At 67.7% G+C, this 110,210-nt stretch carries 111 protein-coding genes, 5 tRNA genes and 1 pseudogene; 61 read left to right on the top strand and 56 right to left on the bottom strand.

Going from position 1 to position 110,210, the window contains the following annotated elements; all coding sequences use genetic code 11:
• The 10 genes from AC3A6G_RS24600 to flgB all read right to left on the bottom strand — a co-directional run.
• Positions 1-153 (bottom strand): chemotaxis protein CheW (locus tag AC3A6G_RS24600; RefSeq protein WP_487865704.1); only part of this gene is annotated, 153 nt, incomplete at its 3' end.
• 13 nt (positions 154-166) lie between these two features.
• Positions 167-1,180, bottom strand: a complete 1,014-nt coding sequence (gene flgJ, locus AC3A6G_RS24595; RefSeq protein WP_487862664.1) for a flagellar assembly peptidoglycan hydrolase FlgJ — start codon at positions 1,178-1,180, stop codon at positions 167-169.
• An 11-nt stretch (positions 1,181-1,191) separates the two neighbouring features.
• Complete coding sequence (locus AC3A6G_RS24590) at positions 1,192-2,307, bottom strand: flagellar basal body P-ring protein FlgI (RefSeq protein ID WP_487862665.1); 1,116 nt, start codon at positions 2,305-2,307, stop codon at positions 1,192-1,194.
• Between the two features lie 35 nt (positions 2,308-2,342).
• Positions 2,343-3,023 (bottom strand): flagellar basal body L-ring protein FlgH, encoded by a 681-nt coding sequence (locus AC3A6G_RS24585; RefSeq protein WP_487862666.1) that lies wholly within the window; start codon positions 3,021-3,023, stop codon positions 2,343-2,345.
• Complete coding sequence (gene flgG, locus AC3A6G_RS24580) at positions 3,020-3,802, bottom strand: flagellar basal-body rod protein FlgG (RefSeq protein WP_487862667.1); 783 nt, start codon at positions 3,800-3,802, stop codon at positions 3,020-3,022. The genes AC3A6G_RS24585 and flgG overlap by 4 nt, the downstream gene beginning before the upstream one ends.
• Before the next feature lie 51 nt (positions 3,803-3,853).
• On the bottom strand, positions 3,854-4,597 hold the full coding sequence (locus AC3A6G_RS24575; protein WP_487862668.1) for a flagellar basal body rod protein FlgF: 744 nt from the start codon (positions 4,595-4,597) through the stop codon (positions 3,854-3,856).
• A 7-nt stretch (positions 4,598-4,604) separates the two neighbouring features.
• Positions 4,605-5,819: a flagellar hook protein FlgE gene (gene flgE, locus AC3A6G_RS24570; protein ID WP_487865696.1), complete on the bottom strand. Its 1,215-nt coding sequence runs from the start codon at positions 5,817-5,819 to the stop codon at positions 4,605-4,607.
• A gap of 73 nt (positions 5,820-5,892) precedes the next feature.
• Positions 5,893-6,579 (bottom strand): flagellar hook assembly protein FlgD, encoded by a 687-nt coding sequence (locus tag AC3A6G_RS24565; protein ID WP_487865695.1) that lies wholly within the window; start codon positions 6,577-6,579, stop codon positions 5,893-5,895.
• 28 nt (positions 6,580-6,607) lie between these two features.
• Positions 6,608-7,024 carry a flagellar basal body rod protein FlgC gene (flgC, locus tag AC3A6G_RS24560; protein WP_487862671.1) on the bottom strand — a complete coding sequence of 139 codons (417 nt, stop codon included), beginning with the start codon at positions 7,022-7,024 and terminating at the stop codon, positions 6,608-6,610.
• Between the two features lie 29 nt (positions 7,025-7,053).
• Positions 7,054-7,461 (bottom strand): flagellar basal body rod protein FlgB, encoded by a 408-nt coding sequence (flgB, locus tag AC3A6G_RS24555; protein ID WP_487862672.1) that lies wholly within the window; start codon positions 7,459-7,461, stop codon positions 7,054-7,056.
• Positions 7,462-7,631: 170 nt separating this feature from the next.
• Here flgB and flgA point away from each other — a divergent pair, with 170 nt between their 5' ends.
• From flgA to AC3A6G_RS24540, 3 genes are all read left to right on the top strand, one after another.
• On the top strand, positions 7,632-8,342 hold the full coding sequence (flgA, locus tag AC3A6G_RS24550; RefSeq protein ID WP_487865694.1) for a flagellar basal body P-ring formation chaperone FlgA: 711 nt from the start codon (positions 7,632-7,634) through the stop codon (positions 8,340-8,342).
• A 74-nt stretch (positions 8,343-8,416) separates the two neighbouring features.
• On the top strand, positions 8,417-8,713 hold the full coding sequence (flgM, locus tag AC3A6G_RS24545; protein ID WP_487865693.1) for a flagellar biosynthesis anti-sigma factor FlgM: 297 nt from the start codon (positions 8,417-8,419) through the stop codon (positions 8,711-8,713).
• Positions 8,714-8,719: 6 nt separating this feature from the next.
• Positions 8,720-9,169 (top strand): flagella synthesis protein FlgN, encoded by a 450-nt coding sequence (locus AC3A6G_RS24540; protein WP_487862675.1) that lies wholly within the window; start codon positions 8,720-8,722, stop codon positions 9,167-9,169.
• 2 nt (positions 9,170-9,171) lie between these two features.
• Here the strand turns inward: AC3A6G_RS24540 and AC3A6G_RS24535 are convergent, their stop codons facing one another.
• The gene (locus AC3A6G_RS24535; RefSeq protein ID WP_487862676.1) at positions 9,172-9,936 is read right to left on the bottom strand and encodes a Crp/Fnr family transcriptional regulator; all 765 of its coding nucleotides are present in this window, start codon (positions 9,934-9,936) and stop codon (positions 9,172-9,174) included.
• Positions 9,937-10,089: 153 nt separating this feature from the next.
• On the bottom strand, positions 10,090-10,368 hold the full coding sequence (locus tag AC3A6G_RS24530; RefSeq protein ID WP_487874822.1) for a hypothetical protein: 279 nt from the start codon (positions 10,366-10,368) through the stop codon (positions 10,090-10,092).
• A gap of 78 nt (positions 10,369-10,446) precedes the next feature.
• Here AC3A6G_RS24530 and hemA point away from each other — a divergent pair, with 78 nt between their 5' ends.
• The 5 genes from hemA to paeA all read left to right on the top strand — a co-directional run bounded on the left by hemA (position 10,447) and on the right by paeA (position 15,481).
• The gene (gene hemA, locus AC3A6G_RS24525) at positions 10,447-11,718 is read left to right on the top strand and encodes a glutamyl-tRNA reductase (RefSeq protein WP_487862678.1); all 1,272 of its coding nucleotides are present in this window, start codon (positions 10,447-10,449) and stop codon (positions 11,716-11,718) included.
• 123 nt (positions 11,719-11,841) lie between these two features.
• Positions 11,842-12,930 carry a peptide chain release factor 1 gene (gene prfA, locus AC3A6G_RS24520; protein WP_487865691.1) on the top strand — a complete coding sequence of 363 codons (1,089 nt, stop codon included), beginning with the start codon at positions 11,842-11,844 and terminating at the stop codon, positions 12,928-12,930.
• Complete coding sequence (gene prmC, locus AC3A6G_RS24515) at positions 12,927-13,781, top strand: peptide chain release factor N(5)-glutamine methyltransferase (protein ID WP_487865690.1); 855 nt, start codon at positions 12,927-12,929, stop codon at positions 13,779-13,781. Before prfA ends, prmC begins: the two co-directional genes overlap by 4 nt.
• Positions 13,782-13,812: 31 nt before the next feature.
• Positions 13,813-14,139 carry a Grx4 family monothiol glutaredoxin gene (gene grxD, locus AC3A6G_RS24510; protein ID WP_487862681.1) on the top strand — a complete coding sequence of 109 codons (327 nt, stop codon included), beginning with the start codon at positions 13,813-13,815 and terminating at the stop codon, positions 14,137-14,139.
• A 55-nt stretch (positions 14,140-14,194) separates the two neighbouring features.
• Complete coding sequence (gene paeA, locus AC3A6G_RS24505) at positions 14,195-15,481, top strand: polyamine export protein PaeA (RefSeq protein WP_487862682.1); 1,287 nt, start codon at positions 14,195-14,197, stop codon at positions 15,479-15,481.
• A gap of 1 nt (position 15,482) precedes the next feature.
• On the opposite strand, the gene AC3A6G_RS24500 is transcribed toward paeA, so the two are convergent.
• Positions 15,483-16,136 (bottom strand): lytic transglycosylase domain-containing protein, encoded by a 654-nt coding sequence (locus AC3A6G_RS24500; protein ID WP_487874821.1) that lies wholly within the window; start codon positions 16,134-16,136, stop codon positions 15,483-15,485.
• A gap of 73 nt (positions 16,137-16,209) precedes the next feature.
• Positions 16,210-17,955, bottom strand: a complete 1,746-nt coding sequence (locus AC3A6G_RS24495; protein ID WP_487862684.1) for a proline--tRNA ligase — start codon at positions 17,953-17,955, stop codon at positions 16,210-16,212.
• Positions 17,956-18,113: 158 nt separating this feature from the next.
• Between AC3A6G_RS24495 and AC3A6G_RS24490 the strand changes: the two genes are divergently transcribed.
• Both AC3A6G_RS24490 and AC3A6G_RS24485 read left to right on the top strand, forming a co-directional pair.
• Complete coding sequence (locus AC3A6G_RS24490; RefSeq protein WP_487862743.1) at positions 18,114-18,788, top strand: RNA pyrophosphohydrolase; 675 nt, start codon at positions 18,114-18,116, stop codon at positions 18,786-18,788.
• The gene (locus AC3A6G_RS24485; RefSeq protein ID WP_487865687.1) at positions 18,730-19,332 is read left to right on the top strand and encodes a CNP1-like family protein; all 603 of its coding nucleotides are present in this window, start codon (positions 18,730-18,732) and stop codon (positions 19,330-19,332) included. The genes AC3A6G_RS24490 and AC3A6G_RS24485 overlap by 59 nt, the downstream gene beginning before the upstream one ends.
• 6 nt (positions 19,333-19,338) lie before the next feature.
• Here the strand turns inward: AC3A6G_RS24485 and proB are convergent, their stop codons facing one another.
• The 4 genes from proB to rplU all read right to left on the bottom strand — a co-directional run bounded on the left by proB (position 19,339) and on the right by rplU (position 22,314).
• Positions 19,339-20,481 carry a glutamate 5-kinase gene (gene proB / locus AC3A6G_RS24480; RefSeq protein ID WP_487862686.1) on the bottom strand — a complete coding sequence of 381 codons (1,143 nt, stop codon included), beginning with the start codon at positions 20,479-20,481 and terminating at the stop codon, positions 19,339-19,341.
• Positions 20,482-20,573: 92 nt separating this feature from the next.
• The gene (gene cgtA / locus AC3A6G_RS24475; protein WP_487862687.1) at positions 20,574-21,659 is read right to left on the bottom strand and encodes an Obg family GTPase CgtA; all 1,086 of its coding nucleotides are present in this window, start codon (positions 21,657-21,659) and stop codon (positions 20,574-20,576) included.
• A 70-nt stretch (positions 21,660-21,729) separates the two neighbouring features.
• Positions 21,730-21,990: a 50S ribosomal protein L27 gene (gene rpmA / locus AC3A6G_RS24470; RefSeq protein WP_487862688.1), complete on the bottom strand. Its 261-nt coding sequence runs from the start codon at positions 21,988-21,990 to the stop codon at positions 21,730-21,732.
• A 12-nt stretch (positions 21,991-22,002) separates the two neighbouring features.
• The gene (gene rplU / locus AC3A6G_RS24465; protein WP_157615540.1) at positions 22,003-22,314 is read right to left on the bottom strand and encodes a 50S ribosomal protein L21; all 312 of its coding nucleotides are present in this window, start codon (positions 22,312-22,314) and stop codon (positions 22,003-22,005) included.
• A 184-nt stretch (positions 22,315-22,498) separates the two neighbouring features.
• Here rplU and AC3A6G_RS24460 point away from each other — a divergent pair, with 184 nt between their 5' ends.
• The 10 genes from AC3A6G_RS24460 (at position 22,499) to AC3A6G_RS24415 (ending at position 31,915) form a co-directional block, all read left to right on the top strand.
• Complete coding sequence (locus AC3A6G_RS24460; RefSeq protein WP_487862689.1) at positions 22,499-23,491, top strand: polyprenyl synthetase family protein; 993 nt, start codon at positions 22,499-22,501, stop codon at positions 23,489-23,491.
• Positions 23,492-23,538: 47 nt separating this feature from the next.
• Positions 23,539-23,615: transfer RNA gene (locus AC3A6G_RS24455), tRNA-Pro, on the top strand.
• Between the two features lie 121 nt (positions 23,616-23,736).
• Entirely contained in the window at positions 23,737-25,470 is a 1,734-nt protein-coding gene (pilB, locus tag AC3A6G_RS24450; RefSeq protein ID WP_487865685.1) for a type IV-A pilus assembly ATPase PilB, read from the top strand.
• Positions 25,471-25,496: 26 nt separating this feature from the next.
• Positions 25,497-26,726: a type II secretion system F family protein gene (locus AC3A6G_RS24445; protein WP_487865684.1), complete on the top strand. Its 1,230-nt coding sequence runs from the start codon at positions 25,497-25,499 to the stop codon at positions 26,724-26,726.
• The gene (locus AC3A6G_RS24440; protein WP_487874820.1) at positions 26,726-27,691 is read left to right on the top strand and encodes a prepilin peptidase; all 966 of its coding nucleotides are present in this window, start codon (positions 26,726-26,728) and stop codon (positions 27,689-27,691) included. The genes AC3A6G_RS24445 and AC3A6G_RS24440 overlap by 1 nt, the downstream gene beginning before the upstream one ends.
• A 28-nt stretch (positions 27,692-27,719) precedes the next feature.
• On the top strand, positions 27,720-28,325 hold the full coding sequence (gene coaE / locus AC3A6G_RS24435) for a dephospho-CoA kinase (protein ID WP_487862693.1): 606 nt from the start codon (positions 27,720-27,722) through the stop codon (positions 28,323-28,325).
• Between the two features lie 72 nt (positions 28,326-28,397).
• Positions 28,398-29,891, top strand: a complete 1,494-nt coding sequence (locus AC3A6G_RS24430; protein WP_487862694.1) for an MBOAT family O-acyltransferase — start codon at positions 28,398-28,400, stop codon at positions 29,889-29,891.
• Positions 29,892-29,897: 6 nt separating this feature from the next.
• Positions 29,898-30,914, top strand: a complete 1,017-nt coding sequence (locus AC3A6G_RS24425) for a hypothetical protein (protein WP_487862695.1) — start codon at positions 29,898-29,900, stop codon at positions 30,912-30,914.
• Between the two features lie 36 nt (positions 30,915-30,950).
• Positions 30,951-31,706 (top strand): cell division protein ZapD, encoded by a 756-nt coding sequence (gene zapD, locus AC3A6G_RS24420; protein ID WP_487862696.1) that lies wholly within the window; start codon positions 30,951-30,953, stop codon positions 31,704-31,706.
• Positions 31,703-31,915 (top strand): DNA gyrase inhibitor YacG, encoded by a 213-nt coding sequence (locus AC3A6G_RS24415; RefSeq protein WP_487862697.1) that lies wholly within the window; start codon positions 31,703-31,705, stop codon positions 31,913-31,915. The genes zapD and AC3A6G_RS24415 overlap by 4 nt, the downstream gene beginning before the upstream one ends.
• A gap of 21 nt (positions 31,916-31,936) precedes the next feature.
• Here AC3A6G_RS24415 and AC3A6G_RS24410 read toward each other — a convergent pair whose 3' ends face one another.
• The 5 genes from AC3A6G_RS24410 to secA form a co-directional block, all read right to left on the bottom strand.
• Positions 31,937-33,895: an acyltransferase family protein gene (locus tag AC3A6G_RS24410; RefSeq protein ID WP_487874819.1), complete on the bottom strand. Its 1,959-nt coding sequence runs from the start codon at positions 33,893-33,895 to the stop codon at positions 31,937-31,939.
• Between the two features lie 64 nt (positions 33,896-33,959).
• Positions 33,960-34,409: a (deoxy)nucleoside triphosphate pyrophosphohydrolase gene (locus AC3A6G_RS24405; protein WP_487865680.1), complete on the bottom strand. Its 450-nt coding sequence runs from the start codon at positions 34,407-34,409 to the stop codon at positions 33,960-33,962.
• Positions 34,410-34,434: 25 nt separating this feature from the next.
• A complete protein-coding gene (locus tag AC3A6G_RS24400; protein WP_487862744.1) occupies positions 34,435-35,310 on the bottom strand; it encodes an ATP-binding protein in 876 nt (291 codons plus the stop codon).
• A gap of 82 nt (positions 35,311-35,392) precedes the next feature.
• A complete protein-coding gene (gene argJ / locus AC3A6G_RS24395) occupies positions 35,393-36,622 on the bottom strand; it encodes a bifunctional glutamate N-acetyltransferase/amino-acid acetyltransferase ArgJ (RefSeq protein WP_487862700.1) in 1,230 nt (409 codons plus the stop codon).
• A gap of 31 nt (positions 36,623-36,653) precedes the next feature.
• Entirely contained in the window at positions 36,654-39,446 is a 2,793-nt protein-coding gene (gene secA / locus AC3A6G_RS24390) for a preprotein translocase subunit SecA (RefSeq protein WP_487874818.1), read from the bottom strand.
• Positions 39,447-39,634: 188 nt separating this feature from the next.
• On the opposite strand from secA, the gene AC3A6G_RS24385 reads away from it, so the two are divergent.
• Positions 39,635-39,943 (top strand): hypothetical protein, encoded by a 309-nt coding sequence (locus tag AC3A6G_RS24385; RefSeq protein ID WP_487862702.1) that lies wholly within the window; start codon positions 39,635-39,637, stop codon positions 39,941-39,943.
• A 33-nt stretch (positions 39,944-39,976) separates the two neighbouring features.
• Here the strand turns inward: AC3A6G_RS24385 and AC3A6G_RS24380 are convergent, their stop codons facing one another.
• Positions 39,977-40,957, bottom strand: coding sequence for a Bug family tripartite tricarboxylate transporter substrate binding protein (locus tag AC3A6G_RS24380; RefSeq protein WP_487874817.1), 981 nt, complete (start codon positions 40,955-40,957; stop codon positions 39,977-39,979).
• Between the two features lie 24 nt (positions 40,958-40,981).
• A complete protein-coding gene (locus AC3A6G_RS24375) occupies positions 40,982-42,178 on the bottom strand; it encodes a pyridoxal-phosphate dependent enzyme (RefSeq protein WP_487874816.1) in 1,197 nt (398 codons plus the stop codon).
• Between the two features lie 93 nt (positions 42,179-42,271).
• Between AC3A6G_RS24375 and AC3A6G_RS24370 the strand changes: the two genes are divergently transcribed.
• Positions 42,272-43,192: a LysR substrate-binding domain-containing protein gene (locus tag AC3A6G_RS24370; RefSeq protein WP_487862705.1), complete on the top strand. Its 921-nt coding sequence runs from the start codon at positions 42,272-42,274 to the stop codon at positions 43,190-43,192.
• A 27-nt stretch (positions 43,193-43,219) separates the two neighbouring features.
• Here the strand turns inward: AC3A6G_RS24370 and AC3A6G_RS24365 are convergent, their stop codons facing one another.
• Entirely contained in the window at positions 43,220-44,209 is a 990-nt protein-coding gene (locus AC3A6G_RS24365) for a response regulator (RefSeq protein WP_487865676.1), read from the bottom strand.
• A complete protein-coding gene (locus AC3A6G_RS24360) occupies positions 44,202-47,783 on the bottom strand; it encodes a hybrid sensor histidine kinase/response regulator (protein WP_487874815.1) in 3,582 nt (1,193 codons plus the stop codon). Before AC3A6G_RS24360 ends, AC3A6G_RS24365 begins: the two co-directional genes overlap by 8 nt.
• A gap of 100 nt (positions 47,784-47,883) precedes the next feature.
• Here AC3A6G_RS24360 and AC3A6G_RS24355 point away from each other — a divergent pair, with 100 nt between their 5' ends.
• The 9 genes from AC3A6G_RS24355 (at position 47,884) to AC3A6G_RS24315 (ending at position 53,950) form a co-directional block, all read left to right on the top strand.
• Complete coding sequence (locus tag AC3A6G_RS24355; RefSeq protein ID WP_487874814.1) at positions 47,884-48,186, top strand: urease subunit gamma; 303 nt, start codon at positions 47,884-47,886, stop codon at positions 48,184-48,186.
• Positions 48,187-48,210: 24 nt separating this feature from the next.
• On the top strand, positions 48,211-48,807 hold the full coding sequence (locus AC3A6G_RS24350; protein ID WP_487862707.1) for a HupE/UreJ family protein: 597 nt from the start codon (positions 48,211-48,213) through the stop codon (positions 48,805-48,807).
• 7 nt (positions 48,808-48,814) lie between these two features.
• On the top strand, positions 48,815-49,120 hold the full coding sequence (locus AC3A6G_RS24345) for an urease subunit beta (protein WP_487862708.1): 306 nt from the start codon (positions 48,815-48,817) through the stop codon (positions 49,118-49,120).
• 3 nt (positions 49,121-49,123) lie between these two features.
• Positions 49,124-50,842: an urease subunit alpha gene (ureC, locus tag AC3A6G_RS24340; RefSeq protein ID WP_487874813.1), complete on the top strand. Its 1,719-nt coding sequence runs from the start codon at positions 49,124-49,126 to the stop codon at positions 50,840-50,842.
• Between the two features lie 8 nt (positions 50,843-50,850).
• The gene (locus tag AC3A6G_RS24335; protein WP_487874812.1) at positions 50,851-51,327 is read left to right on the top strand and encodes a GNAT family N-acetyltransferase; all 477 of its coding nucleotides are present in this window, start codon (positions 50,851-50,853) and stop codon (positions 51,325-51,327) included.
• Positions 51,328-51,530: 203 nt separating this feature from the next.
• Positions 51,531-52,100: an urease accessory protein UreE gene (gene ureE, locus AC3A6G_RS24330; protein ID WP_487874811.1), complete on the top strand. Its 570-nt coding sequence runs from the start codon at positions 51,531-51,533 to the stop codon at positions 52,098-52,100.
• Between the two features lies 1 nt (position 52,101).
• Positions 52,102-52,782 carry an urease accessory protein UreF gene (locus tag AC3A6G_RS24325; RefSeq protein ID WP_487865672.1) on the top strand — a complete coding sequence of 227 codons (681 nt, stop codon included), beginning with the start codon at positions 52,102-52,104 and terminating at the stop codon, positions 52,780-52,782.
• A 17-nt stretch (positions 52,783-52,799) separates the two neighbouring features.
• The gene (gene ureG / locus AC3A6G_RS24320) at positions 52,800-53,450 is read left to right on the top strand and encodes an urease accessory protein UreG (protein ID WP_487862714.1); all 651 of its coding nucleotides are present in this window, start codon (positions 52,800-52,802) and stop codon (positions 53,448-53,450) included.
• A gap of 218 nt (positions 53,451-53,668) precedes the next feature.
• Complete coding sequence (locus AC3A6G_RS24315) at positions 53,669-53,950, top strand: HU family DNA-binding protein (RefSeq protein WP_487874810.1); 282 nt, start codon at positions 53,669-53,671, stop codon at positions 53,948-53,950.
• A gap of 238 nt (positions 53,951-54,188) precedes the next feature.
• On the opposite strand, the gene AC3A6G_RS24310 is transcribed toward AC3A6G_RS24315, so the two are convergent.
• Together AC3A6G_RS24310 and AC3A6G_RS24305 are read right to left on the bottom strand one after the other, a co-directional pair.
• Entirely contained in the window at positions 54,189-56,141 is a 1,953-nt protein-coding gene (locus tag AC3A6G_RS24310; RefSeq protein ID WP_487874809.1) for a hypothetical protein, read from the bottom strand.
• Positions 56,142-56,576: 435 nt separating this feature from the next.
• Complete coding sequence (locus AC3A6G_RS24305; RefSeq protein ID WP_487874808.1) at positions 56,577-59,501, bottom strand: AAA family ATPase; 2,925 nt, start codon at positions 59,499-59,501, stop codon at positions 56,577-56,579.
• A 117-nt stretch (positions 59,502-59,618) separates the two neighbouring features.
• Between AC3A6G_RS24305 and AC3A6G_RS24300 the strand changes: the two are divergent.
• Positions 59,619-59,729, top strand: a pseudogene (locus tag AC3A6G_RS24300) (IS5/IS1182 family transposase); the annotation flags it as partial.
• 48 nt (positions 59,730-59,777) lie between these two features.
• Here AC3A6G_RS24300 and AC3A6G_RS24295 read toward each other — a convergent pair.
• The 6 genes from AC3A6G_RS24295 to AC3A6G_RS24270 form a co-directional block, all read right to left on the bottom strand.
• Positions 59,778-59,865, bottom strand: a tRNA-Ser gene (locus tag AC3A6G_RS24295).
• Positions 59,866-59,898: 33 nt separating this feature from the next.
• On the bottom strand, positions 59,899-61,170 hold the full coding sequence (hemW, locus tag AC3A6G_RS24290) for a radical SAM family heme chaperone HemW (RefSeq protein ID WP_487874807.1): 1,272 nt from the start codon (positions 61,168-61,170) through the stop codon (positions 59,899-59,901).
• Between the two features lie 11 nt (positions 61,171-61,181).
• Complete coding sequence (rdgB, locus tag AC3A6G_RS24285; RefSeq protein WP_487865665.1) at positions 61,182-61,781, bottom strand: RdgB/HAM1 family non-canonical purine NTP pyrophosphatase; 600 nt, start codon at positions 61,779-61,781, stop codon at positions 61,182-61,184.
• A gap of 2 nt (positions 61,782-61,783) precedes the next feature.
• Positions 61,784-62,524, bottom strand: coding sequence for a ribonuclease PH (gene rph, locus AC3A6G_RS24280; protein WP_487862722.1), 741 nt, complete (start codon positions 62,522-62,524; stop codon positions 61,784-61,786).
• 73 nt (positions 62,525-62,597) lie between these two features.
• Entirely contained in the window at positions 62,598-63,509 is a 912-nt protein-coding gene (locus tag AC3A6G_RS24275; protein ID WP_487865664.1) for a PP2C family protein-serine/threonine phosphatase, read from the bottom strand.
• Positions 63,506-64,513 carry a serine/threonine protein kinase gene (locus AC3A6G_RS24270; protein WP_487862724.1) on the bottom strand — a complete coding sequence of 336 codons (1,008 nt, stop codon included), beginning with the start codon at positions 64,511-64,513 and terminating at the stop codon, positions 63,506-63,508. The genes AC3A6G_RS24275 and AC3A6G_RS24270 overlap by 4 nt, the downstream gene beginning before the upstream one ends.
• A gap of 91 nt (positions 64,514-64,604) precedes the next feature.
• Here AC3A6G_RS24270 and AC3A6G_RS24265 point away from each other — a divergent pair, with 91 nt between their 5' ends.
• From AC3A6G_RS24265 to AC3A6G_RS24250, 4 genes are all read left to right on the top strand, one after another.
• The gene (locus AC3A6G_RS24265; RefSeq protein ID WP_487862725.1) at positions 64,605-65,519 is read left to right on the top strand and encodes a YicC/YloC family endoribonuclease; all 915 of its coding nucleotides are present in this window, start codon (positions 64,605-64,607) and stop codon (positions 65,517-65,519) included.
• Positions 65,520-65,527: 8 nt separating this feature from the next.
• Positions 65,528-66,148, top strand: a complete 621-nt coding sequence (gmk, locus tag AC3A6G_RS24260) for a guanylate kinase (RefSeq protein ID WP_487865701.1) — start codon at positions 65,528-65,530, stop codon at positions 66,146-66,148.
• A gap of 30 nt (positions 66,149-66,178) precedes the next feature.
• Positions 66,179-66,382, top strand: a complete 204-nt coding sequence (gene rpoZ, locus AC3A6G_RS24255; protein WP_280813669.1) for a DNA-directed RNA polymerase subunit omega — start codon at positions 66,179-66,181, stop codon at positions 66,380-66,382.
• Between the two features lie 93 nt (positions 66,383-66,475).
• Positions 66,476-68,731 (top strand): RelA/SpoT family protein, encoded by a 2,256-nt coding sequence (locus tag AC3A6G_RS24250; RefSeq protein ID WP_487874806.1) that lies wholly within the window; start codon positions 66,476-66,478, stop codon positions 68,729-68,731.
• Positions 68,732-68,750: 19 nt separating this feature from the next.
• Here AC3A6G_RS24250 and greB read toward each other — a convergent pair whose 3' ends face one another.
• Together greB and AC3A6G_RS24240 are read right to left on the bottom strand one after the other, a co-directional pair.
• A complete protein-coding gene (gene greB / locus AC3A6G_RS24245; RefSeq protein ID WP_487862727.1) occupies positions 68,751-69,332 on the bottom strand; it encodes a transcription elongation factor GreB in 582 nt (193 codons plus the stop codon).
• 66 nt (positions 69,333-69,398) lie between these two features.
• Positions 69,399-69,866, bottom strand: a complete 468-nt coding sequence (locus AC3A6G_RS24240; RefSeq protein ID WP_487874805.1) for a hypothetical protein — start codon at positions 69,864-69,866, stop codon at positions 69,399-69,401.
• Positions 69,867-70,087: 221 nt separating this feature from the next.
• Here AC3A6G_RS24240 and AC3A6G_RS24235 point away from each other — a divergent pair, with 221 nt between their 5' ends.
• A complete protein-coding gene (locus AC3A6G_RS24235; protein ID WP_487874804.1) occupies positions 70,088-70,363 on the top strand; it encodes a hypothetical protein in 276 nt (91 codons plus the stop codon).
• A gap of 63 nt (positions 70,364-70,426) precedes the next feature.
• On the opposite strand, the gene AC3A6G_RS24230 is transcribed toward AC3A6G_RS24235, so the two are convergent.
• The 3 genes from AC3A6G_RS24230 to hrcA all read right to left on the bottom strand — a co-directional run bounded on the left by AC3A6G_RS24230 (position 70,427) and on the right by hrcA (position 71,696).
• Positions 70,427-70,503, bottom strand: a tRNA-Arg gene (locus AC3A6G_RS24230).
• Between the two features lie 62 nt (positions 70,504-70,565).
• Positions 70,566-70,642, bottom strand: a tRNA-Ile gene (locus AC3A6G_RS24225).
• 46 nt (positions 70,643-70,688) lie between these two features.
• Complete coding sequence (gene hrcA / locus AC3A6G_RS24220; RefSeq protein ID WP_487862730.1) at positions 70,689-71,696, bottom strand: heat-inducible transcriptional repressor HrcA; 1,008 nt, start codon at positions 71,694-71,696, stop codon at positions 70,689-70,691.
• A 28-nt stretch (positions 71,697-71,724) separates the two neighbouring features.
• On the opposite strand from hrcA, the gene AC3A6G_RS24215 reads away from it, so the two are divergent.
• The 3 genes from AC3A6G_RS24215 to rapZ are packed head-to-tail and all read left to right on the top strand — an operon-like array spanning position 71,725 to position 75,194.
• A complete protein-coding gene (locus tag AC3A6G_RS24215) occupies positions 71,725-72,636 on the top strand; it encodes an NAD kinase (protein ID WP_487862731.1) in 912 nt (303 codons plus the stop codon).
• On the top strand, positions 72,637-74,322 hold the full coding sequence (recN, locus tag AC3A6G_RS24210) for a DNA repair protein RecN (protein ID WP_487874803.1): 1,686 nt from the start codon (positions 72,637-72,639) through the stop codon (positions 74,320-74,322). It abuts the gene before it with no gap.
• A complete protein-coding gene (gene rapZ, locus AC3A6G_RS24205) occupies positions 74,319-75,194 on the top strand; it encodes an RNase adapter RapZ (RefSeq protein ID WP_487865661.1) in 876 nt (291 codons plus the stop codon). Before recN ends, rapZ begins: the two co-directional genes overlap by 4 nt.
• Here the strand turns inward: rapZ and mutY are convergent.
• The 3 genes from mutY to mutM form a co-directional block, all read right to left on the bottom strand.
• The gene (gene mutY, locus AC3A6G_RS24200) at positions 75,191-76,291 is read right to left on the bottom strand and encodes an A/G-specific adenine glycosylase (RefSeq protein WP_487874802.1); all 1,101 of its coding nucleotides are present in this window, start codon (positions 76,289-76,291) and stop codon (positions 75,191-75,193) included. The two genes, rapZ and mutY, sit on opposite strands and share 4 nt — an antisense overlap.
• Positions 76,281-78,242 (bottom strand): dynamin family protein, encoded by a 1,962-nt coding sequence (locus AC3A6G_RS24195; protein WP_487865659.1) that lies wholly within the window; start codon positions 78,240-78,242, stop codon positions 76,281-76,283. Before AC3A6G_RS24195 ends, mutY begins: the two co-directional genes overlap by 11 nt.
• 87 nt (positions 78,243-78,329) lie before the next feature.
• Positions 78,330-79,142: a bifunctional DNA-formamidopyrimidine glycosylase/DNA-(apurinic or apyrimidinic site) lyase gene (gene mutM / locus AC3A6G_RS24190; protein WP_487874801.1), complete on the bottom strand. Its 813-nt coding sequence runs from the start codon at positions 79,140-79,142 to the stop codon at positions 78,330-78,332.
• 71 nt (positions 79,143-79,213) lie between these two features.
• Between mutM and AC3A6G_RS24185 the strand changes: the two genes are divergently transcribed.
• The 8 genes from AC3A6G_RS24185 (at position 79,214) to AC3A6G_RS24150 (ending at position 85,820) form a co-directional block, all read left to right on the top strand.
• On the top strand, positions 79,214-81,049 hold the full coding sequence (locus AC3A6G_RS24185) for a tetratricopeptide repeat protein (RefSeq protein ID WP_487874800.1): 1,836 nt from the start codon (positions 79,214-79,216) through the stop codon (positions 81,047-81,049).
• Between the two features lie 5 nt (positions 81,050-81,054).
• The gene (locus AC3A6G_RS24180; protein ID WP_487874799.1) at positions 81,055-81,582 is read left to right on the top strand and encodes a lipoprotein insertase outer membrane protein LolB; all 528 of its coding nucleotides are present in this window, start codon (positions 81,055-81,057) and stop codon (positions 81,580-81,582) included.
• Positions 81,579-82,472 (top strand): 4-(cytidine 5'-diphospho)-2-C-methyl-D-erythritol kinase, encoded by an 894-nt coding sequence (gene ispE, locus AC3A6G_RS24175; protein WP_487874798.1) that lies wholly within the window; start codon positions 81,579-81,581, stop codon positions 82,470-82,472. Before AC3A6G_RS24180 ends, ispE begins: the two co-directional genes overlap by 4 nt.
• 69 nt (positions 82,473-82,541) lie before the next feature.
• Positions 82,542-82,618, top strand: a tRNA-Gln gene (locus AC3A6G_RS24170).
• A gap of 170 nt (positions 82,619-82,788) precedes the next feature.
• Positions 82,789-83,760, top strand: coding sequence for a ribose-phosphate pyrophosphokinase (locus AC3A6G_RS24165; protein ID WP_487862739.1), 972 nt, complete (start codon positions 82,789-82,791; stop codon positions 83,758-83,760).
• Between the two features lie 93 nt (positions 83,761-83,853).
• The gene (locus AC3A6G_RS24160) at positions 83,854-84,519 is read left to right on the top strand and encodes a 50S ribosomal protein L25/general stress protein Ctc (protein WP_487874797.1); all 666 of its coding nucleotides are present in this window, start codon (positions 83,854-83,856) and stop codon (positions 84,517-84,519) included.
• Positions 84,520-84,600: 81 nt separating this feature from the next.
• A complete protein-coding gene (gene pth / locus AC3A6G_RS24155; RefSeq protein WP_487865654.1) occupies positions 84,601-85,233 on the top strand; it encodes an aminoacyl-tRNA hydrolase in 633 nt (210 codons plus the stop codon).
• Positions 85,234-85,475: 242 nt separating this feature from the next.
• Complete coding sequence (locus tag AC3A6G_RS24150) at positions 85,476-85,820, top strand: hypothetical protein (RefSeq protein WP_487862904.1); 345 nt, start codon at positions 85,476-85,478, stop codon at positions 85,818-85,820.
• On the opposite strand, the gene AC3A6G_RS24145 is transcribed toward AC3A6G_RS24150, so the two are convergent.
• Complete coding sequence (locus AC3A6G_RS24145; RefSeq protein ID WP_487862903.1) at positions 85,806-86,120, bottom strand: YfhL family 4Fe-4S dicluster ferredoxin; 315 nt, start codon at positions 86,118-86,120, stop codon at positions 85,806-85,808. The two genes, AC3A6G_RS24150 and AC3A6G_RS24145, sit on opposite strands and share 15 nt — an antisense overlap.
• A 62-nt stretch (positions 86,121-86,182) precedes the next feature.
• On the opposite strand from AC3A6G_RS24145, the gene AC3A6G_RS24140 reads away from it, so the two are divergent.
• From AC3A6G_RS24140 to AC3A6G_RS24115, 6 genes are all read left to right on the top strand, one after another.
• A complete protein-coding gene (locus tag AC3A6G_RS24140) occupies positions 86,183-87,133 on the top strand; it encodes an ABC transporter permease (protein WP_487874796.1) in 951 nt (316 codons plus the stop codon).
• On the top strand, positions 87,130-88,005 hold the full coding sequence (locus AC3A6G_RS24135; protein ID WP_487862901.1) for an ABC transporter permease: 876 nt from the start codon (positions 87,130-87,132) through the stop codon (positions 88,003-88,005). The genes AC3A6G_RS24140 and AC3A6G_RS24135 overlap by 4 nt, the downstream gene beginning before the upstream one ends.
• A 5-nt stretch (positions 88,006-88,010) precedes the next feature.
• A complete protein-coding gene (locus AC3A6G_RS24130; protein ID WP_487865651.1) occupies positions 88,011-89,000 on the top strand; it encodes an ABC transporter ATP-binding protein in 990 nt (329 codons plus the stop codon).
• Entirely contained in the window at positions 88,997-89,836 is an 840-nt protein-coding gene (locus tag AC3A6G_RS24125) for an ATP-binding cassette domain-containing protein (RefSeq protein ID WP_487865650.1), read from the top strand. Before AC3A6G_RS24130 ends, AC3A6G_RS24125 begins: the two co-directional genes overlap by 4 nt.
• A gap of 153 nt (positions 89,837-89,989) precedes the next feature.
• Positions 89,990-91,477, top strand: a complete 1,488-nt coding sequence (locus tag AC3A6G_RS24120) for an ABC transporter substrate-binding protein (protein WP_487874795.1) — start codon at positions 89,990-89,992, stop codon at positions 91,475-91,477.
• Entirely contained in the window at positions 91,474-92,901 is a 1,428-nt protein-coding gene (locus AC3A6G_RS24115; RefSeq protein ID WP_487874823.1) for an amidase, read from the top strand. The genes AC3A6G_RS24120 and AC3A6G_RS24115 overlap by 4 nt, the downstream gene beginning before the upstream one ends.
• A 12-nt stretch (positions 92,902-92,913) precedes the next feature.
• Here the strand turns inward: AC3A6G_RS24115 and AC3A6G_RS24110 are convergent, their stop codons facing one another.
• Positions 92,914-93,780: a LysR family transcriptional regulator gene (locus tag AC3A6G_RS24110; RefSeq protein ID WP_487874794.1), complete on the bottom strand. Its 867-nt coding sequence runs from the start codon at positions 93,778-93,780 to the stop codon at positions 92,914-92,916.
• Positions 93,781-93,887: 107 nt separating this feature from the next.
• Here AC3A6G_RS24110 and AC3A6G_RS24105 point away from each other — a divergent pair, with 107 nt between their 5' ends.
• Complete coding sequence (locus tag AC3A6G_RS24105) at positions 93,888-94,286, top strand: tautomerase family protein (RefSeq protein WP_487862896.1); 399 nt, start codon at positions 93,888-93,890, stop codon at positions 94,284-94,286.
• 31 nt (positions 94,287-94,317) lie between these two features.
• Entirely contained in the window at positions 94,318-95,676 is a 1,359-nt protein-coding gene (locus tag AC3A6G_RS24100; protein ID WP_487874793.1) for a tetratricopeptide repeat protein, read from the top strand.
• A 7-nt stretch (positions 95,677-95,683) separates the two neighbouring features.
• Here the strand turns inward: AC3A6G_RS24100 and AC3A6G_RS24095 are convergent, their stop codons facing one another.
• The gene (locus AC3A6G_RS24095; RefSeq protein WP_487862894.1) at positions 95,684-96,382 is read right to left on the bottom strand and encodes a histidine phosphatase family protein; all 699 of its coding nucleotides are present in this window, start codon (positions 96,380-96,382) and stop codon (positions 95,684-95,686) included.
• 119 nt (positions 96,383-96,501) lie between these two features.
• Here AC3A6G_RS24095 and AC3A6G_RS24090 point away from each other — a divergent pair, with 119 nt between their 5' ends.
• Entirely contained in the window at positions 96,502-97,203 is a 702-nt protein-coding gene (locus AC3A6G_RS24090; protein WP_487874792.1) for an alpha/beta fold hydrolase, read from the top strand.
• Here AC3A6G_RS24090 and pcp read toward each other — a convergent pair.
• The 7 genes from pcp to AC3A6G_RS24055 form a co-directional block, all read right to left on the bottom strand.
• Positions 97,191-97,850: a pyroglutamyl-peptidase I gene (pcp, locus tag AC3A6G_RS24085; RefSeq protein ID WP_487874791.1), complete on the bottom strand. Its 660-nt coding sequence runs from the start codon at positions 97,848-97,850 to the stop codon at positions 97,191-97,193. The two genes, AC3A6G_RS24090 and pcp, sit on opposite strands and share 13 nt — an antisense overlap.
• Before the next feature lie 156 nt (positions 97,851-98,006).
• A complete protein-coding gene (pxpA, locus tag AC3A6G_RS24080) occupies positions 98,007-98,744 on the bottom strand; it encodes a 5-oxoprolinase subunit PxpA (RefSeq protein ID WP_487862891.1) in 738 nt (245 codons plus the stop codon).
• A 68-nt stretch (positions 98,745-98,812) separates the two neighbouring features.
• Positions 98,813-99,823, bottom strand: coding sequence for a 5-oxoprolinase subunit C family protein (locus AC3A6G_RS24075; protein WP_487865643.1), 1,011 nt, complete (start codon positions 99,821-99,823; stop codon positions 98,813-98,815).
• A complete protein-coding gene (gene pxpB, locus AC3A6G_RS24070; protein ID WP_487874790.1) occupies positions 99,820-100,488 on the bottom strand; it encodes a 5-oxoprolinase subunit PxpB in 669 nt (222 codons plus the stop codon). Before pxpB ends, AC3A6G_RS24075 begins: the two co-directional genes overlap by 4 nt.
• A gap of 22 nt (positions 100,489-100,510) precedes the next feature.
• Positions 100,511-101,014, bottom strand: coding sequence for a pantetheine-phosphate adenylyltransferase (gene coaD, locus AC3A6G_RS24065; RefSeq protein ID WP_487862889.1), 504 nt, complete (start codon positions 101,012-101,014; stop codon positions 100,511-100,513).
• 43 nt (positions 101,015-101,057) lie between these two features.
• Entirely contained in the window at positions 101,058-101,726 is a 669-nt protein-coding gene (locus tag AC3A6G_RS24060; protein ID WP_487874789.1) for an RsmD family RNA methyltransferase, read from the bottom strand.
• 32 nt (positions 101,727-101,758) lie between these two features.
• Entirely contained in the window at positions 101,759-102,394 is a 636-nt protein-coding gene (locus tag AC3A6G_RS24055; RefSeq protein WP_487874788.1) for a LysE/ArgO family amino acid transporter, read from the bottom strand.
• Positions 102,395-102,478: 84 nt separating this feature from the next.
• Between AC3A6G_RS24055 and AC3A6G_RS24050 the strand changes: the two genes are divergently transcribed.
• Positions 102,479-103,387 (top strand): LysR family transcriptional regulator ArgP, encoded by a 909-nt coding sequence (locus tag AC3A6G_RS24050; protein ID WP_487862886.1) that lies wholly within the window; start codon positions 102,479-102,481, stop codon positions 103,385-103,387.
• Between the two features lie 21 nt (positions 103,388-103,408).
• On the opposite strand, the gene AC3A6G_RS24045 is transcribed toward AC3A6G_RS24050, so the two are convergent.
• Both AC3A6G_RS24045 and AC3A6G_RS24040 read right to left on the bottom strand, forming a co-directional pair.
• Positions 103,409-104,758: a M16 family metallopeptidase gene (locus AC3A6G_RS24045; protein ID WP_487874787.1), complete on the bottom strand. Its 1,350-nt coding sequence runs from the start codon at positions 104,756-104,758 to the stop codon at positions 103,409-103,411.
• Between the two features lie 16 nt (positions 104,759-104,774).
• Positions 104,775-106,229, bottom strand: coding sequence for a M16 family metallopeptidase (locus tag AC3A6G_RS24040; protein ID WP_487874786.1), 1,455 nt, complete (start codon positions 106,227-106,229; stop codon positions 104,775-104,777).
• 29 nt (positions 106,230-106,258) lie between these two features.
• On the opposite strand from AC3A6G_RS24040, the gene ftsY reads away from it, so the two are divergent.
• From ftsY to AC3A6G_RS24025, 3 genes are all read left to right on the top strand, one after another.
• Entirely contained in the window at positions 106,259-107,539 is a 1,281-nt protein-coding gene (ftsY, locus tag AC3A6G_RS24035; protein WP_487874785.1) for a signal recognition particle-docking protein FtsY, read from the top strand.
• A 476-nt stretch (positions 107,540-108,015) separates the two neighbouring features.
• Positions 108,016-108,270 carry a hypothetical protein gene (locus AC3A6G_RS24030; protein WP_487874784.1) on the top strand — a complete coding sequence of 85 codons (255 nt, stop codon included), beginning with the start codon at positions 108,016-108,018 and terminating at the stop codon, positions 108,268-108,270.
• On the top strand, positions 108,267-109,394 hold the full coding sequence (locus AC3A6G_RS24025) for a zeta toxin family protein (RefSeq protein WP_487874783.1): 1,128 nt from the start codon (positions 108,267-108,269) through the stop codon (positions 109,392-109,394). Before AC3A6G_RS24030 ends, AC3A6G_RS24025 begins: the two co-directional genes overlap by 4 nt.
• Before the next feature lie 438 nt (positions 109,395-109,832).
• Here the strand turns inward: AC3A6G_RS24025 and AC3A6G_RS24020 are convergent, their stop codons facing one another.
• Positions 109,833-110,180, bottom strand: a complete 348-nt coding sequence (locus AC3A6G_RS24020; RefSeq protein WP_487874782.1) for a lytic transglycosylase domain-containing protein — start codon at positions 110,178-110,180, stop codon at positions 109,833-109,835.
• Positions 110,181-110,210 lie beyond the last annotated feature (30 nt).

Below are 110,210 nucleotides of genomic sequence, written 5' to 3'. Positions count from 1 at the left end.
CGTCACCGCGTCGTAGCCGCGAAGCTCCTGCACCTTCTGGATGTCGATGCCGTATTCCTCCTGGCCGAGCGTGAAGGTCACGACCTCCAGGCGGCTCGCGGCGGCGGGTGCCGAGGGGCCGCGGTGTTGCAAAGAGGTGGGTGTGTCTGCCATGTCGTTTCTTCCTTCAGCTGAATTTCTGCATGATGCGAACGAGCTTCTGCCCGTAGTGCGGATCGGTGGCGTAGCCGGCCTTCTGCAGGCCGTGCGCCGCTTCGGCCGGCGTCTCCGCGGCGAGCACGCCGGCGTAGCGCGGGTTGCGCGTGATGAAGCGCGCGTAATCGGTGAAGGCCTCGTCGTAGGAGCCGTAGGCCCTGAACTTCGCGCGCACGCGTTGCGGCTCGCCGTCGATGTATTCGGTGGTGGTGGTTTCCACCACCGGGCCCTTCCAGCTGCGGTCGGCCTTGATGCCGAACAGGTTGAAGCTCTGCGTGCCGTCGTCGGCCCGGATCTCGCGCTTGCCCCACCCCGACTCGAGCGCGGCCTGCGCGAGGATGAGCGGCGCAGGCACGCCGCTCGCGGCGCTGGCCACCTGCGCCGACGAACCCATTCGCTGCACGAAGCTGTCGACCTTGCCCTGCAACGATCCCTCGGCGGCGGGCGAGAGCCGCTCGCTGTTGCGCTGGTAGATGCCGAGGTCCGCGACGGGCGCCGCGGTACGTGAGGGCGCGGCCGAAGGCGGCGCCGAGCCGAGCGGAATGCCCGAATGCGCCGCGATGGGCATGTCGGTCCGGCGCGCCACCGCCGGGGCCGCCTGCAAGGAGAACGGCATGCCCTCGACACCGGTGCCGCCGCCGCCGGGATCGGCTTCGGCCGCGCCGCGGCTCAGCTGCGCGAGCATCGCCTCGGCCAGCCCCACGCCGCGCCCCGAGAGGTTCTGCGCCAGCTGCTGGTCGAGCATCGACAGATAGATTTTCTCGTCGCGGCTCTCGAACAGGCCGCTCGAGGGCGTGGCCTCGCGCATGCTCTTGAGCACCATGTTCATGAACAGCGCCTCGAACTGGCGCGAGACCTGCTTCACGCCCTCGTCGGGCGAGTTGCGCACCGTGTTGCGCAGCGCATCGATGCTCTGGACATCGAGCGCGAGACGCTGGTCCAGCAGGCCGCCGCCGCTGGTGCCGCTGCTTTGCGAGATCGCCATGCCGCGTTCCGTCAGATGATCTCGAGTTCCGCGCGCAGTGCGCCCGCGGACTTCATGGCCTGGAGGATCGACACCAGGTCTTGCGGATTGGCGCCCAGGCTGTTCAGGCCCTTGATCACGTCGGCCAGCGAAGCGCCGCCGCGCACCATCTGCAGTGCGCCGCCGCCCTGGTTGATGGAGATCTGCGAGGTCTGCCCGACCACGGTCTGGCCGCCGGCGAATGCATTCGGCTGGCTGACCACCGGCTCGGTGTTGATCACCACCGACAGGTTGCCGTGCGCCACGGCGCAGTCGTTCACCCGCACCGCCTGGTTCATGACCACCGAGCCGGTGCGCGCATTGACCACCACGCGCGCCACGGCCTGCGTGGGCGTGACCTCGAGGCTCTCGAGTCGCGCAAGGAAGCCCACGCGCTCGTTTGCCGCCGGCGCCTGCACCTGGATCACGCGCGCATCGAGCGCCTGCGCGATGCCGGGCCCGAACTGGCGGTTGATCGCGTCGACCGCGCGCTGCGCGGTGCCGAAGTCGGACTGGTTGAGTTCGAGCGTGAAGGTGTTCTCGCCGCCGACCTGCGCCTCGACGCTGCGCTCGACCAGCGCGCCGGCCGGGATGCGGCCCGAGCCGAGCTGATTGATCTGGGCCTTGCTGCCGTTGGCCGAAGCGCCGGCACCGCCCACCACCATGTTGCCCTGCGCGATCGCATACACCTGGCCATCGGCGCCCTTGAGTGGCGTCATCAGCAGCGTGCCGCCGCGCAGGCTCTTGGCATTGCCCATCGACGAGACCGTCACGTCGATGTTCTGGCCCGGCCGCGCGAACGAAGGCAGCGTGGCCGTGACCATGACCGCCGCCACGTTCTTGAGCTGCATGTTCACGCCCTGCGGGATCGTGATGCCGAGCTGCTGCAGCATGTTGTTCAGGCTCTGCGTGGTGAACGGCGTTTGCATGGTCTGGTCGCCGGTGCCGTCGAGACCCACCATCAGGCCGTAGCCGATCAGCGGGTTGTCGCGCACGCCCTGGATGCTCGCGAGTTCCTTGAGCCGCTCGGCGTTGGCGGGAGCGCCCCAGGCGACGGCGCAGAGCGCCGCCAGGCCGATGATCGAACGCAGTGTGCGGGTGGTTTGCATGGTGGTATCTCTGCTTCTGCCGGCGCTATGCGCCATCAGAAAGGCATCACGTTGAGGAAGAAGCGCTGCATCCAGCCCATGTGCTGAGCCTCGTCGATGTAGCCCTTGGCCGTGTATTCGATGCGTGCGTCGGCCACGAGCGTGGACGGCACGGTGTTGTTGCCCGAGACGGTGCGCGGGTTGACCACGCCCGAGAAGCGAATGAATTCGGTGCCCTGGTTGATGCCCATCTGCTTTTCGCCGCTCACGAGCAGATTGCCGTTGCGCATCACGTCCACCACCGTGACCGTGATCACGCCGTTGAAGGTGTTGTTGGCATTGGCACCGCCCTTGGCGGCCAGCGTGTTGCCGCCCGAGAGCTTGGCGTCTTGTCCGTCGAGCAGCGAGCCGATCAGCTTGGGAATGCCGCCGGCGAAGTCGGCGACCAGGCTGCCGGTGCGGCTCGACGAGGCACCCGAGTTCTTGCTGGCGTTGACCCTCTCGCTGATGACGACGGTCAGGATGTCGCCGACATTGCGCGGCCGGCGGTCCTCGAACAGCGCGCCGCCGCCGGGACCATGCTGGAAGATCGCACCGTTCGCGGGCCGCGGCGCCGCGGCCATGATGCTATCGGCGCGCGCGGTCATCGGCTGGTGCACGAGCGGCTCGCGCGGGACCTGCGCGCAGCCCGTGACCGCCAACGCGGCCAGCAGCATCCACGAACGCAGCGATGTCATAACTGGGCCAGGCGCTGCAGCATCTGGTCCGAAGCCTGGACCGCCTTGCTGTTGATCTCGTAGGCGCGCTGCGTGGCGATCATGTTCACCAGCTCCTCGACCACGTTGACGTTCGAGGCCTCGACGTAGCCCTGGCTCAGCAGGCCCGCGCCGTCGACGCCCGGATTCACCTGGTTGGGGGCGCCGGAGGCATCGGTCTCGGCATAGAGGTTCTCGCCCTTGCTCTGCAGGCCGGTCGGGTTCAGGAAGGTGGCGAGCTGGAGCTGGCCGACCTGCACCGTGTTGGTCTGCCCGGCCTGGGTGATCGAGACGATGCCGTCGCGGCCGACCGTGATGCTGGTGGTGTTGGCCGGCAGCGCGATGGCCGGCTGCACCGGAAAACCGCTCGCGGTGACGAGCTGGCCGTCGCGGTCGGTCTGGAACGAGCCGTCGCGCGTGTAGGCGGTGCTGCCGTCGGGCATCAGCACCTGGAAGAAGCCGCCGCCGTTGATGGCGACGTCGGTGGGCTTGTCCGTCTTCGTCAGGTTGCCCTGCGAATGGATGCGCTCGGTCGCGACCACGTGCACGCCGGTGCCCACCTGGAGGCCCGAGGGCAGCCGGGTCTGATCCGAGGTCTGGCCGCCGACCTGGCGCAGGTTCTGGTACATCAGGTCCTCGAACACGGCACGGCTCCGCTTGAAGCCCGTGGTGCCGACGTTGGCGAGGTTGTTCGACACCACGTCGAGTTGGGTCTGCTGAGCATCGAGACCGGTCTTCGCGATGTAGAGCGAGCGCATCATGATGGGGATTTCCTTGTTGGAGAGTCAGGGGAATGTGGCGATTCAGCCGGCTCAGCCGTACGCCAGCAGCTTGTTGGCCGACTGCGCGTTCTCGTCCGCGCTGCGCATCGACTTCATCTGCATCTCGAAGCTGCGGGCGTTGGCGATCATGGCCACCATGGCCTCGACGCCGTTGACGTTGCTGCCCTCGACGGCGCCGGTGGTCACGGTCACGGCCTCGTCGACCTCGGCGGGCGGAAGGCCCTCGCGCATGCGGAACAGTCCGTCTTCACCGCGCACCAGGTCGGCCGTGGGCGGATTGACCAGCTTCAGGCGGCCCACCTCGGCCACGCCGATCGCCGGATCGCCCGCGCCGCGCGCGGTGACGAGCCCGTTGGCGGCAATGGTCACGGCGGCGCCCGGCGGCACCGCGAGCGGCCCGGCATCGCCGGCCACCGGCAGCGAGCCCATGGTGGTGAGCTGGCCTTCGGCATCGACCTGCAGATTGCCGACGCGCGTGTAGGCTTCGCCGCCGTCGGGCGTCTGCACCACGAGCCAGCCGTCGCCGTGCACCGCCACGTCGAGCGGGCGGCCGGTTTCGGTCAGCGGGCCGTGGCTGAAGTCGGCGCCCGGCGTGGTGGCGACCACGTAGGCGCGCGTCGTCGCCTCGGCACCGGTGACCGGCACCGCGCGGAAGCTGTTGATCTGCGCGCGGAACCCGGGCGTGGAGGCGTTCGCCATGTTGTTGGCGACCGAGGCCTGCTGCTCCATGGCCTGCTTGGCGCCGCTCATGGCGACGTACAGCATGCGGTCCATGGGCGGCTCAGCGGATGTTGATCAGCGTCTGCACGACCTGATCCTGCGTCTTCACGGTCTGCGCGTTGGCCTGGTAGCTGCGCTGCGCGACGATGAGGTTCACGAGCTCGGAGGTCAGGTCGACGTTCGAGGCCTCGAGCGCGCCCGAGGCCAGCGAGCCCTGCTTGGTGCCCGCGCCCGGCGTGCCGGTGAGCGGCTGGCCCGAAGCCAGCGTCTCGGCCCAGACGTTTTCGCCCATCGGCTCCAGCCCGTTGGGATTGGCGAACGAGCTCAGCACGACCTGACCCATCAGCGTGGTCTGCTCGTTGGAGAACTTGCCGGTGATGGTGCCGTCGGGGTTGATAGAGAACGAGGTCAGCGTGCCCGAGGTGTAGCCGTCCTGCTTGAGCGTCTTGATCTCGTTGACGTTGCCGAACTGCGTGGTGCCCGACAGGTCGACAGTGGCGTTCACCAGTGCCGAGCCGTTGGCGAAGTCCATCCCCGGCAACGTGATCGCGCCGTTGGCCGGCGTGAGCAGGTTGCCGTTGGTGTCGAAGGTCATGGTCGACACCGGCGCGCCGCCGTTGAGCGCGGCGCCGTCGGCTGCCGCGAACACGTCCCATGCATTGGCGCCGGTCTTCACGAAGTACACGCCCAGCTCGTGCGGATTGCCGAGCGAGTCGAAGATCGGGCCCAGCGCGTTCGAGTAGTTGAAGGTGTCCGAATCGGTGGGCGCGAACGGGGTCTTGGCCGGCGTGGTGCTGCGCGCGTCGACGTTGAAGGCCGCCTGGATGGCCGAGGTCGGCTTCGGGTTCATCGCGGTGGTCTGCACCTGCAGCGGTGCCGGCGTGCCGCCGTCGAGGCCACCGGTCGCCGAGACACCGTAGCCGGTCAGGCGCAGGCCACCGCCGTTGACGATGAAGCCGTCCTTGTCGCGCGTGAACTGGCCATTGCGCGAATACATCACCTCGCCGCTCGGGCTGCTCAGGCGGAAGAAGCCGTCACCGTTGAGGATCGCGACGTCGAGCGGCCGGCTGCTGGTCTGCACCGAACCCTGGGTGAAGTTCTGCACGATGCCCGAAACGGCCACGCCCAGGCCGACGCGCGAGCCTGCATACACGTCCTGGAAGCTCGCCGAGCCCGACTTGAAGCCGATGGTGTTGGAGTTGGCGATGTTGTTGCCGATGACGTCGAGGTTGGCGGCTGCCGCGGAGAGTCCGCTGATGCCTTGGGTGAAGCCCATGATCGAATCCTTGTTTCGGTACGTTGAAAAGCGATGAGAAGAAGAAGATGAAGAAGTGGTGTGGCGCGGGTGCTCAGAGGAACATGCGCACGTCGGCCAGCGTGATGCTCTGGCCGGTCATCAGTTCGAGCGTGACGCCGTTCGCGCCCTGCTTGACCGCGGCCACCTGCGAGAACACGAGCGCGGTGGCATCCACCTTCGCGCCGTTGTTGTCGGCCGCGACCGTGAAGCTGTAGTTGCCGGCGGGCGCTGCGCTGCCGTCGTCGGCCAGGCCGTCCCAGCTCACCGCATTGACGCCTTCGGCCATGGTGCCGAGCGAAAGCGTGCGCACCGTGCGGCCGGCGCCGTCGACGATCTTCACCTCGACGTCGCCGGCGGTGTCTGCGAGCTGCACCGCAAAGGGCACGGCCGCGGGCGCCTCGCCCGCCTTCGGCTCGGCGGTGGAGATGGTGCTGCCGGGCGACAGCACGTTGTAGCCAATGAGCGAGGCCGCCTGCAGCACCTGGTTGGTGCCGGTCTGGTTGACCAGGCCGCTGAGCGTGGCGTTGAGGCGCTCGATGCCGCTCACGGTGCTCATCTGCGCGAGCTGCGAGGTGAGCTCCGCGTTCTCCATCGGGTTGAGCGGGTCCTGGTTGTTGAGCTGCGTGACGAGCAGCTTCAGAAAGCGCTGTTCGCTGCCCGCTTCCGAGACGTTGCCTGCGGTGGGCGCCGCGGTGGCTGCATTGAGCCCGGAGATGGAGGAGGTGTCGGTGATGGCCATGGAGGTTGTTCGTGGAGAGGCGAAGGGGTTACTGGCCGATGCTCAACGTCTTGACCATCAGGGTCTTGGCGGTGTTGAGCACCTCGACGTTGGCCTGGTAGCTGCGCGAGGCGGAGATCATGTTGGTCATCTCCTCGACCACGTTGACGTTGGGCATGGCCACGTAGCCCTTGGCGTCGGCGTGGGGGTTCTTGGGGTCGAAGACCATCTTGAAAGGCGAGCTGTCCTCCACCACGCCCGCGACCCTGACGCCGCCGATGTCCTGCTGGCCCGAGGGCGCCACTTCGAAGACGACCTGCTTGGCGCGGTAGGGCTTGCCGTCGGGACCGGCCACGCTCTCGGCGTTGGCGAGGTTGCTCGCGGTCACGTTCATGCGCTGCGACTGCGCGGCCATGGCGGAACCCGCCACGCCGAAGATGTTCATGGATGCGCTGGGATGGGGCATGCTGCTTGCTCCTGTCGTGCTGTTCTTGGTTATTGCGCGGCGGCAAGCAGCGACTTGATCTTGGCGCTGACCACCGTGAGGTTGGCTTCGTAGCGCAGCGCGTTGTCGGCGAAGTTGATGCGCTCGGCATCCATCTCGACGGTGTTGCCGTCGATGCTCGCCTGGCTCGGCACGCGGTAGAGCAGGTCGCCCTCGGGGATCGCCGACGCGGCCGTGGCCTGCATGTGGCGCGCCGAGGTGGTGGCCATCGGCACGGCGCCCGCCGCGCGGCCCTGGGTGATCGCCTGCGAGAGGCGGCCCGCGAAATCGAAGTCGCGTGCCTTGTAGTTGGGCGTGTCGGCGTGGGCGATGTTGGCGGCCAGCACTTCCTGGCGCTGCGCCCTGAGGTTGAGTGCTTCGCGGTTGAAGCGAAGCGCCGCATCCAGCTTGTCGATCATGTTTTCCATCCGTTCGAGGCGTCGCATCCCGGCTGGGCGTGGCGACAGATGGAAAGCGAGTCTATGCATGCACCGCGTTCGCAATGGCCCGAACAAAGGGGCATTTGGCGTGCACTTCGCATCTTCGGATCGGGGGCATCTTTCTAGAATTGCGCTCACCGATGACTGCCATGAACCTCTACAGACTGCGTTTCCTGCGATGCCTGCTTGCCGCACTGGCGGCGGGGCTCGGCACGGCGTCGGCCTGCGCCGCGGCGCCGCAGCTCGAGGGCGATGCGCGCGTGGCCGTGGACACGCTGCTGCTCGCCCAGAGCGCAGGGCTGCCCGGCAAGGTCTCCATCAGCGTGGATGCCCCGGCCTCGGGCGCACTGCCGCCCTGCGATGCGCTCGAGGCCTTCCTGCCGCGCGGCGCCAGGCCCTGGGGTCGGGTCTCGGTCGGCCTGCGCTGCCATTCGGAGCAGAAGCCCTGGACGCGCTACGTGCGCGCCCGTGTCGCCGTCGAAGGGCGTTACTTCGTGGCCATGCGCAACATCGATGCGGGCCAGGCCTTCGGTGCGGGCGACCTTGCGGCGCGCGAGGGCGATCTCACGGCCCTGCCGCGCTCGTTGCTGACCGATGCAGCCGAACTCCAGGGCGTGGTGGCCGCCAACCGCATTGCGGCCGGCGCGCCGCTGCGGCGCGAACAGGTGCGCGGCGTGACGGTGATCCAGCAGGGCCAGACCGTCAAGGTCGTGGCCGAGGGCCCGGGCTATTCGGTGAGCACCGAGGCGCGCGCGCTGGCGAGTGCCGGCGCCGGGGGAAACATCCGCGCACGGACGCTGGACGGCCGGATCGTCAGTGGCGTCGCGGACGAGGAAGGACAGCTCCGGCTGCCGCAATAGTGGAATTTCCGGCCCAGGCCCTAAAGTTTCGGGCCGGACTGCCGATACACCAGGCAGCCCTCTGAGGAATCATCTTGAAAATCGATCCATCCACCCCTTCGGCCACCCCGCTCACCCGCGCGAACAAGGGCGCGCCCTCGACGCCGGCCGGCGGCGCCGACGCTGTTCCGGGCGGCAAGGACGTCGTGCAGCTCTCGTCGGGACAGGTTCGCTCGCTGCCCGATGCCCCCAACGCCGACTTCGACGCCGCACGCGTGGCCGCGATCCGGGAAGACATCCGGGCCGGCCGCTATGAAGTTCACCCCGAGCGGATCGCCCGCGGCCTGCTGGCCAGCGTGCGCGAGCTGCTCGACGACAACGCGAAGCTGTAACCCACCATGTTGGTCCACCTGTTGGCCGAAAAGAACTGCATCGAGGAATTTCTCTCGGTGCTTGCGCAGGAAACCGAGGCCATGACCCAGGGCCTCTTCGCGCAGCTGCCGGAGATCACCGAGCGCAAGGCCAGCCTGCTCGACCGCATGGCGGCGCTCGACCAGGCGCGCGAGTCGGCCCAGGTGGCACGCGGCTTCGAACCGGGGCGGGCAGGCGCCGAAGCGGCCGCGGCCGCCGAGGGCGAAGCCACGCTGGCGGCATGGCAGGCGCTGCTCGACCTCGCGCAGCAGGCCCGTGCCGGCAATCGCCAGAACGGCGCACTTGTGTACAGCCAGCTCGACTTCACCCAGAACGCGCTGCACTACCTGCAGGCCACCAGTGCACAGCCCTGCTACGGGCCGGACGGCATCCGCCGGGCCGCGAGCGGTGCGGGCACGCGGATCGCGTTAGGCTGAGTTCAGCCCTTGTCGGGCTTGGGCGGGGCCTCGGGCAGGTCCGGGAAGAACGAGGGGTCCACCTCGCCGTCCGGGCTCTGGTCGGGCGGCGGCGGCTCGCTCGAAGGCAGTGCCTGGAAGTCGGACGACGCGAAGCTGGGCGGCACATAGACGCCGTGTTCGTCGCGCCGCACCAGCCCGCGGCGCTCCAGGTCGCGCATCGTCTTGTTGACCTGCATCCGCGAAAGCCCCGAATACGAGGCGATCACCGACTGCGTGATGCGCTTGTCGTAGCCCCCGCCCACACCGGGGGCCAGTTCGGTGAGCTCGTGCAGGATGCGGCTGATGAGCCGCTCCGACGAGGCCGAGGAAATCTGCCGGATCTGCCTGCGCAGCGCCGCGGTGCGCTTCATCACCATGCCGAGCAGGCCCATCGTCACAGCCGGATGGCGAGTGCACAGGGCGCGGAATTCGGCAGTGGGAATCAGGTACAGCGAGGAAGGCAGCGCCGCAATCAAGGTGGCGCCGGACTGGTACCGGTCTTCGGCCAGCGTCGAATGGAGGAAGAAGTCGTCCTGTCGAATGAAATCGGTCGTGACGTCGTTGCTGTCCTCGCTGCCCTGCACCACCACGCGCAGCAGCCCGGTGGCGACGCAATAGATGCGGTCGGTCCAGGCATCGGCCGCAAGCACCACCTCGTTGCGCCGGCAGGACCGAAGCTCGATGCGCTGGACGAATGCGGCGCGCTCGTCTGGGGGAACACTGGCGAAAAGAGGATGCAAATACATCGATACCGTCCCATGGGCCGCCTCGCCAACGTGCGCGAGCTGCTTAGCCTGTCGCTTCTCGCACACTCAAGTGTGAAAAACTACCAACTGCGAGTTCATATATTAACCTGTGTAACATATTGAAACGCGCGGTATCCCTATGGGTTGCAGGTTCTACCTTCGCCAGCCGCGCGAGCCGATCCATTGGCTTGTACCGCTCGCGATCACGAGCGCCGCGTAGGCGGCGACCGTCCCGTCGCGTCCCATAAGGACCAATCCGCCGAGCAGCGCGGCCGTGCCGGCAGCGGCGTTGAATGCCCCCTGGGCCCACCATGCGCGCGCACCGGCTGCCCGGCGCCCGAACGCGCGGCCCACCAGCGCACAAAGAAAACCCACGACGAGCGCGGGTGCGATGAAGTTCAGCAGGTGGTTCAGGAGATCGAGCAGCGACATGGGGTGGGAAAGAAAGACGCCGCAGGGCGAAGCCCCTTCGCAGCCGGAAGGTGCCTGCTGATTTTATAATCAGTAACTATGTCAGTCTGGGCCCTTGGCTTGAACCACACGACCGCGCCGCTCGATCTGCGCGGTCGTTTTGCGTTCGCGCTCGATCAGATCGCGCCCACGCTGCAGAGCCTGCGCAGCTCGTTCGCGAGCGGGCGCCATCCGCAGGTCGAGGCCGCGATCATCTCGACCTGCAACCGCACCGAGATCTATTGCGCCGCCGACCAGGCCGCGCTCGACCACACGGTCGGCTGGCTGGCCCAGAGCGGCGGCGTGGCGCCAGCGCTGCTGCGTTCGCATGCCTACACCCTGCACGACGACGAGGCGGCGCGCCATGCGTTCCGCGTGGCCAGCGGCCTCGATTCGATGGTGCTCGGCGAAGCCCAGATCCTGGGCCAGATGAAGGACGCGATCCGCGCGGCCGAAACCGCCGGTGCGCTCGGCAGCACGCTCAACCAGCTGTTCCAGCGCTCCTTCGCGGTCGCGAAGGAGGTGCGCACCTCCACCGAGATCGGCGCCCACTCCATCAGCATGGCCGCGGCGGCCGTGCGGCTCGCGAGCCAGCTGTTCGAAGACCTGCGCGAAACGCGCGTGCTGTTCGTCGGCGCGGGCGAGATGATCGATCTGGCGGCCACGCATTTCGCGGCCAAGGAGCCCAAGGCCATCGCGATCGCCAACCGCACACTGGAACGCGGCGAGAAGCTGGCCTCGCGCTTCGGTGGCGAAGCGATGCGGCTGGCCGACCTGCCGGGGCGGCTCGCCGAGTTCGACATCGTGGTGAGCTGCACCGCGAGCACGCTGCCGATCATCGGCCTGGGCGCGGTCGAGCGGGCGCTCAAGGCGCGCAAGCACCGCCCGATGTTCATGGTCGACCTGGCCGTGCCGCGCGACGTCGAGCCCGAGGTCAAGGCGCTCGAGGACATCTATCTCTACACCGTCGACGACCTGGCGCAGGTGGTGCAGCAGGGCCAGGCCAACCGTCAGGCGGCGGTGGCGCAAGCCGAGGCCATCATCGACGCGGGCGTGCAGAGCTTCATGCACTGGCTGGGCCAGCGCGGCACGGTGCCGCTGATCCAGCAGCTCAACGCGCAGGCCGACGAATGGCGCAGCGCCGAGATGGCGCGGGCGCGCAAGCTGCTCGCCAGGGGCGAACCGGTCGAAGCGGTGCTCGAAGCGATGTCACGCGGGCTCACGCAGAAGATGATGCATGGCGCGCTGGCCGAGCTCCACGCGGGCGACGCGGCCGCGCGCGAACAGACGGCGCAGGCTATCTCGCGGCTGTTCCTGCGCAAAGAGCGTTAGCGACGCTGGCCCGCGTTTCGTGCCGCCGCCGAGGGCGGAGTTCTCCTGCGACTTCTGCGGAACCTTCGCGACTTCCGCGTTCGGTTCCCGCCCACCTCCCCCGCCTTTTCCTGCCTTTCTCCCGTGAAACCTTTCCTCCGCCGCCAACTCGAACGCTATGCCGCCCGCCTCGGCGAACTCGACTTCCTGCTTTCGCGCGAAGACATCATGAGTGACATGGCGCAGTACCGCACCATCTCGCGCGAGCATGCCGAGGTGACGCAGATCGCCGGGCGCTACGAGCGCTACAAGCAGCGCGAGGCCGACATCGTCGGCGCGAAGGAGATGCTCGACGACCCCGACATGGCCGAGATGGCCAGGGAAGAGATCGCGGGCGCAGAGGCCGAGCTGCTGCTGCTCGAAGAAGAACTGCAGCGCCTGCTGCTGCCGCGCGACCCGGACGATGCGCGCAACGCCTTCCTCGAAATCCGCGCGGGCACGGGCGGCGACGAATCGGCCCTGTTCGCAGGCGACCTGCTGCGCATGTACACGCGCTACTGCGAGCGCGCGGGCTGGCGTGCCGAGATCGTGAGCGAAAGCGAAAGCGAGCTCGGCGGCTACAAGGACGTGGTGCTGCGCATCGCGGGCGACGACGTGTTCGGCCGGCTGCGCTTCGAATCGGGCGGCCACCGCGTGCAGCGCGTGCCCGCGACCGAGACGCAGGGCCGCATCCACACCAGCGCCTGCACGGTCGCGGTGCTGGCCGAGCCCGACGAGGCCCAGGCGGTGCAGATCAACCCGGCCGACCTGCGCATCGACACCTATCGCGCGAGCGGCGCCGGCGGCCAGCACATCAACAAGACCGACTCGGCCGTGCGCATCACGCACATCCCGACCGGCATCGTGGCCGAATGCCAGGACGACCGCAGCCAGCACCGCAACAAGGCGAAGGCGCTGCAGGTGCTGTCGGCGCGCATCCAGGAAAAGGAACGCAGCGAGCGCGCCGCCAAGGATGCGGCCATGCGCAAGGGGCTGATCGGCAGCGGCGACCGCTCGGACCGCATCCGCACCTACAACTTCCCGCAGGGCCGGCTCACCGACCACCGCATCAATCTCACGCTCTACAAGCTGCTGGCGATCATGGAAGGCGACCTCGGCGACGTGCTCGACGCGCTGCGCGCCGCACGCGAGGCCGAGCAGCTGGCCGAGCTCGAGTCGAACCTGCCGGCATGACGGCGGCAGGCACCCATCTTCCGGCCACCGTGGCGGACGCCCTGTCCGCGGCGCTGGCGCTGGGCATCGACCGGCTCGACGCCCAGCTGCTGCTGCTGCACGCGCTGGGCCGCGCGCCGCACGACCGCGCATGGCTGCTGGCGCACGACACCGACACCTTCCCCGCAGCGGCATGGCCGGCGCTGTCGGCATGGCTGTCGCGCCGCCTGGCGGGCGAACCGGTCGCCTACCTGCTCGGCGAGAAAGAGTTCCGCGGCCTGCGCCTGCAGGTCGATGCGCGCGTGCTTGTGCCGCGGCCCGACACCGAGACGCTGGTCGACTGGGCGCTGCAGTGCCTGGACGGCACCGACGCGCCGCGCGTGCTCGACCTGGGCACCGGCAGCGGCGCCATCGCGCTCGCGCTGCAGCATGCGCGGCCCGATGCGCAGGTCGAAGCGGTCGATGCGAGCGCCGACGCGCTGGCCGTGGCCTCGGCCAATGCCGAGCGCCTGGGACTGGCTGTGCGCTTTCGCCAGGCCGACTGGCTCGACGGCGCGCCGGCCGGCTACGCGCTGATTGCGAGCAATCCGCCCTACATCGCGACCGGCGACCCGCACCTGCCGGCGCTGCGCCACGAACCGCGCGGCGCGCTGGTGGCGGGCCGCGACGGGCTCGACGACATCCGCCGCATCGTGGACCGGGCGCCGGCGCACCTCGCCGACGGCGGCTGGCTGCTGCTCGAGCACGGGTACGACCAGGCCGCGGCCGTGCGCGAGCTGCTGGCGTCGCGCGGCTTCGCCGACGCGCAAAGCCGCGATGACCTTGCCGGCATCCCGCGCTGCTCGGGCGGGATCTGGCACACGGTGAAATAATCCCTTCAGCCCACTTTTCTCAGGAGTCCCCATGTCCGACGCCCAGCAACGCATCGACGATCTCGTCAAAACCAACGACCTCGTGCTCTTCATGAAGGGGAATGCGAGCTTCCCGATGTGCGGCTTCTCCGGCCGCGCGATCCAGATCCTGAAGGCGGTCGGCGTCGACACCAAGGCGCTCAAGACCGTCAACGTGCTCGAGGATGACGGCATCCGCCAGGGCATCAAGGAATACAGCAACTGGCCCACGATCCCGCAGCTCTACGTGAACGGCGAGTTCGTCGGCGGCTCGGACATCATGATGGAGATGTACGAATCGGGCGAGCTGCAGCAGGTGGTGAGCGGCAAGCCGGCCTGACAGCCGCCGCGCCACGGCTGAGTCATGGCACCATGGCGCTCTTCGCCATGCCACCATGACCCTGACCCACAGCCTGCTCATCATCGTCGCGCTGATCGCGACGAGCGCCTTCTTCTCCCTGGCCGAAATCACCCTCGCCGCCTCGCGGCGCCTGCGCCTGCGCCAGATGGCCGACGACGGCGACCCGCGCGCCGACCGGGTGCTGCGCGTGCAGGAGCAGCCCGGCCACTACTTCACCGTGGTGCAGATCGGGCTCAATGCGGTGGCGATCCTCGGCGGGGTGGTCGGCGAGGGTTCGCTGAGCCCCTACTTCGCACGCTTCTTCGAGAACTGGATCAGCGTCGAGGCGGCGGCGAAGGTGGCCTTCCTGTGCTCGTTCGTCATCGTCATCGCGGTGTTCCTGGTGTTCGCCGACCTGTTCCCGAAGCGGCTGGGCATGAGCGACCCCGAGCGCATCGCGGTTCGCATGGTCGGGCCGATGCTGGTGCTCATCGCCACCTTCAAGCCGCTGGTGTGGCTGTTCACGCGCTCGACCGACATGCTGTTCAAGCTGCTGGGCATGCCGCTGGTGCGCGACGACAAGATCACCTCGGCCGACATTCTCGCCATGACCGAGGCCGGGGCCCGGGCCGGCGTGCTCGCCGCGCGCGAACAGCAGGTGATCGCGAATGTGTTCGAACTCGACACGCGGCTCGTGCGCAGCGTGATGACGGTGCGCGACAACATCGCATGGTTCCAGCACGACGATCCCGAGCCGGCGCTGCGCGCGCGCATCCTGGCCGAGCCGTTCTCGGCCTACCCGGTGTGCGACGGCGACATCGACCATGTGCTCGGCTACGTCGACGCCAAGGAGATGTTCCAGCGCGTGCTGAGCGGCCAGCCGCTGGCCTTCGACCAGGGGCTGACGCTGCGCAAGGCGCTGGTGGTGCCCGACCGGCTCTCGCTGACCGAAGTGCTCGAGCAGTTTCAGCAGGCGCACGAGGACTTTGCGATCATCGTCAACGAGTACAGCCTCGTGGTGGGCGTGATCACGCTCAACGACGTGATGAACACGGTGATGGGAGATCTGGTGTCCACGCTCGACGACGAGGAGCAGATCGTGAAGCGCGACGAGAACTCGTGGCTGATCGACGGCGTCACGCCGATCCAGGACGTGCAGCGCGCGCTGCACATCGACGAACTGCCGCATGCGGACGAGTACGAAACGCTGGCCGGCTTCCTGATGGTGATGCTGCGCCGCGTGCCCAAGCGCACCGACACGGTGAGCTGGGGCGGCTACACCTTCGAAGTGATGGATGTCGACCGCTATCGCATCGACCAGGTCATGGTCACGAAGGCTTAAGTCAGCCTTCCGCCCGGTCCGCGAAAACCCAAAGCCGCTGGTTCGAGAACACGGCGTTCGGGTACGGCGCCTTGCCGCGGCTGCCGTTGTAGCGCCCGAGCGTCATGTAGAGATCGCCGCGCTCGCGGTCGAGGTAGTGGCGCAGGATCACGCAGCCGAAGCGCAGGTTGGTCTGCATGTGGAACAGCTTGGCCGGGTCGCTGTCACCGATCACGCGGGTCCAGAACGGCATCACCTGCATGTAGCCGCGGGCACCGGCGCTGGAGACGGCGAACTTGCGGAAGTTGCTTTCAACCTGGATCAGCCCGAGCACCAGGCTCACGTCCAGCCCCGCGCGCCTGGACTCGTACCAGACAGTCTGCAGGAACTCGATGCGCGTGGACGCGTCGGGCACCTTCTTCTTGAGCCGCTGGCTCATCTCGCCGAGCCAGCGCAAGTAGGCCAGCCGGGCCTCGGTGCTGGCGAACTCGGGCACCGGCGGCGCCTTGTTGTGGACGGCCGAGCTCAGCGCGGTGCGCACCGAATCGATCAGCGGCTCCTCGATCTGCGCGCCGGCCACCGCACGCTGCGGCAGCGCGAGCAGCGACAGCGCGCCTGCAGCAGCCATGGCGCCACCGAGGCACCGGCGTCGCGAGAGGCCGGCGCCGAGGCTCACTGGTGCACCCTTGGCGCTGCGCGCCTTCCCGCCAGGCGGGAGCGAGCTTGCTTGGGGCGGCCCGGCGCGGCGCTCATGCCTGCAGCTTGCCTGCGATGAAGTCGGCGATGCCGTCGGCCGGCACCTTGGTGGCCGCGGTGTCGCGGCGGTGCTGGTATTCCAGCTGGCCTTCCTTCAAGCCGCGGTCGGAGATGACCACGCGGTGCGGCACGCCGATCAGCTCCCAGTCGGCGAACATCGCGCCGGGACGCTCGCCGCGGTCGTCGAGCAGCACGTCGACGCCCTTGGCGAGCAGCGCCTCGTAGAGCGCTTCGGCAGCAGTCTTGACCTCGGCGCTCCGGTCCATCCCGATCGGGCAGACCACCACGGTGAACGGCGCCAGCGCATCGGGCCAGATGATGCCGCGCTCGTCGTGGTTCTGCTCGATGGCGGCCGCGGGCAGGCGCGTGACGCCGATGCCGTAGCAGCCCATCTCGAGAAACTGCGGCTTGCCGCCCTCGTCGAGGTAGGTGGCGTTCATCGCCTTGCTGTACTTGGTGCCGAGCACGAACACGTGGCCCACCTCGATGCCGCGCTCGATGGCCAGCACGCCCTTGCCGTCGGGCGAGGCGTCGCCGGCGACGACGTTGCGGATGTCGGCCACGAGGTCCGGCTCGGGCAGGTCGCGGCCCCAGTTGACGCCGGTCATGTGGAAGTCGACCTCGTTGGCACCCGTAATCCAGTCGGCGAGCACGGCCGCCTCGCGGTCGGCCACGAGCTTGACGGGCTTCTTGAGGTTCAGCGGCCCGAGGTAGCCGGGCTTGCAGCCGAAGTGGTCTTCGATCTCGGCCAGCGTGGCGAAGCGGAAGCCCTGGTCGAGGCCCGGCAGCTTGCCGACCTTGATCTCGTTCATGTCGTGGTCGCCGCGCAGCAGCAGCAGCCAGACCTGCGAGCCTTTGGGATTGCCGGCCTCGTCGAGGATGTCGGTCGCGAGCACCAACGACTTGATGGTGGTCGCAAGCGGCACGCCGAGCAATTCGGCCACGTCGGCACAGGTGCTCTTGCCGGGCGTCGGCGTCTTCTCGAGCGCCTTCGCCGCTGCAGGACGCGGGCCAGCCGGCGCGAGCGCCTCGGCTTTTTCCATGTTGGCTGCGTAGTCACTGTCGGGGCAGTAGACGATCGCGTCCTCGCCCGTGGCCGCGATGACCTGGAACTCCTCGCTGAGGTCGCCGCCGATGGCGCCGCTGTCGGCCGCCACCGCGCGGTAGCGCAGCCCGAAGCGGTCGAAGATGTTGCGGTAGGCCTGGGCCATGGCCTGGTAGCTGAGCTTGGCCGCGTCGAGGTCCCGGTCGAAGCTGTAGGCGTCCTTCATGATGAACTCGCGCCCGCGCATCAGGCCGAAGCGCGGACGGCGCTCATCGCGGAACTTGGTCTGGATCTGGTAGAAGTTCTTCGGCAGCTGCTTGTAGCTGCGGATCTCCTGGCGCGCGATGTCGGTCACCACCTCTTCGCTGGTGGGCTGCACCACGAAGTCCCGGTCATGCCGGTCCTTGATGCGAAGCAGCTCGGGGCCCATCTTGTCGAAGCGGCCGGTCTCCTGCCAGAACTCGGCCGGCTGAACCACCGGCATCGTGAGCTCGACGGCGCCGGCGCGGTTCATTTCCTCGCGCACGATCGCCTCGACCTTGCGGATCACGCGCAGCCCCATCGGCATGTAGGTGTAGATGCCCGTACCGAGCTTCTTGATCATGCCGGCGCGCATCATGAGCCGATGGCTCGCAACCTCGGCATCGGCGGGCGCTTCCTTGAGGGTGGAGACGAAAAAACGGGAAGCTTTCATCGGGATCGCAGTGGTGGAATCGAGGCTGGATGAGGGCCCGCCGGGCCCGGGAACTGCCGGAAACCCATGGGGGAGACCCTGGCAGCCTGGCATCGCTTGCTTGCCGAGAGGAACCCGGCATGCATAATCGACTCAGTTCAAAAATTTGGGGTTTGATTATGCTCGACCGGGACGGCTTCAGGCCCAACGTCGGCATCATCCTGCTCAACCAGAGAAACCAGGTTTTCTGGGGCAAACGCATACGCACCCACTCCTGGCAGTTTCCGCAAGGCGGCATAGATCGCGGCGAAAGTCCCGAGCAAGCCATGTTCCGGGAACTGCACGAGGAAGTGGGGCTCCATCCGGAGCACGTGCGCATCGTGGCCCGTACCCGTGACTGGTTGCGCTACGAGGTGCCGGATCGGTTCATCCGCCGTGACGCACGGGGTCACTACAAGGGCCAGAAGCAGATCTGGTATTTGCTGCAACTGGTCGGCCACGACTGGGACCTGAACCTGCGTGCCACCGACCATCCCGAATTCGACGCCTGGCGATGGCACGATTACTGGGTGCCGCTCGATGTCGTCGTCGAGTTCAAGCGCGGCGTCTACGAGATGGCATTGACCGAGCTTGCTCGCTACCTGCCGCGGCAGGATTTCCGCAACCGCTTCCTGCGCAGCAATGTGCGCGCCCGCGAGTTCGAGCGCCATGCGCCCGAAGGCGGCGTGCCCGCGGGCCTCGACCTGCCGCCCGGCGGCAGCTTCGACCCGCATCCCGACCTACCTTCCGTGAGCGATGAACCTTCCCCTCTCCCCCACCGCAGCCATCCGCCCCTCCTTCCGCCGCAGCGCTGAGCGCGCGCTGCTTCTCGCCTGCTTCGCCGCCGTGCTGGGCGGATGTGCTTCGGGCTCGCACGACACCGACAACCCCGACTGGGCCCAGTCCGGCATGCCGCCGCCCCCCAAGCGTTTCGAGTCGGAGGGCGAATGGAAAGAAGCAGAGGCGCCACCACCGCCCGCCTTCGACGTCCAGCGGCTCGAGCCGATCGCGATGCCGCCCTACATGTCGCTGAAGTTCGGCGTCGACCCGGCCACGATCACGATCACGGGCGACGGGGTGGTGCGCTACGTGGTCGTCGCGTCGAGCCGTGCCGGTGGCGCGACCAATGCCTTCTACGAGGGCGTGCGCTGCTCGACCGCCGAGGTCAAGAGCTACGCGCGCTTCAACGACAGCAAATGGGAGTTGGTCGAGCGCCCGGAGTGGAAGAGCTTCCGCGACCTCAATTCGAGCTACGCGCGGCAACTCGCGAGCCAGGGCCTGTGCCGCGGCAATGCGCCGCGCACTTCGGTCAGGGACATGATCGCGAACCTGCGCAACCCCGCGCGCGAGCTGCAGTAGCCGCTCTCAGCCCCGCGTCAGCACCATGTTGTCGCGGTGGACCATCTCGGGCTCTGCCACGTAGCCCAGCAGGCGCTCGAACTCGGTTGATGGCTTGCGGCACAGCAGGCGCGCCTCCACGCTCGAGTAATTGGCGAGCCCGCGCGCGAGCTCAACCCCTGCGGCGTCGCGCACCGCGATGACGTCGCCGCGCGAGAACTCGCCCGAGACACTCGTCATGCCGATCGGCAGCAGGCTCTTGCCTTCGGCCCGCACCTTGGCCGCCGCGCCGGCATCCACGGTGACGGCCCCGCGCAGCTGAAGGTGGTCGGCCATCCAGCGCTTGCGCGCCTGGTGCTTGGCGGTCTGGGCCACCAGCAAGGTGCCGATCGATTCACCCTTGGCCAGGCGCAACAGCGCATCGGCTTCGCGGCCCCAGGCAATCACGGTGGAAGCGCCCGACCCAGCCGCGCGCTTGGCCGCGAGGATCTTGGTGATCATGCCGCCCCTGCCAATGCTCGAGCCCGCCCCGCCGGCCATGGCCTCGAGCGCGGGATCGCCAGCCGCCGCCTCGTGGACAAACTTCGCCTCCGGGTCGCGGCGCGGATCGGCCGTGTAGAGGCCCTTCTGGTCGGTAAGGATGACCAGTGCGTCGGCTTCGACGAGGTTGGCCACGAGCGCGCCGAGCGTGTCGTTGTCGCCGAACTTGATCTCGTCGTTGACGACCGTGTCGTTCTCGTTGATGACCGGCACCACCCCGAGGCGCAGCAGCGTGACGAGCGTGGAGCGCGCGTTGAGGTAGCGCTCGCGGTCGGCCAGGTCGGCATGGGTCAGCAGCACCTGAGCGCTGCCGATGTCGTTCTCGCGCAGCTTGGTCTCGTACATCTGGGCCAAGCCCATCTGCCCGACCGCGGCCGCGGCCTGGAGTTCGTGCACCTCGTGCGGCCGGGTGCGCCAGCCGAGCCGCTTCATGCCTTCAGCAATGGCACCACTCGACACCATGACAACTTCGCGCCCGTCGCGCACCAGCTCGGCAAGCTGGCGGCACCATTCGCCGATGGCCGCCTCGTCGAGGCCCCGTCCTTCGTTGGTCACGAGGCTGGAACCCACCTTGACGACGATTCGGCGGGCATCCCGCAAGGCAGTGGATCCGGAGGTCGACGAGGTCATGAGGGCTGCAACGGTCGTGGGTGAAGCGTCTGGTTTATTGCTGGGCGCGGCGCTGTCGGCGGGGCATCGTAAGTACGCGATGCCCCGACCGGTCAGTTCGGGTCGGGCGGCAGTTCGACGAAGCGCGGATCGACCTCTGCGGGCGTCTGCGCCAGCTGCTGGGCCACCTGCTCGGCCTTGACGTGCTGGTACACGGCATGGACCAGGTGCTCGCAGCCTTCGCGCGTGAGGGCGGAAATCTCGAACACCGGGCCCTTGAAGCGCAGGCGCTTGACGAAGTCCTTGACGCGCGCCGCGCGCTCGTCGACCGGCACCATGTCCAGCTTGTTCAGCACCAGCCAGCGCGGCTTCTCGTACAGCGCGGCATCGTACTTCTTGAGTTCGCCGACGATGGCCTTGGCTTGCGCGACCGGGTCGACGGCGTCGTCGAACGGCGCCATGTCGATCACATGCAGCAGCAGCCGGGTGCGCTGCAGGTGGCGCAGGAACAGATGGCCAAGGCCGGCGCCCTCGGAAGCGCCCTCGATCAGGCCCGGCAGGTCGGCCACCACGAAGCTCTGCTCGGGGCCGACGCGCACGACGCCCAGGTTCGGATGCAGCGTGGTGAACGGATAGTCCGCAATGCGCGGCCGCGCATTGGAGATGGCGCTGATCAGCGTCGACTTGCCGGCATTCGGCATGCCGAGCAGGCCGACGTCGGCCAGCACCTTGAGTTCGAGCTTCAGGCTCTTCGTTTCGCCGGGCCAGCCCGGCGTCTTCTGGCGCGGAGCGCGGTTGATCGCGCTCTTGAATCGCATGTTGCCGAAGCCGCCGTCGCCGCCCTTGGCGATGGTGATCACTTCGCCGGGGTTCAGCAGCTCGTACAGCACCTCGCCGGTCTCGGCGTCGGAAATGATCGTGCCGACCGGCATCTTGAGCGTGATGTCGTCGCCGGCGGCGCCGAACATGTCGGAGCCCATGCCGTGCTCGCCGCGCCGGGCTTCGTGTCGGCGCGAATAGCGGAAATCGACGAGGGTGTTGAGGTTCGGATCGGCCACCGCGAACACGTGGCCGCCGCGGCCGCCGTCACCGCCGTTGGGGCCGCCGAACTCCTTGTACTTTTCATGACGGAACGACACGCAGCCGTTGCCGCCATCGCCTGCGGCGATGTCGATGAAGGCTTCGTCGACGAACTTCATGGGATGTCCAGTGTACAAATGAAGAAGCCCCGGCAAAGCGGGGCTTCGAGTGGATCGAAGTGACTCGGGCTCAGGCCGCCGGGGTCACGTTGACCATGTGCTTGTTCATCGCACCCTTGATGCCGAACGACACGTGGCCCTCGACCAATGCGAACAGCGTGTGGTCCTTGCCCACGCCGACGTTCACGCCGGGGTGGAACCGGGTGCCGCGCTGGCGCACGATGATCGAGCCTGCGCTGATCAGTTCGCCGCCGAAAGCCTTCACACCGAGCATCTTGGGCTTGGAATCGCGCCCGTTTCGCGTGGAGCCGCCGCCTTTTTTCTGTGCCATGGAATCTGCTCCTTAGCCGGCGATCGCGCCGATTTGCAGTTCGGTGAACTGCTGGCGATGGCCTTGACGTTTCTGATAGTGCTTGCGACGGCGCATCTTGAAGATGCCAACCTTGTCGTGCTTGCCGTGCGACAGTACCGTGACTGTCACCGTTGCGCCGGACACCAGGGGCGTGCCGACCTTGATTTCGCTGCCGTTGCCGACGGCGAGAACCTGGTCGATCACAATCTCCTGGCCTACATCCGCAGCAATCTGTTCTACTTTAATTTTTTCGCCGGAAGCAACGCGATACTGCTTGCCGCCGGTTTTTATGACCGCGTACATGTGAACCTCTTGGGATTTGTGCTCCACGGCGAATTCCGCAGAGCCCAAGATTCTAGCACGGTTTGCGCGCGCTAACATGCCTCGGCACCCAAGGTAACGGGCGGACGGGCATGCATCCCTATAATCCGTGCGGTCCGGCCCTGCGCCGCCAGCTCCTCGTATCAGCGCGCCGCGCGCCAATGCCTTGCCAGTCCACGCCGCCGACACCTCTCCCACCGCCACCGTGCTGGACCTGATCGCCGGCGACATGGCCGAAGTCGATCGCGTGATTGCGCGCCGCCTCGACACCGGCGTGCCGCTGGTCAGCCAAGTCTCGAAGTACATCATCTCGGCCGGCGGCAAGCGCCTGCGGCCCTCGCTGCTGCTCTTGATGGCGGGCGCCCTGGGCTACACCGGCGAGCAGCGATACAACCTCGCCGCGGTGGTGGAGTTCATCCATACCGCCACCCTGCTGCACGACGACGTGGTCGACGAATCAACGCTGCGGCGCGGACGCCCGACGGCCAATGAATCGTTCGGCAACCCGGCCAGCGTGCTGGTGGGCGACTTCCTCTATTCGCGCGCCTTCCAGATGATGTTGGATGCGAACAACATGCGCATCATGCAGATCCTGGCCGAAGCGACCAACGTGATCGCGGAAGGCGAAGTGCTGCAGCTCATGAACATGCACGACGCCTCGCTCGACGAGGCGGCGTACCTGCGCGTGATCCGCTCCAAGACCGCCAAGCTGTTCGAGGCCAGCACGCGGCTCGCGGCCGTTCTTGCGGGGGCCGCGCCCGAGGTCGAGGAGGCCTGCGCCACCTACGGCCAGGCGCTCGGCACCGCGTTCCAGGTGATCGACGACGTGCTCGACTACGCGGGCGACGCCCACGAAACCGGCAAGAACGTGGGCGACGACCTGCGCGAAGGCAAGACCACGCTGCCGCTGATCTTCGCCATGCGCCGTGGCAGCGCCGCCGAGAGCGCACTGGTGCGCGCCGCGATCGAGGCCGGAGACACCACCCAGCTGGCCACGATCGTGGAGATCGTCCACCGCACGGGCGCGCTCGACGCCGCACGCGCGGCCGCCGCGGACGAGGCCAAGCGCGCCATCGATGCATTGCGCGACTTTCCGTCCAATCCGCATGCCGCGGGTTTGCTACAATTGGCGGCTCAGTTGCTTGAGCGGCGTGCCTGAACACCTCACAAGGTTGGCCAAGGACGAGTTCGATTTTTGCAACCAATCGGGGTGTAGCTTAGCCTGGTAGAGCGCTACGTTCGGGACGTAGAGGCCGGAGGTTCGAATCCTCTCACCCCGACCAGTCATTTCATTTGCGGCTGGTGCCAGAAATGCCCTTTCCTGTTGCTGCGTGGCGATTTACAGGGACGAGGCGTTCAGCGATGATCGTGAAGCACTTTTTCACATCTTTTGCAATTCGCTGAATGGCTGCCGCCGAACTTCCTGTTAAAGAAACTTCGCAGATCGCCCTTCCGGGCCTGGCGCGTGCGCTGGTGTCCGCCGGCAAGCTGCCTGCGAAGACGGCGGAAGACATCTACCAGAAATCGCTCGGCGCGCGCACCAGCTTCATTGCCGAGCTGACCGGCAGCGGCGCCGTTTCGGCGGCCGACCTGGCCCACACGCTGTCCACGGCCTTCGGCGCACCGCTGCTCGACCTCGACGCCATCGACTACCAGCGCCTGCCCAAGGACCTGCTGGACCCCAAGCTCTGCAGCGCCTACCGCATCGTGGTGCTCAGCAAGCGCAATAACCGCCTCATCGTCGCCACGGCCGACCCGTCGGACCAGCAGGCGGTCGAGAAGATCAAGTTCGCGTCGCAGATGGGCGTCGACTGGGTCATCGCCGAGTACGACAAGCTCTCGCGCATGATCGAGGCCGCCGCCGTGACGGCCGCCGAAACCATCAACAGCATCGTCGGCACCGAGTTCGAGTTCGACGAGGTCACGACCGACGCCGCGACTGACGTGAGCGAGCAGGCCATCGCCGAGGTCGAAGACGCACCGGTGGTGCGCTTCCTGCACAAGATGCTGCTCGACGGCGTGAGCATGCGGGCGTCGGACATCCACTTCGAGCCCTACGAGCACAACTACCGCGTGCGCTTTCGCATCGACGGCGAACTGCGCGAGATCGCGAGCCCGCCGACGCTCATCAAGGACAAGCTCGCCTCGCGGATCAAGGTGATCTCGCGGCTCGACATCTCGGAGAAGCGCGTTCCGCAGGACGGCCGCATGAAGCTCAAGATCGGGCCCGAGCGCGTGATCGACTTCCGCGTGAGTACGCTGCCCACGCTGTTCGGCGAGAAGATCGTGATCCGTATCCTTGATCCGAGCAGCGCGCGCCTCGGCATCGACGCGCTCGGCTACGACGCCGACGAGAAGGCGCGCCTGCTGCACGCGATCAGCCGCCCGTACGGCATGGTGCTGGTCACGGGGCCCACCGGCTCGGGCAAGACGGTGTCGCTCTACACCTGCCTGAACCTGCTGAACCAGCCCGGCGTCAACATCGCCACAGCCGAAGATCCGTCCGAAATCAACCTGCCGGGCGTGAACCAGGTCAACGTCAACGAGCGCGCCGGCCTCACCTTCGCGGCGGCCCTGCGCGCCTTCCTGCGCCAGGACCCCGACATCATCATGGTCGGCGAAATCCGCGACCTCGAAACCGCCGACATCTCGATCAAGGCCGCCCAGACCGGCCACCTGGTGCTTTCGACACTGCACACCAACGACGCGCCCACCACCCTCACGCGCATGCGCAACATGGGGATCGCGCCGTTCAACATCGCCTCCAGCGTGATCCTCATCACCGCACAGCGACTGGCGCGCCGGCTGTGCCAGGTGTGCCGCGTCCCGGTCGACGTGCCGCGGCAGGCGCTGCGCGATGCGGGCTTCCGCGACGAGGACCTCGACGGCACCTGGAAGCCCTATCGCCCGGTCGGCTGCCCGGCGTGCAACGGCGGCTACAAGGGCCGCGTGGGCATCTACCAGGTGATGCCGATCTCGGAGGCGATCCAGGCGATCATCCTGCGCGACGGCAGTGCGCAGGACATCGCGCGCCAATCCGAGGCCGAAGGGGTTCGCTCGCTGCGCCAGTCGGGCCTCAGGAAAGTCATGCAGGGGCTCACCTCGCTCGAGGAAGTGGTGGCGGTCACCAACGAATAACGAACGCATTGCAAATCGGAGATCGAATGGCAACAGTGGCATCCACCCGCACCCAGAGCACGCTCAAGGAGTTCGTCTTCGAGTGGGAAGGCAAGGACCGCAACGGCAAGCTGGTGCGCGGCGAGCTCCGGGCCGCCGGCGAGAACCAGGTTCAGGCGGCCCTGCGGCGCCAGGGGGTGTTGGCCACCAAGGTCAAAAAGCGCCGCATGCGCTCGGGCAAGGCGATCAAGCCCAAGGACATCGCGATCTTCACGCGCCAACTGGCCACGATGATGAAGGCCGGCGTGCCGCTGCTGCAATCATTCGACATCGTCGGCCGCGGCAATGCCAACCCGAGCGTCGCCAAGCTGCTGAACGACATCCGCAGCGACGTGGAAACCGGCACCTCGCTGTCGTCGGCCTTCCGCAAGTTCCCGAAGTACTTCGACAGCCTCTACTGCAACCTGGTGGAGGCCGGCGAGGCGGCCGGTATCCTCGAGGACCTGCTCGACCGGCTCGCCACCTACATGGAGAAGACCGAGGCGATCAAGTCGAAGATCAAGTCGGCGCTGATGTATCCGATCTCCGTGGTCGTCGTGGCTTTCGTGGTGATCGCGATCATCATGATCTTCGTGATTCCGGCCTTCAAGGAGGTCTTCAGCTCGTTCGGCGCCGACCTGCCCGCTCCGACCCTGATCGTGATCGGCATCAGCGAATTCTTCGTCTCGTACTGGTGGCTGATCTTCAGCGTGATCGGCGGCGGCACCTACTTCTTCCTGCAGGCCTGGAAGCGCAACGAACGCGTGCAGCGCGTGATGGACCGCGCGCTGCTGCGCGTGCCGATCTTCGGCACCCTGATCGAGAAATCGTGCGTCGCGCGCTGGACCCGCACGCTCGCAACCATGTTCGCGGCCGGCGTGCCGCTGGTGGAAGCGCTCGATTCGGTCGGTGGCGCCTCGGGCAACACCGTCTACAGCGACGCCACGGTCAAGGTCCAGCAGGAAGTCTCGACCGGCACCAGCCTCACGACGGCCATGACCAACGTCAACCTGTTCCCGTCGATGGTGATCCAGATGACGGCCATCGGCGAGGAGTCCGGCTCGATCGACCACATGCTCGGCAAGGCTGCCGACTTCTATGAATCCGAGGTCGACGACATGGTCGCGGGCCTGTCGAGCCTGATGGAGCCGATCATCATCGTGTTCCTCGGAACGATCATCGGCGGCATCGTGGTGTCGATGTACCTGCCGATCTTCAAGCTGGGCCAAGTCGTCTGATGCTGGTTTCGCAGGGGTTCGACGCTGCCCTCGCCGGCGTCGTGGGTCTGCTGGTCGGCAGCTTCCTCAACGTGGTGATCTACCGCACCCCGGTGATGATGTACCGCGGCTGGCTCAGCGACGCGGTGGCGAACCTGATGTCGTCCAAGGACTCGCCTTCGCTCTGGTCGCTCGTGTTCGGGCCTCGGTCGGCACCGCCGGCCGGGCTCGAGGCCGCCGCGGACAAGGCCGCGGTGGCCATCGAGGCGCTGCCGCCCTTCGACCTCGCGCGCCCCGCATCGCGCTGCGGCGCCTGCGGCCACAAGATCCGCTGGTACGAGAACATTCCGGTGCTGAGCTACGCGCTGCTGCGCGGCCGCTGCGGCGCCTGCAAGGCCGCGATCAGCCTGCGCTACCCGATCGTCGAACTGGTCACGGGCGCGTTGTTCGCGCTGTGCGCCTGGCGCTTCGGCATGACGCCGGCCGCGGTGCTCTGGGCGGCGTTCGCGGCGTTGTTGATCTGCCAGTTCCTGATCGACTTCGACACGCAGTTCCTGCCCGACTCGCTCAACTATCCGCTGCTCTGGCTCGGGCTGATCGGCGCGGCCATGGGCTGGACCGGCGTGGCACTCGATTCGGCTCTCTGGGGCGCCGTGTTCGGCTACCTGAGCCTCTGGCTCGTCTACCACGCCTACCGGCTTGCCACGGGCAAGGAAGGCATGGGCTACGGCGACTTCAAACTGCTTGCGGCTCTTGGCGCCTGGTTCGGCGCCGACTACCTGATCGCCATCATCCTGGTCTCGTCGCTGGTAGGCGCGGTGATCGGCATCGCGCTGCGCGTCGTGGGCAAGCTCGCGCACAAGGACATCCCCATGGCCTTCGGGCCGTTCCTCGCGGGCGCAGGCCTGGTCTGCCTTGCCGTGGGCCCGGCGCTCGTACGGCAGTCGATTCCCTTCGCCTTTCCGCTCAGCGGCCTGGTCCGCTGAAGCAACACCCAAAGAAAGCAGGACGCTCATGCGACGCATCGGCCTGACCGGCGGCATCGGAAGCGGCAAGAGCACGGTCGCGGCCATGCTGGTCGCCGAAGGGGCCGTGCTCGTCGACACCGATGCGATCGCACGCGACATCGCCAGCCCCGGCGGCATCGCCATGCCCGCGGTCGAGGCCGCCTTCGGCCCGGCGGTCATTGCGTCCGACGGCGGGCTCGACCGCGCCGCCATGCGGCAGATCGTGTTCGCCGACGGCAGCGCGAGGAAACGCCTCGAATCGATCCTGCACCCGCTGATCGGTGCCGAGACCGAACGCCTGGCCGCGGCCGCGGGCGAGCGCGCCACGGTGGTCTTCGACGTGCCGCTGCTGGTCGAGTCCGGCCGCTGGCGGGCCATCGTCGAGCGGGTGCTGGTGGTCGATGCCAGCGAAGAGACGCAACTGCGGCGCGTCGTCGCACGCTCCGGCTGGACGCCCGAGGCGGTGCGGGCGGTGATCGACCAGCAGGCCCCGCGCCGACTACGCCGGGCGGCCGCGGACGCGGTCATCTGCAACGAGACGCTTTCGCTGGACGAACTCGCCGCCGAGGTGCGGGGTCTCTGGAATCAGTGGGTTCGGCCCGGCACGCGATAATCCAGGGTTTGCCGCCGCAGCGGCCGCACATACGAACAAGACAAAAGGCGCTCGCCGGAGTGCCCTCCTGCGATGCTTTTCAATTCGTACCCCTTCATATTTGTCTACTTCCCGCTGGTGCTGATCGGGTTCTTCCTGATCGGCAGGCGCAACGCCCGATCCGCTGCCGGCTTCCTGGCGCTTGCGTCGCTGTTCTTCTATGGCTGGTGGAGCGTCGAGGCGCTGCCGCTGCTGGTGGCGTCGATCTGTATGAACTACTGGTTCGGGCTGCACCTGTCGCCCGCGCCGGGGCGCGACGACCGCAAGCGCAAGCGGTTGCTGGTGACGGCGCTGGTGGTGAACCTCGGCGTGCTCGCGGTCTTCAAGTACGCGAACTTCTTCGTCGCGAACGTGAATGAGGGCCTCGTCGCGGCGGGCATGTCGCCGATCGAGATGCTGCACATCGTGCTGCCGATCGGCATCTCGTTCTATACCTTTACCCAGATCGCGTTCCTGGTCGACTGCTGGCAGGGCAAGGTGCACGAGCGCAGCTTCATCCACTACCTGCTGTTCGTCACCTATTTCCCGCACCTGATTGCGGGCCCGGTGCTGCACCACGCGCAGATGATGCCGCAGTTCGCCAACCCCGCGACCTACAAGCTCGACCCCAACAAGGTCGCGCTCGGCATTGCCATCTTCACCTTCGGCCTGGCCAAGAAGCTGCTGATTGCCGACCCGATGGGCCAGTACGCCGACATGATGTTCAACGGCGTGCACAAGGGCATCGAGCCCACGCTCTACACCGCATGGTTCGGCGCGCTGGCCTATACGCTGCAGATCTATTTCGACTTCTCGGGCTATTCAGACATGGCCGTGGGCCTGTCGATGTGCCTGGGGGTGCAGCTGCCGCTCAACTTCCGCTCGCCCTACAAGTCGACCAACATCATCGAGTTCTGGCGCCGCTGGCACATCTCGCTGTCGAACTTTCTGCGCGACTACCTCTACGTGCCCCTCGGCGGCAACCGCAAGGGGCCGGCGCGGCGCTACCTCAACCTGTTCCTCACGATGCTGCTCGGCGGCCTCTGGCACGGTGCGGCCTGGACCTTCGTGGTCTGGGGCGCGATGCACGGCGTGTTCCTGATGATCAACCATCTCTGGAACGCAAAGGTGCGGCCCGCCGCCACGCCGGGCCGCATCGGCCGCGTGCTGGGCTGGCTGCTGACCTTCCTGTGCGTGGTGCTGGCCTGGGTCGTGTTCCGCGCGGACGGCATGCACACGGTCATGGCCATCTACAAGGGCATGCTGGGCCTGCACGGCGCACCGCCTACGGCATTCAGCGAATTCGGCCCGGTCCCCTACCGCAAGCCCGAGTTCTTCCGGACCATGCTGATCGGCATCTTCATCTGCCTGGCATTGCCCCCGACGATCACGCTCGAGCGCTGGATTCCCCACCCGAAGGCGGTGGCAGGCCGGCCGACCCTCGCCTGGGGCTCGACCGCCGTGCTGGCGATCGGCACCTTTGCGCTCTTCGCATGGTGCGTCTCGAACCTGGGCAACTACAGCCCGTTCCTCTATTTCCAATTCTGATTCGACATGACGACGCCCGCGAAAGTCTGGCTGCGCTTCTTCCTGATCGGCTACATCGTCCTGATGGTGCTGTGGATCATCTCGCTCACCAGCCCCATTCCCTACGGCGACCTCACGCGGATCGGCCGCCTGTCCGAGCGCGAGTTCGGCTGGACCGCGCCGCCGCCCAAGGCCGATCCCGCCTTCCTGAAGGCCGCACCGGTCGACAAGGCCGACATCCTGGTGATCGGCGACAGCTTCTCGATGACCTACCGCTGGCAGTCGGTGCTGACCCGGGCCGGCTACCGCGTCACGACCACCTATTGGGGCCAGTACGAGAACGCGCTCTGCGCCGATTTCGACCAGTGGATCGAGAAGTCGGGCTTCAAGGGCAAGCTGATCATCATCGAGAGCGTCGAACGCCTGCTCGGCGACCGCACCACGGACAGCATGAAGTGCGAGAAGATGGTCATGCCCTTCGATGCCCAGGACCATGCGTTGATCACGCCCGACGAGACGGTGCCGAGTCCCGCGCCCAACTGGAACGTCCAGTTCATGACGGGCGTCACGACCTACTACAACACCTGGAAAGCGAAAAAGTCTGCAACAGACATCTACTTCGACTGGAACACCTGGGTGCGCCCGGTGCCCGACGGTTGCAAGCTCTTCTCGCATCGCAGCTGCGACAAGATGCCCTTTTTCGCCGAAGATGAGGACAATGGGCCACTCACCCCCGCGCACCTCGCGTGGATGAAGAATTTCACACAGGCCCACACCCGCTTTCCTATCATGTGGATGGTGATTCCCAACAAGACCACCGTGTACCTGAAGCCCGACTTCTCGAAGGATTTCGAGGCCGGGTTCCGCGCGTCCGGGTTGGGCCCCGACCTCTTCGCATTCGCGCGCGAAAAGCACACCCAGGTGCGCGACTTCTACTTTCCGAACGACACCCACATGTCGATGCATGGCCAGTTCGAACTCGGCGAGCGCATGCTCTCGGCGGTGCGCGAAGTGCTGCCTTCGCCGCCGGCGAAGACGCCCTGAGGCTATGATTCCGCGACAGAAAAGCTATAGAACCGCGTGATCCTTTACGAGTACCCCTTCAACGAGCGCATTCGCACGTATCTGCGGCTGGAGCATCTCTTTCGCCGCCTCGGGGAACTGGTGCCCGCGGAATCGCCGCTGTCGCATCACTACGCGCTGGTCACGATCTTCGAGATCATGGACGTCGCTGCACGTGCCGACCTCAAGGCCGACGTGATGCGCGACCTCGACAAGCACAAGAACGTCTTCAACAGCTACCGCGGCAATCCGGCCATCGCCGAAGCCGTGCTCGACCAGGTCGTCGGCCAGCTCGAGCGCAATTTCGCCACGCTCAACAGCGTGGCCGGCAAGGCGGGCCAGGCGCTGACCGAGAACGAGTGGCTCATGAGCATCAGGAGCCGCGCGAGCATTCCGGGCGGCACCTGCGAATTCGACCTGCCCGCGTACTACGCCTGGCAGCACCGCAGTGCAGCGAGCCGGCGCGCCGACCTCGAACGCTGGTCCGGCACGCTGTCGCCGCTCGCCGCATCCATCTACCTGCTGCTCAAGCTCCTGCGCGAGGCCGACGTGCCCTACAAGGTCATGGCCACCGGCGGGCAGTTCCAGCAGAACCTCCCGCAGGGGCGCAGCTTTCAGCTGCTGCGGCTGCGCATCGATCCGAGACTGGGCCTGATTCCCGAGATCAGCGGCAACCGGCTCATGGTCTCGGTCCGGATGATGCGCCACGAAGCCGACGACCGCCTGCACCCGAGCAACGACGACGCCGCATTCGAACTCACGCTCTGCGCATGAACAAGGCCAGCCAGATCGGCGAGCGCATCGTCCGCTGCCCCGCGTGCGGCGGCGACAGCGTCTACGCCGAACGCAATCCCTACCGCCCGTTCTGCAGCGCACGCTGCAAGGGCATCGACCTCGGCGCCTGGGCCAGCGAGGAATTCCGCATGCCGGCCGAGGCACCCGCCGACGACGAGCCTTTCGGCGATCCGAAGAAGGTTCAGTAGCCGGCCACGCCGCCGCAGCAGCTAGGGCGGCGAAAGGAAGATGCTGTCGACGTAGGCCGCATGCCTGCGCACATAGGCCGCGCGCAGATGCTCGCGGTCCTTGTAGACCGGCGCATCGTCCGGCGTCGCGCGCAGGCACTGCCCGTCCTTGCAGAGGCTCGCCACCACGTCGATCGGCTCGGCGCCGGCAGCGCGTGCAAGCGCCTTCAACCGCTCGTTGAGCTGCGCCTGATCGGGCGGCAGGAGCGCGTGCGGCGTGCTGCCGAGTGCCACCATGCGACCCATGCGGCTGCCTTCGATGAGGCGGCGCGGCTCGAACGCGATGCCGCTCGCGTTGTCGAGCAACAGGTAGACCTTCTTGCCGCTGCCCACGAGCGTTGCCAGCAATTTCGACAGCGCCTCGATCGCACGGGCACGCCCCTCGCCGCCGTCGTTGACGAGGTAGGCCGCGCCACCTTCATGAAAGTAGAACGGCAGCGGGAAATTGCCCGTGAAGTAGCAGTTCCAGCAGGCGCCAACCACCACTGTGTCGATGTCTGGCGCAAGCGCCAGCGCGAGCATCTCGTTGCGCGCCTGTTCGCAGCCGGGGTTGCCTTCGGCCACCATGCCGGGTACCGGCGGGCAGGCGCCATAGATCGAGAAATACGTCGTGGCCATGCGCTCGGGCGCGGTGCGCGCCAGTTCGCGTGCGCGTGGCGCGTACTGCTGGACATGGCTGTCGCCGATCAGCAGCACCTTGTGCGCACCGCTGCCCACGGCCTTGACCCGATGACCTGCAATCTTGCGGTCGGCGAAGCCGGCGAAGTAGTCGTCGTCGACCGTGGCATCGGTCACTTTGCGCAGCAGGTCGCTGCCGTTGCGCGGCGGCATGCCGCCGAAGGCAAGCAGGCCGACGACCGCCACCGCTACACCGCCGCCCACGAGCGCGCGCAGCATCGCGGGCTCGGTCCGCTCGCGCGTGAAGCGCTCCACGAAGCGGTAGGTGAACCAGGCCAGCGCCACGCTCGCGATCACCATGGCCGCGCGCACCGCGGGCGCAGGCTCGCCCTCTTCGACGATGCGCGCATAGACCAGCAAGGGCCAGTGCCAAAGGTAGAGCGGGTAGCTGATGAGACCGACCCACACCATCGGGCGGCGCGCCAGCACCCAGCGGTTGAGCACGCCGTTGGGGCCGGCCGCGATGCAGCATGCCGCGCCCACCGTGGGCAGCAGCGCCCACCAGCCCGGGAAGGCCTTGTCGCTGCGGATCGTCACGAGCCCCAGCACGATCAGGCCCATGCCCAGGCACGACTGCAGATGGCTGCGCCAGGCCGGTGCCGGCGGCGCGTTCGCGGCGGCGGCTTGCAGCCGCATGCAGGCCAGGATGCCGCCCACCATCAGCTCCCAGAAGCGCGAGGCCGGCGAATAGAACGCGGCCGTGCGAAACGGATGGATCGTCAGCACGTTGACGAGGAACGACACCACCGCCAGCACCCACAGCAGCCGCAGCACCGGCCAGCGCCGGCGCCATGCGAAGGCCAGCAGCATGGGCCAGAAGATGTAGAACTGTTCCTCGATGCCGAGTGACCACAGGTGCAGGAGCGGCTTGGTCTCGGCGGCCGTGTCGAAATATCCGGCCTCGCCCCAGAAGACGAAATTTGCAATGAAGGCAGCGCCGCCGGCCGCCTGCTTTCCGAGCGCGGTGAACTCACGCGGCAGCAGCGCATACCAGCCGAAGGCCAGCGTCGCGACCAGCACCAGCGTCAGCGCCGGGAAGATCCGGCGGATGCGCCGTGCATAGAAGTCGCGGTAGCTGAAGTCGCCGGCCGCCAGGCTCTGCAGGATGATGGTCGTGATCAGGAAGCCCGAGATCACGAAGAAGATGTCGACGCCGATGAAGCCGCCCGGCAGCGCATCGGGAAAGGCATGGAAGGCCAGCACCGACCCCACCGCCACGGCGCGCAGGCCGTCGATGTCGGGGCGGTACTTGGGATGCATCATGGCGCGGTGCCTCGAACCCGCGACGCCGGCTCGATGCGCTCGCCCGGCGCGATGCGCGCGTCCATCAGTCGAGCGTCGAAACCGCCAGCGCCGCCGAAGCGGGCAGGCCGCGCTCCTGGCTCAGCCATTCGAGCACCGGCAGCGCGCCCGGCAGCACCGGCGCCACGTCGAGCGGCAGCTGCTGCCAGCGCATCTGCTGGCCTTCGCGCATCTCGAAGTCGCCCGACCATTGCATCACCTTGCACCAGTGCAGGCGCACCAGCGCATGCGGGTAGTCGTGCTCGGTCACCTTCCAGACTTCAGCGCCCGCGATGGTGATGCCAAGTTCTTCGTGCAGTTCGCGACGCAGCGCCTCTTCGACCGTTTCGCCGGCCTCGACCTTGCCGCCCGGGAACTCCCAGAAGCCCGCGTAGGGCTTGCCTTCGGGCCGCGTCGACAGCAGCAGCGCGCCATCGTCGGCGCGGATCAGCACGCCGACGGCCACCTCGGTGTGCTTGGGGCCCGCGTCGGTCACTGGTGAACCCTTGTTGGCATGACGCTCATGCGCTGGTCCGCCCCGCGTAGTCGCGCGCGAACTGGTAGGCCACGCGGCCGCTGCGCGAACCACGCTCGAGCGCCCAGACCAGCGCCTCGGGGCGCGCGGCCTCGATGGCGGCGGCATCCACGCCGAACGACGAGAGCCACTGCGCGACGATCGCGAGGTATTCGCTCTGGCTGAACGGATAGAAGCTCACCCAGAGGCCGAAGCGCTCGGACAGCGAGATCTTTTCCTCGATCACTTCGCCGGGATGCACTTCGCCGTCCTCGGTGTGGGTGTAGCTGAGGTTGTCCTTCATGTACTCGGGCAGCAGATGGCGCCGGTTGCTCGTCGCGTAGATCAGCACATTGGGCGTGGATGCCGCAATCGAGCCGTCGAGGATCGACTTGAGCGCCTTGTAGCCCGGCTCGCCTTCGTCGAAGCTCAGGTCGTCGCTGAAGACGATGAACTTCTCGGGCCGCTGCGACACCACCTCGACGATGTCGGGCAGGTCGGTGAGCTCGGCCTTGTCGACCTCGATCAGGCGCAGGCCCTGCGGCGCGTAGGCCTGCAGGCAGGCGCGGATCAGCGACGACTTGCCGGTGCCGCGCGCGCCCGTGAGCAGCACGTTGTTGGCCGGCTTGCCTTCGACGAACTGGCGCGTGTTGCGCTCGATCTTCTCTTTCTGAACGTCGATTTCCTTGAGCGAATCAAGCGCCATCGCGGCCAGGTGCTTCACGGGCTCGAGCACGCCATGGCCCGAGCTGCGGCGGCGATAGCGCCAGGCGATCGACGCGTTCCAGTCGGCGGGCGCCGCGAGTGGCTGCGGAAGGACGGATTCGATGCGGGTGATCAGCTGTTCGGCGCGCTCGATCAGCCTTTGGAACTGCTCGTTCATCGACGCCCGCCCGGCCGCCCGAAGGGCGTTGAGCGCCCCCTCGGGGGGCAGCGACGACACGAAGTGCGGAGCGTGGGGGCTGTCATGATCTGTAGTCGGCGTTGATCGTCACGTACTCGTGGCTGAAGTCGCAGGTCCACACCGTCTCGCTCGCGTTGCCGCGTCCCAGTCCGATGCGCACCGTGATCTCGCTCTGCTTCATCACACGCTGGCCGTCTTCCTCGCGGTACGACGGGTTGCGCCCGCCCTTGACCGCCACGTGCACGTCGTCGAGGAACAGGTCGATGCCGGTTTGGTCGAGGTCGGCGATGCCCGCGTAGCCCACGGCCGCGAGGATGCGGCCCAGGTTGGGGTCGCTGGCGTAGAAGGCCGTCTTGACCAGCGGCGAATGCGCCACGGCATAGGCCACCTGCCTGCACTCGGCGGCATCGCGGCCGCCTTCGACCTGGACGGTGATGAACTTGGTCGCGCCCTCGCCGTCGCGCACGATCGCCTGCGCGAGTTCGCGCGCCACGTCCTGCATGGCCGCCACGAGCGCCTGGCCCTCGGCCGAATCGAGCGCGGTGATCGGCGCATGGGCCGCCTTCTGCGTGGCGATGACCACGAACGAATCGTTGGTCGAGGTGTCGCCGTCGATCGTCACGCGGTTGAACGAGCCGTCGGCGAGCTGCCTGGCGAGCGGCTGGATCAGCGACGGATCGATCTTCGCGTCGGTCGCCATGAAGCCGAGCATGGTCGCCATGTTCGGCCGGATCATGCCGGCGCCCTTGCTGATGCCCGTGACGGTGACGGTGGCGCCGCCGACCTGCACCCGGCGGCTCGCGGCCTTCGGGACCGTGTCGGTGGTCATGATGCCTTCGGCCGCGCGCGCCCAGTGGTTCTCCGATGCATCGGCCAGCGCGGCGGGCAGGCCGGCCTCGATGCGATCGACCGGCAGCGGCTCCATGATGACGCCGGTCGAGAACGGCAGCACCTGCTCGGGCGCGATCTCGAGATGGCGCGCGAGCGCGATGCAGGTGGTGCGCGTGCGCAGCAGGCCGTCCTCGCCGGTGCCGGCATTGGCGTTGCCGGTGTTGATCACCATCGCCCGGATGCCGTGGTTGGCCGCCAGGTGCTCGCGGCAGACCTGCACCGGCGCTGCGCAGAAACGGTTCTGGGTGAACACGCCACCGACGGCCGCGCCGTCGTCGATCAGCACGACCGTCAGGTCCTTGCGGTTGGCCTTGCGCACGCCCGCCTCGGCCACGCCGATGCGGACGCCGGGCACCGCGAACAGCGCGGCGGGATCGGGAGCAGACAGGTTCACGGGCATGGCGGTATCTCTTCTCCGGACGTTCGTGGAATCAGCTCAGCTTGCCGTGGCAATGCTTGAACTTCTTGCCGCTGCCGCAGGGGCACGGGTCGTTGCGGCCGACGCGCGCGAAGGCCGCGGCCTGGGCACCCAGGCCGCCGGCGCCGAGTCCCGCAGCGGCGATGCGGCGCTCGTTCTCTTCGTCGCGGCGCACCTCGACCTCACCGGTCTCGGTCGGCGCGGTGTAGGTGATGTTGGAGAGGTTCTCGCCGCGGCTCTCGAGCGCATCGGCTGCCTCGTCGAGCTGGTCGCCGGACTGCACGCGCACCGTCATGAGCTGGCGCGTGACTTCGACCTTGACCGAGTCGAGCAGCTGGCCGAAGAGCTCGAAGGCCTCGCGCTTGTATTCCTGCTTGGGCTGCTTCTGCGCATAGCCGCGCAGGTGGATGCCCTGGCGCAGGTAGTCGAGCGAGGCGAGGTGCTCGCGCCAGTGCGTGTCGATGCTCTGCAGCAGCACCATGCGCTCGAACTGGGTGAAGTTCTCCTGGCCGATCATGGCCACCTTGGCCTCGAAATTCTCGTTGGCAGTCTTGACCACCTTCTCGACGATGTCCTCGTCGCTCACGGCCTCCAAGGCCTCGACCTCCTTCTTGAGGGGCATGTCGATGCCCCATTCGGTGAAGAGCGTCTTTTCGAGGCCTTCGAGGTCCCACTGCTCCTCGACCGATTCCACCGGCACGTACTGGCGCACCAGGTCGGTGAAGCAGCCTTCGCGCAGCGCCGCGATCTGTGCCGAGAGGTCGGTCGCGTCGAGGATGTCGTTGCGCTGCTGGTAGATCACCTTGCGCTGGTCGTTCGACACGTCGTCGTACTCGAGCAGTTGCTTGCGGATGTCGAAGTTGCGCGCCTCCACCTTGCGCTGGGCGCTCTCGATGCTCCGCGTGACGATGCCGGCCTCGATCGCCTCGCCGTCCGGCATCTTGAGGCGGTCCATGATCGCCTTCACGCGCTCGCCCGCGAAGATGCGCATCAGCGGATCGTCCAGGCTCAGGTAGAAGCGCGACGAGCCCGGGTCGCCCTGGCGGCCCGAGCGGCCGCGCAGCTGGTTGTCGATGCGGCGCGACTCGTGGCGCTCGGTCGCGATGATGCGCAGGCCGCCGAGCGACTTGATGAATTCGTGGTCCTTGGTCCATTCGGCGCGCACGTGCGCGATGTCGGCCTCTTTGGTGGCTTCGTCGCGGCCTTCGTCGTTCTCGATCGCCTCGATCATCTTCTCGATGTTGCCGCCCAGCACGATGTCGGTGCCGCGGCCCGCCATGTTGGTGGCGATAGTGATCATCTTCGCGCGGCCCGCCTGCGCCACGATGTCGGCCTCGCGCGCATGCTGCTTGGCGTTAAGCACCTGGTGCGGCAGGCCCGCCTCGGTGAGCAGGCCGTCGATGATCTCGGAGTTCTCGATCGACGAGGTGCCCACCAGCACCGGCTGGCCGCGCTCGTAGCATTCGCGGATGTCGTCGATCGCGGCCGCGTATTTCTCGCGCGTGGTTTTGTAGACGCGGTCGAGCTGGTCGTCGCGCTTGCTGATGCGGTTCGGCGGGATGATGACCGTCTCGAGTCCGTAGATCTCCTGGAACTCGTAGGCTTCGGTGTCGGCCGTGCCGGTCATGCCGGCCAGCTTGTTGTAGAGCCGGAAGTAGTTCTGGAACGTGATCGAGGCCAGGGTCTGGTTCTCGGCCTGGATCTGCACGCCTTCCTTGGCCTCCACCGCCTGGTGCAGGCCGTCGCTCCAGCGCCGGCCGGTCATCAGGCGGCCGGTGAATTCGTCGACGATGACCACTTCGCCCTGCTGCACCACGTAATGCTGGTCGCGGTGGTACAGGTGCCGCGCGCGCAGCGCGGCGTTCAGGTGGTGCATCAGCGTGATGTTGGCCGGATCGTAGAGCGACGCGTCCTCGGGCAGCAGGCCGAACTCGCCGAGCAGCCGCTCGGCGTTCTCGTGGCCGTCCTCGGTCAGGAACACCTGGTGCGTCTTCTCGTCGACCGTGAAGTCGCCCGGCACGGTCACGCCCTCGCCGGTGCGCGGGTCGGCCTCGCCTTCCTGTTTGGTGAGCAGGGGCACCACCTTGTTGATGGCGAGGTAGAGATCGGTGTGGTCTTCGGCCTGGCCGCTGATGATCAGGGGCGTGCGGGCCTCGTCGATCAGGATCGAGTCGACCTCGTCGACGATCGCGAAGTTCAGCTGGCGCTGAACCCGGTCGCCGGGCTCGTAGACCATGTTGTCGCGCAGGTAGTCGAAGCCGTACTCGTTGTTGGTGCCGTACGTGATGTCGCTGCCGTAGGCTTCCTGCTTCTGCTCGCGCGGGGCCTGCGGCAGGTTGATGCCCACCGTGAGCCCGAGGAAGTTGTAGAGCCGGCCCATCCAGGTGGCGTCGCGGCTGGCCAGGTAGTCGTTCACCGTGACCACGTGCACGCCCTTGCCGGACAGCGCATTCAGGTACACCGGCAGCGTGGCGGTCAGCGTCTTGCCCTCGCCGGTGCGCATTTCGGCGATCTTGCCGTTGTGCAGCGCCATGCCGCCGAGCAGCTGCACGTCGAAGTGGCGCATCTTCATGACCCGCTTGGAGCCTTCGCGCACGGTGGCGAAGGCTTCAGGCAGCAGCGCGTCGAGGGTTTCTCCCTTGGCGACGCGGTCCTTGAACTCCTGCGTCTTGGCGCGCAGTGCGTCGTCGCTGAGTTTCTCGAACGCCGGTTCGAGCGCATTGATGCGCTCCACCGTCTTGCGATACTGCTTGAGGAGCCGGTCGTTGCGACTGCCGAAGATCTGGGTCAGGAAGTTGGTTGCCATTGGCGTGGAGATGGTCAGCACCTGAGACGACAGGCACTGCGACCGGATTCCCTAAGATATGGTGAAAGCAGTTGGGCGCACCTTCTTCGAATGCAAGCTTCGAAAGCCAGCCGCTACTACCGATCTACCGGCGCAAGCGTCGGCAAACCTGGCATTTTAGCTGCCTTGTTCCCACCTCCGTATTACCGATGAATCGCCGCTCCGCCCCCTCCTTCACGCTGCAGCAGGCCGCCGAGGATTCGCCCACCCTGGCGAGCCTGATGGCGCGTGCCCGCGACGCCGGCGAGCGGCTGCGCGCGGTCGAGGGACTGATCCCGCCCGCCATGCGCCCTGCCCTCCAGGCCGGCCCGGCCGAGGGCGATGTCTGGTGCATCCTGGTGAACGGCAGCGCCGCCGCGGCCAAGCTGCGCCAGCTCTCGCCGATGCTGGTGACGCGGCTGCGCAACAAGGGCTGGGACGTGAACACGATCCGGATCAAGGTCCAGACCGGGCGCTGACACGCGCCGCAAGGCGCGGCCGGCCTATAGCGCCTATTGCGGCTGCAGCCCGATGTCGTGCGCCACCTTGCGCCAGCGCTCGGTCTCGGCGCGCATGAAGGCGCGCAGTTCGGCCGTGGTGGAGCCCTTGAGCTGCACGCCGAGCACCGCCATGCGCTCCCGCACCGAGGGATGGTCCAGCGCCGCGATGGCTTCGCGCCGCAGACGCTCGATGGTCTCGAGCGGCGTGGTCGCGGGCGCCACCATGGCCCACCACTGGTCGATCTCCAGCCCCTTGAGACCGCTCTCCGCGAGCGCGGGCACCTGCTCGAGGCCGGGCAGGCCGACGCGCTGGGCGCTCGTCACGAGCAGCGGGCGGATCCTGCGCGCGCCCAGCAGGCTGGCGCCGCTGGCGAGCGTCGCGAAGTGGCCGCCCACGGTGCCTGCCGCCACATCGGTGAGCGCGGGCGCCGAGCCGCGGTACGGCACCATGTTGAAGCGGATCTTCGTGCGGCTCGCGAGCAGTTCCGCCGCCAGGTGGCTCACCGTGCCGGCGCCGCTGTGCGCGATGGCCGGCGGCATCGATGCGGCGGCCGCGGCCTGGACGAAGGTACGGAAATCGCGGCTTTCTTCGCCCATGCCCGCGAAGAAGACCAGCGGCGAGGTGCCGATCATCGTCACGGGCGTGAAGTCGCGCAGCAGGTCGTAGGGCAGCCGCGCCGTGACGGCGGGCGCGATCGCGTGCGGCAGCTCGACGATCGCAAGCGTGTACCCATCGGGTGCGGCCTTGGCGGCCGCCTCGGTGCCGATCTGACCCGCGGCGCCCGGTCGGTTGTCGACGAGCACCGGCGCGCCGAGCGTCTGGCTCATGCGCTGGGCCATGGCGCGCGCGATGGCATCGGTGCTTCCGCCCGCGGCCCACGGCACGATCAGCTTGATCGGCCGCTCGGGAAAGGCCGCCCAGGCACGCTGCGCCGGGGCGATCAGGGTGGCCGAGGCGGCAGCGAGGAAGGCACGGCGTCGCGGTTGGTACATGGTGTCGATCTCCTCGTCAATGGATCAGGAAGCGTCCGGCACGCTCGGGTCGCGCGCGGCACTGGCGGTCAGCATCAGCAGCACGTGGGAGCCGCCCTCGATGGCGCCGCGCTCGCGCAATTGCCGCAGGGCGTCGAGCCCGGCCGCCGCGCACAGTTCGGCGCTCACGCCAGCCCTGGCGAGCGTCCGCCGCGCCGCGCGCGCCGCGTCGTCGCCCACCACCACCGCGCCGCCACCCGACGCTGTGGCCGCCTGCCATTGCAGATAGGTCACGGTGGCGCCGGCGGTGGAGAACTGCGCAGTGTGTCCCGGGTACGCGCCATGGAGTGCGCCGCCGGCGAGCACGCGCGAGAGGCGCGCAAAAGGTTCGACCATCCAGAGGCGCGGCAGGCGCGCAATGCGCCCCGCCGCCAGCAGTTCGCGAAAGCCGGCGTAGAGGCCCCAGGCCAGGTCGCCGCGCGCGGTGGGCACCAGCACGTGATCGGGCAGGCCGCCCTCGGCAACGCATTCCGAAGCGATCGGCTTGTAGCCTTCGATCGCGAGCGGCGCGCTGCCGAGCGCTGGCAGGCGGTAGTTGGTCAGCGCGAAATAACCTTCATATTGTGAGCGCTCACGCACGAAATTCCACCGGCCGGCATTGTCCGAGAACACACGCCGCCGCGCACCAAGCGCATCGAGCTGGCGCGCGTAGGCGGGCGGCAGGCCTTCATAGGCGGCCACTTCGCAGCCCAGGCCGGCGGCCCAGGCGTAGTAGGCGGCCGAGATCGCCGCATTGCCCGACGAGGCCAGCACCAGCGTGTGGGCGCCGAAATCCAGCGCCTGCGCCACGCCCACCGCGGTCATCCGGTCCTTGTGCGAACCCGTCGGGTTCTTCGATTCGTCCTTGAGCGCGAGCCGCGCCACGCCGAACTGCTGCGCCAGCTCGGGCAGGTCGACCAGCGGTGTGCCGCCTTCGCCGAGCGTGAAGCCCTCCGCGTACGGCATCTGCACCGGGGCCCCACCCGCCTCGGCCCGGTAGCTGGCGCGCAAACCCACGTGCACGCCTTCGGCCCGGCAGGCCGGGCAACCATCGTTCGCCAACGCGAGCGGATAGAGCGTGTCGCAGCGCAGGCACTGGAGTCCTTGCAGGCGCGGGTTCCGCGTCGGGCGCGCGGCGCGGCCCGGTGCGCCCGCAGGCGCCGGAGCGGCAAAGTTCGAAAGGGAGGGAGACGACGGGTTCACGGCGGGTCTGCAACGGTGGAAGTGAGCGGATCGTAGGCATCTGGAAATAAAATCGCACAGCCCGAAATACTCAGGCGATAAGAAAACTTATCAATGCGCTTCACCGAGATCGAGACCTTCCGCGCCCTGATGCGCGCCGGTTCCACGCGCAAGGCCGCGGCGCTGCTGAACGTGACGCAGCCCGCGGTCAGCCAGTCGCTCAAGCGGCTCGAGGTGCAGGCCGGCATGCGGCTGTTCCAGCGCACCGGCGGGCGCCTCGTCGCCACGCCCGAAGCGCAAGCACTCTGGACCGAGGTCGAGCGTGTCTTCATCGGCATGGACGCCATCGAGCACCGGATGCGCAGCCTGCGCGACTTCGGCACCAACCAGCTCGAACTCAGCTGCTATCCCGCGTTCGGCCTCGGCTTCATGCCGCGCGCGCTCGAACGCCTCAAGGCGCAGCGCGGCGACGGGCCCTGGCCGCAGGTGTCGCTGCAGGTGCTGAGTTCGAAAGACGTGCGCGACCGCGTGGCCAAGGGCATTTCCGATTTCGGCCTCATGGCCGACGAGCTGCCGCTCGAAGGCATCGCGCATTCGACCTTCGCGCGCTTTCCAGGCGTGGTGGTCATGCCCCAGGGGCATGCGCTCGCGCGCTTCAAGCGCATCGCGCTGGAGCAGCTGGCGCAGGTGCCCTTTCTCGCGCTGAACGCCGAGGATCCGTCGCACCGGTGGCTCGAAGCCGCGCTGGCCGAGCGCGGCGTGGCGCTGCGGGCCGCCGTGCAGACACCCTATGCGGCCAGCGTCTGCGAGATGGCGCTGCGCGGTCTCGGCGTCGGGCTGGTCAACCCGGTCACCGCGCTCGACTATGCCGAGCGCGGCCTCGTGGTGCGCCGCCTCTCGGTCGACGTGTTCTTCTCGTGCGTGCTCGTGATGCCGGCGGGGAAAGTGCTTTCGGCGACCGCGCGCGACTTTCTTTCGTTGATGCGCCAGCAGCTCGCCGAGGACGAGAAGCGCATCCAGCGCTGCCTGCGCTGATCGCGCTGATTCGCGCGCCGGCTGCCTTCAGATCTCGAACTGCGGCTGCAGCTCGCGAATGCGCTTGATCGCCACGCCGGCGGCAGCGGTGCGGGTCTCGACGCCGAGCTTCACGTACACCCGCTCGAGGTGCTTCTTGGCCGTGGCGGGGCTGCTGCCGAGGATCTCGCCGATGTCCTTGTTGGTCTTGCCCTTGACCACCCAATAGAGCACCTCGGCCTCGCGCGCGGTGAGCTTCAGGCTCAGGCTCATGGCCTCGATCACGGCGGTGTCGGAGAGCTCGCGCATGACGATCATCCATTCGTCGCCCTCGTCGTCCTCGCCCGTCTGCCGGTGCAGCCGCAGGCTGAGGCTGCTCGCGCCCTGGTCGATGGCAAGCGCCGGCGGCTCGATGCCCTGCTGCCGGGCCCCGGGCGCATGGCGGCGCAGCCATTCCAGCACCGCGGGCGGCGTTTCGGGGGCGCTGGTGTGGCAGTAGCGCTGCAGCAGGTCGCGCGCGAGCGCGGTCTGCCAGATCAGCCGGCCTTCGGGCAGGCGCACGGTGAAGCTCGCATAGCCGAAGGCATCGAGCGCATTGCGCGCCTGGCCAGCCTGGCGCGCCGCCTGCCGGGCGCGCCGGGCGCCCTGCAGGTGGACGTTCATTCGCGCCAGCACTTCCTTGGGCTTGATCGGCTTCGTCACGTAGTCGACACCACCAGCCTCCAGCGCCGCCACCAGGTGCTCGGTTTCGGTCAGGCCGGTCATGAAGACGATCGGAATGTGTGCGGTGGCTGGGTCGGCCTTGAGTCGGCGCGCCACCTCGAAGCCGTCGATGCCCGGCATCATCGCATCGAGCAGCACGATGTCGGGCCGGGCCTGCGCGGCACGCTGCAGCGCCTGCTCGCCGCTCGTGGCCACGAGCACGGTGTAGCCCGACTCGTCGAGCGCATCGTGCAGCACCGCGAGGTTGTCGGGCACGTCGTCGACGATCAGCACCAGGTCGCTGGCGCCGGCAATGCTTCGGGCCAGTTCACTCACTCCGTTCCTCCGGTGCGCAATCCATCCGCTCGAACTGGAACGTCCGGGCGAGCGCGCGCTGCGCTTCGGTCCATGCCCGGCATTCGGGCTGTTCGGTGTCGATCGCATCGAGCTGGTTCATGATGCCGCGGAAGTAGCCCAGGTTCACGGCCTCGCCGAGTGCGCGCAGGTGCTCGGGCGATGGCGGGCGCATCGACGGCACGGCGACCACGGCGGCTTGCGGCGCCGCGGCCGCATCGGTCCAGCGCAGGCCGAGGCGGCGCTCGAGCCAGTCGAGCAGCTCGGTGTGGCGCACCGGCTTGACGAAGAAATCCTCGGGCGCGATGCCGACATCGTTCTCGAGCCCCTTGTCGAAGGCATTGGCCGAGACGATCGCGACCGCCGCATCGGCCAGGCCCAGCCGGCGCGCGCGGCGGATCGTCTCCCAGCCGTCGATGCCCGGCATCGCGAGGTCGACGAACATCGCGTCGGGACGGTAGCCGGCCGCGACGAGGTCGAGCGCGTCGTGCCCGCTCGCGGCGCTGCGCAATTCGAAGCCCAGCGGCGCGAGCACATGGCCGAGCAGCTCGCGGTCGGCTTCCTCGTTGTCGACCACCAGCAGCCGCTTGCGTGGCCCCTCGTAGCCGCGCCGCATGCGCTGCTGCTGCGCCGGCGCCCGCCGGCCCGAGCCGCCTGCCGCGTCGTGCACGCGCGGCAGGAAGAGCCGCACGCAGAACAGCGCACCCTCGCCCGGCGTGCTGCGCACCTTCATCTCGCCGCCCATGAGGTCGGTGAGCATCTTCGCGATCGTGAGGCCCAGCCCCGCGCCGGGCGTGGCGGCCGCAGCCGCGCCGCCGCGCGCGAAGGGCTCGAAGATGCGCGCGATCTCCTCGGCGGTCATGCCGGGTCCGGTGTCCTCGATCTCCACCGAGGCGAACTCGCGCGCATACGACAGCCGGAGCGTGACCTGGCCCGCCGCGGTGAACTTGATCGCGTTGCCCAGCAGGTTGATCAGGATTTGGCCCACGCGCTTCTCGTCGGCACGCACCAGCTCGGGCAGCGTGCCGGTGGCCTCGAAGCAAAAGGCCAGCCCCTTCTCGGCCGCCTGCAGCTCGAACATGTCGGCGAGTTCGCGCACGGTGTCGGCAAAGCGCATCGGCCGCGCATCGAGCGTGAGCTTGCCTGCCTCGATGTGGGCAATGGCGAGCGTGCCCTCGATGAGCGACAGCAGGTGCTCGCCGCCGCGCTTGATCACCGCCACCGCCTGGCGGCGGTGCGGCGGCACCGACACGTCCTCGCCCATCAGCTGCGCATACCCCAGGATGCTGTTGAGCGGCGTGCGCAATTCGTGGCTGATCGCGCTGATGTAGCGGCTCTTGGCCTGGTTGGCCTGGTCGGCGGCGCGACGCGCCTGCTCCGCCGCGAGCTTGGCCTGCTCGGCAACCTCGCGCGCCTCGTCGGCGGTCTGCTTGGCCGACTGCAGCGCCTGGTCGGTGGCGCGGTGCAGCTCGATCTCGCGCATCAGCAGGCGGGTCTGGCGGTTCGACTCTTCCTGCGCCACCTTGCGGCTCTGGTGCGCCAGCACCAGCCACCAGGCGACCACGCCCGCGATCACCAGCAGCGCCATGTAGGCCTTGAGGAAGCCCGAGCGCAGCGAGGCGCTCTGCAGTGCGCTGACATCGAGCGCGCGCAGCTCCTGCTGGTAGAGCACGCCGAACACTGCCGCCAGCACCGGCACCACGATCAGCATCAACAGCAGGAAATGGCCGAGCCCCGTGTCGAGGTAGCGCCAACTCCTGCGCGGCAGCAGCCAGCGCAGTGCCGCCGACCACTGTGCCGACAGCGCCGCATGCGGCTTGCACAGGTCGCCGCAGCGCGCGTCGAGCGTGCAGCACAGCGAGCAGATGGCGCCCTGGTAGGCCGGGCAGTGGGCCATGTCGGGCCCTTCGTACTCGCGCTCGCAGATCACGCACTGCTGGACCCGAAGGCGCTGGTACGCGCCGTCGCCGCCCGCGTCCTGCACGATGCGCGCCCATCGCACGGCACGCGGGCCCGTGGCCGGCGCGAACGCGATCGCACCCGCGCCCTCGGTGCCGCGCGCGATGTAGTACTTGCCGCCCGTGGCCCAGGCCAGCAGCGGCGACACCACGAGCGCCGTGCCGAGCGCGATCAGCGCCGAGAAGGCCTGCGCCAGCGGCCCGAACACGCCGAGGTGCGCGGTGATCGACAGCAGCGAGGCGAGCGCCATCGCGCCGACGCCCACCGGGTTGATGTCCCACAGGTGCGCGCGCTTGAACTCGATGCCCGGCGGCGACAGGCCCAGCGGCTTGTTGATGACCAGGTCCGCCACCACCGCCATCATCCAGGCGATCGCGATGTTGGCGAACAGCCCGAGCACGTCGCCGAGCGCCTCGAAGACGTTCATCTCCATCAGCATGAAGGCGATCAGCGCATTGAACACCACCCACACCACGCGCCCCGGATGGCTGTGCGCCACGCGCGAGAAGAAGTTGCTCCAGGCCAGCGAGCCCGCATAGGCATTGGTCACGTTGATCTTGAGCTGCGAGATCACCACGAACAGCGCCGTCGCGGCCACGGCCCAGCCGTAGTTCGGAAACACGTACTCGTAGGCAGCCAGGTACATCTGGTTCGGATCGACCGCGCGCTCGACCGGCACCATGTGCGAGATCGCCAGGTAGGCGAGAAGTGCGCCGCCGAGCATCTTGAACACACCGAGCACGACCCATCCCGGCCCGCCGGCCAGCACCCCGGCCCACCAGCGCCGCGCCGTCGCGGGCGTGCGCACGGGCATGAAGCGCAGGTAGTCGGCCTGCTCGCCCATCTGGGTGATGAGCGCGATGCCGACCGTGAGCGCCGCGCCAAACAGGTGCAGATCAAAGCCCGTCGCGCCCAGTTTTGCGCCGTTGTAGTGCACGATGCCAGCGAACGCACCAGGATCGCGCACGAGCACGAAGGCGAAGGGCACCACCAGCATCACCAGCCACAGCGGCTGCGTCCACAGCTGCAGCCGGCTGATCGCCGACACGCCGTGCGTGACCAGAGGAATCACCACCAGCGCGCACACCAGGTAGCCCCAGACCGGCGGTACGCCGAGCGCGAGCTCGAGCGCATAGGCCATCACCGCGGCCTCGAGCGCGAAGAAGATGAAGGTGAAGCTTGCGTAGATCAGCGAGGTGAGCGTGGAGCCGATGTAGCCGAAGCCTGCGCCGCGCGTGAGCAGGTCCATGTCGACGCCGTAGCGCGCCGCGTACACGCTGATCGGCAGGCCCGCGAGAAAGATGATGAGCCCGGTCGCCACGATGGCCCAGAAGGCATTCGCGAAGCCGTACTGCACGAGCAGCGTGGCGCCCACCGCCTCGAGGATGAGGAACGAGGCGGCGCCGAACGCGGTGTTGGCCACGCGCCACTCGGACCATTTGCGAAAGCGCTGCGGCGTGTAGCGCAGCGCGTAGTCCTCGAGCGTCTCGCTCGCCACCCAGCTGTTGTAGTCGCGCCGCACCTTGACGATGCGTTGCGGCGCCTCGTCGGAGGTGGCGGGGGAAGGCTGGGCGGGGTTCACACCGTTTCGGTGCATCTTTCGTGCCATCCATACGCCTTTTGGCGAACGGCGGCACGACTGTTGCAACGGGACTGCCTGCCCATAATGGCCGAACCCTGCCACCAATGCCGACCCCATGGAACTGACCCCGCGCGAAAAAGACAAGCTGCTGATCTTCACCGCGGCACTGCTAGCCGAACGCCGCAAGGCGCGCGGCCTCAAGCTCAACTATCCCGAAGCGGTCGCGCTGATCTCCGCCGCCGTGATGGAAGGCGCACGCGACGGCAAGAGCGTGGCCGCCCTCATGAGCGAAGGCCGTGCGGTGCTCACGCGCGCCGACGTGATGGGCGGCATCGCCGAGATGATCCCGGACATCCAGGTGGAAGCTACTTTTCCCGACGGCACCAAGCTCGTGACCGTCCACCAGCCCATCGTCTGAGCCGTCCCCCCGAAAGAACCCGCCATGCGCATCGCCTCCAAGACACTCGCCCTCTTTTCCTTCTTGCTGCCGCTCGCGGCCAGCGCCCACACGGGCGCGGACGGTGGCATGCACCACGGCTTCGCCACCGGCTTCATGCACCCGCTCACCGGTGCCGACCACCTGGCCGCGATGGTCGCGGTCGGCCTCTGGAGCGCACTGGCCGCTCGCCGCGCCTGGCCCGACCTGCTGTGGGCCCCGCTCGCCTTCGCGGGCATGCTGCTCGCAGGCGCGCTGGCCGGGCTCGCGGGCCTGCAGTTGCCGGCGGTCGAGCCGATGATCGCGGCCTCGCTGCTCGTGCTCGGGCTGCTGGTCGCCACGCGCATGCACCTGGCGGCGGGCGCGGCGGTGGCCCTGGTCGGCGTGTTCGCCGTCTTCCACGGCGTAGCGCACGGCCATGAACTCGCGAGCGACCACGGCGCGGCGCTGGCGCTGGCCGGCATGGTGGCCGCCACCCTGCTGCTGCACGTTGCGGGCATCGCCGCCGGATGGGCGCTGCGACACGCCAACGCCTGGCTGCCGCGCGTGGCAGGCGCCGCCGTGGCCGGCCTGGGCGTCACGCTGCTGTCGCAAGCCCTCTGAAGTCGCCATGATCCCCGGCGAACTCCTCACCGACGACGGCGAGCACGCGCTCAACCCGGGCCGCCGCACCCTCACGCTGGTGGTGCAGAACACCGCCGACCGGCCGATCCAGGTCGGCTCGCACTACCACTTCGCCGAGACCAACGGCGCGCTCGGCTTCGACCGCGACGCCGCGCGCGGCATGCGGCTCAACATCGCCTCGGGCGCCGCGGTGCGCTTCGAGCCGGGCCAGCAGCGCACGGTCGAGCTGGTCGATTTTTCTGGCGACCGCATCGTCTACGGCTTTCGCGGCCTCGTTCAAGGAAAGCTCTAAACCATGGCAACGATTGGCAGGCGTGCCTACGCCGAAATCTTCGGCCCCACCGTGGGCGACCGGGTCCGGCTGGCCGACACCGAGCTGCTGATCGAGGTCGAGGCCGACTACACGCTGCGCGCCGGCGGCTATGGCGAGGAAGTGAAGTTCGGCGGCGGCAAGACGATCCGCGACGGCATGGCGCAGTCGCAGCGCACCCGCCTTCAGGGCGCGGTCGACACGGTGCTTACCAACGCGCTGATCCTCGACCACTGGGGCATCGTCAAGGCCGACATCGGCCTGAAGGACGGTCGCATCGCCGCCATCGGCAAGGCCGGCAATCCCGACGTGCAGCCAGGCGTCGACATCGTCATCGGCCCGGGCACCGAGATCATCAGCTGCGAGGGCCACATCGTCACCGCGGGCGGCATCGACAGCCACATCCACTTCATCTGCCCGCAGCAGATCGAGGAGGCGCTGGCCTCGGGCATCACGACCATGCTGGGTGGCGGCACCGGCCCCGCCACCGGCACCTTCGCGACCACCGCCACGCCAGGGCCCTGGCACATCGAGCGCATGCTGCAGGCGGCCGATGCCTTCCCGATGAACCTGGGCTTCCTCGGCAAGGGCAACGCCAGCCTGCCCGATGCGCTGCACGAGCAGATCGAAGCCGGCGTCATCGGATTAAAGCTGCACGAGGATTGGGGCACCACGCCCTCGGCCATCAGCAACTGCCTCGATGTGGCCGATGCCACCGACACGCAGGTGGCGATCCACAGCGACACGCTCAACGAGTCGGGTTTCGTCGAGAACACCATCGCGGCCGTGGGCGGGCGCGCCATCTGCGCCTTCCACACCGAAGGCGCGGGCGGCGGCCATGCGCCCGACATCCTGCGCGTGGTGGGCGAAGAGAACTTTCTCCCGTCCTCCACCAACCCGACCATGCCTTACACCGTGAACACGCTCGACGAGCACGTCGACATGCTCATGGTGTGCCATCACCTCGACGCCGGCATCGCCGAAGACCTGGCCTTTGCCGAGTCGCGCATCCGCAAGGAAACCATCGCCGCCGAGGACGTGCTGCACGACGTCGGCGCGATCAGCATGTTCAGCTCCGACAGCCAGGCCATGGGCCGCGTCGGCGAGGTCGTGCTGCGCTGCTGGCAGACCGCGCACAAGATGAAGCTGCAGCGCGGCACCCTGCCCGAGGACAGCCCGCGCAACGACAACTTCCGCGCCAAGCGCTACGTGGCCAAGTACACGATCAATCCCGCCATCGCGCACGGCATCGCGCACGAGGTGGGCTCGATCGAGGTCGGCAAGTGGGCCGACCTCGTGATCTGGAAGCCGGCCTTCTTCGGCGTGAAGCCCTTCACCATCGTCAAGGGCGGCAGCATCGCCATGGCCGCGATGGGCGACCCCAATGCCTCGATCCCCACGCCGCAACCGGTGCACTACCGCCCGATGTTCGGCAGCTACGGCGGCTCGCTCGCCAGGAGCTCGCTGACCTTCGTCTCGCAGGCGGGGCTCGCCGGGGGCATCAAGGAGCGCTTCGGTCTGGCCAAGCCGCTCGCCGCAGTGAAGAACATCCGCAACGTGCGCAAGAAGGACATGGTCCACAACGGCTACACGCCGAAGATGGAGATCGACGCGCAGACCTACGCGGTGCGTGCCGACGGACATCTGCTGACCTGCGAGCCCGCGAAGCTGCTGCCGATGGCGCAGCGCTACTTTCTTTTCTGAGGCCCCCGATGGAACTTCGCATCCGGCTTGATCCACTGCAGGACCCGCGCATCGCCGCCTTCCTCGAAGAGCACCTGGTCGACATGCGGCGCGTCTCGCCGCCCGAGAGCGTCCATGCGCTCGACCTCTCGGGCCTGCGCCGGCCCGAGATCCGGTTCTGGTCCGCGTGGGCCGTGCAGCCCGATGGCGAGGACACGCTGGTCGGCACCGCCGCACTCAACCGACTTGACGCGCACCATGCCGAACTCAAGTCGATGCGCACCGCGGCCCCGCTGCGCGGCCAGGGCATCGCCGCCCGCATGCTCGCGAACGTGATGGCCGACGCGCGCGCGCAAGGCCATGCGCGGCTCAGCCTCGAGACCGGCACCCAGCCCTTCTTCGAGCCGGCACGTGCGCTCTATGCAAAGCACGGCTTCGAGGACTGCGGTCCGTTTGGGAACTACCGGGTCGATCCGTACAGCCACTTCATGACGCGGGTAATTTGAGATCGTGGCGGCGCGGGAAACTCAGGGCTGGAACAGTGCCAGGAGCTTGGCCGTCGTCATTTGGCAAGCTCGCGCAGGGCATTGCGGCGCGCCGATCGAATCGCCGATCTGGGTCACTTTGATGGCAGACATTCTTTGCGCCTCGCAATTGAAGTCATAACGAACGTTGTATTGTCGACACCCTCCCGCTGAACGCAAGCCCCATGCTCACCGCCAACAAACTCATGCCCCAGGGCCGCGGCCTCGCGCCCGTTCTGACCAAGCGAGCCCCCACCATCGAACTCGACTGGGACATCCGCCAGAAGAGCCGCTTCGACGCCACCGACTCGCAGGGTCGCCGCATCGGCGTGTTCCTGCCGCGCGGCACCGCGGTGCGCGGCGGCGACGTGCTCGTGGCCGACGACGGTTCGCTGGTCCGCGTCATCGCGGCGCCGCAGCCGGTGCTGCGCATCACGCACTGCACGGCACACGGCACGCCGTTCGACCTGACGCGTGCGGCCTACCATCTCGGCAACCGGCATGTGCCGATCGAGCTCAGGCCCGACCACCTCAAGATCGAGCCCGACCATGTGCTCGCCGACATGCTGCGTTCGATGCACCTGATCGTGGTCGCGATGGAAGAAGCCTTCGAGCCCGAGGGCGGCGCCTATGGGGCGCATGCGCACTCGCATGAACATTCGCACGACCATAGCCACCCGCATGCCCACGGCAGCGGCGGCCCCAAGCCGCTCGTGCTCGCACCGGAACTGCTGGACGACGACCACGCCCACTGACATGTCCGATCCGGCCGGCGCCCACAGCCTCCTGCAGCTCATCTGGCTCGCGTCGCCCGCGCTGCCGGTGGGCGGCTTCTCCTATTCGGAAGGCGTGGAGGCGGCGGTCGAATGGGCCGGCATCGATTCGGAAGCCAGGGCCGCCGAATGGCTCGCCGACCAGTTGCACCTGAGCTTCGCGCGCGGCGACCTCGCGCTGGTCGCGCAAGCCATCGCGGCGTGGCGCGCGGACGACGCGGCGCGCGTGCGCGAGCTCAATGCATGGGTCATGGCCTCGCGCGAGACGGCCGAATTCTTCCTGCAGACCGAGCAGATGGGGCGCTCCTTCGTCGAGTGGCTCAAGCTGCACCATGCCGACACCGCCCGCGTGTTCGCCGACCTGCCCGCGAGCTATCCGGTGGCCTTCGCCTTTGCGGCGAGCCGCACCACCGCCTCGGTGCACGACGGCTGCCTGGCCTTCGCCTTTGGCTGGGCCGAGAACATGGTGGGCGCGGCCGTCAAGGCGGTGCCGCTCGGCCAGAGCGCCGGGCAGCGCATCCTGGGGCGGCTGGCGCGCGAGATTCCCGACGCGGTGACCCGCGCGATGGCGCTCGGCGACGACGAACGCCAGGCCTTCGCACCGCTGCTCGCCGTGCTGTCGGCGCGGCACGAAACCCAATACTCCCGGCTCTTCAGAAGCTAGAACCTCGAACCACCACCATGACCTCCGCCCTGCACCACATTCCCCGCCGCACCAAGAAGCTCCCGCCGCTGCGCGTGGGCATCGGCGGCCCCGTCGGCTCGGGCAAGACCACGCTGCTCGAGATGCTCTGCAAGGCGATGCGCGACAAGTACGACCTCGTGGCCATCACCAACGACATCTACACCAAGGAAGACCAGCGCCTGCTGACGGTGGCCGGCGCGCTGCCCGCCGAACGCATCATGGGTGTGGAGACCGGTGGCTGCCCGCACACCGCGATCCGCGAAGACGCCTCGATCAACCTCGAAGCCATCGACCGCATGCTCGAGGACTTTCCCGACGCCGACGTGGTGTTCGTCGAATCGGGCGGCGACAACCTCGCGGCCACCTTCAGCCCTGAGCTGTCGGACCTGACGATCTACGTGATCGACGTGGCGGCTGGCGAGAAGATCCCGCGCAAGGGTGGCCCCGGCATCACCAAGAGCGACCTGTTCGTCATCAACAAGACCGACCTCGCGCCCTACGTCGGCGCGAACCTCGACGTGATGGAGCAGGACACGCGCCGCATGCGCCGCGAGCGGCCCTACGTCATGACGAACCTCAAGACCCACACCGGCGTGGCGGAAGTCGTCGCGTTCATCGAGGCGCGCGGCATGCTCGCCGAAGGCTGAAGATCGCCGCCTATCCACGAAAACAGCGGCAGTGCAAGCAAATCCATCACATTTCTTCTTGAAATGTTTCATGTGCGGACCGGCAAGGTGGCTGCAGTGAAAACTAAGATGGAGCGCTTCGGGCGCCTCGATCCCCAACGGGGATCTCTCCACCTGCAGGCGCGGCCTCGGGTCACGGCGCCGGATACCATCATCCATCCCCCTGAAAGGAACCTGCCTTGAACAAGACCGAACTGATCGCCGCCATCGCCGAAGACACCAACCTCAGCAAGGCCGACGCCGGCCGCGCTTTCGAATCCGCCCTCGAGAACCTGTCGCGTGCCCTGGCGCGCGGCGAAACCGTGCAGCTCATCGGCTTCGGCACCTTCGCGGTCGCGAGCCGCGCCGAACGCACCGGCCGCAACCCGTCCACCGGCGAGCAGATCACCATCAAGGCCAGCAAGAGCGCGAAGTTCACCGCAGGCAAGGCCCTGAAGGACGCGGTCAACACGGCACGCTGAGACGCCAAGACCCGAGCATCATCGTGGCGGCATTGCGCCACGCGGGTGCAGAGGCCGAACGGCCCCAAAGAAAAAGTCCCGTCGCAGCCAGTGCTGCACGGGACTTTCTCTTTGGGAAATGATGTTGAGCCTGACGCAGGGCATGGAACGAGCGACCGCAGCGCGACCGCTACAGCCGGGCCCTTGCTGCGCTCGCGCGCGATTCATTCTGAGGCACTCCAACCCTGCCCACAGGCGCTCAGTGCCCGACCGTGTCCTTGAGTTCGGGCGAGAGCTGCATGGCGCTCCACTGGAACTTCAGGCTCATGTCACTGCCCGAAGGCCCCTGGTTGTCGGTCTGGCCTTGCCCGGCGTTCAACCTGGCGTCGAGTGGCACGTAAGACGCATAGGGAAAGCGCTCGTCCTGGGGCCAGTTGGGGCTGCCGTCGTAGAAATAGTCAGAGAGCTGAAACCAGATCTGCAGCAGTGACGGCACCGACGTGTCGCCAGTTTGCAGCGTCATCTTGGACCTGCTGAAGGTGCCGCCAATATGAAACCGCTTTTCGACCACGTTCAGCCGGGCATAGACGGCGTCCTGGAACGATGCAACGTCCTCGTAGTTGACAAAGGGAAGCATGGCGAGCGGTCCCGATCCGGAATGCCCTTGCACGATCTTGCCACCCTGAACGCACTTTCCGCTCGCGGCCCATTGACCCTTGGTGTCGTTCGCGGGAACGATGACTGTATTGTTGTTCTGCAGGGGTCCGTCAACTTCCATGCGCCGAGCCTGCATGTCGGCACGCAGATGGAGATCCACATCGACGTCGGCGATGAACGTCGCGCCGGGGCAACTCCGGTCCACGCGCTTGCTCTGATACGTGACCCGCCCCTGCCAGGAGCCGAGTTGTCGCGGATTGCTCTTGAGATTTTTGGTGGTGACGACCACATCGCCGTGCGTCGCGTTGGCGAGCAGCGCTTTTACCTCCGTCGGGCCCCACACCGCATTGACAGGCACACCGCCCACGCTGACCTCGCCCGGCTCGTCGCCGAAGTCGCCATGCACCGCGAGCATGTTGTCTGCCTTCATTTCGAGATGGGTGATCACCGGCGCCAGCTTGGTAAAGCCACTGCCGTCGACCCGGAGGAACGCATTCGGCGTGATATGGCCGTCATCGTCTTCGACGCCAGCAGAGGTCAGCAGGTCACGCTGTCCAAGATACTTCATCACGTCGGCAAAAACAAACGAGCGATTCGGCATGGCAATCGGCTCGAATTTGTTGACACCAGCCATGCGATCCACAAGAAGCCCGATGGCGGGATATCCATGAGGGCTGGACAAGCCGTCCCACCCCACGACGGTGCCCGCGCCCTTCGCCTTCAGCGCCCCGCGAAATTCCATTGACTGTGCATTGCCGCTGTTGCACGAGAACGTGATGACCAGAGAATTGGATGCGAAGTTGAGGTACTGGGTGACGAACTTCGCGGTAAATGCCAGCTTGGGCGGATTTCCCTTGCCGACGGTCTGGGCCAGGGTACGTACACGGTGGTAGATGAGGTTGCCTGCGTTCAGGTCGGCGCGGTAGACCACATCGTTGAGGACAGTGGCGTTGTCATCGAGCATGACGGCGAATTGCTGCGCCTTCGGGTCCGGGCCGTACATCGCCGAATGCGAGTTGAAAAAGAGGAACCCGACTTCTCCCATCTGCTTGAGGTTCTCGACGTTCATGAGGTTCTGGCTCACGGCATAGCCGCGCTCGGTGAGTGCCTCCCTCATGTCGCGCATCAGCGGGGGCGCAAATCTAAACTCGTTGGGGTGGGGCTTCGGCGCACCAGAGTGGATGAAGAGAGCGGCTTTCGCACTGGCAGGCACGGACTTGATGAGTGATCCCGCGGGTTGGTCGAGGGTAGCGTTCATCAGTCCCGCTTTCTTCAGCGATTCGGACGAGGATTCGGACACCATCCCCGCCGGCACGCGCCAGTTGTCCGTCAGGAGGTAATGGCGCCCATCCCTGAAACGCGCCCAGAAGCTGTATTCGCCCACGCCGGCGTCAGCGAATTCGGGCTGCGCCCGTGCCCAGTCACGCAGCTGCTCCCATTCAGCGGCCGTTGCGGTCTGCCTGCCGCCGGTGATCGCTTCGAACTGCAGGTCCACGCGGTCCATCGCAGCGAAACGTGCCTCGCTGTCGACCTCTTCTTCGGCCGGCGGCGGCACCTGCCCGCCTCCTGTAGGGTCCCAACCGAACACGGGGCCACCGCCACCGCCACCGCCACCGCCGCAGCCTCCAAGGGCCAAGACAATTCCTAGAAACGCGGCAAACCCGTGCTGCCGCAAACTACAAAGCACTCGCATAAAACTCCGTTGGATTGGAAGGAGGATCTGTCGCTCACGGCCTTCCATAGCAGCGAGCGGACTGGACAATTCCTTGAGGCAAAGCCAGCGCCCTCGCTGGTGCAATGCGCGAGTGGCTGCTTCACAGTCGACCTCAAGCGGCCAGGGCAGAAACCATACTTCCCATCATCTGGAAAGTCGTAACGAAACGGTAATGGCAGTGGCGGCAGTGGCGCGATACGCACATGCGGCCAAGCGCGCAGCATGCCGCCCGTTCAGTCGAGGGACAGCACGGGCGATCCCGGCATTCAGCTTCTTCTAATGCGCTTTGTTGACCAAGCCGGAGCCGGCCACCAAGTCTCGAGCACGACGTACCCTCGGCAGATCCTCTCCGCCTTGGATCCGCAGCAGGGCATCATGGAGCACAGCTATGTCCTGCAGGCTCGCCCCAGCCATCTCGCAGCGGTACAACTGCACCGCCAGGACGGACCAGGCCGCCTGCTGCGCATCGCCTTCCTTCTGTGAACGATCCAGAACTTCGCGCGCTGCGGCGGCGTCGCCCCGCGCAATAGCCAACCTGGCATCAAGAAGGTACAGGTCCACCAGGTTCAACCTCTCGTCGAGTTCCGACGCCGCATTCAAGCCGCTATCAAGCTCTCGTTGTGCGACGACCAGATCGCCCGCGCACAGCGCGGCTTCGGACGCATATGCGAACACGTGGGTGCATCCAGCCTTCATCCCCCACCGCAGGTGACGCTCATGACCTTTGATGATGTCTTCGATAGCCGCCGCCCCGCGTGCGCTTCTTGTTTTTCCTTTCAACCATCCGGCATACCACATCGCCGGTCCTTCGCCTTGTGCGATGTCAGCCTCTCCGACAATCGCTTGCAGCTGTGACGCTGCTGCAGCCACCATGGCTTCATCCTCGGCCGCCGCACCGACGAGAGCGGCACACCACTCCGCCAACATTCGAGCCATGGGCGCACGAACGATGCTGGCGCGCCTGCGCGCCTTCTCGATATAGTGCAGCGCGGCATCTGGCTCACCAAGTTGCAGGAGCGGCAAAGCGGCATTGCTAAGCATCGATACGACGGGATCGATAAGAAAAGGCAAACTGCTCAAGTCATCCCCAAGGGCATCACAGGCTTCCAGCCCTCTTTGCAGCCATTGCACCGCCGATCGAAGATGCCCTTGATACGCCAGCGCCGGGCCTCTCAAGTTGCATGCGCAGATAAAGAGCGCTGCGTCGCCATACTGGATGCTCCAGGCCTCGATGCGCTCGGCCGCCGACAATACGTTTGCATACTCGCCTCGCGTGAAATGGACCCAGCCCAAGCCACAGTACACCCACGCGTGCGCAGCACTTGACGGCAGCACGTGGCAGAGGTCGCGAGCCCGTTCGAACGCGGCCACGGCTTCGGGTGCGGCGACTCCCAGGCACTGCCCCCATGCCGACCCCGACAACGTCCTCAGTGACAATTCCAATTCACCGCGTTGCCGCTCCCCGAGCTCTCGGCAGTTCGACAGCAACGTCAATGCCGTCTCGGCAGACTGCGCCGCTTCGAACGGCGCGAATCGAGTCATGGCCAGCTGTGCAGCATCGACGCCATAGCGGACGGCGCTGGGGAGATTCAGGCTTCGCTCATGGTGCACGGCCAGCTCCGACGGACCCACCGGAAGTCCGAGTCGTACGGCAGCTTCCAGCGCCAATGCCGCGCGACGATGGAGGTCGGCGCGTACGGCAGGACCAGTGCGGTGATAGATCGCGTGGCGATATAGCGCATGGCGAAATCCGCTGCGTCCATCGAAGCTGCCGTCGTTCAGCCGCTCTGCGGTCAGGGCGACCAACCAATGCCCCTGGCGTGTCAAAGCGTCCACTTGCGCGCGAACAGCGTGCAGGGGACGCCCCAGCATGGCAGCGACAGGCTGGGCCCAGAACTCCACGCCGACGACCGATGCGGCCTCTAACAAAACGATATCGGCCGGTGCCATGCTTTGGATCTGGCGATCTATCAGATGTACCAGGCTTTCTGGTACCTGCAGAGGCTGAGAAGACAACCAATCCAAAGCCGAATCATCATTGGCAACATCGATGCCTCGGGCGAGCCCCGTGACCACCTGGTCCGCGGCATCGAGCAGCGTGGCGACATACAGAGGCAGCCCATTGGTATGAGCGTGCAGGGTTTGGACCAAGTTCCGGCGGACCGTGCCCTCCGGGAAGCGCTGCGCTATGTAGTCGCCGACTTCGGTTTCCGAGAATGGCGCCAACACCAGGTCCGTCGCCGAGCCGCGTAGGCGAAATTTCGTTCGCAGATCGGCTGCCGAATAGGTGTTGCCACCGCTGCCGGTCGGACGAAGACTGATCAGAATCATCTGCCGAGTCGATGAGCGCCGGCCAGCGATGTAGTCCAGCAATTGCAACGTGGACCGATCGCTCCACTGCAAGTCTTCCAGCACCAGCAGCAGGGGGCAGGTCTGAGCGATGCAATCGAGCAACTCGCCAAACTCGCGCAGCATTCGACCGGGACCGGTGCCCGCCAGTTCGGCTTGCAACGCAAGTCGGTCATCGCTTGTCATGTGCCAGGGCATCTGTGCCAACCATGCGGGTGCGATCGTCCTCAGCAGCGCTGGCAATCCGAGCCAGTTGCGGCACAGTGCGTTGAGTGCTTCAAGCACCGGCAAATAGGGCTCACTCATGCCGATCTGCTCGACACATTGCCCACGGCCGATCAATACATCGCTCAAGCGGGAAGTGAAGTGGTCAATCAGTGTGGTCTTTCCCATGCCTGCCTCTCCAACGACCGTCACCAATTGCACGGCTCCCTTCTGGGCATGCTGCCATGAGGTTTCGAGATGCTGGAGCGCTCTGTCTCGTGCAATCAACCGTCTGCCCGGCAGCCGATCGGTCATGACGAAAGCATGTCCATGCGCCCCACCCGCCCCGTTTTCAGTCGAGCGGGAACCCGTCACCCGCGCCACGAATCGGTACCCACGCCGCGGCACCGTCTCGATGAAGCGCACTTGGCGCGGGTCATCCCCCAATGCACCGCGCAGCTGATTGACAGTTGTCTTGAGAACCGCCTCATTCACGTCCTGGCGTGGCCAGACTACGTCCAGCAGCGTCGCTTTCCCCACCAATATCCCAGGCCGCCCAGCCAGCGCACATAGCAGTGCGAAAGCCTTCGGGGGAAGCGGTACGATGTGCTGCCCTTTCGACAGACGCGCGTTGGCCTCGTCCAGCACGAACGACCCGAAGCCAAGTAGCAAAGGTCGACCAGTCATAGGAGGCCACAGCCGGAGCTAAAAGAGAAATAGTGCGTGCATCGAAACGCAATGCTACCGGAGCAGTACAGGCAAGCAGAGGGCGAACGCGACCCGGAGAGGCACCAGACCAAGACGGGTAACCAGTTGCACTTCGGCATGAAGGCGCACCTCGGCGTGGACGCCGGCAGTGGCCTGGTTCACTCGGTGGAACACCTTGGCCGTTGAAGCTGCGAGGAAACTTGCTCAGGCTGATCCTGGCGGAGAGTGTGAGATTCGAACTCACGGACGCTTTCACGTCGGCAGTTTTCAAGACTGCTGGTTTAAACCACTCACCCAACTCTCCGGAGCCGGCGATTTTACGCCGCCGTCGGCCCGATCAGTCCTCGGGCAGGAACAGCGACTGCAGGTCGCTCAAAAAATCCAGCCCGCGCTCGGTGGGCCACACGCGGTGCAGGTCGCGCGCGACCAGGCCCTTGCGCTCGGCTTCTTCCAGGCCTTTCTGGATGCTGGTCATCGCAAGACCGGTGCGCTCGCTGAACTGCGGCAGCGTGAAGCCCTCCTTCAGCCGCAGCGCATTGAGCATGAATTCGAACGGCAGGTCGGCCAGGCCGACCTCGTCGCTCTGCGACACGGCCGCGCCGGCGCGGGCGTTCTCCATGTAGAGGCGCGGCTCGCGAAAGCGCACCTGGCGCACGATGCGGTGGGCAAAGCTGAGCTTGCTGTGCGCGCCGGCGCCGATGCCGAGGTAGTCGCCGAACTGCCAGTAGTTGAGGTTGTGCGCGCACGCATGGCCGCTCTTTGCATAGGCCGACACCTCGTAGCGCTGCATGCCCACCGCGGCTGTGCGCTCGGTGATGCGGTCGAGCATGGCGTAGGCCATGTCGTCCTCGGGCAGCATGGGCGGAAACTTGGCGAACCAGGTGTTGGGCTCGATGGTGAGGTGATACACCGACAGGTGCGGCGGCGCGAGCGCCAGCGCCTGCGACAGGTCGGTGTCGAGCCCCTCGAGGGTCTGGCCCGGCAACGCGTACATCAGGTCGAGGTTGAAGGTGTCGAATGCGCTCGCGGCCTCTTCGGCGGCGGCAATGGCCTGGGCGCGGTCGTGCACGCGGCCGAGCGCCTTCAGGTGTTCGTCGTTGAAGCTCTGCACGCCCACCGACAGGCGCGTGACGCCGGCGGCGCGGTAAGCGCGGAAGCGGTTGCGCTCGAAGGTGCCGGGGTTGGCCTCGAGCGTGATCTCGCAGTCGGGCGCGAGCTTGAGGCGGGCGCGCACGTCGCCGAGCATGCGGTCGATGGCCTGCGGCGAGAAGAGGCTCGGGGTTCCACCACCGATGAAGATGGTGTGGACGGTGCGGCCCCAGATGAGCGGCAGCGCGGCGTCGAGGTCGGCAACGAGCGCGTCGATGTACGCGGCTTCGGGAATGCCGTCGACCTCGGCGGCGCTCGCGGCGCGCCACTCGTGCGAGTTGAAGTCGCAGTACGGGCACTTGCGCAGGCACCAGGGCAGGTGGATGTAGAGCGACAGCGGCGGCAGCGCCGCGAGCTGCAGCGGGCCGGGCCGCATCCAGTGCAGCACGTCGTTGGCCTGTGGCGCGCCGGCCTGCGGCGCGGGCTGGATCGGAACCACGGTGGAAGAAGACGAAGGCATCGGATGCTCGGTCAGAACCAGCGCTCGCGCATCAGCGCCAGCATGGCCTTGGCCGCCTGACCGCGGTGGCTGTTGGCGTTCTTCACTTCGGGCGGCAGCTGCGCAAAAGTCTTGCCGAAGCTCGGCAGGTACATGACGGGATCGAAGCCGAAGCCGTTGTCGCCGATCGGCGCCTTGGCGATTTCGCCAACCACGCGGCCGACGGCGATGAGCGGCTCGGGATCGTCGTGCCCGCGCAGCGCGACGAGCGTGCTGACGAGCGCGGCGCGCCGGTTGGCCACACCATCGAGCTGTTCGAGCAGCGCCTTGACGTTGTTGGCGTCGCCCTTGGCATGGCCGAACTGGGTGGCATAGAAGGCGGTGTCGACGCCCGGCAGCCCGCCGAAGGCATCGACGCAGAGGCCGGCGTCGTCGGCGATGGCCGGCAGCCCGGTGGCGGCGCTGGCATGGCGCGCCTTGGCCAGGGCGTTCTCGACGAAGGTGCGGAACGGTTCCTCGGCCTCGCCCACGCCGAGCGCCGACTGTGGCACGAGCGTGACCGCCAGTTCCGCCAGCAGCTGCTGGAGCTCGGCCAGCTTGCCGGCGTTGTTGGACGCGAGGACCAGCTTCATGGTCATGACTGCGACGAAAGCTGCAGCGCCTGCTGCTGCATTGCAATCAGCTCGCCGATGCCCTTCTCGGCCAGGCCGAGCAGGAGGTTCATCTCGTCGCGCGAGAAGGCGGCGCCTTCGGCGGTGCCCTGCACTTCGACGAAGTGGCCGGCGCCGGTCATGACGACGTTCATGTCGGTGTCGCAGGCGGAGTCTTCGGTGTATTCGAGGTCGAGCAGCGGCGTGCCGGCGACGATGCCGACGGAGATGGCAGCCACATGGCCGCGGATCGGCGAAGCGGGCAGCGTGCCGGCGGCGAGCAGCTTGTTGACGGCGTCCTGCGCCGCGACGAAAGCGCCGGTGATGGCGGCGGTGCGCGTGCCGCCGTCGGCCTGGAGCACGTCGCAGTCGAGGTGGATGGTGCGCTCGCCGAGGGCGGCCAGGTCGAACACGGCGCGCATCGAGCGGCCGATGAGGCGCTGGATCTCCTGCGTGCGGCCGCTCTGCTTGCCGCGCGCGGCCTCGCGGTCGCTGCGCGTGTGGGTGGCGCGCGGCAGCATGCCGTACTCGGCCGTGACCCAGCCCTCGCCGCTGCCGCGCTTGTGCGGCGGCACGCGCTCTTCGACGGAAGCGGTGCACAGCACGCGCGTCTGGCCGAACTCGATCAGCACCGAACCCTCGGCATGGATGGTGAAACCGCGGGTGATGCGCACCGGGCGCAGCTGGTCGGCGGCACGGCCGCCGCTTCGTGTGAAAGCAGTCATGGGTGGAGGATGCGTCAGTAAAGGGAAATGGATGAAAGACCACCGCCCGGGAGCGATGGCCGCACCTGCGCGCTCAGGTCTTCTTTGCAGCGGAGCGGCGAATGGCCTCGTTGATTTCGGCAATCGAGCGTTCGATGGCGTCCTCGTCGAGGTCGTCGAGCTCGCCGTCGGCGGGCATGCCGGCCTGGATGGTGGAGGCGAACACGCCGTCGCTGATCGAGTCGGTGGACACGGCGCGCTCCTCGCCCGCCGTGATGGCCGGCATTTCCCATTCGAGCGCGATCAGCGTCACGTTGTCGCTGTGGGCGCCGCCCTTGCGCAGCGCCATCTCGGCCAGGTCGGGCGCCGCATCGGACACCGGCTTGTCGGACGACAGGGTGTGCACGATGAGGGCATCGTCGAGCACGCCCCAGACACCGTCCGAGCACAGCATGATGCGGTCGCCGCGCTGCAGCGGCAGCGGCGCCGAGATGTCGAACAGCGGCGTGGTGGGCGAGCCCAGGCAGGTGAGCAGCAGGTTGCGGTTGACCGGCGCGTCGCTGGCGGCGCCGGCGCGCGGGCGCTCCGCATGCGAATGGTCGCGCGTGCGCGTGAGCAGGCGGCCGTCGCGCACCACGTACAGGCGCGAATCGCCGCAGTGCATCCAGATGGCGCTCGAGTTCTGCAGCAGCGCAGCCACCACGGTGGTGCGCGGCGTGTCGAGCATGGCCTTGTGGCTGGCGTAGCGCATGATCTGCTGGTGCGCCGTCATGGCCGATTCGGCCAGGAACGCCTTCGGATCCTTGACCACCGGCCGGGCTTCGCGCTGGTAGAGCGCGGCGATGGTCTGCAACGCGAGCTGCGCCGCGACCTCGCCCTCGGGATGGCCGCCCATGCCGTCGGCCAGCACGAAGAGCCCCGACTCCCGCGTGTAGCAGTAGCCCATGCGGTCTTCGTTCTTGAGGCGGCCGCCCTTGCGGCTGACCTGGAATACGGAAAATTTCATGCGGGGCGCGTGGTGGGTGCCGCCGCCCTGGGCAGGGCCTTCTTGTCGAAGGAGCGGATGTTGTCGAGGGAAAGCCGCACCTTCTCGCCGACGGTGAGCTTGGTGTAGCGCCGCTCGCCTTCGCGGCTCAGTTCCTTCTGGAGCGCAAAGACCGACTGCGGGCGCGAGAGCGGATCGAGCGACATGCACCACTCGACCACTTCCATGAGGTTGTCAGAGTACACGCCGCGCAGGCGCGACAGCGACAGGGTGAGCCGGTCTTTCTCGATGCGCCGCGGCGCGTCGTTGGGCGGGTAGCCCTGCATGCAGGCGTAGATGCAGGCGCCGATGGCGTAGATGTCGGTCCAGGGGCCCATCGACGAGTCGCGCCGGTACATCTCGGGGGCGGCGAAGCCGGGCGTGTACATCGGGCGGATGAAGATGCCCTCCTTGCTGAGCACCTCGCGCGCAGCGCCAAAGTCGATCAGCACCGCGCGGTCCTCGTCGGTCACGAAGATGTTGGCGGGCTTGATGTCGAGGTGCAGCATCTTGTACTGGTGCACGATGCGCAGCCCGCGCAGGATCTCGTCGAACAGCGAGCGGATGGTCGATTCGCGAAACACCTTGGGGCGCTTGAGGTCGCGCGCGGTGACGACGAAGTCTTGAAGGGTGGCGCCCTCCAGGTAGTTCATCACCATGTAGACGGTCTCGTTTTCGCGGAAGAAATTGAGCACGCTCACCACCGAGGAATGCGAAATCTGCGCGAGCGATCGCCCCTCCTCGAAGAAGCTTTTGAGGCCCAGCCGGTAGAGCGACAGCTTCTCGGGCGCCACCTCGGGCGTAAGCTCGCCGGGTCCGCGCGTGGCGAGCGACGAAGGCAGGTATTCCTTGATCGCGACCTGCTGGCCACCCGGGTCGATCGCGAGGTAGACAACGCCAAAACCACCTGCGGAAAGCCGGCGAACAATGCGGTAACCGCCAATGACCGTATCGGGCAGCAGGGGCGAAGGCTTGACCTTTGACATAATCCGGGAGTTTCGCCCGAAGGCGATGGTGCGGCAAGCGAACGCCGTGCCGACGCCTCGGTGCTTGCAAGCAAAACCACAGTGAGGCGCAATGCCAGTTTACAGCATGACCGGCTATGCCAGCGGCCAAAACGGGACCGCCGGCAGCCACTCCGGAGCCGAAGCGGGGCCTGGTGCCGCGGGGCGGCTCGGGGTCGAAATCCGCTCGGTCAACAGCCGCTTCCTCGACCTCAGCTTCAAGCTGCCCGAGGAACTGCGGCAACATGAAACCGCGCTGCGCGAGTTGCTCACGGGCAAGCTCAAGCGCGGCAAGGTCGAAGTGCGCGCGGCGATCGAAAGCAACGCCCAGGCGGGCGTCGTCGAACCCTCGGTGAAGCTGCTTCAGCGGCTCAACGGCGTGCAGGACGGCATCCGGGCCTGGCTGCCCGGCGCGCGCGAACTCAGCGTGGCCGACGTGCTGCGGCTGGCGGGCGGCGATGGTGCCACGCGCGGCGACTGGGGGCCCGACCTGCTCACGGTGGCCGGCAAGGCGCTCGAGGCACTCATGTCGGCCCGCCAGCGCGAAGGCACCCGCCTCGCGAAGATGCTCGAGGCCCATCTGGCGCAGCTGCGCACGCTGGTCGAGCAGGCCGGGCCGCTGGTGCCGCAACTGGTCGAGCAGCAGCGCACGCGCTTTCTCGAGCGCTGGCAGGAAGCCATGGGCCTGACCGGTGGCACCCTGCCCGAAGCCGCCCAGGACCGCGCGCTGACCGAGGCGACCGCATTCGCGATCCGCATCGACGTGGCGGAAGAGCTCACGCGGCTCAATTCGCACCTCGACGAGATCGAGCGCCTGCTCAAGAAAGGCGGCGAGGTCGGCAAGCGGCTCGACTTCCTGATCCAGGAGCTGCACCGCGAGGCCAATACACTGGGCTCCAAGTCGGCGGCGCTGGAGCTCACGCGCATCGGCGTGGACATGAAGGTGCTGATCGAGCAGATGCGCGAACAGGTACAGAACATCGAATGAACGAGCCCATGGACTACCCAGGCAACATCTTTGTGGTGGCGGCACCGAGCGGTGCCGGCAAATCGAGCCTGGTGAAGGCGCTCATGGAGCTCGATTCGGCCGTCCAGCCCTCGGTCTCGCACACCACCCGGTCGCCACGCGGCCAGGAAAAGCACGGCCGCGAGTACTTTTTCGTGTCGCCCGCCGAATTCGACGCCATGGTCGCGACCGACGGCTTCGTGGAATGGGCCCATGTGCACGGCCAGCGCTACGGCACGTCCAAGAAAGCCATCGAGGAGCGGATTGCCCAGGGAGCCGACGTGATCCTCGAGATCGACTTCCAGGGCGCGCTGCAGATCCGCCAGACCTTCGCCAACGCGGTGATGATCTTCATCCTGCCGCCGAGCTGGGAAGAACTGCGCTCGCGGCTCGAACGCCGTGGCGAGGACAGCGCGGCCGTCATCGAACTGCGCCTGCGCAATGCCGCCGAAGAGATGGCCCGGGCCGGGGAATTCGACTTCGTTATAATCAACGAGTTATTTGAGCGCGCGCTATTCGATCTCAAGGCGATCGTCCACGCGCAGCGGCTTCGGTATTCTGCGCAGCGCCGCGCACGTGCCGACACATTCGCCGCACTGAACATCCCTTGATTCCTGTCTGCTCACCGACCGAAAGACCACATGGCCCGCATCACCGTCGAAGACTGCCTGACCCAGATTCCCAACCGTTTCCAGCTGGTCCTGGCCGCCACCTACCGCGCACGCATGCTGAGCCAGGGTCACGCGCCCAAGATCGAGAGCAAGAACAAGCCCGCCGTGACCGCCCTGCGCGAGATCGCCGAAGGCAAGATCGGCCTCGAGATGCTCAAGAAAGTGCCGGGCTGATCTGACGCAGACCCGCAACGAAAAGGCACCGCTTGGCGGTGCTTTTTTTACGTCTGGACGCGTCCATACAGCGGTCACGCTAAAGTGATAGGCATGAGCGCGGTCGCCAAAAGTCAGTCCCATGCCCCGACGGGCATGCCGAAGCCGAGTCCCGCGGCGCTGAATGCGGCTGCCGCGAGCTTTGCCGCGCTGACCGCCAGGCTCGACTACCTGAGCCCCGAAGACACCGAACTGGTTCGCCGCGCCTACCGCTTTGCCGACGAGGCCCACCTGGGCCAGCTGCGCAACAGCGGCGAACCGTACATCACCCACCCGATCGCCGTAGCGGCGCAATGCGCCGAATGGAAGCTCGACGCACAGGCGCTCATGGCCGCCCTGCTGCACGACGCCATCGAGGACTGCGGCGTCACCAAGCCCGAACTGATCGAGCGCTTCGGCGCCCCCGTGGCCGAACTGGTCGATGGCCTGACCAAGCTCGACAAGCTGCAGTTCAACACCCGCGAGGAGAACCAGGCCGAGTCGTTCCGCAAGATGCTGCTGGCCATGGCGCGAGATGTGCGGGTCATCCTGGTCAAGCTGGCCGACCGCACGCACAACATGCGCACGCTGGCCGACGCACCGCGCGAGAAGTGGGCCCGCATCTCGCGCGAGACGCTCGAGATCTATGCGCCCATCGCGCACCGGCTGGGCCTGAACCAGACCTACCGCGAGCTGCAGGAACTGTCTTTCCGCCACCTCAAGCCCTGGCGCTACGCCACGCTGTCCAAGGCTGTGGCCAAGGCACGCGGGCGCCGGCGCGACCTGATCCAGAAGGTGCAGCGCGAGGTCGAGACCGCCTTCGGCAACGCCAACATGACGGTGCGCATCGCCGGACGCGAGAAAACGCTCTATTCCATCTACCGCAAGATGGAAGAAAAGCACCTGAGCTTCGCCCAGGTGACCGACATTTACGGCTTCCGCCTGATCGTGCCCAACGTGATCGCCTGCTACACCGGCCTGGGCGTCCTGCATCAGATGTACAAGCCGTTGCCGGGCAAGTTCAAGGACCACATCGCGATCGCCAAGCTCAACGGCTACCAGTCGCTGCACACCACGCTCGTCGGTCCGGCGGGCGTGAACGTCGAGTTCCAGCTGCGCACCGAAGCCATGCACGTGGTGGCCGAGTCGGGCGTGGCCGCGCACTGGCTCTACAAGGCCGCCGAGCCCAACGCGGCCAGCAACGACCGCCTCGGCACCAAGTGGCTGCAGTCGCTGCTCGACATCCAGGACGAAACCCGCGATGCCGCCGAGTTCTGGGACCACGTCAAGGTCGACCTGTTCCCCGACGCCGTCTACGTCTTCACGCCCAAGAGCCAGATCCTCGCGCTGCCGCGCGGCGCCACGGTGGTCGACTTCGCCTACGCCATCCACAGCAACATCGGCGACCACACCTCCGCGGCGCGCATCAACGGCGACCAGGTGCCGCTTCGCACCGAGCTCAAGAACGGCGATGTGGTCGAGGTGATCACCGCGCCGGTGTCGACGCCCAACCCCGCATGGCTCGGCTTCGTGCGCACGGGGCGCGCGCGCTCCAAGATCCGCCATTACCTGAAAACGCTCGCGCATGCCGAATCCGAAGGCCTGGGCGAGAAGCTGCTCGCGCAGGCGCTACGGGCCGAAGGCCTCAGCAAGCTGCCGGCCGACGATGCGGAGCACCAGGCGCTGTGGGAAAAGCTGCTGCGCTTCACGGGCAACCGCACGCGCGCCGAGTTGCTGACCGACATCGGCCTGGGCAAGCGCATCGCCAGCATTGTCGCCAAGCGGCTCGTGGCCATGCTGTCCGAGCTGGGCGAGCGCCCCGACGCCCTGCTGCTGAGCCGCGAGCGCTTCATCTCGCACGAAACCATTTCACAGGGCGCCGTCACGCTCGACGGCAGCGAGAACTCGTCGGTGCGCTTCGCGCTGTGCTGCCGGCCAATTCCGGGCGACGACATCGTCGGCTACCTGGGCCACGGCGAAGGCCTGGTCGTCCACACCGACGCCTGCGGCGTCGGCCAGCGACTGCGGCACAAGGACAGCGAGCGTTTCTTCGCGGTCGAGTGGTCCGACGAGCCCACCCGCGCCTTCGAGACCGGCGTGGTCATCACGGTGCGCAACGACAAGGGCGTGCTCGCGCGGGTGGCCGCCACGCTCGCCGATGCCGAGGCCGACATCACCCACGTCGAAATGGCCGACGAAACACCGCAGGACTCGACCGACCTGCGCTTCGTGATCGCGGTGCGCGACCGCACGCACCTCGACGCCGTGCTGCGCGCCGCGCGTCGCACGGCTTCGGTGCTGACCGCCTCGCGAACCGTTCCCGCGTCCTGAGAAGAAGACGCCTCCGACGCTATCGCGTTGCGGGGCCGGCACCCGGCGTGGGATAACTCACCGACAGCACTTCGACCTCGTGCGCACCGCCGGGCGTGACGAGCTTCACCACATCGCCTTCGCGAGACTTGAGCAAGGCCCGTGCGATCGGCGAGATCCAGCTGACTTGCGACTGGGCGCTGTCCGCTTCGTCGATGCCGAGGATCGTGACGCTGCGCTCGTCGCCGGTCTCGTCCACATAGCGCACCGTGGCGCCGAAGAAGACCTGGTCGCTGCCGTGGTGCACCGATGGGTCGGTCACTTCGGCGATCTCGAGGCGCTTGGAAAGGAAACGGATCCGGCGATCGATCTCGCGCAGGCGCTTCTTGCCGTAGAGGTAGTCACCGTTCTCGGAGCGGTCGCCGTTCTTCGCGGCCCAATGCACGGCCTCGACCACCTTCGGCCGCTCCTCGTCCATGAGCTGCAGCAGTTCCTCGCGCAAGCGGGCATAGCCGGCTGGCGTGATGTAGTTCTTGCTGCCGCTCGGCAACGCGGGCATGGCACCGTCGCCACCGTCCTCGTCGTCTTGGGCGTCGGTTTCCTTCGTGAATGCTTTGCTCAAGGCACAACCTCTGAATTCAACAAAAAATGCGGGCGCAACAACGCTGCCAGCCCATCCCGGATTGTCTCAACCCATGCCCGAACGCTTGCAGTCGAAGACCACGCCCGGCTCGACGCTGCGAAGCGCCGGCACCTTGTGGGCGAAGCTCACGACCGCGCCGATCAGCCGCCATTCGCTGGTCTTGAAGAGCCGGAACAGGCTCATGGCCTCGGCGCCCGCCGCCGGAATCGCATTGAAGACGTAGACCGGCTCGCCAGACTGGGTCTCGTCCATGCTCAGCAGGTCGCCGCGCATCTTGCCCATGGTCTCCGTGTCCTTCGTGCGCGCACGCACCACGTCCATGTTGACGGTGCGCGAATGCTCGTCGATCGAGATTCTCCGGACCGCATTGAAAGGCGCTCCTGCGCCGCTGCTCGCGGCACCCGGGACGCAGCTGATCTTTGCTGCCAAGGCCGGAGCGGCGGCCACACCGCACAGGAAGCACAGGAAGCACAGGAGGATCTGGCGCGCACGCCGGTTTCTCTGGAGGCCCATGTTCGCCTTGCCCTGAATCAATGAAATGTTCGACTTTAGCGCCGGGCAGCGCAGCGGGTGCCGAACAGCCTATGCCATGAGAACCAATGGTTACGGCGACGCAGAAGCATTAACATTTTCAGGAATACGTGAAAAAGTTCACAATCTTGCTTCGCCCGCCGAACTACGGCTGAGTTGGACGGGACGGAAGCTCTGAGCCCTAACGAACCTTGCGGGACGCAATGCTCAATCAGATCATTCACAACGCGACCATCACGCTCCAGTTGCCGTACGACACGAGCACCCGGGCCGAAGTTGCAGCGCTCAGGGCCGCCGGGATCCCCGTCGATGAGTCGGGCAACGCCACCTCGGGCTACCTGTTCGTGCGGACCACCGGGCGAGACGGCCAACGGACCAACACCTTCCGCTGGTTTGCGACGGGGATCGGCAGGAAGGCCGACGATGTCGCGCTGCCGCCAGGCCTCAGGCCCGACCCGCAGCTGTCGTTCCTTTTCTGAACGCAGCCATGCGGCAGGCAAAAAAAAGCCAGGACGTTTTCACGTCCTGGCTTTTACAGAGAGTGGTGCGGCTGGCAGGAATTGAACCCACGACCCCTTGGTTCGTAGCCAAGTACTCTATCCAACTGAGCTACAGCCGCACAGCTTGCTAGTATAGCACGCATTTTTGGCCTCCCCTGGAGGAGCTCAAAAATGTTGCGAGTGGTAGGCCGTGATGGGCTTGAACCATCGACCAACGGATTATGAGTCCGCTGCTCTAACCAACTGAGCTAACGGCCCACGCGGCCACGATTCTATTCGCGGCCACCGCGGCGGCGCTCTTCTTCTACTTGCGGTGGCTCAGCGCATTGCTGACGAGCCGCGAGGTGATGTCCACGATCTGGATCATGCGTTCGTACGGCATGCGCGTCGGGCCGATGACGCCGAGCGTCCCCACGACCTGCCCGTCGACCTCGTAGTTGGCACTGACGATCGAGAGCTCCTCGATCGGCACGATATGGCTTTCGCCGCCTATGAAGATGCGCACGCCCTCGGCCTTGCTCGACACGTCGAGCAGGCGCATCAGCTGCGCCTTCTGCTCGAACAGCTCGAAAGCGCGCCGCAGCTGTCCCATGTCGCTCGAGAAATCGGACACCGAGAGCAGGTTGCGCTCGCCTGAGATCACCACGTCGTCTTCCTGGGCTTCGGTTAACACCTCGGAGCTGACCTTGACCGCCGCCTGCATCAGCGCCGCGATCTCGCCGCGCAGTTTCTCAACCTCGGATTGGAGCCGGTCGCGCACCTGCTCGATGGTCAGGCCCGCATAGTGGGCATTGATGTAGTTCGAGGCTTCGACCAGCTGGGACTGCGAATAGTCGGCCTCGGGCACGATCACGCGGTTCTGCACCTCGCCGTCGGGCGAGACGATGATCACGAGCAGTTGCCGTTCCGACAGCCGCAGAAACTCGATCTGCTTGAACACCGACGCGCGCCGCGGCGCCATGACCACGCCGACGAATTGCGAGAGGTTCGACAGCAGGCTCGCGGCGTTGGCGATCACCTTCTGGGGCTGGTCGGGCGCGAGGCTCGGCGCGTCCATCTTCTCGCGCTGGGCGGTCAGCATGGTGTCGACGAAAAGCCGGTAGCCGCGGGCGGTGGGTATCCGGCCGGCGGAGGTGTGCGGACTCGCGATGAGCCCCAGCGCCTCGAGGTCCGACATGACGTTGCGGATGGTCGCCGGCGAGAGATCGAGCCCCGACGAACGTGACAAAGTCCGCGACCCGACCGGTTGGCCTTCGGCGATGTAGCGCTCTACCAGCGTCTTGAGCAGCAACTTGGCGCGGTCGTCCAGCATTGCAAGATTTTAGTGTTGTAATTTGTAGATGACTTCCCGCTTTCGTCACGTCGCATTGATCGGCAAGTACCAGGCTTCCGGTGCCAGGGCACAGGCCGATGCGCGCGATGGCGTGATGGAAGATATCGGCGCTTTCCTGGAATCGCAAGGATGCACCGTGTTCGTCGAGAAATCGGCGGCCGAAGAAGCCGGGTCGGAGGCCCGGGTCGGCGGCCGCTACGAGCCGCTGAGCGTCGAGGAGATCGGGCAGCGCTGCGACCTCGGCCTGGTGGTGGGCGGCGACGGCACCATGCTGGGCATCGGCAGGCAGCTCGGCTGCTACGGCATTCCGCTGATCGGCATCAACCGCGGCCGGCTCGGCTTCATCACCGACATCCCGCTCGACAACTACCAGGCCACGCTGATTCCGATGCTCGCGGGCGAGTACGAGGAAGACCACCGCAGCCTCATGCATGCGCACGTCATGCGCGACGGCGCCTCGGTGTTCGAGGCGCTGGCCATGAACGACGTGGTGGTCAACCGCGGCGCCACCTCGGGCATGGTCGAACTGCGCGTGTCGGTCGGCCGGCATTTCGTGGCCAACCAGCGCGCCGACGGCCTGATCATCGCCACGCCCACGGGGTCAACGGCGTACGCGCTCTCGGCCGGCGGCCCGCTGTTGCATCCCGCGGTACCGGGCTGGGTGCTGGTGCCGATCGCGCCGCACACGCTGTCGAACCGGCCGGTGCTGCTGCCGGACGCCGACGAGATCGTGATCGAGCTCGTGTCGGGCCGCGACGCGAGCGCCAATTTCGACATGCAGTCGCTCGCATCCCTCGCGATCGGCGACCGCGTGGTTGTCCGCCGCTCCGACTACCGGGTGCGCTTCCTGCACCCGCGGGGCTGGAGCTATTTCGACACGCTGCGCAAGAAACTGCATTGGAACGAAGGGGGCTCCTGAATGGCGCTGCGACGCATCGCCCTGCGCGACTTCGTGATCGTGCGATCACTCGAACTCGACCTGTCGTCGGGTTTCACGGTGCTGACGGGTGAAACTGGCGCCGGCAAATCGATACTGATCGACGCCCTTCAGCTCGCACTCGGCAACCGCGCCGACGCGGGCGCGGTGCGCGAGGGCGCCGAACGGCTCGACGTGAGCGCCGAGTTCGATCCCGATCCGGCTTTCGACGCCTGGCTCGACGAGGGCGGATTCGAATCGGGCGACGCCCTGCTGCTGCGCCGCACGGTCGACCTGCAGGGCCGCAGCCGCGGCTGGATCAACGGCAGCCCGGCCACGGCCACGCAGCTGCGCGAACTCGGCGACCGGCTGCTCGACATCCACGGCCAGCATGCCTGGCAGAGCCTGACGCGGCCCGACGCGGTGCGCGGCCTGCTCGACGCCTATGCCGGCGCGCGCACCGACGCACTCGACGCCGCCTGGCAGGCCTGGCGCCAGGCGCTTTCGGCGCTCGACCATGCGCGCTCGGCACAGGATTCCCTGCAGCGCGAGCGCGAGCGGCTGCAGTGGCAGATCGCCGAAGTGGCGAAGCTGGCACCGGCCGAGGGCGAGTGGGAAGAGCTGTCGACCAACCACGCGCGCATCTCCAATGCACAAGCGCTCATCGATGCAGCGCAGGGCGCCAGCCAGGCGCTTGAAGATGACGACGGCGGCGCGCTCGCCGCGCTGTCGCGCGCGGTGACGCTGCTGCAGAACTGCGCGCACATCGAGCCCCAATTCCAGGCGCTCGGCGAGGTGCTCGCGTCGAGCGTGGCGCAGGCGTCCGATGCCGCCCATTCGCTGCACGGCTACCTGCGCAATGCCGAGGTCGACCCGCAGCGCCTTGCCGAACTCGACGAGCGCATGGGCCTGTGGATGTCGCTCGCGCGCCGCTACAAGCGCACGCCCGACGACCTTCCGGCGCTGCTGGCGGGCTGGCAGGCCGAGCTGCAGGCGCTCGATGCGCAAAGCGATCTCGACGGCCTCGAGCGCGCCGAGCAGGCCGCGCAGCAGGCCTACATGAAGGAAGCCAAGGCGCTTGCCAAGGCCCGCAAGCAGGCGGCACCGCGGCTTTCCGACGCCGTCACGCAGGCGATGCAGGGGCTCGGCATGCAGGGCGGCCGCTTCGAGGTCGCGCTGCAGCCACTCGCACAGCCCGGTCGCGCGGGGCTCGAAGAAGTCGCCTTTCTTGTGAGCGGCCATCCCGGCAGCACGCCGCGTCCGATCGGCAAGGTCGCCTCGGGCGGCGAACTCTCGCGCATCGCGCTGGCCATTGCCGTCACCACCAGCCAGCTCGGCGGCGCGCAGACGCTGATCTTCGACGAGGTCGATGCCGGCGTCGGCGGCGCGGTCGCCGAAACGGTCGGTCGACTCATGAACCAGCTCGGGCGCGACCGCCAGGTGCTGGCAGTCACCCACCTGCCGCAGGTCGCGGCCTGCGCCGACCACCACCTGGTGGTGGCCAAGCGCCAGGTGGCGGGCGGCGGCACCGAACCCGGCCCACGCGCCGAGAGCGGCGTCTCGCGGCTCGACGACGACAGCCGCGCACGCGAGATCGCGCGCATGCTCGGCGGCGAGAAGATGTCGCAAACCTCGCTCGCGCATGCCCGCGAGATGCTGGGCCACAAGACCTCGGCGGCGGTGCCATGAACCTCGACCTGGTGCTCATCACCGGCATGTCGGGGTCGGGCAAGTCGGTCGCGCTGCATGCGCTCGAAGACGCGGGCTACTACTGCGTCGACAACCTGCCGCCCGAACTGCTGACGCCCTTCATCGCACTGCAGCACGAGCAACAGGCCACGCGCGTGGCGATCGCCATGGACGTGCGCAGCGGCGTCTCGCTGCCAATCGTGCCGCAGCAGCTCGAGGCGCTGCGAAACGATGGCGTTTCGCTGCGTTCGCTGTTCCTCGACGCCACCACCGACGCGCTGCTGCGCCGCTATTCGGAAACCCGCCGGCGCCACCCGCTTTCGCGCCAGGAGCCCCGCACCAACCTGCCGGAGCAGGAGCGCGTGCTGACACAGGCCATCGAGCTCGAGCGCGAGTTGCTGGCCGACCTGCGCGACGGGGCCGACGTGATCGACACCAGCCTGATCCGGCCGGCCCAGTTGCAGAGCTATATCAAGGCCCTGATCTCGGCGCCGGAGAGCGCGCTGACGCTGGTGTTTGAATCGTTCGCCTTCAAGCGCGGCGTGCCGCTGGACGCCGACTTCGTGTTCGACGTGCGCATGCTGCCCAATCCGCACTACGTGCCCACGCTGCGCCCGCTCACGGGCCGCGACACGCCGGTGATCGACTGGCTGCGCGAGCACGACGACGTGGCGCGCATGTACGACGACATCGAGCAGTTTCTCTCGCGCTGGCTCGATGCGATGGCGCGCGATCACCGCAGCTATGTGACGATCGCGATCGGCTGCACCGGCGGCCAGCACCGCTCGGTGTTCCTGGTCGAGCAGCTGGCGCGCGCTTTCGGAGCGCGCTGGGGCGCACTCAAGCGCCATCGCGAACTCGACGCGGTCTAAACCAGCGAGGGCTGGCCCGCTTGCGCTTGCAGCAGCAGCTTGCGCACCGGCGCCGGCAGCCCGAGCCCGGTCCATTCGGCGGCGTCCACCCAGCGCGCGGCGTCGCCCATGGGCTGCGCGCCCTGCAGCAGCACCGGATGCAGGTGCAGGTCCTTGTGGGTGAGCACATGCACGAAGGGCGCCAGGTCTTCGGCCTGGCCCCAGGCCGATTCGGGCAGCGCCGCGAGCAGCGCTTCGCGACTGTCGAACACCGGCAGGCAGAAGAGGCCGGCCCAGATGCCTTTCGCCGGCCGCTTCTCGAGCCAGACGCGATCTTCGGCATCGCGTGCGAGCAGCACCCAAAGCGCCTGCGCGCTGCGCTTGAGCTTGCGGGTCTTGACGGGATAGCGCTCCGGCTCGCCTTCGCGGCGCGCAACGCAGTCGCCATTCACCGGGCAAATCATGCAACTCGGCTTGCGCGGCAGGCAGACCGTGGCGCCCAGGTCCATCAGCCCCTGCGTATAGCCCGCGATCGCTTCCGTCTCTTCCGCCGGTGGCAGCAGTTGTGTGGCTAGCGCCCAGAGTGCACGCTCCTGGGCGGCCGACGACAGGTCGCCGCCGAAGCCGAGCACGCGCGTCAGCACACGCTTGACGTTGCCATCGAGGATCGCGACGCGTTCGCCGTAGCAAAAGGCCGCGATGGCCGCGGCGGTGGAGCGGCCGATGCCGGGCAGGGTCATGAGTTCGGCGGCGGTACGCGGAAACTCGCCGCCGCAGCGCGCCACCACCTCCTGCGCGCAGCGGTGCATGTTGCGTGCGCGGCTGTAATAGCCCAGGCCGCTCCAAAGCCCGAAGACCTCGTCCTCGGTGCCTGCGGCAAGCTCGCGCACGCTCGGAAACCGCGCGAGAAAACGCGCGAAGTAGCCGAGCACCGTCGACACCTGCGTCTGCTGGAGCATCACCTCCGACAGCCAGACGCGGTAGGGATCGCGCGTGTTCTGCCAGGGCAGCTCGCTGCGGCCGTGGCTGCGCTGCCAGGCCACGATGCGCGCGGCGAAATCGGGTGGAAGCCGCTGCAGCGGCACCGCGCCGCCGCCCCGCTCGCGTTCAGGCCGCACGCAGTTCGCCGACAGGCGCCGGCACGGCAGGCCTTGCCTGTTGCGTGACCATCGAGGTGAATTCATGCAACCGCTGCTGCAGCTCGGTCAATCCGCGCTCCTGCGCGGCAAGTTCGAGCAGCCGCTCGTCGAGGCTGCCGGCCGCATTCTGGATGCGCTCGATGGCTTCGATGCGCTTGCGGAAGTTGCGGCGGCGCTCCCGCAGCTGCGCGTCGATCTGGGCGCTCGCGCCCTTGCTCCAGCGCTCGACCTCGGCCATCGCCGCCTCGTTGACGAGCCGCAGCCGGCTGGCGAGTGCACGCACCAGCTTGTCGCAGAAGTCGGCCTGCGCGAGCTTCAACAGGTTGCCCACGCCCAGGTAGTGCACATGGCTGCGCTCGATCTGGCTCAGCTCCTGCTCGAAGCCGGAGAGGTCGGGCTCGGCCGGCGCCTGCAGCGCAAAGCCCTGCTCGGCATTGAGCTGGCGGAAGGTGGCGTGGAGCATCGACTGGATCTCGGCCGTGGTGGCTTGCACCTCGCGCAGGTTGTTGCGCAGCGCGTCGAAGGTTTCGCCATACACCTTGCGCACGTTGAGCTTGACGCCCGAGCCCCTGAGCGCGGCCGAGAGCCGCACCATGTCGGCCTTGAGCGCGGTGCGGCCGAGCACCGCATACACCTCGCGCAGCAGCTTGCCCTGCACCGAACGCAACGCGAGGATGCGCGTGTGGCTGCCCTCGAAATCGGCCTGCTCCTGGTCGATGCGCGCACGCATGTGGCGGATCACCGAGACGTTCTTGCCGCGCAGGCCCTGCAGTTCGAGCGCCTGCTCCGACAGGTCGCGCTGGCGCACCTTCAGGATGCGCTCGGCCTCGGTGCGCAATGCCACCATGCCGCCATCGACCGCGAGCCGCAGCATGGTCTCGCGCCGGCCGAGCACGCCTTCGCCGAGCAGCGTCTCGAGCGCCGGCAGGCGGCTTGCGCCGAGCAGCCGCGCATCGCGCTGGATCTTGGCCTGCAGGCCCTTCTGTGCCGACACCGGCAGCACCTGCGCCAGCGGCACCTCGAGGAATTTGGCCGCGACTTCGCGCTGCCGCTCGATCTGCATCTCGATCTGCGCGGGCGTACTCAGCGCGTCCCAGAGCGTGTCGATCTTGTTGAGCACCACGAATCGCGTGTCGCTGCCTTCGTTTTCGGTGACCAGGTGTTCGCGCCAGATGGCAAGGTCGGACCGCGTCACGCCGGTCTCGGCGCCGAGGATGAAGACCACCGCATGCGCCTGCGGAATCAGGCTGACCGTGAGTTCGGGTTCGGCGCCGATCGCATTCAGGCCCGGGGTATCGAGGATCACCAGCCCCTGCTCGAGCAACGGATGCGGCATGTTCAGGATGGCGTGGCGCCAGCGCGGAATCTCGACCCGGCCTTCGGCGTCCTGCACCGGGTTGTCGTCGGGCGTCTCGTCGCTCCAGAAGCCCAGCGCGCGAGCCTCGTCCTTGACGACCCAGCGCACCTCGGCCACCTTGCCCATGGCCTGCGCCAGCTGGTCGGCATCGCCCATGTCGATCGCGATCTCGTTCCAGCGTGCCGGCTTCTCGCGCCAGTGCGTGAGCGAGTGGGGCTCGAGGCGGGTTTCGATCGGAAGCAGCCGCAGCTTGGGCGCCACCGCGGCGTCGTAGCCGAGCTCGGTCGGGCACATGGTCGTGCGGCCGGCGCTCGCCGGCATGATGCGGCGGCCGTAGCCCGCAAAGAAGATCGCGTTGATGAGCTCCGACTTGCCGCGCGAGAACTCCGCGACGAAGGCCACCATCACCTTGCTGGTGCGGATCTGCAGCTCGAGCCCGCGCAGGCGCTCGGCCACGGCTTGGTCGAGCAGCTCGTTCTCGTTCAACCAGCGCGACAGCCACTGGAGGCGATGCGCAAAATTGCTCCGCCAGGCACCGTGCTGGTCGAGTTGTTGATTGAAAGAGCGGCTCAAGGGGAAATGTAAAAGATTATTTACAAATATAGCACCGCAGGTCACCACGTGCCGCCGACAAGGCCGCCAGGAACTGCACCGAAGGCCCTATTTCTGGCACTTCGGACAATAGTAAGTGGAACGCTGCCCCTGGCGCAGTTGCCGGATCGGCGTTGCACAGACCCGACATGGCTCGCCCGCCCTTCCGTAGACCGCGGCCTCGAGCTGGAAGTAGCCGTTCTGTCCGTCCACGTTCGAAAAATCGCGCAGCGTGCTGCCGCCCTTCTCGACCGCCCTCGCGAGGATCTCGCGCACCGCGGCATGGAGGCGGGCCGCCCTCGGCCGGCTGATGCGCTCGGCCGGCAAAGTCGGCCGGATGCCGGCCTGGAACAGCGCCTCCGACGCATAGATGTTGCCGACGCCGACCACCACGTCGCCCGCGAGCAGCACCTGCTTCACCGCGGTGCGCCGCTTGCGCAGCCCGGCGTGAAAGGCATCGAGATCGAAGGCATCGCCCAGCGGCTCCATGCCGAGCCCGCCGAGCAGCTTGACGGCCCAGGGCGCGGCCTCGTCCTCGACGTACACCACCGCACCGAACCGGCGCGGATCGTTGAGCCGCAGGGTGCCGCGGTCGGTGACGAGATCGAAGTGGTCGTGTGCGCCGGGCGAAGGCAGCACCGCATCGAAGCGCAGGCTGCCCGACATGCCCAGGTGCAGCAGCAGCAGGCCGCGGTCCAGGTCGACCAGCAGGTATTTGCCACGCCGGCGCACCGCGCGCACCTGGCGCCCGATCAGCGTGCCGGGCTCGACCATCAGCGCCCAACGCAGCGGCTTGCCGATGCGCACCGCATCGATGCGCGCGCCGGCAATGCGCTCGGCGAATCCGCGCCGGGTCACTTCGACTTCGGGAAGCTCTGGCATGAAATGAAGACTCCGGGCTTCGACGAAGCCCCACGCGATGCTCGCTCAAAAGCTTGGATTATTATGGTTCGATGATTCCATCGCTCCGCCGACACCGCCTTGCGGCGGCCGCATCTCTCGTGCTGTTGGCATGTGCCGTCCAGGCGCAAACCTCCGATCCCGCCGCGCCCGACAGCCCCGCGCCCATCATCGAACGGCCCCTGCCCTTGCCGGCAAGTCCGGCGCGGCCCGCCACTGCCAAGCCCGCCAGCGAAGCCGCCGCTGCACAGCCTTCTGCGCTGACGGCCGAGCTGTTCTACGAGATCCTGATGGGCGAAATGACCGCGCGCAGCGGCGACCCGGGCTCGGGCTATGCGCTGGTGCTCGATGCGGCCAGGCGGCTGCGCGACGGCAAGCTGTTCCAGCGTGCGGTGGAAATCGCGCTGCAGTCGCGCTCGGGCGATGCGGCGCTTGCGGCCGCGCGCGCATGGCAGGAGGCGCTGCCGAATTCGCGCGATGCGCGCCGCATCGAACTGCAGATCCTGATCGCGCTCAATCGCATTGAGGAAAGCGTCGAGCCGCTGCGCGCAGAGGTCGCCGCCACGCCGCAGATCGAACGGCCGTTGCTGATGGCGGTGATCGTTCGCAATTACGCGCGTTCGCCCGACAAGAAGCTGGCCGCCTCGGTGGTCGAGCGGGCGCTGGCCGACGACCTCCGGAACCCCTCCACCGCCGGACTCGCATGGGCCACGGTCGGCCGGTTGCGTCTGAATGCCGGCGATCCGTCGGGCGCGCTCGAGGCCGCGTTCAGGGGCCAGGAGATCGCCCCCGCCTCCGACGCGCCGCCCGCGCTTGCGCTCGAATTGATCGGCCCGGGCCAACCGCTCGCGGAGCCGATCGTCACGCGCCACCTCGCGAACAACCCCAAGGCCTCGCCCGAGCTTCGCATCGCCTATGCGCGCGTGCTGGTCGAGAACCGGCGCTACACCGACGCCACCGCGCAATTGCAGGCGCTGACCTCGGCGCGGCCCGAGCTGGCCGAGCCTTGGCTGCTGGTCGGCAGCCTGCAGGCCCAGGCGCGGCAGGACGCGGCGGCCGAGACCTCGCTGAAGCGCTATGTCGAGCTCTCGGCAAGCCAGAAGGAAGAAGACGAACGCCAGCGCGGCACGACGCAGGCCTACCTCGTTCTCTCGCAACTGGCCGAGCGGCGCAAGGATTTCAACGGCGCCGAACACTGGCTCTCGCGCATCGAAAGCACCGAAGACCTCACGATCGCGCAGACGCGCCGTGCCGGCCTTCTCGCGCGCCAGGGCAAGCTGCCGCAGGCCCGCGAGATCATTCGCGCCCTGCCCGAGCGCAATGCCGACGAAAAAAAGCAGAAACTCCTCGCCGAAGTGCAACTGCTGCGCGAGGCCAAGCAATACCAGGCCGCCTACGACTTGCTCGTCCAGGCCGCCGCCGCAGCGCCCCAGGACAACGACCTGGTCTACGACCAGGCCATGATCGCCGAGAAGCTCAACCGCCTCGACGAGATGGAGCGCCTGCTGCGCCGGCTCATCGAACTCAAGCCCGACAACCAGAATGCGTACAACGCGCTCGGCTACTCGTTCGCCGATCGCAATATCCGCCTCGATGAGGCGCGCACGCTGATCCAGAAGGCAGTGCAGCTCGCGCCCGAGGATCCGTTCATCGCCGACAGCCTGGGCTGGGTCGAATTCAGGCTCGGCAACACCGCCGAGGCGCTGCGCATCCTCGAAGCGGCCTACAAGACCCGGCCCGATCCCGAGATCGGCGCGCATTTCGGCGAAGTGCTGTGGTCCGCCGGCCAGAAGGACCGCGCCGTCACGATCTGGAAGGAAGCCCTGCTGAGCGACGCCGAGAACGAGACGCTGCAGGAAACGCTCAAGCGCCTCCGGGTCAAGCCGTGAACACGATGGCGACCGACCCCGGGCGCCGGGGCCTGCTGGCGGCGGGCGCCGCGGCGCTGCTGGCGGCGGGCGCCGCGGCGCTGCTGGTGGCGAGCGGCTGCGCGCAGCTGCCCGGCCAGCGCACTCCGCAGGGTTCGGATTCGTGGAGCGGGCGCATGTCGCTGCGCATCGACACCCAGCCGGTCCAGACCTTCTCGGCCCTGTTCGACTTGCGCGGCTCGCCCGAAGCCGGCGAGCTCTCGCTCACCAGCCCGATCGGCAGCACGCTGGCCCAGTTGCACTGGGCACCGGGCGAGGCCCTGCTCAAGAACGGCAGCGAGGTCCGGCGCTTCGACTCGGTCGATGCGTTGATCGAGGCGGCCACCGGCGCGGCCATTCCGGTGGGCGCGCTGTTCGCCTGGCTCGCGGGCCGCAACGAGCCGGTGCCGGGCTGGCGCGCCGACCTCGCCCAGGTCGCGAACGGTCGCCTGCAGGCCACGCGCGAAGCACCGGGCCCCACGGCCGACCTGCGCATCGTGTTCGAGCGGTCATGAAGGCGATCTACGACCTTCCCGCGCCGGCCAAGCTCAACCTCTTCCTGCACATCACCGGCCGGCGCGATGACGGCTATCACCTGCTGCAGTCGGTCTTCATGCTGATCGACTGGTGCGACACGCTCCACGTCGAGTTGCGCCGCGACGGCCAGCTCAGCCGCGAAGACCTGACGACCGCGCTGCCACCCGACGACCTGGTACTGCGCGCGGCCCGGGCGCTCCAGGCCTATGCGCCGCCCGGCCTCGGAGCGCACATCGGCGTTGCCAAGTCGGTGCCCGCGCAGGCCGGCATGGGCGGCGGCTCCTCGGATGCCGCGACCTGCCTGCTGGCGCTGAACCGGCTCTGGCAGCTGGACCTTCCCCTGTCGCGGCTCGCCGAGATCGGCCTGGGCCTGGGGGCCGACGTGCCTTTCTTCCTGGGTGGGCGGAATGCCTGGGTCGAGGGAATCGGCGAACAGACCCGGCCCGTGTCGTTGCCCGCCGCGCGCTTCGCGGTGGTCAAGCCTCCCGAAGGACTCGACACCCGGTTAATTTTTTCTGCCCCCGATCTTCAACGCGCAACTCCTGTTGCTATAATCTCGGGCTTTGCTGCAGATAGCGAACAGCTTGAAGCTCCAGACCCTGATCACCGGTTCGGTGATGCGGTCTTCGACTTCGGCCACAACGACCTGCAGCCGGTTGCCCAGCGGCTTTGTCCCGCGGTTTCCGATGCCATCGAATGGCTCGGCACCCAAGGACTCCATGCCCGGATGACCGGCTCCGGAAGTTCGGTGTTCGCGAAAATGCCGCAAGCGCCGCACGAAGCGCAACTGGCCGAGGCCCCCACGGGCTGGCAGGTTCGTCAGTGCAGCAATCTGGCCGCTCACCCCCTCAAGGGATGGGCGACCTGAAAGATAATCGGATCTTCATCGGTCCGATGCGACATATATCGGTGGGTGGCGCAAGCCATCAACCTGTGTAGGGGAGTCGCCAAGTTGGTTAAGGCACTGGATTTTGATTCCAGCATGCAAAGGTTCGAATCCTTTCTCCCCTGCCAAATCTTTCGGGCTGCGGTCTCACCCACCGCGGCGCCTTGCAAACTGCGGCCCGAGGGCCGCAGTGTTTCTTCTGCAGCCCACCGGCTGCAATAATCGACGGCTCTCGAGCCGCCACACTTGAACTCTTTGGTGGCTTCCTCTTAGCCAATCGCACTGCCGGGACGCGCTCATGCAGGCCAATCACCCTGATTTCATGGTTTTCACCGGCAACGCCAATCCTGGCCTCGCCGCAGAAATCGCGCACAACCTCGGCACCTCGCTCGGTGCCGCGCGCGTGGGCCGCTTCTCCGACGGCGAGGTGACGGTCGAGATCAACCAGAACGTCCGCGCCCGCGATGTCTTCGTCGTGCAATCGACCTGCGCGCCGACCAACGAGAACCTCATGGAACTGCTGATCATGGTCGACGCGCTCAAGCGCGCTTCGGCCGGGCGGATCAGCGCCGTGATTCCCTACTACGGCTATGCCCGCCAAGACCGCCGCCCGCGTTCGAGCCGCGTGCCGATCTCGGCCAAGGTGGTGGCCAACCTGCTCGAAACGGTGGGCGTGGAGCGCGTGCTCACGATGGACCTGCACGCCGACCAGATCCAGGGCTTCTTCGACATCCCGGTCGACAACATCTATGCGTCGCCGGTGCTGCTGGGCGACCTGCGCCAGCGCAACTACGAAGACCTGATCGTGGTCTCGCCCGACGTCGGCGGCGTGGTGCGTGCGCGTGCGATCGCCAAGCAGCTCAACTGCGATCTGGCCATCATCGACAAGCGCCGCCCCAAGGCCAACGTCAGCGAAGTGATGAACGTGATCGGCGAGATCGACGGCCGCAACTGCGTGATCATGGACGACATGATCGACACCGCGGGCACGCTGGTGAAGGCGGCCGAGGTGCTCAAGGAGCGCGGCGCCAAGAGCGTCTATGCCTATTGCACGCACCCGATCTTCTCGGGCCCGGCCATCGAGCGCATCACGCAGTCGGCGATCGACGAAGTGGTCGTGACCAACACCATTCCCCTTTCCGACGGCGCCCTCGCCTGCGGAAAGATCCGCCAGCTTTCCGTGGCACCGCTGATCGCCGAGACGATCCAGCGCATTGCCAAGGGCGAGTCGGTGATGAGTTTGTTCTCGGACCAGGACAACCTGTTCTGACCGGGCAAAAAGCGGGCGCCCTCCACTTTGAGGAACGGCGCCCTTGTTGAACCGGAGTCGCACTGGTCGCGGTGGGCTCCCACAGGAGTTGTTATGAAATTCGTCGCTTTTGAGCGCGCAAAGCAGGGCACGGGTGCGAGCCGCCGTCTCCGCGTTACGGGCAAGACGCCCGGCATCGTCTACGGTGGCGAAGCCCAGCCGCAACTGATCGAGCTCGATCACAACGCGCTGTGGCACGCCCTCAAGAAGGAAGCGTTCCATTCGTCCGTCCTCGAGATGGAGCTCGCCGGCGCCACCACCAAGGTGCTGCTGCGCGACGTGCAATACCACCCGTTCCGCCAGCTGGTGCAGCACATCGACTTCCAGCGCGTCGATGCCAAGACCCGCCTGCACATGAAGGTGCCGCTGCACTACAAGGGTGAGGAAGAGTCCGACGCCGTCAAGCTCGAGCACAACCTCGTGACGCACGTGATGACCGAACTCGAAGTCAGCTGCATGCCCAAGGACCTGCCCGAGTTCATCGAGGTCGACCTGTCCGGCCTGAAGAAGCAAGCCACGCTGCACGTGAGCGACATCAAGCTGCCCCGCGGCGTGAAGTTCGTGAGCCACGGCAAGACGAACCCGGTCATCGTGTCGGCCGTGCCGCCGCTGGTCGCCGAAGAGCCCGTGCCCGCCACTGAAGGCGAAGCACCTGCCGAAGGCGCTGCTGCTGCTGCCGCCGCCGGCAAGCCCGCTGCCAAGACCGCGAAGAAGAAGTAATTCCTCGACGCTGCCGCCAAAGTGCCAAAGGCCCGCTTCGTGCGGGCCTTTTGCTTTGGCGCGGCCGGATAATTCAACGCCATGATCAAGCTGTTTGTCGGCCTCGGCAATCCGGGGCCCGAATACGAAGCCACCCGACACAACGCAGGGTTCTGGTGGATCGATGCGCTCGCGCGCGACTGGAAGCTCCACCTCGTGCCGGAGCGCAGCTACCACGGGCTGGCGGCCCGCGCGAACATCAACGGGCAAAGCGTCTGGCTGCTCGAGCCGCAGACCTTCATGAACCTGTCGGGCAAGTCGGTGGCCGCGCTCGCACGCTTCTTCAAGATCGCGCCCGAGGAGATCCTCGTGGTCCACGACGAGCTCGACGTGGTGCCTGGCCAGGCCAAGCTCAAGTTCGGCGGCAGCCATGCAGGCCACAACGGGCTGCGCGACATCCACGCCCAGCTCGGCACCGGCGACTACTGGCGCCTGCGCCTGGGCATCGGGCACCCCGGCGTGAAGTCGGAGGTGGTCAACTGGGTGCTCAGGAAGCCACTCAAGGAGCATCGCGATGCCATCGAGGACGCGATCGTGCGCACGCTGCATGCCGCCCCTGCCCTGGTGGCGGGCGAGATGGAGAAGGCCACGCTCCTGATCCACACGAGCAAACCGCCGCGGCCCAAGCCGCCACGGCGCGAACCCGGCGATGGAGGCGCGCCCGCCGCCACCTGACAAGCCGGCCCCGAGAGTGCGGGAGAAGAAAGAAGAAAAGGGAGAGAAAAACAATGCAGAAAAATGCAGAAAGCAGAAGCAGGCCCCGAAGAGGGCGCGCTGGCGCAGCCTTCGCCACGGCCGCGATTCTTTCGATCGCATGCGGTGTCTCCGGCGCCCCCGCATGGGCCCAGGGCTCGACGGCCTACCGCTGCGGCAACACCTACGGCGACCAGCCCTGCGCAGGCGGACAACGCCTGAAAGTGGACGATGCGCGCAGCGACGAGGATCGCCGCGCCGCGGAGGCGGCCACCCGCAGGAACGAAGCGCGCGCCGACCAGCTCGAGCGCAGCCGCCTGGCCCTGGAGCGGGGCGCCTACGAGCGCGACCAACGCGCAGCGCGCGAAGCCCGCCAGGCAGCCGTCGCCGAACGCAGGCTCGCAGCCTCCGAACGGCTCGCCGACGCGCGCGAGCGCAAGCTCGCGCTGGAACCGCGCGGGTCGAGCGCGCGGTTCGGCGGCGGCGTGCCGGCGGGAAAGCAGGCCTCTTCGCCCGATGGCAGCAAGAAAAAGAAACGAAGACCGCCGAGCGGGTCAGGGGTTCGTTGAATGCGCCGGCGGCGTCGATTCACCGGCAGCCGCCGCTGCTGCGGCTGCAGCTTTCGCCGCGGCGAGGCGCTCGAACTTCTGCCACAGCGTCTCGCGGCTCTCCACATGCTCGGGATGGATGGGGATGCACGCGACCGGGCACACCTGCACGCACTGCGGCTCGTCGAAGTGGCCCACGCACTCGGTGCATTTGCGCGGATCGATCTCGTAGAACTCGGCGCCCATGTAGATCGCATCGTTCGGGCACTCGGGCTCGCAGACATCGCAGTTGATGCATTCGTCGGTGATCATGAGAGCCATGCCCGATTATCGCGAACAAGGCACGCCTATTGCGTGAGTCGGGTTATGCTGCGCCCCGTCCCATGAGCCTGTTCATTCTCAAGCGCCTCGCCACACTGATCGGCACGCTGATCGGCGCCTCCGTCATCGTTTTCCTCGTCCTGGAGATCCTGCCCGGCAATGCCGCGCAGCTGCTCATGGGACCCGACGCCGCGCCCGAGTCGGTGGCTGCGCTCGCTGCCAAGCTCGGCCTCGACCAGCCCGCCTGGACCCGCTACTGGCACTGGATCGCCGGTCTGCTGACCGGCGAACTCGGCGACAGCTATGCCTACAGCTCGCCGGTGCTCGACTTGATCCTCGAACGGCTCGCGCTCACCGTGCCGCTCGCGCTGCTGGCGATGGCCTTCACCACCGTGCTCGCGCTGCTGGTCGGCGTGACCGCGGCGGCGCGCCACAACAAGCTCGGCGACGTGGGGCTCATGGGCCTGACGCAGGTGGGCGTCGCCATTCCCAACTTCTGGTTCGCGATCCTGCTGATCCTGGTGTTCTCGGTCCAGCTCCAGTGGTTCTCGGCGGGCGGCTTTGGCGGCTGGAGCGAAGGCATCTTCGCGGGCTTCAAGTCGCTGCTGCTGCCGGCGCTGTCGCTGGCCGTGGTGCAAGCGGCGATCCTCGCGCGCATCACGCGGTCGGCGGTGCTCGAGGTGATGCGCGAGGACTTCGTGCGCACCGCACGCGCCAAGGGCGTCTCGCAGCGCGCGGCACTCTGGACCCATGTGCTGCGCAACGCCATGATCCCCGTCGTCACGGTCATGGGCATGCAGTTCGCCGAACTGCTCGCCGGCACCATCGTGATCGAGAAGGTGTTCTATCTGCCCGGCCTCGGGCGGCTCATCTTCGAGGCCATCGGCAACCGCGACCTGATCGTGGTGCGCAACTGCGTGATGCTGCTCGCGGCCATGGTGGTCATCGTGAATTTCGTGGTCGACGTGCTGTATGCCGTGATCGACCCGCGCATCAAGGCCAGCGATATATGAGCGCCACCACAGTCCCGAGCGCAGCGGCGCTCAAGGTCCCCGGATTCTGGCGCCGCGCACTGCGGCACCGCAGCTTCGTCATAGGCGGCGTGCTCACGCTGCTGCTGCTCGTCGCGGCCGCCCTCTCGCTGGTTTGGACGCCCTTCTCGCCCTACGAGATCGACATGGCCAACAAGCTGCAGCCGCCGTCGGGCACGCACTGGCTCGGCACCGAGGCCTATGGCCGCGACGTGGCCTCGCTGCTGCTCGTGGGCGCGCGCGCCTCGATCCTCGTGGGCGTGATCGCGGTCGGCATCGGGCTCGTGATCGGCACCGCGCTCGGGCTCCTGGCCGCGGCACGGCGCGGCTGGGTCGAGGAAACGATCATGCGGCTGACCGATTTCACGCTCGCGTTTCCGGCCATCCTGTCGGCCATCATGATGACGGCCGTGTTCGGCGCCGGCATCGTCAACGCGATCATCGCGATCGGCATCTACAACATCCCGACCTTCGCGCGCATCACGCGCGCATCGGCCAACGCCATCTGGTCGCGCGAGTACGTGGCCGCGGCACGCGCCTGCGGCAAGGGCCCGTTCGCCATCACGATGCAGCACGTGCTGCCGAACATCTCGGCCGTGCTGATCGTGCAGATCACCATCCGCTTCGCGATCGCGATCCTGGCCGAGGCGGCACTGTCGTTCCTGGGCCTGGGCACGCAGCCGCCGCAGCCTTCGTGGGGCCGCATGCTGAGCGAGGCGCAGACGATGATGTTCCAGTCGCCGTTGCTCGCGGTGTTCCCGGGCATGGCGATCGTGCTGGCGGTGCTCGGCCTCAACCTGCTCGGTGACGGCCTGCGCGACCTGCTCGACCCGCGCCTCGCGCGCGCCCGGTGACCGGCATGCCACTTCTCCAAGTCAAGGACCTGCACATCGAACTGCAGACGCAGCGCGGCCCCGCCGAGGCCGTGCGCGGCATCGACTTCACGCTCGAGCGCGGCGAGACGATGGGCATCGTGGGCGAATCGGGCTGCGGCAAGTCGATCACGGTGCAGTCGCTGATGGGGCTGCTGCCATCGACCGCACGGGTCAGCGGCAGCATCCGCTTCGACGGCACCGAGCTCGTCGGACAAGACGAAAAAACCATGTGTCGCATCCGCGGCAACCGCATCGGCATGATCTTCCAGGAACCGATGACGGCGCTGAATCCGGTGCACACCATCGTGCGCCAGGTCGGCGAGCCGCTACGGCTGCACCGCGGTCTGTCTCGGGCCGACGCCCGCAAGGAGGCGCTGGCGCTGCTCGAGCGCGTGGGCATTCCCGATGCGGCGTCGCGGCTCGATGCCTATCCGCACCAGTTCTCGGGCGGCCAGCGCCAGCGCATCGGCATTGCGATGGCGCTGGCCTGCGGACCCGACCTGCTGATCGCCGACGAACCCACCACCGCGCTCGACGTCACGATCCAGAAGCAGATCCTCGCCTTGATCCAGGAACTGGTCGCGGAACGCGGCATGGCGCTGATCCTGATCTCGCACGACCTCGGCGTGATCGCCCAGAGCGTGTCGAAGATGCTGGTGATGTACGGCGGCAGCGTGGTCGAGAGCGGCCCGACCGAGGCCGTGTTCGCCGCGCGCGCGCATCCGTACACCCAGGGCCTGTTCGCCGCACGCCCGGCGCTCGGTGCACCGCGCGGCGTGCGCCTCGCGACCATCCGCGGCAGCGTGCCCGAACTCGTCGACCTGCCGCCCGGCTGCCCGTTCGCGGGCCGCTGCCACTACACCGTCGACGCCTGCCACGCGATCCGCCCGCCGCCCGCCATGCTGCGGCACGAACATGCCGTGCGCTGCATCCGCCTGCCCGAGATCGCCGCGGAAGGCGCACTCGCACCATGAACCAGACCAACGAAGCGTCGACCGCACCGCTGCTGCTCGAGGTGAAAGACCTCGTGCGCCACTACGCGCTGCCGCGCGAGAGCCTGTTCGGAGCCCCACCGCTCGTGAAGGCGCTCAACGGCGTGAGCTTCGAGGTAGCGGCGGGCCGCAGCCTCGGCATCGTCGGCGAATCCGGCTCGGGCAAGTCGACCATCGCGCGCCTCGTGATGGCGCTCGACACGCCCACCTCGGGCAGCGTGCACATGCTGGGCCGCGACCTGCACCGGCTGCCGAAGCGCGAGCTGCGAACCGCGCGGCGCGATTTCCAGATGGTGTTCCAGGACCCCTACGGCTCGCTCGACCCGCGCCAGACGGTGGCGCGCGTCGTGGCCGAACCGCTCGAGGCGCTGGCCGAGACCGGCCGCGCCGAGCAGCGCGAGCGCGCGGCGGAGGCGCTCGCCGCAGTGGGCCTGCGCAGCACCGACATGGACAAGTACCCGCACGAGTTCTCGGGCGGCCAGCGCCAGCGCATCGCGATCGCGCGCGCGCTCATCACGCGTCCGAAGCTCATCGTGGCCGACGAGCCGGTGAGTGCGCTCGACGTGTCGGTGCAGGCGCAGGTGCTCAATCTCATGCAGGACCTGCAGCAGCAGTTCGGCATCAGCTACCTGCTCATCAGCCACGACCTCGCGGTGGTCAACCACCTCTGCGACGAGGTCTGCGTGGTGTGGAAGGGGCAGATCGTCGAGCAGGGTCCGCCCGGCGAGCTCTTCCGCCATGCGCAGCATCCGTACACGCGCACGCTGCTCGATGCCGTGCCGCGCGCACCCGCCGGCGGCACCGTGCTCGCGGCCTGAACCGGTCCGGCCGAAGCCGCATCCGGGAACGTCCCGAGGAAAAACCACCCGGCGCGGCCATCGGCTTCGCCTTCGCTGCGAGAGAATGAGCCCTCCGCGCCTGGCATCTTTCGTGCTGCGTGCATTTCATCGTCATTCCGGAGATCACAACGTATGTTGAACCGTCGCACCCTCCTTGCCACCGCTGGCGCCACCGTGGCGCTGGCCTCCCCCGTTGCCGGCATGGCGCAGGGACGGAAGGACGCCATCGTGATCGGCATGGCGCTCGAGCCGCCGGGCCTCGACCCGACCGCCGGGGCCGCAGCCGCGATCGCGGAGATCGTGCACTACAACATCCTCGAGACGCTGACCAAGATCAACGTCGACGGCAGCGTCACCCCGCTGCTGGCCGAGAGCTGGGAGGTGTCGCCCGACCTCAAGACCTACACTTTCAAGCTGCGGCACGGCGTCAAGTTCCAGAACGGCGAGCCGTTCAATGCGAGCAGCGTGAAGTTCTCGTTCGACCGCGCTGGCGGCGAGAAGAGCACCAACAAGGACAAGCGCACGTTCCAGAACCTGAGCACCCAGGCGGTCGACGAGCACACGGTGGTCGTCATCAACAAGGAGATCGACCCCGACCTGCCCTTCGTGCTGGGCCAGGCCACCTCGGTCATCGTCGAGCCCAAGAGCGCTGACGCCAATGCCACCAAGCCCGTGGGCACCGGCCCCTACAAGCTCGACAACTGGGCCCGGGGTTCAACGGTCACTCTGAGCAAATGGGAAGGCTTCCGCAGCCCCGCCACTGCGAAGATCAACAAGGTGACCTTCCGCTTCATCGCCGACGCCGCGGCGCAGGCGGCCGCGCTGCTGGCCGGCGACGTCGACGTGTTCACCCGCATCGGCACGCGCGTGGTGCCGCAGTTCAAGATGAACCCGCAGTTCCAGACCATCCTCGCGGGCTCGCGCGCCAAGACCATCCTGTCGATCAACAATGCCAGGAAGCCGCTCGACGACGTGCGCGTGCGCCGCGCGATCCTGGCGGCGATCGACCGCAAGGCCGTGATCGAAGGCGCGGCCGATGGTTTCGGCGTGCCGATCGGCAGCCACTACGTGCCCGGCGCGGCGGGCTACGTCGACACCACCGGCGTGAACCCGCACGACGTGGAAAAGGCCAAGAAGCTGCTCGCCGAAGCGGGCATGAAGACGCCGCTCGAACTCACCTTGACCCTGCCGCCGCCGCCGTATGCGCGCCAGGGCGGCGAAGTGATCGTGGCGCAGCTCGCCAAGGTCGGCATTCGCGTCAAGGTGCAGAACGTCGAGTGGGCCCAGTGGCTCAGCGGCACCTACGGCAACAAGGACTACGACCTCTCGATCGTCTCGCACGTCGAGCCCTTCGACCTCGGCAACTATGCCAAGGCCGACTACTACTGGGGCTACCAGTCGAAGGCCTTCAATGCGCTGTTCGACAAGATCAAGAGCACCGGCAATGCGGCCGAGCGCAACAAGCTGCTCGGCGAGGCGCAGAAGATGCTGGCCGCCGACGCGGTCAACGGCTTCCTGTACCAGCCGCAGTTCCCGACCGTGGCCAAGAAGAACGTGAAGGGGCTCTGGAAGGAGAACCCGATCTTCGTCAACGACCTTTCGGCGCTGTCGTGGGGATGAGCACCGGCGTGGCTTCCCGCTCTTCCCGGTTGAACGAACTCTCGGCACAGGAACTCTCCGCCGCCTACCGCGGCAAGGCGCTGTCACCGGTCGAGGTCACGCAGGCCGTGATCGCCCACATCGAGCGCTGGGAGCCGCATCTGCAGGCGACCTGGCTGTTCCGCCCCGATGCGGCGCTCGAACAGGCGCGCGCCTCCGAGTCGCGCTGGCTGCGTGGCGAGCCACTCGGGCCGCTCGACGGCGTGCCAGCCACCATCAAGGAAAACATCGCGACGCGCGGCGACCCGATGCCGGCCGGCACGGCCGCCACCGACCTGCAGCCCGCAGCCGCCGACGCACCGCCAGCCGCGCGGCTCAAGGAAGCCGGTGCGGTGATCGTGAGCAAGACCACCATGCCGGACTACGGCATGCTGTCCTCGGGGCTGTCGAGCTTCCACACGCTCGCGCGCAACCCGTGGGACCTCGGCAGCACGCCGGGCGGTTCGAGCGCCGGCGCCGGCGCCGCGGCGGCCGCCGGCTACGGTCCGCTGCATCTGGGCACCGACATCGGCGGCTCGCTGCGCCTGCCGGCCAGCTGGTGCGGCATCTTCACGCTCAAGCCCAGCCTCGGTCGCATTCCGATCGACCCGCCATACATGGGCCGGGCCGCAGGGCCCATGACCCGCAGCGTCGGCGACGCGGCACTGATGATGCAGGTGCTCTCGCGTCCCGACGCACGCGACAGCATGAGTCTTCCGCCCGAAGCCGTCGACTGGGCCGCCTTCGACGTCTCGCCCGACCATCTGCGCGGCCTGCATGTCGGGCTGCTGCTCGATGCCGGATGCGGGCTGGCCGTCGACCCCGAGATCCAGGCGGCGGTCGAGCATGCGGCGCGGCTGTTTGAAAAAGCCGGTGCCATCGTCGAGCCGATGCAGCCGTTCATGTCGCAGGCGATGCTCGACGGCATGGACCATTTCTGGCGCATGCGCTCGCTCGTGGACATGAAGGCCCTGCGCGCCGACCAGCGCGCCAAGGTGCTGCCCTACATCCGTCAATGGGCCGAGAGCGCCGCCGAGTTCAGCGGGGAGCATGTGTTTCGCGGCTTCAGCCAGTTCCATGCAACGCGCGTCGCCGCGGTGCAGGCCTGTGCGCGCTTCGACTACGTGATCTCGCCGGTGTCGCCGAACATGCCCGCGGCCGCGGAAGCGCCCTCGCCCACCAACGACCCGCTGCGGCCGCTCGAACACATCGGCTTCACGGTGCCGTTCAACATGTCGGAGCAGCCGGCGTCGTCGGTGAACTGCGGCTACGCGGCGAGCGGGCTGCCGATCGGCCTTCAGATTGCCGGCCATCGCTTCGACGACCTCGGCGTGCTGCGCGTGTCGCGTGCGTTCGAGCAGGTCTGCGATGCCCAGCGGCCCTGGCCGCTGCCGCCAGCGCGCTGAGCGGCAGCGCCGTCAGGCAAGCTGGCTTGCGAGCATCTCGCGCGCCAGCGTCACGAACGCAGTCTCGCCCCGGCGGCCGGGCAGCAGCTGGAACGTGACGCGCGGCAAGGCCGGCAGGCCGTGCGGCGGCGCCAGCGGGGCCACGCCCTCACAAGCCGCCGATTCGTTCAGGCAGGCCACGCCAAGGCCCGCCGCCAATGCCGACTGCAGCCCCGCCACGCCCGACGCCACATGCGCCAGCACATAGGGCACGCGGCGCCGCCGCAGCAGTGCCACCGTGAACTGGTGCAACGAACAATTGTCCGGCAGCGCCAGCAGACGCAGCGGTTCGCCGCGCACGCGCCGCAGGCCCGTGGCGCCCAGCCATGCGAGCGATTCGCGCCGGATCACCGGTGGCTTCGCCGCCCCCGGACCCGCGGGCGTGCCGGCGATGTGCATGCCGAGCGCCACGTCGAACTCCCCGCCGGCATAGGCTGCCCGGAGCGCGTCGCTCTTCAGGATGCTGACGTGCAGGCGCACCTTCGGATAGCTCTCGCCGAGGCGGCCGAGCAGCCGCGTGAGGTCGCCGGGGCGGAAATAGTCGGTCACGGCGAGCCGCAGCTCGCCCTGCAGGGTCTCGCCGCGCAGGTCGCGAAAGGCCTCGTCGCTGAGCGCGAGGATGCGCCGCGCATAGCCCAGCAGCCGCAGCCCCGCCTCGGTCGGTGCCACGCCCGCCTTGCTGCGCGTGAGCAATGACTGGCCCGCGCGCTCCTCGAGCTTGCGGATCTGCTCGCTGACCGACGACTGCGAGAGGAACACGCGTGGCGCGGCCGCCGTGAGGCTGCCAGCCTCCACCACGGCGGCCAGCGTCCGAAGCTGCTCGAGATCGAAGTTCTGCATCTTTTCTATCCATCGGCATTGTCGATGGATACCATCATATCTTCCCGCTTTTCCGATGAACAGCGACTGCCCACAATGAACCCATCGAATCAACCAAGGAGTTCCAGATGCCGCATATCGTTGTCCACCTTTCGGGCGAGCCCGATGCCCAGCTCACCCGCAAGACCGTCGATGCGGTCGCCGAACTGACCCAGAGCGTGCTCGGCAAGCAATTGCCGGTGATCGCCATCACGGTGCAGTACATCCCGGCCGATGCCTGGTTCATCGGCGGGCAGCCGCTGGCGTCGCTGGGTCGGTCGGCGTTCCATCTCGACATCAGCGTCACCGACGAGACCAACACCAAGGCCGAGAAGGCGCGCTACCTGCGCGAGGTGCATGCCGCCATGCAGCGGCTGCGGCCCGATCTGCACGAGGTGTCGTACATCCACGTGATCGACGCGCGCGGCGCGGCCTATGGCTACGGCGGCAAGACGCAGGAATACCGCCACCAACAGGCCGGCGTTTGAAGGCTGAGGCGGGGCATGGCACCATCCGGCCATGCCCACCGCCCACTCGCACGCCGACAGCTTCGGCAATCCGCTCACGCTCGACGATGCCGCGAGCCTGCCGCTGGTCGAAGACTTCGTGATGGGCTTCGTCGCGACCGAGGCGCGCGCCGCCAACCTGCTCGCACTGGCCGAGCACGACATGAGCCCGATCGTTCAGGCCTACTGCGCCACGCTGCACCTGTTCGCCGAATCGCGCGATGCCGCGGCGCATGCGCGCCCCTTCCTGGCGCGGGCATCGGCCGGCTCGGCACGCGCCACGCCGCGCGAGCGGCGCTACATCGCTGCCATCGAAGCCTGGGCCGAGGGCGACATCGCACAAGCCATCGCGCTGCACGAAGAACAGGCCCGCGCGCATCCGCGCGACCTCGTGTCGCTGAAGCTCGGGCAATACCATTGCTTCAACACCGGCGACTGCCCCGGCATGCTGCGGCTCGCGCTCGCTGCGCTGCCCGCCGCGGCCGACGTGCCCCAGGTGCACGGCATGGCCGCCTTCGGCTACGAGCAATGCCACCTGATGCGCGAGGCCGAGGCGAGCGCACGCCGCGCCATCGCCATGTGCCGCAAGGAGCCCTGGGCGCACCATGCACTCGCGCATGTGATGCTCACCGAAGGCCGGCTCGCCGAGGGGCTGGCCTTCATGCAGGGCGTGGCCGACACTTGGACCGGGCTCAACTCGTTCATGGTCACGCACAACTGGTGGCATGTGGCGCTGTTCCTCATCGAGCTCGACCGCGACGCCGAGGCGCTCGCGCTGTACGACCGCGCGGTCTGGGGCGTGGCGAAGGACTATTCGCAAGACCAGATCGGCGCCGTCTCGCTGCTCGCGCGGCTGGAACTGGCGGGCATCGACGTGGGAGCGCGATGGCACGACGTGGCGGCGCACCTGTTGCAGCGCCAGGCCGACCACGTGCTGCCCTTTCTCGACTTGCAGTACCTCTACGGCCTCGCACGCGCGGGCCGAACTGAAGCCGATGCGCTGCTCGGCAGCATCGAGGCGCATGCGCTGCGCGCGCCGCCTTCCACGCGCACGGCCTGGGCACAGGTGTGCGTGCCGGCGGCGCACGGCCTGCTCGCCCACGCACGCGGGGAGTTCGCGGCTGCGATCGAAGGCCTCGGCAGTGCACTGCCACGCCTGCTCGAGATCGGCGGCAGCCATGCGCAGCGCGACCTGTTCGAGCAGCTGTACCTCGATGCGCTGGTGCGTGCCGGCAGCCGCGCCACGCTCACGGCCGCGCAGGGGATCCTGCAGCAGCAGCGCAATGGCCAGCCGGAATCGCTGCGATTGCGACGCCAGTCAGGCGCGGTGTATGCGCGCCTCGGACTGCCGGCTTTGGCCGACTGCGGCTGAACGCGCCTTAGCGCGTGGCCAGGTGCCGGGTCTGGTCGTAGACCGGCTGCGGCGGCAGGTCGGCGAGATGCCGCGTGTCGGCCCAGTCGACGATCTCGATCGCGTCGGGGCGCGCGGGATCGGCCATGCGGATGCGGTTGAAGCCGGCGTTCGGTATGTCGCTCTGGCGCGGTCCGCTCAGGCTCTGCCCACGTGCGGTGCGCCACACCATGTCGAGCACGCCGCCGTGCGTGACCACCACCACCCGCTGGCCGCGGTGCGCGGCCGCAAGGCTGCCGAGCGCGGCGACGATTCGCGCATGGAATTCGCGCGCCGACTCGCCCTGCGGCATGGCATGGTCCTCGCGGAACTCCAGCCATTGCGCCCAGGCATCCGGATGCTGCGCCTGGATCTCCTCGGCCCGCATGCCTTCGACGACACCGAAATGCTGCTCGCGCAGACCGACGGACGTGACCACCGGCAGCGACAACTGCAGCGCCGCCGGGGCCGCCGTCTGCTGGGCGCGCAGCAGGTCGCTGCTGACGAGGTGCTGCGCGACTTCGCCCGCGAGCCGCAGGCCCAGGCGCCGCGCCTGCTCGTGGCCGATGTCGTTGAGCGGCACGTCGGCATGGCCCTGGAAGCGCAGTTCGCGGTTCCAGGCGGTTTCGCCGTGGCGGATCAGGATGAATTCGGTGGAAGTGGCGGCTTCGGGTGCGGTGGTGGGCATGGGAGGTCCATTGTCCATGGCCTGCGTGACGTTCAGGCCGCCGGGCGCGCCGTGTGTTGCGGCGCCGCCACCGGCGCGCCCGGCGCACACGCGCGCAACGATGGCGCAGAATCCGCCACATGCCCCAACTCGTGCTGCTGCCCGGCCTCGCCTGCGACGAGCGCCTCTGGGAAGCCCAGCTTCCGGTCCTGCCCGCCGTGCTCGCAGCGCGCGTGAGCGACGCCCACATGCGCCACGACACCATCGAGTCGATGGCCGCCGCCGTGCTGCGCGAGCACGACGGTGCGCTGGTGCTCTGCGGCGCCTCGATGGGCGGCATGGTCGCGATGGAAGCCGCGCGCCAGGCGCCCGAACGCATCGCGGGCCTGGCGCTGCTGGGCACCAACGCGCGGCCCGAGACGCCCGAAATGGCCGAGCTGCGCCAAGGCGCGATCGCGCTGTTCGAGCGCGGCGAGCTGCGCGACGTGATCGAACCCAACACCGTGTTCGCCTTCCATCCCGCGCAGGCGGCCGACGAGGCACTGGTGCAGCGCTACCTGGAGATCGTGCTCGACGCCGGGGCGCAGCAGCTGGTGCACCAGAACCGCGCGGTCATGCGGCGCCCCGACGCGCGGCAGCACCTGCCTTCGCTGCGCATGCCGGTGCTGCTGATGTGCGGCGACACCGACCGGCTCACGCCGCCCGAATGCACGCGCGAGATGGCCGCGCTGGTGCCGCATGCGCAGCTGGTGTGGGTGCCGCAGTGCGGCCACATGCTCACGATGGAGAAGCCCGCGTTCGTCAACGCGGCGCTCGCCGCGTGGCTGGCTCAGTGGAGCTGACCGCCGGTCTCGCGCACGTCCTGCTCCACGGCCAGCGCGGTCGCTACCGCCACGCGCAGCGCCGCGACCATGGTGGCGAGCGACATGCTCGGCGCGCCGGGAAAGCGCGCCGCCTGTTCGGGCAGGTACGGAATGTGGATGAACCCGCCGCGCAGCCCCGGCACCGGCTGCGTGGCGATGCGGTGCATCAGGCCGTAGAAGAGGTGGTTGCAGACAAAGGTGCCGGCGGTGTTCGATACCGAGGCCGGAATGCCCGCCGCGCGCAGGTCGCGCACGATCGCCTTGATCGGCAGGGTCGAGAAATACGCCGCGGGTGCGCCGGGCACCACCGGCAGGTCGATCGGCTGGCGGCCGGCGTTGTCGGCGATGCGGCCGTCGTCCACATTGATGGCCACGCGCTCGGGCGTGATCTCGGCACGGCCGCCGGCCTGGCCGATGCACAGCACCAGGCGCGGGCGCAGTTCGTCCATCGCAGCCGCCAGCGTTTCGATGGCCGCGCCGAACGCGCAAGGCATGCGCCGCGCATGCACCGTGGCCTGGCCGCACTGCCAACGGTCGAGCGCGTGCACGGCCTCCCAGGAAGGATTCAACGCTTCGCGGTCGAAGGGATCGAAGCCGGTCAGCAGAACGCTGTTTCGCTGCGCCACAGATGCCTCCTCAGTGATTCACTGCGCGCAGCGCACACGTACGGCACATGAAACGCAACGGGGGTCCAAGCCAGCGCACCCGTGGAACGGGCTCCGCCCGGCCACTGGGTGCGCCCCCCAGTGGGGGGAGGCGCCGCAGGCGCTTCGGGGGGCGTCTCATCCCGCGCGCACGGCGATGCCCTCTTGCGCGAGCCGCTCGCGGATGCGGCGCGCAAAGGCCAGCGCATGGGCCCCGTCGCCATGCAGGCAGACGGTCTGGGCATTGACCGGCACGCTGCTGCCGTCGATGGCCGTCACCTTGCGGTCGCGCACCAGCGAGAGCGTCTGCGCGAGCGACTGTTCCTCGTCCTCGATCAGCGCCCCGGGCTGGCTGCGCGGCACCAGGCTGCCGTCGGGCATGTAGCCGCGGTCGGCGAACACTTCCTCGACCGGGGTCAGGCCGGCGCGCCGCGCGGCGTCGATCATGCCGCTGCCCGCAAGGCCGAAGAACTTCAGCGCGGGATCGAAGCGCCGCACGGCCTCGCACAGCGCGTCGGCGAGTTCGGGCTCTTTCACCGCCTGGTTGTAGAGCTGGCCGTGCGCCTTGACGTGCGAGAGCCGGCCGCCCTCGGCCTTGACGATCGCGGCCAGCGCGCCAACCTGGTAGAGCACGTTGGCGACGATCTCGTCGGGCGGCAGGTGCATGGTGCTGCGGCCGAAGTTCTCGCGATCGGGAAAGCTCGGATGGGCGCCGATGGCCACGCCGTGTGCCAACGCCCAGCGCACGCACTGCTGCATGGTCTTGGCATCGCCCGCATGCCAGCCGCAGGCGATGTTGGCGGAACTCACAAGCCCGAGCAGCGCTTCGTCGCTGCCCGCGCCTTCGCCGAGGTCGGCATTCAGGTCGATTTGCATGGGATCCCTTCCTTTGCTTCGAGGCGCGGGGCGCCACGGCACCGGCCATGCGCTTGCGCTCGCACAGTCTATGCCGACGATGGCCAGCCCGCCGCCGCAAGCCCTTGCGCCACCTGCGCGAGGTAGCGCTGCTGGCCGGCCCAGGCTTCGAGCGCAGCGGTCAGGTCGACCTGCACCAGCCGCAGCCGGCCGGCAAGTGGCGCCTGCGCGAGCTTCCAGAGGTCGGCACGGATCACCACGCCGATGCGCGGATAGCCGCCGGTGGTCTGCGCATCGCCCATCAGGATGATCGGCTGGCCCGAGGGCGGCACCTGGATGGTGCCGGGGATCACGCCCGACGAGAGCATGTCGATGTTGCGCTGGCGCTGGAGCTCGGCGCCTGCGAGCCGGCTGCCCATGCGGTTGCTCTGCGGCGTGATGCGCCAGCGCTCGCGCCAGAGCAACGCCTGCGCGGCCGCGGTGAACTGGTCGAACTCCGGGCCCGGCAGCACGCGCAGCGCGATGGTTTCGGTGCCCTCTTGTTCTTCTTCGTCGTCGCCCCACACCGGGCCGCGCAGCCCGAACGGGCGCCGCGCGCGCTGCGCGGCTGTGAGCGGCGAGGCGCCGAGCCCGAGCCGGTCGCCCTTGCGCAGCGCACGGCCCTGGTGGCCGCCGAAGCCGGCTTTCAGATCGGTGCTGCGCGAGCCGAGCACCGGCGGCACGTCGATGCCGCCGGCCACCGCGAGCCAGCTGCGCAGGCCCGCCTTCTTCGCGCCGGCTGGATTGGCGCCCGCGAGGGTCAAGGTCTGGCCCGCTGCCACCGGCACGCTCCAGCATGGCCACAGCGGCGTGCCGTCGAGCCTGGCACCGAAGCCGTCGCCCGCGAGCGCGATGCGCGTGTCGGATTCGAAGCGGATCTCGCAGCCGCCCATGGTGATCTCGAGGCCTGCGGCGGCATCGGCATTGCCCACCAGCCGGTTCGCGAGCGTGAGCGCGAGCACGTCGAGCGCGCCGCCGGGGCAGATGCCGAGCTGGCGGTGCCCATGGCGCCCGAGGTCCTGCACCGAGGCGAGCATGCCCGGCTTCTGCACGACGATCATGTCTGCACGCTCTCGACGATGAAGCGCACGCGGTCGCCCGGGCGCAGCAGCGTGGGCGGCTCGGCCGACGGGTCGAAGAGTTCGAGCGCGGTGCGGCCGATCAGCTGCCAGCCGCCCGGCGACACCAGCGGGTAGATGCCCGTCTGCTCGCCGCCGATGCCGACCGAGCGTGCCGGCACCGCCGTGCGCGGCTCGGCCCGGCGCGGCGTGGCGAGCTCGGGCGCCAGCCCGCCCATGAAGGCAAAGCCCGGCAAAAAGCCGAGCAGGTAGACCACATAGTCGGCGCCGCTGTGGCGCCGCACCACTTCGGCCGGCGTGAGCCCCGTGTGCGCCGCGACGTCCGCCAGGTCGGGCCCGTGCTCGCCGCCGTAGGCCACGGGAATCTCCACCGTCCGGCCCTCCACCGCAGTGGCCGAGAGCCTGGGCCACACATCGGCCACGCGCGCCATCAGCGCATCGATGGCCGTCACGGTGGGATCGAAGGTCAGCGTGAGGTTGTTCATGCCCGGCAGCACCTCGCCCACGCCCGGCCACTGCTGCACCTCGGCGCCGAGCGCCCAGATGCGCTGCTGCTGCGCCAGGGTGGCCGGTGCGGGCAGTTCGCACAGCAGCGCCGCATCGCCCAGCGCATGCAGGCGCGGTACGGGCGATCGGCTACTGCTCACTGGCGCATCTTTGGTGCGGTGCTCATTCACGCCCGAGGCTGCGGACCTTCTCGGCGAGCTGCTTCTCCACGTCGTCCGAGACGAACTTGTGGACTTCACCGCCGAGCATGGCGATCTCGCGCACGAAGGTGCTCGAGATGAACTGGTACTTGTCGCTCGGCGTGAGGAACACGGTCTCCACGTCGGGCATCAGCGAGCGGTTCATGCCGGCGAGCTGGAACTCGTAGTCGAAGTCGGTCACCGCGCGCAGGCCGCGCACCATGGCCTTGCCGCCGCGCGCCACGACGAAGTCGCGCAGCAGGCCGGAAAAGCTCTCGACGGTGACGATGCCGCCATAGGGCTCGACCGCATCGCGCGCCATCCCGATGCGCTCCTGCAGCGAGAACAGCGTCTTCTTGTGGTGGCCCGCCGCGACAGCGACGATGACACTCGAAAAAAGTTGGGTTGCGCGCCGCACCACGTCCTCGTGGCCGAGGGTGATGGGGTCGAAGGTGCCGGGATAAACCGCGATCACGTTGCTGGCCATGGTTGCTTTTTCCTCATGCAGCCGGTGCGGCTTGGTCGGCGGATTATGCAGCCGCCTGCGCGGCGTGCCGCAGCAGGTGCGCGTGCACCGCGCCCGCTTTCAGGTAACGAAATTCGACGAGACCGAGCGCGGCAAGCGCTTCGGCGCTCCAGCGCTGCGGTGCCTCGAGGTAGATCGCGCCGCCGGCTTTCACCGCGCGCGCCGCGGCCCGCAGCGCGGGTTCGTAGAGCGCCGTGCTCTCGAACGGCGGGTCGAGGAACACCGCGTCAAGGGTGCCAGCAGGCGCACGCTCGAGCGCGCTGGCGCCGTTGCCGCGCTCGATGCGCACGGCCTCGGCCGACAGCTTGGCCTTCGTCGCCTGCAGCTGCGCCACCAGCGCCGCATCCTGTTCGCACAGCAGCACGCTCGCGGCGCCGCGCGAGGCCGCTTCGAAGCCGAGCGCACCGGTGCCGGCGAAGGCGTCGACGCAGTGCCAGCCCGGCAGCTCGCCACCGCCGACACCGGCCAGGCTCGCGAGCCAATTGAACAGCGTTTCGCGCACCCGGTCGGGCGTGGGCCGCAGGCCGGGTTTGTCGGCAACGGCAAGGCGGGTGCGCTTCCATTGGCCGCCGATGATCCGCACCTCGTGCGACCGCGCGGACTTCCGCGCAGGCGCTGGCGACGATCGGGCGGGCGCGCGCGGGGCTGCGGCGTCTTTCTTCTTCTGGGGCATGCGGCAAGCTTAACGCGCCGCGCAGGGCCGCCCTACAGGCCGGCGATCGCCCGCCGCGCCAACGCCACGGCCAGCAGCAGCATGGTGCCGCCAATCAGCATGTCGAGCACCTGCCAGGCGCGCGGCCGCGCGAACACGGGCGAGAGCCGGCGCGCACCGAAGCCGAGTGCCGAGAACCACAACACGCTGGCGAGCGCCGAACCCGCGACGAACCACGCCTTGAGCGGGCCCGCGTACTGGGCCCCGGTGCCGCCCACGAGCAGCACGGTGTCGAGGTACACGTGCGGGTTCAGCAAGGTGAAGCCCGCAGCCTGTGCGAGCACCGCGGCGCGCGAGAGCGGCAGCCCCTCTGCCACCGTGCGCAGCGCGCCCGTGTGCCGCGAGCGCCAGAGCGCGCGCAGCCCGTAGCCGCCAAGGAACAGCGCGCCAAGGCCCGCGAGCACGGCGGCGAATGCCGGCCGGCCTTCCAGCGCCTGCGCCATGCCGGCCACTCCTGCTGCAATCAGCACCGCATCGCTCGCCGCGCAGAACACCACCACGGCGCTCACATGCTCCCGTCGCAGGCCCTGGCGCAGCACATAGGCGTTCTGCGCGCCGATGGCGACGATGAGCGCCAGGCTCAGGAAGAGCCCGTTGGCGAAGGCGGCAGTGACTTGTTCGAAGGGCATGGCGCCGAGCTTGCCGTTCTTCGTCGGTTAACTCAAACTAAACTTCCTAAGTCTTCTTCAGTTTTTCTAACTCCCTCCCGACCGATGCTCGACTACGCCGCCCTCCATGCCCTGGCCGCCGTGGTCCGCGAAGGCAGCTTCGAGCGCGCCGCGCGGTCGCTGAACGTCACGCCCTCGGCAGTCTCCCAGCGCGTGAAGCTGCTCGAAGAACGCACGGGCGGCGCGCTGCTGGTGCGTGGTGCGCCATGTGTCGCGACCGAGGCCGGGCAGCAACTCTGCCGCCACGTCGAGCGCGTGGGCATGCTCGAGCACGAACTGCGCGACGCCCTGCCCGCGCTCGGCATGGGCGGCAAAGCCGGAGAGCGCGTCACGGTGCGCGTGGCCGTCAACGCCGACAGCCTGGCAACCTGGTTCATGGCGGCGGCCGCGGCCTTCGCGCGGCAGGAGGCATCGGCACTGCTCGACCTGACCGTGGACGACCAGGACCACACCGCCGAGCGGCTGCGCAGCGGCGCCGTGCTGGCGGCCGTCACCGCGCTCGCGCAGCCCGTGGCCGGCTGCAACAGCGAGCCGCTCGGCACCATGCACTACGTGGCGGCCGCAAGCCCCGAGTTCGTCAGCCGCCACTTCGCCAAGGGCGTGGGCGCGCGCACACTCGCGAATGCGCCGAGCCTGGTGTTCGACCGCAAGGACCGGCTGCAGGCGCGCTGGGTGCGGCGCGTCTGCCACCGCAGCGTCGAGACGCCGCGGCATTGGCTCCCGTCGGCGCACGGCTTCGTCGACGCCGCACTGGCCGGCATGGGCTGGGGCATGCATCCGGCCAGCATGGTGGCCGATGCCCTGCGCAGCGGCGCGCTCGTCGAGCTGGTGCCCGGCTCGGCGCTGCAGGTGCCGCTTTACTGGCAACAGGCGCGCGCGGCGCCGGCGCTGCTCGAGCGTCTCAAGGCAGCGGTGCGTGAAGCGGCCCGCAGCGGCGCGCACGCGCTGCGCTGAAGGGCCGCGTGCCGGGCCTCTTCAGCGGCTGCCGCCCACCACCACCGTCACCATGCGCGCGGGCTGCAGCTTGCGCGTGAATGCGGCGCGAATGTCGGCGGCCGTGACGGCTTTCATGCGCGCAGTCCAGGTGTCGAGGTAGTCCAGCGGCAGATCGTGCCAGGCGATGTTGGCGACGTTACCGAGGAGCTTGCGGTTGCTGTCGAGCAGCAGCGGAAAGCCGCCGATGAGGTTGTCCTTCGCGGCCTGCAGCTCGCTGGCGGTCGGGCCCTCGGCCACGAACTTCGCCAGCACCTCGCGCGCGACCTTCACCGCGTCTTCGGCCTGGTCGGGCCGCGTCTGGAAGCCGACGCGGAACGCGCCCGCGCCGAGCCCCGGCGCAAAGCCGCTGTAGACGCTGTAGGCCAGGCCGCGTTTCTCGCGCACCTCGTCGGTCAGCCGCGAGACGAAGCCGCCACCGCCGAGCACGTAGTTGCCGAGCGTGAGCGCGAAATGGTCCGGGTCGTTGCGCGGATAGCCGGGCTGGCCGATGAACACATGGGCCTGGGCCGACGAGAACGGGATGCGCTCGTCCTTCGGTGCTGCGAGCGCCTCGACCGGCGCGATCGCGGGCAGCGGCGTGCAGGCCTCGGGCCCGGGCAGCCGCGAGAGCAAGGTGGTGGCCACGGCCTCGGCCTCGGCGCGCGTCACCGCGCCCACGATGCTGAGCTTGGCGCGGCACGGCACGATGAGTTGCCGGTAGCGCTGGCGCATGGCTTCGGTGTCGATGCGCGCAAGCGTGGCCTCGGTGACCTCTTGCCCGTAAGGATGGCTGCCATACACGGCCTGCGAGAACGCGCGGCCCGCGATGGTCGCGGGCTTGGTGTTGGCCTCGCGCAGCGCCGCACCGATGCGCTCGCGCTCGCGCCGCCAGACATCGTCGGGAAAGGCCGGCTCACCGATCTCGCGCGCAGCGAGCGCCACCGCCTTGGAGAGCAGGGCCGGCTCCGCCAGCGTGCGCAGCGAATAGCTCGCCCGGTCGTTGCCGACGCTGGTGTCGAACTGCGCACCCAGGTCGGCCCAGGCCTCGCCGAGCGCGTTTTCGTCGAGCGCCGGCTCGCCGTTGCGGCCGGCGGCCACGCCCTTCTCGACCATGGTCGCGGTCGTGCTCGCAAGGCCGGCCTGCGCCGCCGGATCGCGCCGGCTGCCGGCATCGAAGTCGATCTGCACGTCGACGATCGGCAGCGCATGGGTGGAGACGAGGTAGATCCGGGCGCCGCTCGGGAGCGTCCAGTGCTCGATCGGAAGTGCCGCGTGGGCGGCGTTCATCGCTGCGACGGCTGCAATGGCGCCGAACAGCGCGGCGCGCAGGAGAGTCTTGATACGGTTCATCGGGGTTCGACGCCTTTCAGCGCATTTCGCCGTGCGGTGCCGCGAAGCCGCGGCCGCGGGGTTTGGCTTCGAGCGGCAGCGGGCGCAGGGTGGCGACCGTGAGCTGGTCGTCGCCGAAGTACTTTGCGGCCACGGCCTGCACCTGGGCAGGCGTCACGGCCTGCAGCTTCGCGATGATCTGCGCGCTGGCGTCCAGCGGCAGGCCCTGCACCCAATTGCTGCCGAGTTCGCGCGCCTGCGCCATGACCGAGTCGCGCTTGTAGGTCTGGCTCGCCACCCATTGCGTCTTGACGCGCGCGAGCTCGGCATCGCCCACGCCGTCTTTCGCGACGCGCGCCACTTCGGCCCGGAGCGCCGCCTCGACCGCTTCGGGCGTTTTGCCATGTGCCGGCACGCCCACGAGCGTGAAGAGCTGCGGCCCGCGGCCGACCAGGCCCGAATAGGCCCCGACGGAATCGGCCACGCGATCGGCGCCCTGCGTCAGCGCGCGGTCGAGCCGCGAGCCGGTGTAGCCGTCGAGCACGGCCGACAACACCTCGAGCGACCACACGTCGCCGTCGGTGGTCTCGATGTCCTCTAGCTTCGGGATGCGGAACGCGAGCGATACGTAGGCCTGCTCGGCCGGCGCCTTGAACTCGATGCGCCGCATGCCGCGCTGTTCGGGTTCGGTGCGCGGCTTGCGCGGCGGCACGGCGCGCGCGGGGATGCTGCCGTAGTACTTCTCGGCCAGCGTGCGCACCTTGTCGACGTCGACGTCGCCGGCCACCACCAGGGCGGCATTGGCGGGCACGTACCAGCGGCGGAAGAACGCGCGCGCGTCGTCGGGCGTCATCGCGTCGAGGTCGCTCATCCAGCCGACGATGGGCCGGTGGTAGGGCGAGGCCATGAAGACCGCCGCATTCTGCTGCTCGCCGAGCAGCGCGCGCGGCTGGTCTTCGGTGCGCAGGCGGCGCTCTTCCTTGACCACCTCGATCTCGCGCTTGAACTCGTCGTCGGGCCACTGGTTGTTGGCGAAGCGGTCCGACTCGAGCTTCATGATCTGCTCGAGGCTCTCCACGGGAATCTGCTGGTAGTAGCCGGTGGCGTCGCGCGAGGTGAACGCATTCTCCTGCCCACCCAGCGCCGCGACCCGGCGCGAGAACTCGCCCGGCTTGATCGCCTTGGTGCCCTTGAACATCATGTGCTCGAGCACATGCGCCACGCCCGAGGTGCCGTCGACCTCGTCGACGGACCCGACGCGGACCCACAGCATCTGCACCGCCGTGGGCGCGCGGCGATCGGGCTGCACCAGCAGCGTCATGCCGTTGGAAAGCGTGAACTGCCGGGGAGTGGATGCCGCGGCGGCGGCGTTGGAGGGAGAGGCGGCGGAAACCGGAGGGCTTTGGGCCAGTGCAGGCATGGCCCAGAGCGCCGAAAGCGCCATCGCCAGCACCGCACCAGACGCAACACGACGTGGCGAGGGGTGTTTCATAGAATGGGTCGGATTGTAAAAAGCGCCCGATGTTCAGTTTCTTCAAGAAAAAACCACCCACCGATGCCCCGGCCGCCGAGCCGTTGCCGGCGCCCGAGCCGCCCCCCGCGCGTTCGGTGTTCTCTCCTTCGAGCTGGTTCGGCTCGAAACCTGCCGTGGAGGAGCCGGCGGCGCCTGTGGCCGAGCCGGAACCGCAGCCGGCACCAGTCCCGCCGCCACCCCCGGTGCCAGTTCCTGTACAAGTTCCGGAACCAGCCCCTGTTCCTGCACCTGCACCTGTACCTGCACCTGTACCGACACCAGTTCCAGTTCCAGTCCCGGCCCCAGTGCCTGCACCCGCACCCGCACCAGTCCCGGTCCCGGTACCGGCTCCGGCGTCTGCACCCGTCGCAGAGGCCATCGTCACCGCCGAGCGCAAAGGCTGGCTCGACAAGCTCAAGACCGGCCTGCGCAAGACCGGCACCGGCATCCAGGCGGTGTTCGTCAACGCGCAGATCGACGAAGCGCTGTACGAAGAGCTCGAATCGGCCCTGCTGATGGCCGACGCCGGCGTCAAGGCCACCGAATACCTGCTCGACGACCTGCGCGGACGCGTCAAGCGGCAGATGGCCACCGACGCAGCGCAAGTGAAGCGGCTGTTGGCCGACGCCATCGCCGACCTGCTGCGCCCGCTCGAGAAGCCACTCGTCATCGGCCAGTTCACGCCGACGGTGATCATGGTCGCGGGCGTGAACGGCGCGGGCAAGACCACCTCCATCGGCAAGCTCACCAAGCACCTCGCCAACGAAGGTGCGTCGGTACTGCTGGCCGCGGCCGACACCTTTCGCGCCGCCGCGCGCGAGCAGTTGCTGGTCTGGGCCGACCGCAACACGGTCGAGATCGTGAGCCAGGAAGGCGGCGATCCCTCGGCCGTGAGCTTCGACGCCGTTACCGCGGGCAAGGCGCGCGGCAAGGACGTGGTGCTGGTCGACACCGCCGGACGGCTGCCGACGCAGATCCACCTGATGGACGAACTCCGCAAGATCAAGCGCGTCGTCACCAAGGCCGACGCCAGCGCGCCGCACGAGGTGCTGCTGGTGATCGACGGCAACACCGGACAGAACGCGCTGGCGCAGGTCAGGGCCTTCGACGAAGCGCTGGGCCTCACGGGCCTGGTCGTGACCAAGCTCGACGGCACGGCCAAGGGCGGCGTGCTCTGCGCGATCGCACGCGAGCGGCCGATCCCGGTCTACTTCATCGGCGTGGGCGAGAAGCTCGAAGACCTCGAAACCTTCAACGCACGCGAATTCGCGCAGGCGCTGCTGGGCTGAGAATCGGCCGCGGCGCCGTCGATTCGCTATTGTTCTGGTAGCGCTTGCAAGTGCAGGGGCACGGGAGGCGCAAACCGTGGGGGGGGCTGCCCGTGGAGGTCGTTGGCCGGGACAGTGCTTACCGCTGCGCGCGGCACCCTGTTCTTCGTTCTGTTCTGGATGCGGTTCATCATGGTGGCTGTGTGCTTTTCGTGTCCGGTCTGCTTTTTCTTGGTATTCCCGTTCTCGTTGTACGCTTGCCCCGACAAGACGTTTATGTTGTGGAGCTCCGGTTTACCAGCTTTGTTGCCTTCGTGGTGGCGTGGGCGTAAGATTCGTGGCTCGCGCTACTGTCCCCCAGAGGACATGGTGAGAGTGCTGTTAACGCGATATTTCGCGGGCGCGAAATCAAGGGAGTGAACATGACGAGGACTAGCCTTTCCTTCGCAGACGGTGCGACTGTTACGCGGCCGCCTGCTGCGCGATTGCCGCAAGTGATGAACACGACTCAACGCCTTGCCCGGTACGAAACCGCTCAAGAGCTTTGCGGGATGATGGCTGCGCGTCGTTCGGAGTGGATCCGCGACGAAGAACGGAAGGCCACTGTTGATGTGGCCAAAGTGGCGCAGTGGAAGCGTGAACGTGCCCAGTATATGGACGAGGGTGATTCGCTGTTGTTCGGCGACGTGGACACGATCGAGCGACTGATTGCGGTCTATGGGCCGCTGGTGCGCGCAGGCAACGTGGCGTGAATTCGCCCGCCTCTGAAGGGCGGCTTCCACCGGGCGAGCATGAGAAGGTCTATGCGGAGATCCGCGACCGCTATTTGCCCAAGAGCCAGCCTCAGGACCAGCCCGTCGCCATCATCACCGGCGGTCAGCCGGGCTCCGGAAAATCAGGCATCACGTCCGAAGCCATGGCCGAGTTGGCTGCCCGCGGTGGCTACGTTCTCGTCGACGCCGACAAGCTGCGCCGCTTTCATCCAGATTTCAACCAGCTGCTGCGCGAAGACGATCGCACAGCAGCCAACCTGACGCACCCGGACTGCGGCACTTGGGCTAGTCGCCTGAGACATGAGGGCATGGCGAGCGGGCGCAACTTGATCATTGACCAGACGACGCGCGATCCTGAAGCGCTCGAAAGGATATCGGGCCAACTGCGAGATTCTGGATACCGCATTGAGCTGCGCGTCATGGCCGTCAATGAGGCGGTCAGCGAGCAGCGGATCTACACGCGGTATGAGCACCAAAAGGCCGAAGCGGGTGTAGGGCGGTTCTCCACAAAGAACAAGCACGACGAAGCCTACGAGGGCGTGCCGAAGGCCCTGGCGGCTGCGGAAGACAAGCGACTGGTCGACTTGATTCGCGTCCATGACAAGGACCACAACAGGATCTACGAAAACCAGCTCAAGGGGCCAGGCGAGGATTGGCAGAGGCCGCCGGGCGCAGCCAGGGCTTTGACCGATGAACGGGCGCGGCCCCTCACGCTTGCGGAGAAATGCGAGCTGGCCAGCAACTATGTCGAGCTCGGCCGCATAGTCAGCGCACCAGGTCGAAATGCGACGCCCGAGGAGAAGGGGGCTATCGAGCAGAAGCAGATCGCCGCGGACAATGCGGCTGCGGCGGAAATGTTTCGACGACGCCCACAAGCCGAAGTAGTGGCCGCGCACCCGAGCACAGCGGCCGCGTACGCCTTCGTCGAGGCCGCCCGCAAGGCGTCGCAGGCATTGCCGAGCGATGAACATCGCCGCGCGGTTGAGCAACAGATCCGCACACAGGTGGCCAGTGCAATGGAAAAAGGCGAATATCCGCGCATCGCTGTCCGCGACACGAATGTGGAGCAGGCGCAGGATCAAGGCAAAGGGCAAGAGCGCTAGAAGCCGCTTTTGCCCTTTGCCACTCTTCAATTCAAGTTAACTCGCCGCCGTCACGTTCGCCCAGCGCTTGTATGCCTCGAGCACCAGTGGCGACACGCTGCCGCAGTCGACGAATTCTGCGCGCTCGAGGAGCATCGCTGCCGATACATCAGCCCCTTCGGTTTGCGTCGGGGTGAAGGTGCAGATCTGCGCATTCTGGTGGATGCGCTCGCATGCATCGATCCAAGGCGTCTTGCAGATCTAGAAGTTTCAAGCTCATTGCACGCGGTGTTTGCATGGCTCCCCTCTACTTGATGAAGATCGCGGCGGCTGCCAAGCCTGCGGCGGCAATAGCCGTGAACGCATTCTCGATATAGCGTGTCCGTGCTCGTAGCCCAAGAAAAAGGGTCGGTTGGTTGCGGCGTTCGATGCCCGCGGCGCGGTCGTGTGGTCGTGTTGCTACTCACCAATGAACGCACCCGAGCCATAGGACGGGGGAATTACTCTCCATGACTTCAGGATCTCGAAGATCAAAGTTGCGTAGCGGTCCCGCTTCGATGGCGTTTTGGAGTGGTAGGTCCCTACCGCCGTCCAGGTGTTTCCGTGGGTCTTGACCTGCTTGGCCAAGTGCCAGGCGGAAACGTAGATGTTGACGCAGCCATCGAGAAGTTGATCTTTGCCGATGCCATAGCGCGCGAGCTCGGGAAAGTGGACGGAATTCAGGCCTCCTAGACCCACGTCGATCGAGCCGTTCTTGTTGTGTTGATTTCCATCCAGAAGTGACCCACTAAGCCCGGCGATTTCCACCTAAATCTGACCCACGTAAGAACCCTAACC

Source organism: Variovorax sp. Soil_C_26 (genome assembly GCF_057657075.1).
This window is presented reverse-complemented; position numbering and strand designations above follow the sequence as displayed.

Coding starts and splice junctions, on each gene's coding strand:
- flgJ (WP_487862664.1), bottom strand. CDS start 1,180: ATGGCGATCTCGCAAAGCAGCGGCACCAGCGGCGGCGGCCTGCTGGAC.
- AC3A6G_RS24590 (WP_487862665.1), bottom strand. CDS start 2,307: ATGCAAACCACCCGCACACTGCGTTCGATCATCGGCCTGGCGGCGCTC.
- AC3A6G_RS24585 (WP_487862666.1), bottom strand. CDS start 3,023: ATGACATCGCTGCGTTCGTGGATGCTGCTGGCCGCGTTGGCGGTCACG.
- flgG (WP_487862667.1), bottom strand. CDS start 3,802: ATGATGCGCTCGCTCTACATCGCGAAGACCGGTCTCGATGCTCAGCAG.
- AC3A6G_RS24575 (WP_487862668.1), bottom strand. CDS start 4,597: ATGGACCGCATGCTGTACGTCGCCATGAGCGGCGCCAAGCAGGCCATG.
- flgE (WP_487865696.1), bottom strand. CDS start 5,819: ATGGGCTTCACCCAAGGCATCAGCGGACTCTCCGCGGCAGCCGCCAAC.
- AC3A6G_RS24565 (WP_487865695.1), bottom strand. CDS start 6,579: ATGGCCATCACCGACACCTCCTCCATCTCCGGGCTCAATGCAGCCACC.
- flgC (WP_487862671.1), bottom strand. CDS start 7,024: ATGCCCCATCCCAGCGCATCCATGAACATCTTCGGCGTGGCGGGTTCC.
- flgB (WP_487862672.1), bottom strand. CDS start 7,461: ATGATCGACAAGCTGGATGCGGCGCTTCGCTTCAACCGCGAAGCACTC.
- flgA (WP_487865694.1), top strand. CDS start 7,632: ATGAACCTCTACAGACTGCGTTTCCTGCGATGCCTGCTTGCCGCACTG.
- AC3A6G_RS24540 (WP_487862675.1), top strand. CDS start 8,720: ATGTTGGTCCACCTGTTGGCCGAAAAGAACTGCATCGAGGAATTTCTC.
- AC3A6G_RS24535 (WP_487862676.1), bottom strand. CDS start 9,936: ATGTATTTGCATCCTCTTTTCGCCAGTGTTCCCCCAGACGAGCGCGCC.
- AC3A6G_RS24530 (WP_487874822.1), bottom strand. CDS start 10,368: ATGTCGCTGCTCGATCTCCTGAACCACCTGCTGAACTTCATCGCACCC.
- hemA (WP_487862678.1), top strand. CDS start 10,447: ATGTCAGTCTGGGCCCTTGGCTTGAACCACACGACCGCGCCGCTCGAT.
- prmC (WP_487865690.1), top strand. CDS start 12,927: ATGACGGCGGCAGGCACCCATCTTCCGGCCACCGTGGCGGACGCCCTG.
- grxD (WP_487862681.1), top strand. CDS start 13,813: ATGTCCGACGCCCAGCAACGCATCGACGATCTCGTCAAAACCAACGAC.
- paeA (WP_487862682.1), top strand. CDS start 14,195: ATGACCCTGACCCACAGCCTGCTCATCATCGTCGCGCTGATCGCGACG.
- AC3A6G_RS24495 (WP_487862684.1), bottom strand. CDS start 17,955: ATGAAAGCTTCCCGTTTTTTCGTCTCCACCCTCAAGGAAGCGCCCGCC.
- AC3A6G_RS24490 (WP_487862743.1), top strand. CDS start 18,114: ATGCTCGACCGGGACGGCTTCAGGCCCAACGTCGGCATCATCCTGCTC.
- AC3A6G_RS24485 (WP_487865687.1), top strand. CDS start 18,730: ATGAACCTTCCCCTCTCCCCCACCGCAGCCATCCGCCCCTCCTTCCGC.
- proB (WP_487862686.1), bottom strand. CDS start 20,481: ATGACCTCGTCGACCTCCGGATCCACTGCCTTGCGGGATGCCCGCCGA.
- cgtA (WP_487862687.1), bottom strand. CDS start 21,659: ATGAAGTTCGTCGACGAAGCCTTCATCGACATCGCCGCAGGCGATGGC.
- rpmA (WP_487862688.1), bottom strand. CDS start 21,990: ATGGCACAGAAAAAAGGCGGCGGCTCCACGCGAAACGGGCGCGATTCC.
- rplU (WP_157615540.1), bottom strand. CDS start 22,314: ATGTACGCGGTCATAAAAACCGGCGGCAAGCAGTATCGCGTTGCTTCC.
- pilB (WP_487865685.1), top strand. CDS start 23,737: ATGGCTGCCGCCGAACTTCCTGTTAAAGAAACTTCGCAGATCGCCCTT.
- AC3A6G_RS24445 (WP_487865684.1), top strand. CDS start 25,497: ATGGCAACAGTGGCATCCACCCGCACCCAGAGCACGCTCAAGGAGTTC.
- AC3A6G_RS24440 (WP_487874820.1), top strand. CDS start 26,726: ATGCTGGTTTCGCAGGGGTTCGACGCTGCCCTCGCCGGCGTCGTGGGT.
- coaE (WP_487862693.1), top strand. CDS start 27,720: ATGCGACGCATCGGCCTGACCGGCGGCATCGGAAGCGGCAAGAGCACG.
- AC3A6G_RS24430 (WP_487862694.1), top strand. CDS start 28,398: ATGCTTTTCAATTCGTACCCCTTCATATTTGTCTACTTCCCGCTGGTG.
- AC3A6G_RS24425 (WP_487862695.1), top strand. CDS start 29,898: ATGACGACGCCCGCGAAAGTCTGGCTGCGCTTCTTCCTGATCGGCTAC.
- AC3A6G_RS24415 (WP_487862697.1), top strand. CDS start 31,703: ATGAACAAGGCCAGCCAGATCGGCGAGCGCATCGTCCGCTGCCCCGCG.
- AC3A6G_RS24410 (WP_487874819.1), bottom strand. CDS start 33,895: ATGATGCATCCCAAGTACCGCCCCGACATCGACGGCCTGCGCGCCGTG.
- AC3A6G_RS24400 (WP_487862744.1), bottom strand. CDS start 35,310: ATGAACGAGCAGTTCCAAAGGCTGATCGAGCGCGCCGAACAGCTGATC.
- argJ (WP_487862700.1), bottom strand. CDS start 36,622: ATGCCCGTGAACCTGTCTGCTCCCGATCCCGCCGCGCTGTTCGCGGTG.
- secA (WP_487874818.1), bottom strand. CDS start 39,446: ATGGCAACCAACTTCCTGACCCAGATCTTCGGCAGTCGCAACGACCGG.
- AC3A6G_RS24385 (WP_487862702.1), top strand. CDS start 39,635: ATGAATCGCCGCTCCGCCCCCTCCTTCACGCTGCAGCAGGCCGCCGAG.
- AC3A6G_RS24380 (WP_487874817.1), bottom strand. CDS start 40,957: ATGTACCAACCGCGACGCCGTGCCTTCCTCGCTGCCGCCTCGGCCACC.
- AC3A6G_RS24370 (WP_487862705.1), top strand. CDS start 42,272: ATGCGCTTCACCGAGATCGAGACCTTCCGCGCCCTGATGCGCGCCGGT.
- AC3A6G_RS24360 (WP_487874815.1), bottom strand. CDS start 47,783: ATGCACCGAAACGGTGTGAACCCCGCCCAGCCTTCCCCCGCCACCTCC.
- AC3A6G_RS24355 (WP_487874814.1), top strand. CDS start 47,884: ATGGAACTGACCCCGCGCGAAAAAGACAAGCTGCTGATCTTCACCGCG.
- AC3A6G_RS24350 (WP_487862707.1), top strand. CDS start 48,211: ATGCGCATCGCCTCCAAGACACTCGCCCTCTTTTCCTTCTTGCTGCCG.
- AC3A6G_RS24345 (WP_487862708.1), top strand. CDS start 48,815: ATGATCCCCGGCGAACTCCTCACCGACGACGGCGAGCACGCGCTCAAC.
- ureC (WP_487874813.1), top strand. CDS start 49,124: ATGGCAACGATTGGCAGGCGTGCCTACGCCGAAATCTTCGGCCCCACC.
- AC3A6G_RS24335 (WP_487874812.1), top strand. CDS start 50,851: ATGGAACTTCGCATCCGGCTTGATCCACTGCAGGACCCGCGCATCGCC.
- ureE (WP_487874811.1), top strand. CDS start 51,531: ATGCTCACCGCCAACAAACTCATGCCCCAGGGCCGCGGCCTCGCGCCC.
- AC3A6G_RS24325 (WP_487865672.1), top strand. CDS start 52,102: ATGTCCGATCCGGCCGGCGCCCACAGCCTCCTGCAGCTCATCTGGCTC.
- ureG (WP_487862714.1), top strand. CDS start 52,800: ATGACCTCCGCCCTGCACCACATTCCCCGCCGCACCAAGAAGCTCCCG.
- hemW (WP_487874807.1), bottom strand. CDS start 61,170: ATGCCTTCGTCTTCTTCCACCGTGGTTCCGATCCAGCCCGCGCCGCAG.
- rdgB (WP_487865665.1), bottom strand. CDS start 61,781: ATGAAGCTGGTCCTCGCGTCCAACAACGCCGGCAAGCTGGCCGAGCTC.
- rph (WP_487862722.1), bottom strand. CDS start 62,524: ATGACTGCTTTCACACGAAGCGGCGGCCGTGCCGCCGACCAGCTGCGC.
- AC3A6G_RS24275 (WP_487865664.1), bottom strand. CDS start 63,509: ATGAAATTTTCCGTATTCCAGGTCAGCCGCAAGGGCGGCCGCCTCAAG.
- AC3A6G_RS24270 (WP_487862724.1), bottom strand. CDS start 64,513: ATGTCAAAGGTCAAGCCTTCGCCCCTGCTGCCCGATACGGTCATTGGC.
- AC3A6G_RS24265 (WP_487862725.1), top strand. CDS start 64,605: ATGCCAGTTTACAGCATGACCGGCTATGCCAGCGGCCAAAACGGGACC.
- gmk (WP_487865701.1), top strand. CDS start 65,528: ATGGACTACCCAGGCAACATCTTTGTGGTGGCGGCACCGAGCGGTGCC.
- rpoZ (WP_280813669.1), top strand. CDS start 66,179: ATGGCCCGCATCACCGTCGAAGACTGCCTGACCCAGATTCCCAACCGT.
- AC3A6G_RS24250 (WP_487874806.1), top strand. CDS start 66,476: ATGAGCGCGGTCGCCAAAAGTCAGTCCCATGCCCCGACGGGCATGCCG.
- AC3A6G_RS24240 (WP_487874805.1), bottom strand. CDS start 69,866: ATGGGCCTCCAGAGAAACCGGCGTGCGCGCCAGATCCTCCTGTGCTTC.
- AC3A6G_RS24235 (WP_487874804.1), top strand. CDS start 70,088: ATGCTCAATCAGATCATTCACAACGCGACCATCACGCTCCAGTTGCCG.
- hrcA (WP_487862730.1), bottom strand. CDS start 71,696: ATGCTGGACGACCGCGCCAAGTTGCTGCTCAAGACGCTGGTAGAGCGC.
- AC3A6G_RS24215 (WP_487862731.1), top strand. CDS start 71,725: ATGACTTCCCGCTTTCGTCACGTCGCATTGATCGGCAAGTACCAGGCT.
- recN (WP_487874803.1), top strand. CDS start 72,637: ATGGCGCTGCGACGCATCGCCCTGCGCGACTTCGTGATCGTGCGATCA.
- rapZ (WP_487865661.1), top strand. CDS start 74,319: ATGAACCTCGACCTGGTGCTCATCACCGGCATGTCGGGGTCGGGCAAG.
- mutM (WP_487874801.1), bottom strand. CDS start 79,142: ATGCCAGAGCTTCCCGAAGTCGAAGTGACCCGGCGCGGATTCGCCGAG.
- AC3A6G_RS24185 (WP_487874800.1), top strand. CDS start 79,214: ATGATTCCATCGCTCCGCCGACACCGCCTTGCGGCGGCCGCATCTCTC.
- AC3A6G_RS24180 (WP_487874799.1), top strand. CDS start 81,055: ATGGCGACCGACCCCGGGCGCCGGGGCCTGCTGGCGGCGGGCGCCGCG.
- ispE (WP_487874798.1), top strand. CDS start 81,579: ATGAAGGCGATCTACGACCTTCCCGCGCCGGCCAAGCTCAACCTCTTC.
- AC3A6G_RS24165 (WP_487862739.1), top strand. CDS start 82,789: ATGCAGGCCAATCACCCTGATTTCATGGTTTTCACCGGCAACGCCAAT.
- AC3A6G_RS24160 (WP_487874797.1), top strand. CDS start 83,854: ATGAAATTCGTCGCTTTTGAGCGCGCAAAGCAGGGCACGGGTGCGAGC.
- pth (WP_487865654.1), top strand. CDS start 84,601: ATGATCAAGCTGTTTGTCGGCCTCGGCAATCCGGGGCCCGAATACGAA.
- AC3A6G_RS24145 (WP_487862903.1), bottom strand. CDS start 86,120: ATGGCTCTCATGATCACCGACGAATGCATCAACTGCGATGTCTGCGAG.
- AC3A6G_RS24140 (WP_487874796.1), top strand. CDS start 86,183: ATGAGCCTGTTCATTCTCAAGCGCCTCGCCACACTGATCGGCACGCTG.
- AC3A6G_RS24135 (WP_487862901.1), top strand. CDS start 87,130: ATGAGCGCCACCACAGTCCCGAGCGCAGCGGCGCTCAAGGTCCCCGGA.
- AC3A6G_RS24130 (WP_487865651.1), top strand. CDS start 88,011: ATGCCACTTCTCCAAGTCAAGGACCTGCACATCGAACTGCAGACGCAG.
- AC3A6G_RS24125 (WP_487865650.1), top strand. CDS start 88,997: ATGAACCAGACCAACGAAGCGTCGACCGCACCGCTGCTGCTCGAGGTG.
- AC3A6G_RS24120 (WP_487874795.1), top strand. CDS start 89,990: ATGTTGAACCGTCGCACCCTCCTTGCCACCGCTGGCGCCACCGTGGCG.
- AC3A6G_RS24115 (WP_487874823.1), top strand. CDS start 91,474: ATGAGCACCGGCGTGGCTTCCCGCTCTTCCCGGTTGAACGAACTCTCG.
- AC3A6G_RS24110 (WP_487874794.1), bottom strand. CDS start 93,780: ATGCAGAACTTCGATCTCGAGCAGCTTCGGACGCTGGCCGCCGTGGTG.
- AC3A6G_RS24105 (WP_487862896.1), top strand. CDS start 93,888: ATGCCGCATATCGTTGTCCACCTTTCGGGCGAGCCCGATGCCCAGCTC.
- AC3A6G_RS24100 (WP_487874793.1), top strand. CDS start 94,318: ATGCCCACCGCCCACTCGCACGCCGACAGCTTCGGCAATCCGCTCACG.
- AC3A6G_RS24095 (WP_487862894.1), bottom strand. CDS start 96,382: ATGCCCACCACCGCACCCGAAGCCGCCACTTCCACCGAATTCATCCTG.
- AC3A6G_RS24090 (WP_487874792.1), top strand. CDS start 96,502: ATGCCCCAACTCGTGCTGCTGCCCGGCCTCGCCTGCGACGAGCGCCTC.
- pxpA (WP_487862891.1), bottom strand. CDS start 98,744: ATGCAAATCGACCTGAATGCCGACCTCGGCGAAGGCGCGGGCAGCGAC.
- AC3A6G_RS24075 (WP_487865643.1), bottom strand. CDS start 99,823: ATGATCGTCGTGCAGAAGCCGGGCATGCTCGCCTCGGTGCAGGACCTC.
- coaD (WP_487862889.1), bottom strand. CDS start 101,014: ATGGCCAGCAACGTGATCGCGGTTTATCCCGGCACCTTCGACCCCATC.
- AC3A6G_RS24060 (WP_487874789.1), bottom strand. CDS start 101,726: ATGCCCCAGAAGAAGAAAGACGCCGCAGCCCCGCGCGCGCCCGCCCGA.
- AC3A6G_RS24055 (WP_487874788.1), bottom strand. CDS start 102,394: ATGCCCTTCGAACAAGTCACTGCCGCCTTCGCCAACGGGCTCTTCCTG.
- AC3A6G_RS24050 (WP_487862886.1), top strand. CDS start 102,479: ATGCTCGACTACGCCGCCCTCCATGCCCTGGCCGCCGTGGTCCGCGAA.
- AC3A6G_RS24045 (WP_487874787.1), bottom strand. CDS start 104,758: ATGAACCGTATCAAGACTCTCCTGCGCGCCGCGCTGTTCGGCGCCATT.
- AC3A6G_RS24040 (WP_487874786.1), bottom strand. CDS start 106,229: ATGAAACACCCCTCGCCACGTCGTGTTGCGTCTGGTGCGGTGCTGGCG.
- ftsY (WP_487874785.1), top strand. CDS start 106,259: ATGTTCAGTTTCTTCAAGAAAAAACCACCCACCGATGCCCCGGCCGCC.
- AC3A6G_RS24030 (WP_487874784.1), top strand. CDS start 108,016: ATGAACACGACTCAACGCCTTGCCCGGTACGAAACCGCTCAAGAGCTT.